This window comes from Candidatus Nitrotoga fabula (assembly GCF_905221025.1).
Taxonomy (GTDB): domain Bacteria; phylum Pseudomonadota; class Gammaproteobacteria; order Burkholderiales; family Gallionellaceae; genus Nitrotoga; species Nitrotoga fabula.
This window is the reverse complement of record NZ_CAJNBL010000041.1, coordinates 57,672-148,792: the sequence shown is the minus strand read 5'-3', so window position 1 is coordinate 148,792 and position 91,121 is coordinate 57,672. Positions and strand designations below refer to the sequence as shown.

Annotated in this window: 91 protein-coding genes, 5 tRNA genes and 1 pseudogene (1 of these 97 only partly in view); 35 read left to right on the top strand and 62 right to left on the bottom strand. The window is 50.5% G+C overall.

Annotated features, from left to right (window positions below):
- On the bottom strand, positions 1 to 344 hold a 344-nt coding region (locus KJA68_RS09695), incomplete at its 3' end, for a transposase (protein ID WP_213036728.1).
- Positions 345 to 826: 482 nt separating this feature from the next.
- On the opposite strand from KJA68_RS09695, the gene KJA68_RS09690 reads away from it, so the two are divergent.
- The 4 genes from KJA68_RS09690 (at position 827) to KJA68_RS09675 (ending at position 3,208) form a co-directional block, all read left to right on the top strand.
- The gene (locus tag KJA68_RS09690; protein ID WP_213036727.1) at positions 827 to 1,798 is read left to right on the top strand and encodes a glycosyltransferase family 2 protein; all 972 of its coding nucleotides are present in this window, start codon (positions 827 to 829) and stop codon (positions 1,796 to 1,798) included.
- A gap of 109 nt (positions 1,799 to 1,907) precedes the next feature.
- Complete coding sequence (locus tag KJA68_RS09685) at positions 1,908 to 2,063, top strand: transposase (protein ID WP_213036726.1); 156 nt, start codon at positions 1,908 to 1,910, stop codon at positions 2,061 to 2,063.
- A 332-nt stretch (positions 2,064 to 2,395) separates the two neighbouring features.
- Positions 2,396 to 2,932, top strand: coding sequence for an IS110 family transposase (locus KJA68_RS09680; RefSeq protein ID WP_213036725.1), 537 nt, complete (start codon positions 2,396 to 2,398; stop codon positions 2,930 to 2,932).
- Positions 2,933 to 2,941: 9 nt separating this feature from the next.
- Positions 2,942 to 3,208 (top strand): transposase, encoded by a 267-nt coding sequence (locus KJA68_RS09675; RefSeq protein ID WP_213036739.1) that lies wholly within the window; start codon positions 2,942 to 2,944, stop codon positions 3,206 to 3,208.
- A 186-nt stretch (positions 3,209 to 3,394) separates the two neighbouring features.
- On the opposite strand, the gene KJA68_RS09670 is transcribed toward KJA68_RS09675, so the two are convergent.
- The 6 genes from KJA68_RS09670 to KJA68_RS09645 form a co-directional block, all read right to left on the bottom strand.
- Positions 3,395 to 3,470, bottom strand: a tRNA-His gene (locus KJA68_RS09670).
- Between the two features lie 29 nt (positions 3,471 to 3,499).
- A tRNA-Arg gene (locus KJA68_RS09665) sits at positions 3,500 to 3,576 on the bottom strand.
- A 42-nt stretch (positions 3,577 to 3,618) separates the two neighbouring features.
- Positions 3,619 to 3,695: transfer RNA gene (locus KJA68_RS09660), tRNA-Pro, on the bottom strand.
- A gap of 143 nt (positions 3,696 to 3,838) precedes the next feature.
- On the bottom strand, positions 3,839 to 4,414 hold the full coding sequence (gene pgsA / locus KJA68_RS09655; RefSeq protein ID WP_213036724.1) for a CDP-diacylglycerol--glycerol-3-phosphate 3-phosphatidyltransferase: 576 nt from the start codon (positions 4,412 to 4,414) through the stop codon (positions 3,839 to 3,841).
- Positions 4,415 to 4,416: 2 nt separating this feature from the next.
- Positions 4,417 to 6,219 (bottom strand): excinuclease ABC subunit UvrC, encoded by a 1,803-nt coding sequence (gene uvrC / locus KJA68_RS09650; RefSeq protein WP_213036738.1) that lies wholly within the window; start codon positions 6,217 to 6,219, stop codon positions 4,417 to 4,419.
- Positions 6,206 to 6,868: a uracil-DNA glycosylase gene (locus tag KJA68_RS09645; RefSeq protein ID WP_213036723.1), complete on the bottom strand. Its 663-nt coding sequence runs from the start codon at positions 6,866 to 6,868 to the stop codon at positions 6,206 to 6,208. Before KJA68_RS09645 ends, uvrC begins: the two co-directional genes overlap by 14 nt.
- Positions 6,869 to 7,274: 406 nt before the next feature.
- Between KJA68_RS09645 and katG the strand changes: the two genes are divergently transcribed.
- Positions 7,275 to 9,449, top strand: a complete 2,175-nt coding sequence (gene katG / locus KJA68_RS09640) for a catalase/peroxidase HPI (RefSeq protein ID WP_213036722.1) — start codon at positions 7,275 to 7,277, stop codon at positions 9,447 to 9,449.
- A gap of 121 nt (positions 9,450 to 9,570) precedes the next feature.
- Here katG and KJA68_RS09635 read toward each other — a convergent pair whose 3' ends face one another.
- The 8 genes from KJA68_RS09635 to KJA68_RS09600 all read right to left on the bottom strand — a co-directional run bounded on the left by KJA68_RS09635 (position 9,571) and on the right by KJA68_RS09600 (position 20,264).
- The gene (locus KJA68_RS09635; protein WP_213036721.1) at positions 9,571 to 9,930 is read right to left on the bottom strand and encodes a DsrE family protein; all 360 of its coding nucleotides are present in this window, start codon (positions 9,928 to 9,930) and stop codon (positions 9,571 to 9,573) included.
- A gap of 94 nt (positions 9,931 to 10,024) precedes the next feature.
- Positions 10,025 to 10,633, bottom strand: coding sequence for a superoxide dismutase family protein (locus tag KJA68_RS09630; RefSeq protein WP_213036720.1), 609 nt, complete (start codon positions 10,631 to 10,633; stop codon positions 10,025 to 10,027).
- A gap of 23 nt (positions 10,634 to 10,656) precedes the next feature.
- Positions 10,657 to 12,168, bottom strand: a complete 1,512-nt coding sequence (locus KJA68_RS09625; RefSeq protein ID WP_213036719.1) for a c-type cytochrome — start codon at positions 12,166 to 12,168, stop codon at positions 10,657 to 10,659.
- A 396-nt stretch (positions 12,169 to 12,564) separates the two neighbouring features.
- Positions 12,565 to 13,050 (bottom strand): YbhB/YbcL family Raf kinase inhibitor-like protein, encoded by a 486-nt coding sequence (locus tag KJA68_RS09620; RefSeq protein WP_213036718.1) that lies wholly within the window; start codon positions 13,048 to 13,050, stop codon positions 12,565 to 12,567.
- Positions 13,051 to 13,201: 151 nt separating this feature from the next.
- Complete coding sequence (gene hpf / locus KJA68_RS09615; RefSeq protein WP_213036717.1) at positions 13,202 to 13,570, bottom strand: ribosome hibernation-promoting factor, HPF/YfiA family; 369 nt, start codon at positions 13,568 to 13,570, stop codon at positions 13,202 to 13,204.
- A 319-nt stretch (positions 13,571 to 13,889) separates the two neighbouring features.
- Positions 13,890 to 15,335, bottom strand: coding sequence for a metalloprotease TldD (tldD, locus tag KJA68_RS09610; RefSeq protein ID WP_213036716.1), 1,446 nt, complete (start codon positions 15,333 to 15,335; stop codon positions 13,890 to 13,892).
- A gap of 167 nt (positions 15,336 to 15,502) precedes the next feature.
- Positions 15,503 to 16,369: a carbon-nitrogen hydrolase family protein gene (locus KJA68_RS09605; RefSeq protein ID WP_213036715.1), complete on the bottom strand. Its 867-nt coding sequence runs from the start codon at positions 16,367 to 16,369 to the stop codon at positions 15,503 to 15,505.
- A gap of 22 nt (positions 16,370 to 16,391) precedes the next feature.
- Positions 16,392 to 20,264: a YhdP family protein gene (locus KJA68_RS09600; RefSeq protein WP_213036714.1), complete on the bottom strand. Its 3,873-nt coding sequence runs from the start codon at positions 20,262 to 20,264 to the stop codon at positions 16,392 to 16,394.
- A 104-nt stretch (positions 20,265 to 20,368) separates the two neighbouring features.
- Here KJA68_RS09600 and glnE point away from each other — a divergent pair, with 104 nt between their 5' ends.
- The gene (gene glnE, locus KJA68_RS09595; protein ID WP_213036713.1) at positions 20,369 to 23,074 is read left to right on the top strand and encodes a bifunctional [glutamate--ammonia ligase]-adenylyl-L-tyrosine phosphorylase/[glutamate--ammonia-ligase] adenylyltransferase; all 2,706 of its coding nucleotides are present in this window, start codon (positions 20,369 to 20,371) and stop codon (positions 23,072 to 23,074) included.
- Positions 23,075 to 23,164: 90 nt separating this feature from the next.
- Here glnE and KJA68_RS09590 read toward each other — a convergent pair whose 3' ends face one another.
- The 5 genes from KJA68_RS09590 to KJA68_RS09570 form a co-directional block, all read right to left on the bottom strand.
- A complete protein-coding gene (locus KJA68_RS09590; protein ID WP_213036712.1) occupies positions 23,165 to 23,701 on the bottom strand; it encodes an NADH-quinone oxidoreductase subunit B family protein in 537 nt (178 codons plus the stop codon).
- Positions 23,698 to 24,522, bottom strand: coding sequence for a 2Fe-2S iron-sulfur cluster-binding protein (locus tag KJA68_RS09585; RefSeq protein WP_246487140.1), 825 nt, complete (start codon positions 24,520 to 24,522; stop codon positions 23,698 to 23,700). The genes KJA68_RS09590 and KJA68_RS09585 overlap by 4 nt, the downstream gene beginning before the upstream one ends.
- On the bottom strand, positions 24,519 to 26,294 hold the full coding sequence (locus KJA68_RS09580) for an NADH-ubiquinone oxidoreductase-F iron-sulfur binding region domain-containing protein (protein ID WP_213036711.1): 1,776 nt from the start codon (positions 26,292 to 26,294) through the stop codon (positions 24,519 to 24,521). The genes KJA68_RS09585 and KJA68_RS09580 overlap by 4 nt, the downstream gene beginning before the upstream one ends.
- 433 nt (positions 26,295 to 26,727) lie before the next feature.
- Positions 26,728 to 27,807 (bottom strand): acyltransferase family protein, encoded by a 1,080-nt coding sequence (locus KJA68_RS09575; RefSeq protein WP_213036710.1) that lies wholly within the window; start codon positions 27,805 to 27,807, stop codon positions 26,728 to 26,730.
- Positions 27,808 to 27,848: 41 nt separating this feature from the next.
- Positions 27,849 to 28,229 (bottom strand): hypothetical protein, encoded by a 381-nt coding sequence (locus KJA68_RS09570; protein ID WP_213036709.1) that lies wholly within the window; start codon positions 28,227 to 28,229, stop codon positions 27,849 to 27,851.
- On the opposite strand from KJA68_RS09570, the gene KJA68_RS09565 reads away from it, so the two are divergent.
- On the top strand, positions 28,220 to 28,417 hold the full coding sequence (locus KJA68_RS09565) for a hypothetical protein (RefSeq protein WP_213036708.1): 198 nt from the start codon (positions 28,220 to 28,222) through the stop codon (positions 28,415 to 28,417). The two genes, KJA68_RS09570 and KJA68_RS09565, sit on opposite strands and share 10 nt — an antisense overlap.
- A gap of 37 nt (positions 28,418 to 28,454) precedes the next feature.
- On the opposite strand, the gene KJA68_RS09560 is transcribed toward KJA68_RS09565, so the two are convergent.
- The 3 genes from KJA68_RS09560 to cysT are packed head-to-tail and all read right to left on the bottom strand — an operon-like array spanning position 28,455 to position 31,215.
- Complete coding sequence (locus KJA68_RS09560) at positions 28,455 to 29,510, bottom strand: sulfate/molybdate ABC transporter ATP-binding protein (RefSeq protein WP_213036707.1); 1,056 nt, start codon at positions 29,508 to 29,510, stop codon at positions 28,455 to 28,457.
- Positions 29,507 to 30,388: a sulfate ABC transporter permease subunit CysW gene (cysW, locus tag KJA68_RS09555; RefSeq protein ID WP_213036706.1), complete on the bottom strand. Its 882-nt coding sequence runs from the start codon at positions 30,386 to 30,388 to the stop codon at positions 29,507 to 29,509. Before cysW ends, KJA68_RS09560 begins: the two co-directional genes overlap by 4 nt.
- Entirely contained in the window at positions 30,385 to 31,215 is an 831-nt protein-coding gene (gene cysT / locus KJA68_RS09550) for a sulfate ABC transporter permease subunit CysT (protein WP_213036705.1), read from the bottom strand. The genes cysW and cysT overlap by 4 nt, the downstream gene beginning before the upstream one ends.
- Positions 31,216 to 31,380: 165 nt before the next feature.
- On the opposite strand from cysT, the gene KJA68_RS09545 reads away from it, so the two are divergent.
- Entirely contained in the window at positions 31,381 to 32,208 is an 828-nt protein-coding gene (locus tag KJA68_RS09545; protein ID WP_213036704.1) for a class II glutamine amidotransferase, read from the top strand.
- 792 nt (positions 32,209 to 33,000) lie between these two features.
- Here KJA68_RS09545 and KJA68_RS09540 read toward each other — a convergent pair.
- The 7 genes from KJA68_RS09540 to KJA68_RS09510 all read right to left on the bottom strand — a co-directional run bounded on the left by KJA68_RS09540 (position 33,001) and on the right by KJA68_RS09510 (position 38,804).
- Positions 33,001 to 33,273 carry a DUF2325 domain-containing protein gene (locus KJA68_RS09540; RefSeq protein ID WP_213036703.1) on the bottom strand — a complete coding sequence of 91 codons (273 nt, stop codon included), beginning with the start codon at positions 33,271 to 33,273 and terminating at the stop codon, positions 33,001 to 33,003.
- 299 nt (positions 33,274 to 33,572) lie between these two features.
- Entirely contained in the window at positions 33,573 to 34,418 is an 846-nt protein-coding gene (locus KJA68_RS09535; RefSeq protein ID WP_213036702.1) for an EAL domain-containing protein, read from the bottom strand.
- Positions 34,419 to 34,429: 11 nt separating this feature from the next.
- Complete coding sequence (locus KJA68_RS09530) at positions 34,430 to 35,434, bottom strand: sulfate ABC transporter substrate-binding protein (protein ID WP_213036701.1); 1,005 nt, start codon at positions 35,432 to 35,434, stop codon at positions 34,430 to 34,432.
- A gap of 11 nt (positions 35,435 to 35,445) precedes the next feature.
- Positions 35,446 to 37,065 (bottom strand): alginate export family protein, encoded by a 1,620-nt coding sequence (locus KJA68_RS09525; protein WP_213036700.1) that lies wholly within the window; start codon positions 37,063 to 37,065, stop codon positions 35,446 to 35,448.
- Positions 37,066 to 37,152: 87 nt separating this feature from the next.
- Positions 37,153 to 37,368, bottom strand: coding sequence for a TOBE domain-containing protein (locus KJA68_RS09520; protein ID WP_213036699.1), 216 nt, complete (start codon positions 37,366 to 37,368; stop codon positions 37,153 to 37,155).
- Positions 37,369 to 37,471: 103 nt separating this feature from the next.
- The gene (locus KJA68_RS09515) at positions 37,472 to 37,726 is read right to left on the bottom strand and encodes a hypothetical protein (protein WP_213036698.1); all 255 of its coding nucleotides are present in this window, start codon (positions 37,724 to 37,726) and stop codon (positions 37,472 to 37,474) included.
- A 70-nt stretch (positions 37,727 to 37,796) separates the two neighbouring features.
- Positions 37,797 to 38,804, bottom strand: a complete 1,008-nt coding sequence (locus KJA68_RS09510; RefSeq protein WP_420887646.1) for a sulfate ABC transporter substrate-binding protein — start codon at positions 38,802 to 38,804, stop codon at positions 37,797 to 37,799.
- Positions 38,805 to 39,105: 301 nt separating this feature from the next.
- Here KJA68_RS09510 and metX point away from each other — a divergent pair, with 301 nt between their 5' ends.
- The 4 genes from metX to ald are packed head-to-tail and all read left to right on the top strand — an operon-like array spanning position 39,106 to position 43,284.
- The gene (gene metX / locus KJA68_RS09505) at positions 39,106 to 40,245 is read left to right on the top strand and encodes a homoserine O-succinyltransferase MetX (protein WP_213036696.1); all 1,140 of its coding nucleotides are present in this window, start codon (positions 39,106 to 39,108) and stop codon (positions 40,243 to 40,245) included.
- A complete protein-coding gene (gene metW / locus KJA68_RS09500) occupies positions 40,242 to 40,856 on the top strand; it encodes a methionine biosynthesis protein MetW (RefSeq protein WP_213036695.1) in 615 nt (204 codons plus the stop codon). The genes metX and metW overlap by 4 nt, the downstream gene beginning before the upstream one ends.
- Before the next feature lie 4 nt (positions 40,857 to 40,860).
- Complete coding sequence (locus KJA68_RS09495) at positions 40,861 to 42,129, top strand: AmpG family muropeptide MFS transporter (RefSeq protein ID WP_213036694.1); 1,269 nt, start codon at positions 40,861 to 40,863, stop codon at positions 42,127 to 42,129.
- Between the two features lie 39 nt (positions 42,130 to 42,168).
- Positions 42,169 to 43,284, top strand: coding sequence for an alanine dehydrogenase (ald, locus tag KJA68_RS09490; RefSeq protein ID WP_213036693.1), 1,116 nt, complete (start codon positions 42,169 to 42,171; stop codon positions 43,282 to 43,284).
- A 163-nt stretch (positions 43,285 to 43,447) separates the two neighbouring features.
- Here ald and KJA68_RS09485 read toward each other — a convergent pair whose 3' ends face one another.
- From KJA68_RS09485 to KJA68_RS09470, 4 genes are all read right to left on the bottom strand, one after another.
- The gene (locus tag KJA68_RS09485) at positions 43,448 to 45,079 is read right to left on the bottom strand and encodes a Na/Pi cotransporter family protein (protein ID WP_213036692.1); all 1,632 of its coding nucleotides are present in this window, start codon (positions 45,077 to 45,079) and stop codon (positions 43,448 to 43,450) included.
- 188 nt (positions 45,080 to 45,267) lie between these two features.
- On the bottom strand, positions 45,268 to 46,305 hold the full coding sequence (locus KJA68_RS09480; protein ID WP_213036691.1) for a DUF475 domain-containing protein: 1,038 nt from the start codon (positions 46,303 to 46,305) through the stop codon (positions 45,268 to 45,270).
- A gap of 454 nt (positions 46,306 to 46,759) precedes the next feature.
- Positions 46,760 to 47,299: a ferritin-like domain-containing protein gene (locus KJA68_RS09475; RefSeq protein ID WP_213036690.1), complete on the bottom strand. Its 540-nt coding sequence runs from the start codon at positions 47,297 to 47,299 to the stop codon at positions 46,760 to 46,762.
- Between the two features lie 184 nt (positions 47,300 to 47,483).
- Positions 47,484 to 48,014 carry an RNA pyrophosphohydrolase gene (locus KJA68_RS09470; RefSeq protein ID WP_213036689.1) on the bottom strand — a complete coding sequence of 177 codons (531 nt, stop codon included), beginning with the start codon at positions 48,012 to 48,014 and terminating at the stop codon, positions 47,484 to 47,486.
- Between the two features lie 156 nt (positions 48,015 to 48,170).
- On the opposite strand from KJA68_RS09470, the gene KJA68_RS09465 reads away from it, so the two are divergent.
- The 3 genes from KJA68_RS09465 to mog all read left to right on the top strand — a co-directional run bounded on the left by KJA68_RS09465 (position 48,171) and on the right by mog (position 51,235).
- On the top strand, positions 48,171 to 49,898 hold the full coding sequence (locus KJA68_RS09465) for a proline--tRNA ligase (protein ID WP_213036688.1): 1,728 nt from the start codon (positions 48,171 to 48,173) through the stop codon (positions 49,896 to 49,898).
- Positions 49,899 to 49,932: 34 nt separating this feature from the next.
- Positions 49,933 to 50,535 (top strand): NAD(P)H:quinone oxidoreductase, encoded by a 603-nt coding sequence (gene wrbA, locus KJA68_RS09460; protein ID WP_420887645.1) that lies wholly within the window; start codon positions 49,933 to 49,935, stop codon positions 50,533 to 50,535.
- A gap of 151 nt (positions 50,536 to 50,686) precedes the next feature.
- On the top strand, positions 50,687 to 51,235 hold the full coding sequence (gene mog, locus KJA68_RS09455) for a molybdopterin adenylyltransferase (protein WP_213036687.1): 549 nt from the start codon (positions 50,687 to 50,689) through the stop codon (positions 51,233 to 51,235).
- A 127-nt stretch (positions 51,236 to 51,362) separates the two neighbouring features.
- Here the strand turns inward: mog and KJA68_RS09450 are convergent, their stop codons facing one another.
- A complete protein-coding gene (locus tag KJA68_RS09450; protein ID WP_213036686.1) occupies positions 51,363 to 52,337 on the bottom strand; it encodes a glycosyltransferase in 975 nt (324 codons plus the stop codon).
- 473 nt (positions 52,338 to 52,810) lie between these two features.
- Between KJA68_RS09450 and KJA68_RS09445 the strand changes: the two are divergent.
- Positions 52,811 to 53,718 (top strand): annotated as a pseudogene (locus KJA68_RS09445) (helix-turn-helix domain-containing protein).
- A gap of 241 nt (positions 53,719 to 53,959) precedes the next feature.
- Here the strand turns inward: KJA68_RS09445 and moaC are convergent.
- The 6 genes from moaC to KJA68_RS09415 all read right to left on the bottom strand — a co-directional run bounded on the left by moaC (position 53,960) and on the right by KJA68_RS09415 (position 56,635).
- Positions 53,960 to 54,454, bottom strand: a complete 495-nt coding sequence (gene moaC, locus KJA68_RS09440) for a cyclic pyranopterin monophosphate synthase MoaC (RefSeq protein WP_213036685.1) — start codon at positions 54,452 to 54,454, stop codon at positions 53,960 to 53,962.
- Positions 54,451 to 54,924 carry a molybdenum cofactor biosynthesis protein MoaE gene (locus tag KJA68_RS09435; protein ID WP_213036684.1) on the bottom strand — a complete coding sequence of 158 codons (474 nt, stop codon included), beginning with the start codon at positions 54,922 to 54,924 and terminating at the stop codon, positions 54,451 to 54,453. Before KJA68_RS09435 ends, moaC begins: the two co-directional genes overlap by 4 nt.
- Position 54,925: 1 nt before the next feature.
- Entirely contained in the window at positions 54,926 to 55,180 is a 255-nt protein-coding gene (locus KJA68_RS09430; protein ID WP_213036683.1) for a MoaD/ThiS family protein, read from the bottom strand.
- A 282-nt stretch (positions 55,181 to 55,462) separates the two neighbouring features.
- Positions 55,463 to 55,786, bottom strand: a complete 324-nt coding sequence (locus KJA68_RS09425) for a MoaD/ThiS family protein (protein WP_213036682.1) — start codon at positions 55,784 to 55,786, stop codon at positions 55,463 to 55,465.
- Positions 55,776 to 56,273, bottom strand: a complete 498-nt coding sequence (gene mobB / locus KJA68_RS09420; RefSeq protein ID WP_246487139.1) for a molybdopterin-guanine dinucleotide biosynthesis protein B — start codon at positions 56,271 to 56,273, stop codon at positions 55,776 to 55,778. The genes KJA68_RS09425 and mobB overlap by 11 nt, the downstream gene beginning before the upstream one ends.
- Positions 56,274 to 56,335: 62 nt before the next feature.
- Entirely contained in the window at positions 56,336 to 56,635 is a 300-nt protein-coding gene (locus KJA68_RS09415) for a hypothetical protein (protein WP_213036680.1), read from the bottom strand.
- A 203-nt stretch (positions 56,636 to 56,838) separates the two neighbouring features.
- On the opposite strand from KJA68_RS09415, the gene nth reads away from it, so the two are divergent.
- The 4 genes from nth (at position 56,839) to gmd (ending at position 59,707) form a co-directional block, all read left to right on the top strand.
- Positions 56,839 to 57,471, top strand: coding sequence for an endonuclease III (nth, locus tag KJA68_RS09410; protein WP_213036679.1), 633 nt, complete (start codon positions 56,839 to 56,841; stop codon positions 57,469 to 57,471).
- 9 nt (positions 57,472 to 57,480) lie between these two features.
- Positions 57,481 to 57,903, top strand: coding sequence for a DUF1841 family protein (locus tag KJA68_RS09405; RefSeq protein ID WP_213036678.1), 423 nt, complete (start codon positions 57,481 to 57,483; stop codon positions 57,901 to 57,903).
- Positions 57,903 to 58,460, top strand: a complete 558-nt coding sequence (locus KJA68_RS09400; protein ID WP_213036677.1) for a cob(I)yrinic acid a,c-diamide adenosyltransferase — start codon at positions 57,903 to 57,905, stop codon at positions 58,458 to 58,460. The genes KJA68_RS09405 and KJA68_RS09400 overlap by 1 nt, the downstream gene beginning before the upstream one ends.
- A 161-nt stretch (positions 58,461 to 58,621) precedes the next feature.
- A complete protein-coding gene (gene gmd / locus KJA68_RS09395) occupies positions 58,622 to 59,707 on the top strand; it encodes a GDP-mannose 4,6-dehydratase (RefSeq protein WP_213036676.1) in 1,086 nt (361 codons plus the stop codon).
- 197 nt (positions 59,708 to 59,904) lie between these two features.
- Here gmd and KJA68_RS09390 read toward each other — a convergent pair whose 3' ends face one another.
- From KJA68_RS09390 to KJA68_RS09365, 6 genes are all read right to left on the bottom strand, one after another.
- On the bottom strand, positions 59,905 to 60,891 hold the full coding sequence (locus tag KJA68_RS09390; RefSeq protein ID WP_213036675.1) for a GDP-L-fucose synthase family protein: 987 nt from the start codon (positions 60,889 to 60,891) through the stop codon (positions 59,905 to 59,907).
- A gap of 327 nt (positions 60,892 to 61,218) precedes the next feature.
- Positions 61,219 to 62,106, bottom strand: a complete 888-nt coding sequence (locus KJA68_RS09385) for a helical backbone metal receptor (RefSeq protein WP_213036674.1) — start codon at positions 62,104 to 62,106, stop codon at positions 61,219 to 61,221.
- Between the two features lie 84 nt (positions 62,107 to 62,190).
- Positions 62,191 to 63,306 (bottom strand): 3-deoxy-7-phosphoheptulonate synthase, encoded by a 1,116-nt coding sequence (locus tag KJA68_RS09380; protein ID WP_213036673.1) that lies wholly within the window; start codon positions 63,304 to 63,306, stop codon positions 62,191 to 62,193.
- A 240-nt stretch (positions 63,307 to 63,546) separates the two neighbouring features.
- On the bottom strand, positions 63,547 to 64,206 hold the full coding sequence (locus KJA68_RS09375; protein ID WP_213036672.1) for a pyrimidine 5'-nucleotidase: 660 nt from the start codon (positions 64,204 to 64,206) through the stop codon (positions 63,547 to 63,549).
- On the bottom strand, positions 64,203 to 65,087 hold the full coding sequence (gene argB, locus KJA68_RS09370) for an acetylglutamate kinase (RefSeq protein ID WP_213036735.1): 885 nt from the start codon (positions 65,085 to 65,087) through the stop codon (positions 64,203 to 64,205). Before argB ends, KJA68_RS09375 begins: the two co-directional genes overlap by 4 nt.
- Positions 65,088 to 65,220: 133 nt before the next feature.
- The gene (locus KJA68_RS09365) at positions 65,221 to 65,679 is read right to left on the bottom strand and encodes a copper chaperone PCu(A)C (protein WP_213036671.1); all 459 of its coding nucleotides are present in this window, start codon (positions 65,677 to 65,679) and stop codon (positions 65,221 to 65,223) included.
- A 341-nt stretch (positions 65,680 to 66,020) separates the two neighbouring features.
- On the opposite strand from KJA68_RS09365, the gene KJA68_RS09360 reads away from it, so the two are divergent.
- The 6 genes from KJA68_RS09360 to KJA68_RS09335 all read left to right on the top strand — a co-directional run bounded on the left by KJA68_RS09360 (position 66,021) and on the right by KJA68_RS09335 (position 70,355).
- Positions 66,021 to 67,160, top strand: a complete 1,140-nt coding sequence (locus KJA68_RS09360; protein ID WP_213036670.1) for a D-alanyl-D-alanine carboxypeptidase family protein — start codon at positions 66,021 to 66,023, stop codon at positions 67,158 to 67,160.
- 32 nt (positions 67,161 to 67,192) lie between these two features.
- On the top strand, positions 67,193 to 68,053 hold the full coding sequence (locus KJA68_RS09355) for a D-amino acid aminotransferase (RefSeq protein WP_213036669.1): 861 nt from the start codon (positions 67,193 to 67,195) through the stop codon (positions 68,051 to 68,053).
- Between the two features lie 149 nt (positions 68,054 to 68,202).
- Positions 68,203 to 68,469: an HP0495 family protein gene (locus KJA68_RS09350; protein ID WP_213036734.1), complete on the top strand. Its 267-nt coding sequence runs from the start codon at positions 68,203 to 68,205 to the stop codon at positions 68,467 to 68,469.
- Positions 68,470 to 68,473: 4 nt separating this feature from the next.
- The gene (lipB, locus tag KJA68_RS09345; protein ID WP_213036668.1) at positions 68,474 to 69,118 is read left to right on the top strand and encodes a lipoyl(octanoyl) transferase LipB; all 645 of its coding nucleotides are present in this window, start codon (positions 68,474 to 68,476) and stop codon (positions 69,116 to 69,118) included.
- Positions 69,119 to 69,244: 126 nt separating this feature from the next.
- Positions 69,245 to 70,183 carry a lipoyl synthase gene (gene lipA, locus KJA68_RS09340; protein ID WP_213036667.1) on the top strand — a complete coding sequence of 313 codons (939 nt, stop codon included), beginning with the start codon at positions 69,245 to 69,247 and terminating at the stop codon, positions 70,181 to 70,183.
- On the top strand, positions 70,152 to 70,355 hold the full coding sequence (locus tag KJA68_RS09335; protein WP_213036666.1) for a hypothetical protein: 204 nt from the start codon (positions 70,152 to 70,154) through the stop codon (positions 70,353 to 70,355). Before lipA ends, KJA68_RS09335 begins: the two co-directional genes overlap by 32 nt.
- Before the next feature lie 67 nt (positions 70,356 to 70,422).
- Here the strand turns inward: KJA68_RS09335 and KJA68_RS09330 are convergent, their stop codons facing one another.
- Complete coding sequence (locus KJA68_RS09330; protein ID WP_213036665.1) at positions 70,423 to 70,851, bottom strand: hypothetical protein; 429 nt, start codon at positions 70,849 to 70,851, stop codon at positions 70,423 to 70,425.
- A gap of 616 nt (positions 70,852 to 71,467) precedes the next feature.
- On the opposite strand from KJA68_RS09330, the gene KJA68_RS09325 reads away from it, so the two are divergent.
- Positions 71,468 to 71,719 (top strand): hypothetical protein, encoded by a 252-nt coding sequence (locus KJA68_RS09325; protein ID WP_213036664.1) that lies wholly within the window; start codon positions 71,468 to 71,470, stop codon positions 71,717 to 71,719.
- A 350-nt stretch (positions 71,720 to 72,069) separates the two neighbouring features.
- Here KJA68_RS09325 and KJA68_RS09320 read toward each other — a convergent pair whose 3' ends face one another.
- The 4 genes from KJA68_RS09320 to KJA68_RS09305 all read right to left on the bottom strand — a co-directional run bounded on the left by KJA68_RS09320 (position 72,070) and on the right by KJA68_RS09305 (position 75,277).
- Positions 72,070 to 72,432 carry a hypothetical protein gene (locus KJA68_RS09320; RefSeq protein ID WP_213036663.1) on the bottom strand — a complete coding sequence of 121 codons (363 nt, stop codon included), beginning with the start codon at positions 72,430 to 72,432 and terminating at the stop codon, positions 72,070 to 72,072.
- A 511-nt stretch (positions 72,433 to 72,943) separates the two neighbouring features.
- Positions 72,944 to 73,318, bottom strand: a complete 375-nt coding sequence (locus KJA68_RS09315) for an EF-hand domain-containing protein (RefSeq protein ID WP_213036662.1) — start codon at positions 73,316 to 73,318, stop codon at positions 72,944 to 72,946.
- 423 nt (positions 73,319 to 73,741) lie between these two features.
- On the bottom strand, positions 73,742 to 74,284 hold the full coding sequence (locus KJA68_RS09310) for an NUDIX hydrolase (RefSeq protein ID WP_213036661.1): 543 nt from the start codon (positions 74,282 to 74,284) through the stop codon (positions 73,742 to 73,744).
- A 183-nt stretch (positions 74,285 to 74,467) separates the two neighbouring features.
- Positions 74,468 to 75,277: an outer membrane protein assembly factor BamD gene (locus tag KJA68_RS09305; protein WP_213036660.1), complete on the bottom strand. Its 810-nt coding sequence runs from the start codon at positions 75,275 to 75,277 to the stop codon at positions 74,468 to 74,470.
- On the opposite strand from KJA68_RS09305, the gene rluD reads away from it, so the two are divergent.
- Positions 75,276 to 76,292 (top strand): 23S rRNA pseudouridine(1911/1915/1917) synthase RluD, encoded by a 1,017-nt coding sequence (gene rluD, locus KJA68_RS09300; RefSeq protein ID WP_213036659.1) that lies wholly within the window; start codon positions 75,276 to 75,278, stop codon positions 76,290 to 76,292. The two genes, KJA68_RS09305 and rluD, sit on opposite strands and share 2 nt — an antisense overlap.
- Complete coding sequence (gene pgeF, locus KJA68_RS09295) at positions 76,279 to 77,016, top strand: peptidoglycan editing factor PgeF (RefSeq protein WP_213036658.1); 738 nt, start codon at positions 76,279 to 76,281, stop codon at positions 77,014 to 77,016. The genes rluD and pgeF overlap by 14 nt, the downstream gene beginning before the upstream one ends.
- Before the next feature lie 147 nt (positions 77,017 to 77,163).
- On the opposite strand, the gene KJA68_RS09290 is transcribed toward pgeF, so the two are convergent.
- Positions 77,164 to 77,631 carry a hypothetical protein gene (locus KJA68_RS09290; protein WP_213036657.1) on the bottom strand — a complete coding sequence of 156 codons (468 nt, stop codon included), beginning with the start codon at positions 77,629 to 77,631 and terminating at the stop codon, positions 77,164 to 77,166.
- A gap of 331 nt (positions 77,632 to 77,962) precedes the next feature.
- On the opposite strand from KJA68_RS09290, the gene KJA68_RS09285 reads away from it, so the two are divergent.
- Together KJA68_RS09285 and KJA68_RS09280 are read left to right on the top strand one after the other, a co-directional pair.
- Positions 77,963 to 78,051: transfer RNA gene (locus KJA68_RS09285), tRNA-Leu, on the top strand.
- Between the two features lie 540 nt (positions 78,052 to 78,591).
- Positions 78,592 to 78,945: a hypothetical protein gene (locus tag KJA68_RS09280; RefSeq protein ID WP_213036656.1), complete on the top strand. Its 354-nt coding sequence runs from the start codon at positions 78,592 to 78,594 to the stop codon at positions 78,943 to 78,945.
- On the opposite strand, the gene KJA68_RS09275 is transcribed toward KJA68_RS09280, so the two are convergent.
- Complete coding sequence (locus KJA68_RS09275) at positions 78,942 to 79,904, bottom strand: LysR family transcriptional regulator (protein ID WP_213036655.1); 963 nt, start codon at positions 79,902 to 79,904, stop codon at positions 78,942 to 78,944. The two genes, KJA68_RS09280 and KJA68_RS09275, sit on opposite strands and share 4 nt — an antisense overlap.
- A 202-nt stretch (positions 79,905 to 80,106) precedes the next feature.
- Between KJA68_RS09275 and KJA68_RS09270 the strand changes: the two genes are divergently transcribed.
- Positions 80,107 to 81,558, top strand: a complete 1,452-nt coding sequence (locus KJA68_RS09270; RefSeq protein ID WP_213036654.1) for an MFS transporter — start codon at positions 80,107 to 80,109, stop codon at positions 81,556 to 81,558.
- 357 nt (positions 81,559 to 81,915) lie between these two features.
- Here the strand turns inward: KJA68_RS09270 and KJA68_RS09265 are convergent, their stop codons facing one another.
- Together KJA68_RS09265 and KJA68_RS09260 are read right to left on the bottom strand one after the other, a co-directional pair.
- Complete coding sequence (locus tag KJA68_RS09265; protein ID WP_213036653.1) at positions 81,916 to 82,077, bottom strand: PIN domain-containing protein; 162 nt, start codon at positions 82,075 to 82,077, stop codon at positions 81,916 to 81,918.
- Positions 82,078 to 82,336: 259 nt separating this feature from the next.
- The gene (locus KJA68_RS09260) at positions 82,337 to 82,528 is read right to left on the bottom strand and encodes a DUF4102 domain-containing protein (protein WP_213036652.1); all 192 of its coding nucleotides are present in this window, start codon (positions 82,526 to 82,528) and stop codon (positions 82,337 to 82,339) included.
- A gap of 430 nt (positions 82,529 to 82,958) precedes the next feature.
- On the opposite strand from KJA68_RS09260, the gene KJA68_RS09255 reads away from it, so the two are divergent.
- Positions 82,959 to 84,944 (top strand): UvrD-helicase domain-containing protein, encoded by a 1,986-nt coding sequence (locus KJA68_RS09255; RefSeq protein WP_213036651.1) that lies wholly within the window; start codon positions 82,959 to 82,961, stop codon positions 84,942 to 84,944.
- Between the two features lie 27 nt (positions 84,945 to 84,971).
- Here KJA68_RS09255 and rlmB read toward each other — a convergent pair whose 3' ends face one another.
- Both rlmB and rnr read right to left on the bottom strand, forming a co-directional pair.
- Positions 84,972 to 85,709 (bottom strand): 23S rRNA (guanosine(2251)-2'-O)-methyltransferase RlmB, encoded by a 738-nt coding sequence (gene rlmB, locus KJA68_RS09250; protein WP_213036650.1) that lies wholly within the window; start codon positions 85,707 to 85,709, stop codon positions 84,972 to 84,974.
- The gene (gene rnr, locus KJA68_RS09245) at positions 85,702 to 87,948 is read right to left on the bottom strand and encodes a ribonuclease R (protein ID WP_213036649.1); all 2,247 of its coding nucleotides are present in this window, start codon (positions 87,946 to 87,948) and stop codon (positions 85,702 to 85,704) included. Before rnr ends, rlmB begins: the two co-directional genes overlap by 8 nt.
- Before the next feature lie 59 nt (positions 87,949 to 88,007).
- Here rnr and KJA68_RS09240 point away from each other — a divergent pair.
- A tRNA-Leu gene (locus KJA68_RS09240) sits at positions 88,008 to 88,092 on the top strand.
- Positions 88,093 to 88,160: 68 nt separating this feature from the next.
- Here KJA68_RS09240 and KJA68_RS11005 read toward each other — a convergent pair.
- From KJA68_RS11005 to KJA68_RS11000, 4 genes are all read right to left on the bottom strand, one after another.
- Positions 88,161 to 88,286 carry a hypothetical protein gene (locus KJA68_RS11005; protein WP_281412158.1) on the bottom strand — a complete coding sequence of 42 codons (126 nt, stop codon included), beginning with the start codon at positions 88,284 to 88,286 and terminating at the stop codon, positions 88,161 to 88,163.
- A 217-nt stretch (positions 88,287 to 88,503) separates the two neighbouring features.
- Positions 88,504 to 89,265, bottom strand: a complete 762-nt coding sequence (locus tag KJA68_RS09235; protein ID WP_213036648.1) for a hypothetical protein — start codon at positions 89,263 to 89,265, stop codon at positions 88,504 to 88,506.
- Between the two features lie 160 nt (positions 89,266 to 89,425).
- A complete protein-coding gene (locus KJA68_RS09230; protein ID WP_213036647.1) occupies positions 89,426 to 89,746 on the bottom strand; it encodes a DMT family transporter in 321 nt (106 codons plus the stop codon).
- A 123-nt stretch (positions 89,747 to 89,869) separates the two neighbouring features.
- Positions 89,870 to 89,995, bottom strand: a complete 126-nt coding sequence (locus tag KJA68_RS11000) for a hypothetical protein (protein ID WP_281412157.1) — start codon at positions 89,993 to 89,995, stop codon at positions 89,870 to 89,872.
- Positions 89,996 to 90,422: 427 nt separating this feature from the next.
- On the opposite strand from KJA68_RS11000, the gene cysG reads away from it, so the two are divergent.
- On the top strand, positions 90,423 to 91,121 hold the start of the coding sequence (gene cysG / locus KJA68_RS09225; RefSeq protein WP_213036646.1) for a siroheme synthase CysG. 705 nt of this gene lie beyond the right edge of the window; only the first 699 of its 1,404 coding nucleotides appear in the window; its start codon is at positions 90,423 to 90,425; its stop codon lies beyond the right edge, outside the window.

The following is a 91,121-nucleotide window of genomic DNA, read 5'->3' as shown; positions in this document are numbered from 1 at the left end:
CAAGCTTCCATCCGATGACGAAACTGAAGGATAGTGCTCTCGTCAGGCGCCGCTTCGTTACCCAGATCGATTCCCGCAAACTCGCGCATCGCCCACGAATCATACAGCGCATCTTCCATTGCAGGGTCAGACAGGTTGTACCAGTGCTGCATGAAATAGATGCGTAGCATCCGCTCCAATCCAATTGGTCTTCGCCCTGCGCCTTGCGGGTTGGGATAGTGCGGCTCCAAAGCCTGACTCAGGTCTTTCCAGGGGATGACCTGATCCATCTCCCCCAGAAATCGTTCCTTTCGGGTCTTCTTGCCGTGCTTCTCAAATCCGCTGCTGAAGGTACTCTGGCGCATGGGTGCCCTTTCCAAATGACTGCTCAAATTATCTCATGACCAGAAATTAATCAGACCTTACTTAGACTTGTTTTTACGAAGAAGCACGTTTAATGAAGGCAACGTCGATGTCCACGGTCGATTTTATCTTGGGAATACCAGGTTTGGTGCAAAGTGTCAAGCGGGCGCAGGATATTCACGTATGGGCCCGACCCAGGCTCAGCCCTGCTTGCTTGTACTACGCGGCGTGACCTGTTCATATCAAGGTGGAGTTGAAGCAAGACATTAGAACGACTCCTTACACACTCTTGCACCACGACGCTCGGGAGACATTGCTATCTGCTATACTAATCCGACTTTTGCCAAGACTTTACTGCACTGGCATGCCAAGCGGTTTATAGATTCTATGTATGCCGATCATTAGTGCTGGCAGCTTAATTACGCCAACTATTTCAAATAATTCTGCATGTTTTTCTGGATTTGCATAAACTGGGGTATATCTAATGATTGATGTATGTATTTGCACCCACAATCCAAGAATGGATATACTTTCTTTGACCATCTCAGGACTGGCAAATCAAAACGTAAAACCTGAAGTTTTCAGAGTAATTCTCATTGATAATCACTGCATCCCTCCCTTATCTGAAAGCATACTGCTACCTCTGATTCATTTGGGAATCCCAACCCTGTTAATACGCGAGCCAAAACTTGGCTTGCAGCATGCACGTATAGCTGCAATACGAAATACCACATCTGAATGGGTGTTATGGCTGGACGACGATAACGAACCCACACCGAATTTTATTCAAGTTGGACTGGATTTTATTCATTTGCATCCAGAGATTGGTTGTTTTGGAGGAAAGTTATTACTACCTGAAGGTGCAAATTATGACCGATGGTTGGCTCCATTCCTCCCCTATCTAGGCATTAAAAACCCCGGTGAAGAATTGAAAATCACTCAAGTGGATCAATGGACGGACGCAGAACCTCCTGGAGCAAGCGCCTGGGTTCATCGAAAGGTTTTAAACAGGTTCCTTCAAAATTCATCAATGAACGTAAAATTTTTCAAACTGGACCGAAACGGAAAAAATGGCCTTGCATCATGCGGTGATTCGATGATGATGCGGGGTGCGGTCCGTTTAGGGCTATCTTGTGCTTACGTTCCTGCGCTTAAGATATTTCATCACATTGACCTTGTCCGCCGTTCGAAATTTTTCTATCTGATACGTTTAATGTACGAATACGGAAAAAGCCACGTAATTCTAGAATCCCTGCTTAAAGGTTTGCAACCAATACCATACCACTATCAATTAGATCGTGATTTTTTTATATTAATACGCGATGAATTTTTCAAAGAGAAAGCCAAAGGATCACTCTTTTTTGGAATTGGCATGATCGCCTACCACCTTGGGGTAAGATCGGAACATATTCGCCAACACAAAAACAAGCCTACCCCTTTTTTCCCCATGCATTAAATCATGGATGTGTGGGTATCCAATATTTTCAGTATTCATCCAGATGACGTATGCTGAATTTCAAAGAGTTCAACGTTTCGTAAAATGAGGGAAGAAACGGAGGATGGAAATGGAGAAATTACTGAGGGCGGAATACAGTCCGGGATTCAAGGAGCAGGCAGTACGGACCTATCAGGAAAGTGGCCCGTCCGTGACTGAGGTTGCCAAGCGGCTGCCGAAATCGTCGCTGAATCACTGGGTCACGGCGGCGAGGAAGGGAAAATAGCATCCGTTGGCAAGAATCAAAGGGCGATCAGCGAACTGAAAATGGAGCTATCCAGGCTGAAACGGGAATTGGCGGAAACAAAAATGGAGCGCGATTTCCTAAAAAACTGCCCACACGGCTTGCCGCATTCCTTATGCATAGAAACACTGGGGAGTACACTGCGTGAACGCGGACAGTGGCCGGCAGCTTCTTGGAGGTTTTGACCCCGTCAAAAAACATGGTCCAGGGGAAGCTGCGGACCCGTCTGTGGCGGCATCGCAAGGTGACCCCGTTTAGGAAATTGATTTAATCCGAGTCTCCCGTCTTGCGTTTTATTAATCAGGAGGTGGATAATGTCAGGAAATAGAACTAAGCCCACAGGGCTGCCCATTATTAATGAATTTGCCGCAGGTATCGACATAGGTTCTCGCTTTCACGTTGTTGCTGTTGGGTCTGACCTATGTGACGAGCCCGTACAAACGTTTCAGGCGTTTACAAGCGATCTGCTGCATATGGCAGATTGGTTAACCGAGGTTGGTATCAAGACAGTCGCGATGGAGTCGGCAGGTGTTTACTGGGTGGCTGCATATGAAGTACTTGAATCACATGGAATCAATGTCATCCTAGCCAATGCGCGTGAAGCGCGCGCCGTACCCGGCAGAAAGAGTGATGTCAACGATGCGCAGTGGTTGCAACGACTTCACGCTTGCGCGTTTGTTGCGTGCCAGTTTTCGCCCTGGACGAGAAATCGCAGCACTTCGGTCTTATTTGCGCTCACGCGAACGGCATTTGGATTATGCCGCTTCCCATATACAGCACATGCAAAAAGCACTGTCGCTGATGTGTCGGGTACTCGGGGTATCAGAATGCCGTTTCCATGCGTGATGTAACCAGGTGCCATCGAAACGCAGCCAGGAAAATGCCCGCCTGGAAGTAGAAATTCTTGCGGCGCACAGACGGACGAGGCGCTCGCCACTACGTTATTATCGTGGCTCGAACCTATTGTGCACATGTGGCGTTTCTCCAGATCGAACGGCATCACCGAAGGATTCCACACGAAGATGGAGATGTTCTCGCGCAGAGCATATGGGTTCAGGAATTTTGAAAATTACCGCATGCGAGTCTTCGCTCAGTGCGGATGGAACGGTGTAATTAACCGGGTCTGATGAATGCTCATCCCCCGTTAATGGGGTAGGGCTCACATTCATCCAAACGCTATATTTCAACCAGCAAATATACAGTGATGCAGGTACTGACGAAAAATCGATTTCACTGAAAACAGGGTGACAGGAACTGGTTGGACATAAAAAAAGACCTGCATTTCTGCAAGCCTTTAATGACCTCTAATAAACTGGGGTGGCTGATGGGACTCGAACCCACGACAACCGGAATCACAATCCGGGACTCTACCAACTGAGCTACAGCCACCACATGGAAAACTCAACAAGACCCGTCATTGGCGTGCCCGACAGGAATCGAACCTGTAACCCCCAGCTTAGAAGGCTGGTGCTCTATCCGATTGAGCTACGGGCACAATTTCCTGAAGAGCCATTCGACTCAGTACCTCTTGGATATCTGGTCGGGGTGGAGAGATTCGAACTCCCGACATCCTGCTCCCAAAGCAGGCGCGCTACCAGGCTACGCTACACCCCGAAAGATTTGAATCATACCCTTGGTGAGAAAAAAAATCAATTGGCCGCGGACAGTTTATCGCAAAAATTGCACACCTTTTCTTTTCAGCGCGATCTTGCACGGAACCACGGCATGAAGCGGGAAAAACCTGTTTCACTTAAGGCCTATTCACAGGATTTGCCTGTAATCTGCGGTAACGCGAGCCTCAGGTAATACACCATGGACCACAAGGTCAAAAAAGCAGCCAGGTAGATCAGCAACGTGCCCAGCGAGGCAGATGGCAAGCCAGCAATCGAGTCATGCAGTAACAGTAGCAAGATGGCGACCATCTGAAACATGGTTTTCGCCTTGCCCAGCAGGGAAACCGCCGTGCTCCTGCTTTCCCCGACCTGCGCCATCCATTCCCGCAGGGCGGAAATCGCGATTTCTCGCCCGATGATGATAAATGCAATGACCATGTCCACATAGCCAAGCTGGACCAGAACAACCAGTGCCGCAGCCACCATCAGCTTGTCGGCCACCGGATCCAGGAACGCCCCGAATGCGGAAGTCTGGTCAAGCGCGCGCGCAAGGTAGCCGTCCAGCCAGTCGGTGAAGGCGGCCAGCGCAAAGATCACCGTGCTGACCAGATGCTTCTGGTGCAGCGTAAGGACCGCATCCGGCAGGTAGAACACGGCAAGAAACACGGGAATTAGAATAATGCGGAACCAGGTCAGCAGATTGGGGATATTGAAGGGCATGATCAGTGCAATTGTTGATAAATTTTTTTCGCCAGCGCCGTACTAATTCCGTCCACCTGCGCCAGTTCCTCCACGCTCGCCTGACTGACGCCCTGTAATCCGCCGAACCGGGCCAACAGGTTCCGCCGGCGTCTCTCCCCTACCCCGCTGATCTCCTCCAGCATAGACGTAGTGCGCGCCTTGCCACGCTTTGCACGGTGTCCACCAATGGCAAAACGGTGTGCCTCGTCACGCACCTGCTGGATCAGGTGCAGCGCCGGGCTATCCGGCGGCAATTGTAACGGCTTTTCCTGCTGGGGTAGCAACAATTGCTCCATCCCGGGCTTGCGCTCTACGCCCTTGGCAACTCCCATCAGCGGGATTTCCTGCAATCCCAGCTGTTCCATCACCTGAGTCGCCACGTTCAGCTGACCCTCACCACCATCGATCAGAATCAGGTCGGGGCGCATGCCTTCTCCCGCGTGCAACTTCTGGTAACGACGCAGCAGAGCCTGACGCATGGCTGCATAATCATCCCCTCCGGTAATGCCAGTGATATTGTAGCGGCGGTATTCTGCAGAGCGCATCGCCATATTGTCGTACACCACGCAAGATGCCACCGTTGCTTCCCCCATGGTATGACTGATATCGAAGCATTCGATGCGGGAAAGCTGCGGGAGCCCAAGCACTTCGCGCAGTTTTTCCAGCCGCGCGAGCTGCCCGGCCATCTGTCCGGCCTGCTGGCCCAGCACCAGCAAGGCATTTTTCTCTGCCATTTCGAGCCACTTGCGGCGCTCGCCCCTTAACCCATGCCGGATCTGCACCCTGTGGCCAGCCTGTTCGCTTAGCAGTTCTTCCAGCGCCCCCGCCGCAATCGGCATGCTGATCAAAATCAATGAAGGCACAGGGTGGTCCAGATAATGCTGTGTCAGGAAGGCATGCAGCACTTCCTGGGCGGTCTGTCCGGCTGCGTTTTGCGGAAAATAGCTTTTGTCCCCCAGATGCCTTCCTCCGCGCACCATCGCCACATTGAGGCATAGCGCCCCGTTCAGTTCCGCCACGGCAACAATGTCAGCATCCGTCGCTCGGCCACTCTCCATAAACTGCTTTTGCTGAACGGTATGCAGCGCCTGCAACTGGTCGCGCAGCGCGGCGGCCTGCTCGTAATGCTGCTTTTCCGCCGCCTGCTCCATGGCCTGCCGCAGCTTCGCTTCCACCTCACCCTGTTTGCCCTGCAAAAGAAGGATTGCGTTTCGAACATCGGCTGCATAGTCCTGCTGGCTGATCAGGCCCACGCATGGAGCGGTGCAGCGGTGAATCTGGTGCAGCAAGCACGGACGGGTACGGTTGGAAAACGAGATATCCTCACATGTGCGAATGCGAAAAATCCTTTGCAGTAGCTGGATGCTTTCCCTGGCGGCATGGGAATTGGGATAGGGTCCGAAATACTGATGATGTCTGGCTGTCAGGCTGCGATGATAAACGAGCCGCGGGAAAGCATGCCCGGTCAGCACAATATAGGGATAAGACTTGTCATCCCGGAACAGGATATTGTAGCGGGGCTTCAGCGCCTTGATCAGGTTGTTTTCAAGCAGCAGCGCTTCTGCCTCGGTAGGGGTGACCGTGACCTCGATGCGGGCAATATGCGAAACCATCAAGGCGATGCGCGGCGAAACATTGGTTTTATGGAAATAGGAAGCGACGCGCTTTTTAAGCTGGCCAGCCTTGCCAACATATAACACCTGACCCTGGCTGTCGAGCATGCGGTATACACCAGGCAGCAACGGCAGACCGGCGATGAAAGATCGGACGTCAAACTCGGGGATTGTAGCCAAGACTGCTCAAATATAATGTAATTTCACTGAAAACGGCATGAAACATAGCCTCGTTCAGGCGCCTGGTCTGGGTATTGTAACGGCTGCAATGGTAGCTGTCATACAACATGAAACCGTTGGGCAAGGCATGGTGCGCACCATGGGAAAATCTGGCTATCCCGGGCTGTAACCCCAGCGCGCGCAAAATCGCCGTATGGGCAACCGAACCCAGGGCCAGCACGGCAGCCCGGGAAGGCAGGCCAGCCAGCTCATCCGCCAGATACGGATTGCATTGCCTCACTTCAGCGGGTTCCGGCTTGTTCTGTGGTGGCAGGCAACGCACCGCATTAGTAACACGGCATCCCCGCAACACCAGTTCGGCATTGGCATGGCCTGCCTCATTCAATGGTTCTGGATCACTGGAAAACCCGAATTGATACAGGGTGGAATACAGCAGTTTTCCGGCAAAATCCCCGGTAAAAGGACGCCCGGTGCGGTTTGCACCGTGCATGCCGGGAGCCAGACCCACGATCAGCAGAGGCGCCTTTGCGTCGCCAAAGGATGGCACCGGATGGGCATAATACTCAGGGTGGGTCTGGCGCACTGCTTCCAGAAAATGCGCAAGACGCGGGCATAGACGGCAGTCCGGGTTAAATTCCATGCGCTACCTGCCCGTGCATCCACAAAACGTCATTCTGGCTAAAACCCATTACGTAGCAATCCATATTCCCAATCCAGCCAGCATTCCAGTCATTCATATCCTGTATTTTCTACCAGATTGGCCAGAACATAAACCCTGAGCTGCAAGCGGTACTAACCTGTAATAGTTGAGTCGTTATTTCGACCTGTAATTATTCACTGATCATCATTTTTGACACTGTGCTGACTCCATGCCTATATTCCAGCCACCGCCACATTAAAATATCTCTTTGGGCAAGATCACCACATAGTAAGATAATGAAATGGCAGAGAGATCGGTTCCTGTAGCCAATATTGCCATCTCCATGAACTAAGGCTTGATATTCAGCAATCAGGACATCATTTAGACATAGCAGAGGAGCTTAACGATGGATCAGAATAATACAAATACTGGCGGCAAGTGCCCGGTGATGCATGGCGGAGCCACGTCTACCGGCATGTCAAACATGGAGTGGTGGCCCAGGGCGCTCAACCTTGACATCCTGCATCAGCACGATAGCAAGACCAATCCGATGGGCAGTGGCTTCAACTATCGTGAAGAGGTCAAAAAACTGGACGTGGCAGCGCTCAAAAAGGACTTGCATGTCCTGATGACGGACAGTCAGGACTGGTGGCCGGCAGACTGGGGGCACTACGGTGGACTGATGATCCGTATGGCCTGGCACTCAGCGGGCACCTATCGCATCGCGGATGGTCGTGGTGGCGGCGGCAGGGGCAACCAGCGCTTTGCGCCCATCAACTCGTGGCCCGACAACGTAAACCTGGACAAGGCTCGCCGCCTGCTCTGGCCGATCAAGAAAAAATACGGCAACAGGCTCAGCTGGGCTGACCTGATGATTCTGGCTGGCACCATTGCCTATGAATCGATGGGTTTGAAGACCTTCGGTTTCGCTTTTGGGCGCGAGGATATCTGGCATCCGGAAAAGGACACCTACTGGGGTTCCGAGAAAGAGTGGCTGGCCCCCAGTGGCAGCGCCAACAGCCGCTATTCCGGCGAGCGCAACCTGGAAAATCCGCTGGCCGCGGTGATGATGGGGCTGATCTACGTTAACCCTGAAGGCGTGGATGGCAAGCCTGACCCGCTCAAGACCGCGCATGACGTGCGCGTGACTTTCGCGCGCATGGCCATGAACGACGAGGAGACCGTCGCTCTCACCGCTGGTGGCCACACGGTGGGCAAAAGCCACGGCAATGGCGATGCCAAGCTGCTGGGCCCGGTTCCTGAGGCGGCTGATATCGACGACCAGGGTCTGGGCTGGATCAACAAGACCCAACGCGGCATTGGACGCAATACGGTTAGCAGCGGTATTGAAGGCGCATGGACGACTCACCCCACCCAGTGGGATAACGGCTATTTCTACCTGCTGTTCACGTACGACTGGGAGCTGAAAAAGAGCCCGGCCGGTGCCTGGCAGTGGGAGCCCATCAACATCCGGGAAGAAGACAAGCCGGTTGATGTCGAAGATCCTTCGATCCGCTACAACCCGATCATGACCGATGCCGACATGGCCATGAAGATGGATCCGGCCTATCGGGCAATTTCCGAGCGCTTTTATCAGGATCCTGCATACTTTTCAGAAGTCTTTGCACGAGCCTGGTTCAAGCTGACCCACCGCGACATGGGCCCGAAATCACGTTACCTCGGGCCGGATGTGCCGAAAGAAGACCTGATCTGGCAGGATCCGGTTCCCACAGGCCGCACCGACTACGATATTGCTGCCGTGAAGGCAAGGATCACAGCCAGCGGTTTAAGTGTCAGCGAAATGGTAACCACCGCATGGGACAGCGCACGTACTTTCCGTGGTTCGGACAAGCGCGGCGGGGCCAACGGTGCGCGTATCCGCCTCGCCCCGCAAAAAGACTGGGAAGGCAATGAACCTGCGCGCCTGGCCAAAGTGCTTACGGTGCTCGAAGGCATCGCGGCAGATACCGGTGCCAGCGTGGCCGATGTCATTGTGCTGGCCGGCAACGTGGGGATTGAGCAGGCTGCCCGGGCTGCAGGCGTGAACATCAGCGTTCCCTTTGCTGCGGGACGGGGGGACGCCTCCCAGGACATGACGGATGCCGAGTCGTTCGACGTGCTGGAACCGATCCATGACGGGTATCGCAATTGGCTCCAAAAGGATTATGCCGTCCATGGCGAAGAACTGATGCTAGACCGCACCCAGCTGATGGGTCTGACGGCCCCTGAAATGACCGCGCTGGTAGGCGGTATGCGTGTTCTGGGTACCAACCACGGTGGCACCCGGCACGGTGTGTTCACCGATCGCGTGGGGGTTTTGAGCAATGATTTCTTTGTCAACCTGACGGACATGGCGTACACATGGAAACCTGCCGGAAACAACCTGTATGAAATCCGCAACCGCAAGACCGGTGCAGTCCAGTGGACAGCAACCCGGGTTGACCTCGTATTCGGGTCCAATTCGATCCTTCGCGCTTATGCCGAAGTCTATGCTCAGGATGACAGCCAGGAAAAATTCGTGCAGGACTTTGTTGCTGCATGGACGAAGGTCATGAATGCTGACCGCTTCGATCTGGTCTAGCGTTCAGATCGTGTTCGATGCCAGCAATCCAAATGAGGTAACAAAATTCCTTAAGATTTTTGGATCATCCGTGTGGTTGGCTTATGTCCGTATGGAACAATGATATTGGATATACCAATGATCAGAACACCACGTTACGATCGCGCTCCGCCACCGCACGGATATAATCGGGCATTCCTTTGATCGTTGCGCCGGCTACGAGATCCGCGGCATTGATCTGCCGCGCTACGGCACAGGCACCACAGACCCAGACGGGGACTCCCGCCTGTTGTATCGCGGCCAGCAGATCTTTCATCGGGGTCAGGTTCACGCCATGCACATGTTCCGCCGTTCCATTGCGCGCAAGCGTTACGGCTTCGTTCCACAGCCAGAGTACCACGTCGTGCCCCTGCTCTTTCGCGGCTTTTGCCGCCATGAACGGCAGCGTAGCCATGGTCGGGTCGTCCGTACCCCGGCTGCCGGAAACGATAAATGTAGCCATTCTTGTTCTCCTTTGTTATTCTTTTTTGCGGTTTCTTTCCTGAAAAATAAAGGGCCATCGATCAGTACCGAGGATGGCCCCTTTCTCCCTTGCGTTAGGTCTTCTTCTGAATCACCCCGCACGCGATCCTGGCTCCTCCGGGGCCATCTTTCGTCGGCGGATCAGGCTGAAACCGGTCTTCAATCTCATGAATAATGAATGCGGTCCCATCGGCGTCAAACAGGGTCGTCAGCCCGGGCGACAGCGTTACACTGCTGCTGACGGCATATAGCGTACCCTTGCGGTTCTCATCCACCACAAGGTTCGGCAGGTCGCCCAGGTGATAGGGATGATTTCCAAGACTGGGATCGACATTCGCTTTCGGGTTGATTTGCGAATCAATGTTGCCATCGTAATGGCCTTTCGCAGCCGCGAATGTCGGCCCGCACGCCCCGGTTTCGTGGAAGTGAACCCCATGTCGGCCGGGGGTCAGCTTGCTGTCAGGCATACCCTGTAGGGTAATTCTGATTTTGACGCGGCCTTCGTATTCCTGGGACAAATAGGCCTTACCGGTAATGCCCGGTCCGGCAATATCCGCCTCGGCATGCAGTTCATTTTCCAGCTTTCCCTGATGATGACCGGAAGCACACCCGGACAGCAGAGACACGCCCGCCACCATCAGCATAGCTGCCTTTACTGCCTGTTTCAAATTGCTCTTGTTCATGATAGTCCCCTTTTATGAGCTTCCTAGCGAGCCAGCGAACGGATGTAATGAATCAGCTGCCATACCTTGTCATCGGACAATCCGGAGAAGGACATCATGCCGGTTCCGGGCGAGCCTTTCTTGATGATCCAAAAAAGCTGACCATCCGGAATATCCTTCATCATGGCATTGCAGGTGAAGTTCCTGGGCGGTGGCACCAGTGCCGCCCCCATCATGCCCTTGCCATCCCCCTTGTCACCATGACACATGGCACAGGCAGCAGGCTTGGCGGTTTTCTGGAATAGCTCCTTTCCGGCCTGCAATACTTCGGCAGAGGCAGGGAGCGGATTTTTCATGGCCATGAAACTGTCTGGAGCCCGGACTGTCTTGCGCGGCTGTATGCAGGCATCCGACTGGCCGCCCCCCCCCGACGAAGAAATTGCAGCAGCGACAGCAGCAATCGGGGCTGCAATGGCCGCTGCCTTGGCAGGCAGGACGCTGGCAGCTGCAGCAGCGGCTGGAGAAGCGGCACTGGTAGCTGCCGTGCTTTCCGGTGCTCCCTTGAAGGTCGCCTTGAGGTAGGCGATTACATCGGCTACGCCTTGCTGGCCAAGGGTCAGGTTCCAGTAGGGCATATTGGACGATTTTCCTACTGCAGGTCCACCATGATTGATCACGTTGTACAGGTACTCCATTGGCAATTGGTCGAACGGTATATTGGCGTGGATTGCAGGTTTGGGTTCCAGTCCGGATGCAGCCGGCCCGTCCCCTTTCCCGGTCAACCCATGGCACTGCGAGCAATATTCCTTGTACAGGACCTTACCGCGACTGACGCTGGCCTTGTCAAATTCCGCGCTCGTCCAGGGCTCATAATACTGGAAGTCTTTTACGCCCTGCGTCATCAGGTATCCGATTACCGCGCGAACCTGCGGGTCGGTCGCATCTGCAAGAAACTCGCCGCTATGCGGCACGAAATCCTGCGGGTTCAGTGCGAAGCGATAGAGCCAGTCCTTGTCATAGCGCTTTCCAGACTCATGCAGTGCCGTGCTTTGCGGTCCGCCGATCAATTTCCCGTCTTCCTCGATGGTGTGACAGCCAAGACAGGCATGCGCCTTGTAGGCCATTGCGCCAAAATCGGCTTCATATCGCGACAGTTTCGTGACATCAAAGGCACCGACGGTAACCCGTGCGTCCTTGTTGTGTGCGGCAAAATAATCGGCAAGCGCATTGGCTTCGGATTCACTGACAACTGGATGTTTGGCAGGAGTTTGATTCAAATCCCATCGATAGCCTTTGGAATAGAGCGGCGCTTCCTTGCCGGTCAGCCATCGGATCAGCCACGGGCGCTGATACTTGCTGCCGGCCCAGATCAGATCTGGAGCCTTGAGATTGAAACGGGAGTCTGGCTTGCCTTCCAGCCGGTGGCACTGGACGCAATTCTGCTGAAGAATTTTTTTTGCGGCGACCTGATCGCTTGCAGACGAGAATCCGGGCAAAGACAACCAGCCCAAGGCGATAAGCGCGCTCCCAATTGCCATTCTTTTTCTGATATTCATGTCGCGGTTCCTTTCATTTTGGTCACCTCACCTGGCCCGTGCGCATCCGTAAACAACGGCCGGCAGAAGAGGGAAACAGAAATCGGTATGATTGCAACGCGAAAAAAGTATATCAGGTTTTCATTTCAGGTATGTTGGATAGCGCACATAACAGAACAATTATCTGTAAAAACCTGCCCCGCCATGCATATTGGGAATGAATATGCGGGATATTGGAATCCTGCACCTAAGCCGATATTTTAGAAGTTCGCCTGTTTGAATCTGTGTATTGAATATTTCAGACAGAATTGCACCCGAAAATTACACCGGATGCCGGTTCGTGGCGGTTACCGTGGAGGTTCTGATTTTTTTGGTAGCCTTTGCAAACTCACCCGGGCTATTCACCGGGCGCTCCATTTACCGGATCGGTTCCTGCCTTTGATATAGCCCAACCAGTTCAGCCTGTGCAATGACATGAGCTTGCATCATTTCCATCAGCATGGTCCTGGTTACATTTTTACGATCCGGTAATACGGTATTCAATGCGTAAATTCTGTGAAAATAACGATGATTGCCGACTGGCGGACACGGCCCTCCATAGCCGGTACGCGACCAGTCGTTGATTCCCTGCACAGTACCCGCTGGCAGGTTTTCCGCATGGATGCCTTCCGGCAGGCCAGTAATGTCGGGGGGGAGATTGTAAAGAACCCAGTGCACCCATATCATTTCAGGAGCAGACGGATCGGGAGCATCCGGGTCATCCACAATTAAAACCAGGCTTTTTGTTCCCTCCGACACACCACTCCAGCTGAGTGCAGGAGAAGTTCCGGAGCCATCGCACGTATGGCGGGCAGGAATCTTGCCGTTATGACGGAAGGAGGGGGATGTGATGATCAGAGACATGATGGTTGAACTCCTCATGTGATGAATCACAGGTAAAAACCGCTCCGGTTTTTTTCGGAACGGATTCCGGAACCCCGTTGAGGTTAAAAATTGTGGCTGAACCGCATGATACAGCCACAATGCACAGTAAAAATCTCCTGCCAGTATTCTGTTACTCTTCTGCCGAACCAGTATTTTCTGCGGTGCGCTTTAACTCGTGATTCTTGACATCTCCACGAGAGATCCGCACATAGTCTTCCAGTTGACGTTTGGCCGCATCAAATGCGTCGCGCAGAGCAACATACACATCTTCGTGGTGATCACGGTTCACCACGATTTCTTTTCCAGGAACCCCGATATCGATGCGTACATCGAACTGCTTGCCTTGATGATGATGCTTGTGCGGCATTTCAACCACAACCCGGCAGGAAATGATTTGTTTAAAAAAATCTTCGAGCTTGCTGGCCTTTTCACGGATTCTCTGTTCCAGCGCATCGGAATGATCTACATCGCGAATGGTAATTTGTAATGGTATCTGCACTGCTTTTCCTCTCAAGTTATAGAATTCTGACTGGTTAACCCGGTTTCTCACTTCACTTCTGATACCCGTATTCTACCAGCTTGACAGACTCGAGCAATTCTTCTGATGAGACTCTCTTTCCTTCCGGCTCTGAAACCTCAAAAAATCCTGATTGAAACAAAAAAATCCAATTACACGATAGTTGCGGCCTGTGCCCGGGAATGCCGAACAAAACGCAGCTGCAAACCCTGCTGCTCTTTCAAACAATCCATCCTGGAAATCACAGCATGATGCTCATGGACCATTTCCGGGATTCACGCATCACGCTTGCACGTAGCGCTTACGCAGTCCCTCCTACTGTCAGGCCATCGATTTTCAGAGTTGGCTGGCCTACCCCTACAGGGACACTCTGACCTTCCTTGCCGCAAACCCCAACGCCTGGATCTAGCGCCATGTCGTTGCCTATCATGGATATTCGGGTCAGCACATCGGGGCCATTGCCTATCAAGGTTGCGCCTTTTACCGGATAGGTGATTTTCCCATCTTCGATCATATAGGCCTCCGCCGTGGAAAATACGAACTTGCCGCTGGTAATATCCACCTGTCCTCCACCGAAATTGGTAGCATATAAACCGCGTTTGACCGAGGCAATTATCTCCTGCGGGTCCTTGTCACCATTCAGCATGTAAGTGTTCGTCATGCGCGGCATCGGCAAATGCGCGAAAGACTCCCTCCGTGCATTTCCTGTGACAGGCACGTTCATCAGGCGGGCATTCAGGCTGTCCTGAAGGTATCCCCGCAGAATGCCATTCTCAATCAGAACCGTGCACTGTGTTGGATTGCCTTCGTCATCCATTTGCAATGAACCACGCCGGTTGGCAACCGTACCATCGTCCACGACCGTCACACCGCTGGCAGCCACCTGTTCGCCGATGCGGCCGGAAAAGGCGGAGCTGCCCTTGCGGTTGAAATCTCCTTCCAGGCCATGCCCTACAGCTTCATGCAGCAAAACGCCAGGCCAGCCTGGGCCCAGGACTACCGTCATGTTCCCGGCAGGCGCAGGGCGGGCATCCAGGTTGGTTACTGCCTGGTGCACAGCCTTGGCGGCATACCCGGATAACACTTCATCGGTGAAATAAGAATAGTCAAAGCGCCCCCCCCCGCCGGATGAACCCTGTTCTCTTTTGCCATTGCTTTCCACTATGACCTGTAGGGAAAGGCGCACCAAGGGACGGATATCGGCATTCAGCAGGCCATCGCTGCGTGCCACCAGCACCACTTCATATTCCCCCGCCAATCCGGCTATGACCTGGGTGACACGCGGATCTATCGCGCGCGCATAGCGTTCCACGCGCTCAAGCATTCCGACCTTGTCTGCATCCTTCAAGCTGGCAATCGGATCATGTGGGAGATACAGGCTACGGTTTCTGTTCGCGCGCGTCAGCGGCGCGATTTGCATCCCACCTTGCCGCGCAATTGCCCGAGTGGTCTTTGCAGCGCTTTCCAGGGCAGAAATACTGATGTCATCCGAGTAGGCAAATGCGGTTTTTTCACCGCTCACCACCCGCACGCCTACGCCCTGATCGATGTTGAAGCTGCCTGATTTGACAATGCCCTCCTCCAATGACCAGCTTTCGGAACGTCCGTATTGAAAATACAGATCGGAATAATCCACCTGGTGCGTCCGCATCTTGGCAAAAATCTGCTCCAGCTGGCCGGGTTCAAGAGCATTTGGCGCAAGCAGGGTCTGCTGTGCAAGAGAAAAAACCGTATCATTATTTTGCATGGTCAAACCTATATACATGTAATAAATTGTTTATGAAAAATCCTGCCTGTCCAGAAACTCCAGACGGTATCCGATTCTGTCTTGATATCCGATCCAGACCGCCAATAGGACGTATCTTGCGCGTTATTGTTCCTTGCCTCATCCGGAAAAAATACGACGGGCGGTTTTCAGATCAGGTACGGAGCAAACTTGCGATGAGACAGTGCGGGCAAACTGGCACGCAGACTTGCGCGGTAAGCCGGATTCACTTCCTCAACCACCACGCCTGAACCGTGGGGCAAACGATCCAGTATTTTGCCCCAGGGATCGACGATCATGCTATTCCCGTGTGTTTCACGACCGTTGATGTGAAATCCTCCTTGCCCCGCAGCAACAACATATGCCAGATTCTCGATGGCACGCGCGCGCACCAGGACTTCCCAGTGTGCTTTTCCAGTAGTTTCAGTAAAAGCAGAAGGAAGTGCAATGATATCGACATCTTGCATCGCCCGGAAAATTTCCGGGAAACGCAGATCGTAGCAGATTGCCAGACCCAGCCTGCCGAATGGACTGTCTACCACCACAACCCGGTCACCAGGTTCGATGGTGCGCCCCTCATGGTATTGCTCCTTGCCGAGATCAAGGTTAAACAGATGCATTTTGTCATAGCGAGCCACCTGTTTGCCTCTTTCATCAAAAACCAGACAGGCATTGCGCATTTTACCCGGTGAATCTGCCACCATGGGAATGGTGCCGCCAACCAGCCAGATTTTATAAGTATGCGCCATTTCCCCCAGAAACTCCTGAATGACTCCCTTTCCAGGTTGCTCGGATATCGCCAGCTTGTCTGCATCGTTCAGACCCATAATGGGAAAATATTCCGGCAATACAACCAGACCTGCCCCGTGATCTACAGCTGTTTTAATCAGACGGCGTGCTTCATTCAGGTTATCAGGAACGCTGGGGCCCGATACCATCTGCACAGCAGCGACCTTGAAAGCATCTGCATTCACTGGGGTGGAAAACTGTCTTCGGATAGCATGGTTATCTTGCATTCTTGAGATTTCTTTAAAAATATCATTCCCGCGGGGGGGCAGCAGGATTGGTACCACCCAGCTTTTCCACATTTGGATTGACCCATGAGCCGGTGACACTGTATTCAAATGACATCAACTTATCGAGTGGCTCACGCAATAGCTTGTTGGCAATATAAACCCCGACACCTACGGCCGGTCCGGCTGCAAAAGCACTCAACAACGAAGCCGTGTTCCCTACGGTAGGAAGAATTTGCACCCGCAGGTCTTGCGTTTCACGTACCAGATCCACCTGCCCTTTCATGGTGACTTTGGCAGATGATCCAAAAATCTTGAAGTCATTGCTGGACAGGATTCCCTTTCTGATCTGCGCCATTCCACTGATGGTATCAAATTTGAAACCCTTGCTGAATACATCCGTGAAATCCAGTGAAATGCGTTTGGGAAGAGCCTGCAGGCTCAATATGCTGAGCAATTTCCCGACACCCGGATTAATTTGCAGGAACTGACCATTTTCCGTATCCAATGCAAGATTCCCATTCAGCGTAGCATAGCTGAAATCCATTGGCGAACCGTCCCAGGAAAAATCCCCCTCCAGTTTCCCGTTACCGTTTTTCACGGCAGAGGAATAGCCGAAACGGCCAAGTATTTCTCCAGCATCACTGATATCCAGTTTCAGGCTCACCTGGGTCTGTTCCCCTGTCGGGGTTACTTGCCATTTTCCATGAGCGTCCAGCACACCGTCCGGGTTTGAAATGGCCAAACGCTCCAGCACCCATTCTTTATCACGCTGCTGCCCAAATAATTCCAGCCTGCCCAGCTTTTTGCCACCCATCGTAATGCTGCCAACCATCCAGTCAAAAGTGGGCAAATTTATCCCCGCAGTTTTATTGCTTACTTCATTTGAAGTATTTGAATTGGCCAGGGCCGAATCTTTTTCCCCGGGTGTAACCCGGTCGGGTTTCAGATTCAGATTTTTCAGGCGTACAGCAAATTTCCCCCTTCCATACGGATGCCAGTTTACTTCACCGTTCACATCCCTGGCTGCCAGGAGTGCGACAATCGCACCATTCACACTGCGTGCATTGACAGACATATCTTCCACTGCATAACCATATCCGCTGGTCCTCCCGATCAGCAAATCGGCACCCGAAATATTGAATCCAGATTCTCCTGCCCCGGAAACCACCCTTCTCCAGCTTTCGATGGATATTTCTGGTATTTTTCCGGTCAGCCAGATGCCATCCTTGTTCATCCATTTTCCGGCATTGCCAAATTTTATCGTGCCACGCCGGATTACCTGGCTTTCCCCCTCCTCTGCACGCAAAAATCTGGCACTGAGAGTCTTTCCATATTGCACTGATAGCAAATCCTGTTGCCCGGGTAACCTGTTCATATCCAGACGCAGCGGAATCGCCTCGTTCGCACGCTTTGCAAAAGGTGCAGGCAAATCAGATACCAGACCCGTGAGGCTCGATGTCAATGCCAGAGAGGTTTTTTTGTTTTCTACCGTAGCCTCCGCACTCCAATCAAACCCGCCATGCAGAAAATTCAACCAGGGATGCGGGTGCGGATCCAGATCACGCAGTGTATCCACATTGGAACGGCCTGTGACCTTGGCACGCACAGCGCCACCGTCACTGCTATGCAATGCAATGGTGGCGGGTCCTCCAAGAATTTGTCCGGTAAGATCCTTCGTTTGTACGCTTGCCTCACTGAACAGCAAATCGCCATTCATTTTCTGCACGCTCACCCGGTTTTTACCCAGGTTCACATCGTTATCCAGAAAATGGTACCGACCGGAAACGACTGCCGGCGCATCTTCATTCAGCGGTATTTCCAGCTGTAGATTCAGCTCCCCGGTTCCAGTCACAGAAATATTATCGGTCAAACCATCGATATACCCGCGTACCGGGCTCTGCCGGATAAAGTTCAGTGCATGTCTGGTCTCCCCTGATGAACTTCCCCGAACCTGCAATAAAAGGCTGGAGCCCAGCATATCCGGAAGAACCACAGTGACATTCTGCAACTGTCCGCCAGCCGTCATGGCGGTTGGTGCAATCACCTCGAGCCGCCGGCCCTGAATCTTCAACTGAGCATCGGCACGCTCCACTCGTGGCCATCCGTTTGCATATTCGATTACAACATCCGACGCATGCGCCTCGATCTTAAACAGGCCGTTGCGCTTTTCTTCAAAGGGAAAATCTCTCAGGTCACCCTTCAGACGCAAATTAAAATCACCTGATTTCCCATCAATCAAGGCATGATGAAGCCAGTCGCGGGCTTCGCCATCCAAGGCAATCAATGGCGTATATCGCGCTGCATGGCGGATTGCTGCATGAGTCAGGTGCACAGTCAGATCAATCAGGCCAGGTCCTTGGGGAAGGGTCTGGTAACTTCCTGAAAAATTCCCGGCAAGATCGGCATTCTCCACAGAAAATTTGTTAAATCTGAATTCCATCCCGTGATCCAGCTTTTTCCAGCTGACATTGCCGATCAGTGAGCCAAAAACCAAAGGTTCCGGCAAAATCAGCGGCGCATCTACCCTGGCATTGTGCGTATAAAGCGACAACACTCCATGTTTTTCATTGCCATCCACCCGGCCACTCAGCCTGCTGAAGCCTGGAATTTTTCCAGAACGCTGTATGGATAATTTGTCAAAGCGCGCCTGTATCCCATAATTCAGCAAGTTTTCAAAATCACCCTGCCATTTTCCCTGCACCTCAGAAACCAGCCCCCGTGGTTCGAAATCAATCAGGCGTTGCTTCATGCCCGATGTCAGCGGAAGAAAATGCGCCAGCCTGGAAAAACTGCCCATATCCAGCCGGTTCACGCTGATCGTACCGCTGGCGGGACGGCCGGCTTCCGCATCCACAAAATGCAGGTTGAAATCGGTGGAAGGCATGACCTGACCATCTGGCATCTGAAGCGATAGTTTGCGCGTGGTAATTTCAAAGCCGCGGCCCATATCCCGCAACGCCACACGCCCTCGCAGTCTTTGCAATTCCAGGTAAGGCAAACCATCGGCCAGTTGTACCTGCACATCCGATAGAAGCAGATCCGTAGTCAGCTGATTGAATTTTCCTTTCTCTATATCCAGCCAGCCACGCAGCGCACCTCTGCCCTGCCGGATTTCAACAGGCAGGGCAAGCCAGCTCTTCCATGCTGTTACATCAACATAGTCAAGCGCGGCATACATCTTTCCGCTCCATGCTTTGAAACTGGCAAAGCTGGAGCCATAAAATTCACCACGAAGATCCATTTCCGCTGAAAGCTCCGCCGGAGGTTGCGCTCTCAAGGAAAATCTATGACGTTGGCCGTTGTTCTGAATAAGCATGTTCACCTGACTTAATGCCAGCGGCAGCCCGGTGTGCTGCTCATCTATCCAGAAAATACGTGCTTCGCGCACGGAAATATACTTCTGGTGCAGCAACCAGTCTGCCAGGGCATAATCCACAGGCTGTTCAGGCAGGGTACTTGCCACGGGCATTCCAGCGACATACAGAATTCCCTGCCTGTCCCGTCTGATCTGCAAATCCGGGCGGGTGATTTCCAGGGTGTGCAGCCGTAACTGGCCGGTCAATGCAGTCATCCATGAAACCACCGTATCCACTTGCTGCAACGCGAGCATGATTTTTCCCTGCTTGTCCAGGATGCGCACATCAATAAGCAAAAGATGCGGGTGCAAACCCTGCCAATCCGCTTTGATCTTGCCGATGGTGACCGGCTGGCCTGCAACTTGACTGGCAATGGAAGTAATACTGTCGTGATAGCGTTCGATATCCGGCAACACCAGGTAACGCAACGCCAGCATCAATCCGCCGGCAAAAAGCAGCAGCAAGACTGCACACGACAGGAAAAAACGAGATACACGATTAAATTGGCGCCAGGAGGTGCGCACCCTGTTTTTCAGCATAAAATGGGAGGATTTCAATGCCCATGCAAGCAAAAATCCAGTGCATGCATTGCAAATTTATAGTAGATAATGAAATTGTAGCAGTGTAACCTCTAGCCTCTTCTATGAATACCGCAATCAAGCTTAGTTCAGTCAGTTTTGAGAAAGTCTTGCAATGTGCGCTGCGCGGCAGCCGATTTGCGCAGCGTCTGCTCGACAGCGACAAAGAGTTACTGCCATGGCTGCGCGAGCAGTACCCGCAACCCTGTACCAGTGATGAAATGGCAACCTGGCTGGACTCGCAACCCGTCACGGACGAAAATTCTCTGTCACATGCATTACGCTGGTTGCGCAAGCGTGTCATGCTGAAGCTTCTGGCAAGAGATCTGACCGGCCTGGCTGGCCTGGACGAAGTGATGACATGCATGTCCGCTCTGGCAGAAATGACCGTGCAGCGCGCACATTCGTTTCTCATGCAGAACCTGGTGCAGCAATATGGCCAGCCTGTGGGAGGACTAAGCGGCACGCCCCAGCAAATGCTGGTAATTGGCATGGGAAAGCTGGGCGGCAAGGAATTGAATGTATCTTCAGATATTGATCTTATTTTTGCTTATCCGGAAGATGGTACCTGCAATGGAGCACGGGGAATCAGCAATCACGATTTCTTTACCCGCCTGGGGCGTCGCCTGATCACCCTCATCAGCGACCTTACCCCTGATGGATACGTGTTTCGTGTCGACATGCGATTGCGGCCCTATGGGGACAGTGGACCTCTGGTTATGAGCTTCGCCGCGGTAGAAGAATATCTGATAGAACAGGGACGTGAATGGGAACGCTATGCATGGATCAAGGCTAGGGTAATCTCTCCTCCTGATGATCCTGCATCCCAAGAGTTGATGAAACTGGTGCAACCATTTGTTTATCGTAAGTATCTGGATTTCGGAACATTTGAATCAATGCGCAAGCTGCATGCGCAGATCAGCCAGGAGGTTCAGCACCGGGACAGGGTTAATCACATCAAACTGGGGCCAGGCGGCATCCGCGAAATTGAATTCATTGCTCAGGTTTTTCAATTGATCCGGGGTGGGCGCGAGCCAGGACTGCGAATTCGTCCTACCTTGCAAGTACTGAATCTGCTCAGCGAAAGCGGCCAGATTGAGCCGGACATCGTAATGAAATTAAGCACGGCCTATATATTTTTGCGCAATCTGGAACATCGTCTGCAATATCTGGATGACCAGCAGACACACGATCTTCCCCGACAAAGCGAGGATCAATCCTTGATTGCAGAAAGCATGGGCTACCAGGATTACCCTGCCATGCTGGTGCAGCTGAACCTTCACCGGGCTCTGGTAAGCGAACAATTTGCCCATATTTTCAGTACGCAAAAAAATGATTCGGAATCTAACGTCCTCTGGCGCGAAAACATTTCCAGTGAAGAATTGAACATGGGTCTGAAGAGCCTGGGGTATGCAGACGGCATGCCCCAGGCGGAAAGGCTGCTGCAGATCCGTGACAGCGCACGTTACCGCCAATTGCCAGATTCAAGCCGCCAGCGTATGGATAAGTTGATCCCGCAATTCATCATACTGTGCGCCGGCTCCGACAACCGGGACCAGACCTTGCCGCGCATTCTGAATTTGCTGGAAAGTGTCAGTAGGCGTGCCTCCTATCTTGCATTCCTGGCCGAATATCCAAAAGTCTTGCCGCGACTGGTCCGACTGGCCAGCGCCAGTGAATGGGCCTGCGAATATCTGGTTCAGCATCCCATTCTGCTGGATGAGTTGCTTGATACCCGTGAGATCTACCTTACACCCGACTGGACTGCGCGAAATGACGAATTGCTGGCGCAGTTGGAGCAATGCAGCACCGATACCGAGTGTCAGATGGATTTACTGCGGCAGTTTCAGCATGGCCAGATTTTCCATTTGCTTGCAATGGATCTGCAGGGTCTGTTGCCACTGGAATTACTTTGCGACCATTTAAGCAGCCTGGCCGATTTGATATTGCAGCAAGTGCTACGCCTATGCTGGCAAAATGCGCGAAAAAAACACCAGCCCCAGGCACAATTTGCCATTATTGCCTATGGCAAGCTTGGCGGACGTGAGCTTGGATATGCCGGAGATCTGGACCTGATTTTTCTATATGACGACCCGCATCCGGACGCAGCAGAAATTTACGCCCGGCTCGCGCAACGCATTAATACCATGATAAGCAGCTATACAGCAGCAGGACGGCTGTATGAAATAGATTTGCGCCTGCGTCCGAATGGTGCAAGCGGCCTTTTGGTCAGCACCATAGAGGCATTCACTGAATACCAGCAGAACCAGGCCTGGGTATGGGAGCATCAGGCCCTGACCCGGGCACGCTTCTGTGCCGGAGATGGACAGATTGGCAGGCAATTCGCAATCATTCGCGAGCAGGTATTGCGAAAACAGCGCGACCTGAACACATTGCGCCAGGAAATTGTGTCAATGCGGAAAAAAATGCTGGATTCGCATCCCAACAACAGTGGTTTGTTCGATATCAAGCATGATCGTGGGGGCATGGTGGACATCGAATTCATAGTACAGTTTCTGATACTTGCCCATGCCCACACCCAGCCTAAGCTAACGGTAAACAAGGGAAATCTGGCGCTGTTGAAGATAGCTGGCGAACTGGGACTAATCAAAATGGAAATGGCGGAAGCTGCCAGCAACTGCTACCGTATCCTGCGCGCCCTGCAGCACAAAATGCGACTGAACAATCAATCACCTTGCCGTATCGACAGGAAAGAAATCGACACAACTCCTGTGGTTGCGCTCTGGGCAGCACTGCTGGAGCAGGATTGAGAAGAATAAAAGCAAGTGTAGCCGATCCGGGTGCTCTGTCATCCTCATGGAAACTTCCGGTATTCTGTGCGAGCTGATACAAAAACAGATTTAATCAAAATGCAACAGCTTGCGTGGAAGTGAAAACTCATTTCCCGATATCAGATCATTGAACATTCGGAAAAACTGGTCAGCGGAAGGCGGGCAGCCCGGGAGATAGAAATCAACTTGCACTACTTCGTGAATGGGATACACCTTATCGAGTAGCAATGGTAATTCCGCATCATTCGGAATTTGTGGATTTTCCACTCCCTCCCCATGCAAATAAACCTCTTCCAGGCACGCCCGTAACTGAAAGCTGTTGCGCAAGGCCGGCACCCCGCCATTGATCGCACAGGCTCCCACCGCGATGAGAATTTTGCAGTTCTTGCGAAACTCGCGCAGCACATGAACGTTTTCCTCATTGCATATTCCGCCCTCTACCAAACCGATATCGCAAGAGCCACAATGCTTGATGTCGGTAAACGGGGAACGGTCAAATTCGGCTTTTTCCAGAATGGAAACCAGCCGTTCATCCATGTCAAGCAGGGACATATGACAACCAAAACAACCTGCCAACGAGGTGGTGGCAATCCTGATCCGGGTCATTTCTGCCCCATTTCTGGGGGTATGGTTTTTCCCAGGTCGATTTCTTCGACCTGGTGAAGATCGAATGTTCGTTGTCCAATCGGCACCCGATAGCCTTGTTCCTTGATGAGAATCGCACCTACCGGACACACATGCACTGCAAGGTCATGCATTTCGATGTCGCTGTCAGCCAACATACCGCTCGCTGAATTCACGATTAAACGGGCGCGGGTTCCTCTGCCTGCAATCGCAAACATATTTTTTCCATCCGCCTCGCGACTGGCACGTACGCACAACTCGCACAATATGCAACGGTCACGATCAAGCATAACGGTCGGGTGCGAAGCATCCAAGTCCCGCCGCGGAAAAAATGGCGGGAAATGCCCATCCAGCATTCCCAGATAATAAGCCACAGCCTGCAACGTACAATTCCCAGAATGTTCACAGGATGGGCAGATATGATTCCCTTCTGTAAACAACATTTGCGTAATTACCTTGCGTGCCTCATTCAATTCTGGCGTGTTATTGCGAATCCACTGTCCGGCCGTTGCAGGCATAGTGCATGCGGCTACACTCCTGCTGCGGGTCTCCTCCTGTATTTTCCCCTCTCTCCGTCGATCAGAATCACCAAGAGTTTCTTTACGGTCGACAATATCAACCATGCAAAGCCTGCAACTCCCATGCGGCGAAAGTCCCGAGCGGTGACACAGATGCGGAATGTAAATCCCGGCTTCCAGCGCTGCATCGATGATAGTTTGCCCGTGTTGAAACGGAATTTCCTGTCCGTCTATCGTAATCGTATTCCGGGCAGCCTGATCCTGCCTGTTGTCCGTTTTCATCATTGCCCGCCCCGGTCGGCGCATGCAATTCCATCGTTACCCTTACGAATGCGACGCCCCTCGGCAAGCGCTTTGTCCAGATCCAAATCCGGCTCAAAATCACGATTCAGCAAAAACTTCTCCAGCACCTGCGGAAAACGCTGCAATCCATCCAGAACAGGATTCGCCGCGGTCTGTCCCAAACCGCAATGAGAATATTGCTTCATCAGCCTGGCGGTATGCAGTATTTCTTCCAGATCAGTCTGCGCACCACGCCCACTGAAGATTTTATCCAGTCTGTCCCTGAGCAGAACGGTTCCTACCCGACACGGGGTGCAGAAACCACAGCTCTCATGAGAAAAAAAACGGGAGAAATTGACCAGGATCGCCATCAAATCCCGTGATTTGTCAAAAACCATCACCGCACCCCCCGTGGGCAAATCATCGTATCCAAGCCTGCGATCAAATTCCGGGCTGCCAATCAGCACCCCGGAAGGTCCCCCGACCTGCACCGCATAAGTATCCGCAGCCCCACAGTCCTCCAGCACCTGCCGTATAGAAACTCCAAACGGATATTCATAAATTCCCGGCCTGGCACAATTCCCACTAATACTCAGGATTTTACTGCCCTTCGAGACTTCATCCCCCATTGCTCTGAGCCAGGTACTGCCTTTCTGTACAACGCAAGCGGCAGCGACAAACGTCTCAACATTGTTCACTACGGTTGGCTGGCCAAGATAACCATGAGAAACCGGGAACGGCGGGCGCACGCGCGGAATCCCGCGTTTCCCCTCGAGCGACTCGATGAGCGCCGATTCCTCTCCGCAGATATAGGCTCCAGCTCCGACTACGATCTGGACATCAAAACTAAAACCAGGCTGGTTGCAGATATTCGTACCCAGCAGGCTGGTTTCTCGACGCAGCAGCAACACAGATTGCAAATGGGGCAGCAGATAGCGATATTCCCCGCGCAGATACAGATAACCCAGATTGGCTCCAATCAGATAGGCACACACTGTCATGCCTTCAAACAGACTGTCCGCATAGCGATGAAGCAGCACACGATCCTTGAATGTGCCAGGCTCTCCCTCATCGGCATTGCATATCACATAATGCGCGGCACCCTGAGCTACACGGCAGGATTTCCACTTCATTCCAGTGCTGAACCCTGCACCACCACGACCACGCAAACCCGACTGAATAATCTCGTTCAGGCTCGCTTCTGCGCCAAACGCAAGCATCGCACGCAAGCTGTCTCCTCTTGGCATCTCGTGATCCAGCAACATGCCGCTCATGCGAATGGAATCTTCAATTTGAAACCATTCAGACGGCCAGTCTGCCAGTGGTACCCGATCTTCAATCAGAATGGCGATGCGTTCCAACAAGCTGCCATCCAGTCCGGTAACAGGCATCCCATTGACCAGCAATGCCGCCCCATGGTCACACATCCCGATGCAAGAAGTTTGATCCATGCTTACCAGGCCATCTTCGCGTGTCCTGCCGGCAACAATACCCAGCCGCCGGCCAAACATTGCCATCAGGTCCGTCCCGTCCACCAGATACCCGCAACAGATACAGTTGCTGAAAAGAATATCGTATTTTCCACGCGGGGTTTTGTGGAAAAAGGAATAGAACTCCACCACAGCCTCCACCTGACTGTACGGAAGAGCCAGCATAGCGGACACTTCCCGGATGGCAGTTTCAGAAACATGCAAAAATTTCTGTTGCAGTATATGCAGCACATGCAACAAATGAGGCGACTCCACGCAGGCTCCGGCAATGATCTGGCGAAGCATGCCGGCATCGTTCCCCGAATGCGGACAGCCTGTTATCAAAATATTGCCCAAGATTGCACCTCATTCTTTGGACCATCAATTTGAAGCATACCTTCGCATCCGCTGTACGGTCAATTACCATGAATTGAACCAAATGCAGTTCCAGGGGCAATCTTGTGACCAGGCAACCAAGGAAGTTAGGGAACAAGCATCCATTCAGTGCTCCGGGATTTCCGGTGATTTTCATATTTCCGGGCAGACTGCGCCCCCGACGCCAGTAACGCTCGCCGGACCTGATACAGGTTACCGTTGGCTTATGAGCATTTTACAGGACGGCTGACTTGTTCATGGATTCCCTTGGATACCAAACACCAAACCAGGTATTCTTCAAATCATACGTTGCACTTCAATATTTGAATTTACGAAAGATAAAGAAATGTAAAGATTCTGATTTTCAAGCTGATCGGAAAAGGTCTTTAAAACGCAAGCAAGGTTTCTCAATACACCAAAATGACAATTCTGCAATGATCAAAGTAAACAAGACTGATATGACGATCTTAATATAATACGAATTTCCTGCATCTATTCCAAAATAGCCGGCGATTTCGGCATAGTGAGCCACAATTGCATTATGATATAGATAGATTCCGTAGCTGATTTTTCCTATATGCACCGTCATCCGGTTGTGCAGAATTCCTTCTTTTGCCTGAGAAAATAGTGCGATGATGATGACTCCGGTCGCCACTAATCCTATTGATAGTTGTCCAATCATATAGAAAATCATTTTCTCAAATACGTAATATGAGCCGTAGTAAAGTACTAGACCAGTTACTACTAATGGATAACCTGATGAGCGAACTGTCTGTTGGCAGTAAATGTTGCCTAAAGCTATTAATGCACCCAAGGCAAAGAAATCCACATTGGCCAACGGAAAAACTTTAGCTTGCGTATATGAAAAGCCATCAGACAATAGATAAAATCGCGCTAGAGAAGCCAGTGCGATAACGGAAACAAACAGAATCAGCAGAGCTTTTGTCCGTGTGCGTAAAAACAAGACTAGAAAAGGCCACAGCAGATAGAATTGCTCTTCCACTGCAAGTGTCCATAAATGGCTGTATTCTCCTATCCAGGAATTGTGGTTGAAGATATAGAAATTGCCAAGATAAAACCAGAGCATGAAGCCATAATCATTAACATTAGAGATGTTGGCTATGTAACATATGGCAAGAAACAAATAGTAGATAGGAAAAATTCGCAAGGAACGGCGGATGTAGAATTGTTTGAAAGATTGCGCTATCGGCTTGTGTTGCGGTTCTTTCAACAAAATGTAAGTGATCAGAAATCCGCTTAGTACAAAAAATAAGACGACTCCAGTCTGTCCCAATGGAAACAGCGATTCAGTTGCATCTTTCCATGTCCAGATTTGAAAGATATGCGCAAAAACCACCATGAATACCGCATAGCATCGTACGGTATCCAGATGAATAAAATACCGTAAATTGCCATTGGAAGGGAAATCATTATTTTTTTTCATGGAAGGTTAGATCGTTCAGTTTTCTTCAAAAACTTTTCAATTTAAGCCGGGCTGCAGCCCGTCCCCTGGAAATATAACATGTCATTTACAATCTGCCTTACCAAGAAAACGAAGCGTGGGTCGTCATCGGTCGAACCGAATTCAAACCTGCATGCCCTTCTCCCGGTCCTGGATTTTAAATTTTTCTCGTGATACCAGTGATTTAATGTCAGACAGTGGGTCAAAACTTTTCCAAGGAAATCCTGAGCGAAGTGGTTATCGCCATGTTGACCATCCAGTGTCTGTGATGCATTGCATGCCATGGCATCAGCAAGAGCTACCTGCAAGGCCAACTTGGCGGCATGCCTCGCATCTTGCTCAGCAGAAATTTTGCCGAGAGTGATGAGGCACAAGCCGCCAAGGAGGTACAGTAGTGGCAGCACAGCGACGGAAATTCCATCGACCACTGGAAGAATATCGCTACAAGAAGCTGTTCCTCATCGCGACGAGGGCAGACGCCATATCCATTCTTGTCCGTTCCAGAACGCAAGAATCCCCCATTCTCAGTGTCTTCTTCGACGGTAGCGGTGGATCGGTAATCATCGTTACAGGTTGTTCCACAGCAACATGAATTCAACTTATGTCAGTTGAAGTTTTGCGCTACCGTTTCATGAATGATGCGCAATTGCTGAAAACTCAGGGTTCTTCTTTTTTTCTTCAAACAGCCTGATATGGCGAGGATAAATGAATACTTTATCTCCTACACTTACCGGTGTTGCATTGAAACGCTCGCGACTCAGCTCGATTTCTACTATTTCTCCGTCCGGCAGGGTTGCCGTTTCCAGTCTGACGGTAGGCCCGATTGCCCGGATCTGTTTTACGATGGCTGTCAGGGAAGATGGATGCGGATCGGAGCTTATTTCAATATCGTGCGGACGGACATAGGCAATGGCGTCCCCATGTTGGTGTGTCCATAGAGCATGTGTACGGCTATGGAACAAGTTTACATTTCCTATGAATTCATATACGAATGGAGAACCAGGATTGGCATATACTTCATCGGGTGACCCCACTTGTTCAATTTCACCTTTATTCATTACTACGATCCGATCCGCTACTTCCAGAGCTTCTTCCTGGTCATGGGTGACAAACACGCTGGTGACGTGAAGTTCGTCATGCAGGCGGCGCAGCCAGCGGCGCAGTTCTTTGCGTACCTTGGTATCCAGTGCTCCAAACGGTTCATCCAGTAATAGTATCTGTGGCTCAACGGCTAATGCACGCGCCAGGGCGACACGCTGCCGTTGTCCTCCGGAAAGTTGTGCCGGGTATCGGTCGGCAAGCCAGTCCAGTTGAACCAGTTGCAACAGTTCATGTACACGGCGTTTGATTTCAGTTTCGTTGTGCCGTTCCTTTTTTGGTTTCACGCGAAGACCGAAGGCAACATTTTCAAACAATGTCATGTGCCGGAACAAGGCGTAATGCTGGAACACAAATCCGACACTGCGCTCGCGTGCATTGCGATGTGCAATGTTTTTCCCGTGAAAGAGTATGTTTCCAGAATTCTGTACATCCAATCCGCCGATGATGCGTAACAGCGTGGTTTTCCCGCATCCGGACGGCCCCAGTAACGCAACCAGCTCTCCGCTTTCGACCTCCAGATTAATATTGTTCAGTGCAGTAAAATTGCCAAACTGCTTGTTTAAATTTTGAATTGTGATGCTCATTCTGTTTCTCCGTGAGGAATGGTCTGGCTATCTTTTCTGACCCTGTATTCGACTATTGATTTGGCGAGCAAGGTAATCAGAGCTAGCAAGGCAAGGAGTGAAGCCACGCTGAATGCAGCAACAAAGTTGTATTCGTTATAGAGAATCTCGACATGCAGCGGCACCGTGTTGGTCATACCCCGGATATGCCCAGAGACTACCGATACCGCACCGAACTCTCCCATCGCGCGGGCGTTGCACAGTATGACCCCATATAGCAGCCCCCATTTGATATTGGGCACGGTGATGCGCCAAAATGTTTGCCAGCCAGAAGCGCCCAGTGATACCGCTGCTTCTTCTTCATCCTTGCCCTGTGCCTGCATCAGCGGGATTAACTCCCTGGCAATGAAGGGAAAGGTGACAAAGATCGTGACTAGCACAATGCCCGGGACGGCGAAAATCAGCTTAATATCATGTTCCTGCAGCCATGGGCCAAGCCAGCCTTGTGCACCAAACAGAAGGACATAGATCATGCCAGACACTACGGGACTGACGGCAAAGGGCAGATCAATCAACGTGATCAACAGGTTTTTGCCACGGAACTCGAATTTCGCAATAGCCCATGCCGCAGCGACACCAAAAATCAGATTGGCCGGAACGGCGATTGCTGCCGCAATTAGGGTCAGTTCAATCGCCGACCCTGCATCAGGGTCTCGCAATGCTTCCAGATATAATTCCCATCCCTTGCCAAGCGCTTCGTAGAACACCGCAAACAAAGGCAGGCCAAGAAATAATGCCAGATAGAACAGTGCAATCGCGATAAGAATTCGTGCCACTATTCTGGGCTCACAAGTAGCGATTTTGATGTGGCTTGGCTGTAATCGGCTGGAATTCCTCATTTCATACCCCGACGGTTGCTCCACCCTTGCAAGCCATTGATGATCAGGAGTAGCATGAATGAAATCAGCAGCATTACAAGTGCAATTGCGGTTGCACCAGCATAATCGTATTGCTCCAGTTTAGCGACGATCAACAAAGGTGCAATTTCCGAGATGAACGGCATGTTGCCCGCAATAAAAATCACCGAGCCATATTCCCCAATGGATCGTGCGAAAGCCAATGCAAATCCAGTCAGCAAGGCAGGATAAATGGAAGGAAAAATAACCCGCAGAACCGTATTCCAGCGACTTGCGCCCAGACACGCCGCTGCTTCTTCAGCTTCCGATTCCATTTCCTCCAATACTGGTTGTACAGTACGCACCACGAAAGGCAAGCCGATGAAGGTCAGTGCTATGACTATGCCAAGCGGGGTATAGGCAATCTTGATGTCATATTCAGCAAAGTAATGGCCGATCCAGCCATTGGGTGCATACAGCATAGCGAGGGTAATGCCTGCAACTGCAGTAGGCAATGCGAATGGAAGGTCTACCAGCGCGTCTATCAGACGTTTCCCGGGAAACGTATAGCGAGTCAGCACCCACGCGATGACCAGACCAAAAATGGCATTCAATGCAGCAGCAATCAGGGAAGAAAAGAATGTAACTCGCAGCGAGGCCAGCACCCTTTCATTTGTGACTATCTCCCAAAAATTATCCCAGCCTGACGTTGCTGTTTTGAAAAACAGTGATGACAAGGGAATCAGTACGATCAAAGAAAGATAGAGGAGGGTGAAACCCAGCGCCAGATTGAATCCGGGCAGTACACTATGCTCCTTGAGTTTTAACATTGTCTTGTCCTTAAGCTGAATTTGCCGGGCAGTGTACCGATACCCGCCATTTATCAGAAATCATTAATTCAGCTATTCAAATATTTTTTTGTTATATGTTGTTATATGCACAATGTGTGAAGATGCAATACACTCAATACCTTTGGAAAGGTCAGAAGAATACAAATGTGTGAGCTGCTTGGCATGAATTGCAATACCCCAACGGACATTTGTTTTTCCTTCACTGGCTTCCGGAAGCGAGGTGGGGAAACCGGGGTTCATGCAGATGGATGGGGTATTGCTTTTTTCGAAGGCAAAGGGGTGCGGTTATTTCTAGACCCCAAACCTTCTGCGCAATCGCCTATCGCGGAGTTGGTGCGAAATTATCCTATCCATTCCCTCAATGTCATTGCTCATATTCGCAAGGCGACGCAAGGCCATGTTTCTTTGGAAAACACTCATCCGTTTGTGCGCGAATTATGGGGCCAGTATTGGGTTTTTGCGCACAACGGCAATTTGCCGCAGTTTCAGCCAGAGTTGTTCGGCGGCTTTGTTCCGGTGGGCAATACAGATAGCGAACGTATATTTTGCTGGTTTCTCCAAAATCTGAGAATTCGCTTTAACGATAATCCGCCAACGCGCGATGTTCTTTTTGCGACCCTGCACGAACTGACCACTTTCCTCGCTGGCATGGGAATTTTCAACTATTTATTATCGAATGGCGAATGCCTGTTCGTACATTGTTCCACCGAATTATGTTTTCTGATTCGCCAGAGCCCGTTTAGTTTAGCGCATTTGAAGGATGAAGATGTGTCCGTAAATTTCAGTGACGTGACTACGCCTAATGATCGCGTTGCCATTATCGCCACTATGCCGTTAACGGATAACGAGCCTTGGCAGGCAATGACGCCAGGCACATTTTGGATGTTTTATGAAGGAGAACCAGTAGCTCAACTGACAACGATCCCCAGCCCAGTTAAATCGTTGGATGAAATGTGCCGAAAGCCAGATTAAGCGAAGCGAGGTCGCTTTGCAACCGCTCCGGGCCACAGGTTTCACGGGCGGACTGGTGTGCCGCTCGAATCTCGACTTCAAGGCGGGCATTTTCTTACGCACATCGTGACATGGGTCGATCCCGACAAGCATGGTAGTCACTTTCGGATACGTCAAAAACAAGGCACATCCCCGCCACCGGGGGGTACTGCTGCCGCCATTCTTCCATTCGACCGAACTTCACCACGATTCCTTCGCGAAGTAGGCCGCCGCATTCTTTAACTGATCACGCTGCATTTTGAGTTCAGCCAGATCGCGCTTGACCCGCACCAACTCCATTTCCACCTCAGGCAGTAGCGTCTAATTCTTGACCACCGCAGCCAGTTAACCTTGGCGGGCCGCATAGACCCAGTTTTTCAGCGTCCCCTACGGCAGGGATCAACGCTTAGCCACCTCCGGCACCGTCAGCCCGTCCTTCATGCAGACGAACTGCCTGCCCCCGAAATTCACGGCTGTAAACCCCTCGTGGTAGTCGTTCCATCTTCGTCCTCCGTTTACATGATTCTACAGAAACGTTAGACTCCACTTTTTTTCAGCCTACCTCAAACTTTTCAAGGCGGTTTATTAAACATGCACAAAACCACAGCGATTTCGGCTACTTTATATCTCACATTCATGAACAACAAAGCAAATCGTATCTACCCATGAATAAGAACAATAATCATTGAAAAAAAGCAACCCAAAGTGAAGCATTGATTTAAAGAAAATCTGCCCGTTAATAATGGACCGAATGGCTATCTACTCAGCTTTGCACTAAACAGAGGAAACGGAAGCAAAAAATGAACGGGAATTTTTGCTGTACACAACTGGCAAGCGGAGGCGTTTTGCATCTCTTTTTATTTTGGATACCAATCCGTGATTTACAAAATTAGTTACCACGACGATTAGTTCAGTATTTTTTGGAATAATGCGATGCAAGTCACCAGGTCTACGACCGTCCCAATGTTCAAAATCAGAAATTCCATGAGCGGATAATTCATGCTTGATTGTTGTAATAATGTCCCCCCCTACAATTAATGCGGCCATCTGATTCTCCATGTAAACAAACTGGAATCAGATTACATGAAAATTTTTATTTTTAAAAACAATTAGATATTATATTCATCACAGAATTTATGATATAAAATATCGGTTCTCTGAAACACAAAGAAACGAAATCCTCTATTCAGAGGATTTCGCTAATTCGATATTTAACTCGCTTGTAGATTTGGTTGAGTTTTGCAAAACTCATGGATGATATGATGCATATGTATCAGCCATAAAGCTGATTACCCTAATTGCAAAAAATATTCTTTCCCAAGATAGCTTACGCTATTGGTAGGGATTCATGCAGCGACAGGTAGGGCAAGATCTGCCTGATCCCAGCTAAGCGCTGGCGCCGGACGTCCGAGGAAATACCCCTGCACGAGATGTACTCCAGCATGGCGTGCAAGTTCAAGTTGATTTTCTGTTTCAATCCCCTCAATAATCACCTTCGCATCCAACTCGCCGATTATACCTACCAATTTGGGCAGAATACGTTGTATACGGTCATTCTTTTCGGCAAGCTTGATAATACTGGGATCGAATTTCACATAGTCAGGCGAAAACTTGTAAAGCCTGTTTAGATTGGAATGCGCTTTACCAAAATCATCAATGGCAATCCTGTAGCCACGCTCGCGGTAATTAACTATGGCATCATTCAATAAATTATCATCACTCACTTCACTTTCATTGATTTCGATTACCACATTATCCGGTTGCAAAGAATGAATATGCAGCACCTGTTCAAATATTTTTCCATGTGAATTCACCGCCACTAACAACTCAGGATGCACATTAAGGAACAGAATATTTTGTTTCGTCCCCATATTTAAATAGTTCAGCGTATGTAACGTACGGCACAAACGATCAAACTTAACCAGTTTCCCGGCAACCTCTGCCTTCCTGAACGCGACGAGAGGAGCGATAACATTTCCATTAAGATCCGATGCCCGAAGCAACGCCTCATATCCCAAAGGGATATTTGCATCCAGATTGAATATTGGTTGAAATGCGCTGCGCAATTGCATCCCAATAAAGGTTGCCCGAACATCACCCTCCTGAACCTCCAGTCGATAATCATTCAGGCTGAGGCTAAGAACATCCCGCAACTCATTTTGCAGCGCATTTAAACGAAAAAGAGGTGACATGACAGAGCCTCCTACTTCCGTGAATAAATTTGATCAAACAGGCCACCATCCTTAAAATGTACTGTCTGCGCCTGCTTCAGACTACCAAATACCTCATTCACAGTGAACAAATTAAGTGGCGGCAAGGTGCGGCTGTATTTTGCAAGAATCGCTGGATCCCGTGGTCGCAACTCATGTTTCGCCGCAATTTCCTGGGCTTCGGATGAATAAAGGTGCTTCAGATAGGCTTCCGCCACCTTGCGGGTACCGCGCTTATCCACTACCTTGTCCACCACACTTACTGGCAGATCAGCCACGATACTGACAACTGGATAGGCAATATCGAACCTGTCCGCTCCATATTCCTGCTTGATTAATTGAACCTCATTTTCAAAGGTAACCAGCACGTCACCGATATTACGTTGAACAAAAGCCGTCGTTGCGCCGCGCCCACCAGTTTCCAAGATAGGTACATTTGCAAAAACCCTGGCAGTCAGATCTTTTGCCTGCGCTTCATTTCCCCCTTGCCTGATGACTGAACCCCAGGCTGCCAGATAAGCGTAACGTCCATTACCGGATGTTTTTGGATTGGCAATAATTACGGAAATCCCATTTTTCGCGAGGTCATCCCAATTGTTAATCCTTTTTGGATTACCTTTGCGCACCAGAAAAACTAGTGTAGAACTGAAAGGAGAACTACCATGTGGCAAGCGTTCAGCCCAATTAACTGGAACCAGTTGTTTTTCTGCCAGCACATCTACATCAATGGACTGGTTCATCGTCACTACATCTGCCTCCAACCCGTCCAGTACTGCACGCGCCTGTTTGCTGGATCCGCCATGCGATTGTTTAATGGCAAGATCATCTCCAGTTTTCTGCTTCCAGTATTTAGTGAATAGCGGGTTATAACTTTTATAAAATTCACGCGACACATCATAGGATGCATTCAGCAAGGTAACCTCTGCAGCAAGACCAGGCTGCACGGCGGTTTCCAGCAAAACAAATAACATGCAATACAACATTAGATGTTTTATCATTTCTCTATCCTTTAAAAGGCAAACACAGAAGTTTCAACATACAGGAAGTTTGAACTGTCCTTGCGACCTGGATCGATTTTCTGGGAAGTTGATTTCGTAAAATCTCCAGCCTTGAAGTAGGCATAACCTATATTCAGCGCCAGGTACTTACTGACTGGATAGCGAAAGCGAATATCAAATTCCGAACCTACGTCATCCCCACTTTTACCGCTGGAATCGCGCAAGCCCGCGTTATTCCAGCGGTCCGTCGCACTGGCCAGATTATATGAACTGAACCCAAAATCAACCTTCAGCTTTTCGACAGGAGTAAACTCAAAGCGAAGCTTATTGGTGACGATGTTTTCCATCTGGAAATAATCATTATTGGACCAGGGACGGGCAAAGCCGAACAACCTCTCAAACCTTTGGCTCGATCCATCTGCTGAGTTTTTATCACCACTGGCAAACCCGAAGCTCCAGCTGAAACGGGGCTTCCATGGAAGTTCTGCGGTATACCCTGCTTCCAGATTATAGGCATAGGCATCGTGATTCAGAGCGCCATCCTGCCCCCATTGTTTGGCGTAATTCAGGTCGTAATCCAGGCCGGTGTTGCCAATCACACCATATCCACGCAAACCCAGGGTATGAATCTCGCGATCTTTTTTAGCACTAAGGGCTGCAGGACTTCCATTTTGGCCATATTCAACTCTGTTACCATTTTGCTTGAGCAAATAATAATAAGGTTGCAGGGAAATAATTTTTGACCACTTGCGCCAGTCTCCGACTGCGGCATAAAGCCATTGACCTTCATCGACCTTATCCGCAGAATCGGTAAAACGGATTACTGGCTGAAAGGCAAACAGTTCTGCCTGCCAGTCGCTTTTTTGCTGTCCAAGAGTTGCCCGCACTCCCTGAAAGGAATTCGTGGTATTGCGCCATTCATTCCGGGCAATCAGGCGCCGATCGGACAATTCAAAAGCCATACGCCCGGCTTTTACGCTGACGGGACGTGCATTACCCAGATCATCGGTACCTAGAGCATCCTTAAAATACAATTCACCATACCCTTGAATCATATCGAAGTAATTAAAATCCCGGTTGTCGGGTGTAAACTGACTATTGAAACGCCGGGAATCCTGAAATTCAACGGTAGCCCGAAACGGGTCGAACTTATGTTTAACGGCAGCATAAAATTTGGTACGCTGCAGGATGGGCTCATCCAGAGTCTGCTTTTGACGTCGATAGTCATTATCTCGATATTCATAGCGAAGCCGGTATTCCAGCCCCAAATCTACCCAATCCACCCCCTTGAAGGTTTCCGTATCATTCAGCCAGGTCTTGTTTAGCTGCCTGACGTATCGCGGGGGCTCGGTTTCCCGCGTCAAGCCATAACTGCGGACAGGAACATAATAGGTGGGGTTTTCTGCCTTGGGAGATTCCTTGGCGTTCAGAACAACTTTTTCAACTTCTATTTCCTGCAGCCGCTCTGCTATGCGCCTTTTCTGGTCCAGTTCATACTCCTGATCACTTAACTGCGGGGCATCTTCCTGCGCGTTGGCAACAGGTTGGTTGATCCATGCCGCACCGACAAGCAGACTGGAAACCACCGATAACCGGAATACTTTTTTCTTGTTCCGATACAAAAAATTCATTCTTAAACTCCTGAGAATCAGGGTGATCCAACGATTCATTTATTCCATTCCATCTGGGTCACCCTGCAATTATCTTGATTATTCAGCTCATAATTTTGCAATAGACACTTCGGTGGATTTCACCATTGCTACCACATCCGAACCTTCGGTCAAATCCAGCTCATTAATGGATCTCGTGGTAATGACAGAAGTGATCGTGCCGAATGGCGTTCCTACCACAATCTCCGACACCACTGGCCCGGCCAATATCTCGATGACCTTACCCCTGAACTGATTTCTTACATTTACTTTACTGATAGTCATTACTATTCTCCAAAATCATCAAAAATCGATAACCAGCTCTATTCAATAGCATCAACTAATTGAATTTATTCAATTTAATATTTATTGTCGTATTTAACATAAACTAATACAGCCAGGCACAATCCCAACAGCCAACTTGGCGGCATCTATTTGCCAGAATTAACTGAATGCCGGACCGGATTTCATACAGCAGCAAGCTGTTGGAATAACCGTTCATCTGCCGCAGGATCGCATCAACACTTGATTCCTCCTGATGTCCGTTTCCAGCAACAAACTGCAGAACCTGTTCATAATGACTCCGTTCGCTGTGACTGGCTTCAGTGCGCACGAACCTTTTGTCTCCATTGGTTATTTCCATAAATTATCCCTTGAAAAATATACAATTGACCTCCAGAAACAGCATGGCCCTTGCACAACATGCCTGACTGCTACTTCTTCGAGTAAATCTGGTCAAACAGGCCGCCATCGGCAAAATGTTCCTTTTGTGCCCTGCTCCAGCCGCCAAATTCTTCATCGATCGTGATCAGATTGAGCTTTGGAAATTGTTTGGCATACCTGGCCGCCACTTTCTCATCGGTTGGGCGATAGTAATTTTTGGCGGCAATTTCCTGGCCTATCGGGCTATAGAGGTATCGCAAGTAGGCCTCCGCCACTTTTCGCGTGCCATGCTTGTCAACATTCTTATCAACCACGGTAACCGGCGGCTCGGCCCGGATACTCAGCGATGGCGCAACAATGTCAAATTTGTCCGGCCCCAATTCCTTGACCGCCAAAAAGGCTTCGTTTTCCCATGCCAGCAATACATCTCCAATGCCACGCTCGACAAATGTAGTTGTTGAACCTCGCGCACCTGAATCCAACACCGGAACATTCGAAAACAATTTACCGACAAATTCCTTTGCCTTGGCTGCGTTATTGCCATTCTTTCTGAGTGCATACCCCCAGGCAGCCAGATAATTCCAGCGTGCACCGCCAGAAGTTTTCGGATTCGGTGTAATGACAGAGACACCCGGTCTGGTTAAATCATCCCAGTCACGAATTTTTTTCGGATTACCCTTGCGTACCAGAAATACGATGGTGGATGTATAGGGCGAGCTATTGTGTGGCAATCGTGATTGCCAATTTGCAGGAATCAGACCAGCCTTGCTCTGCAGCACATCCACATCGTACGCCAGAGCAAGGGTCGCCACGTCTGCTGCCAAGCCATCTATGATGGCGCGTGCCTGTTTGCCCGATCCACCGTGCGATTGCCTGATAGTGATTTCACCGCCGCCCTGCGCCTTCCAGTATTTTGCAAATGCTTCATTGAATTCCTGATACAGTTCACGTGTTGGATCGTAGGAGACATTCAGCAACTTGACATTTTCAGCCAGAACGCCCGTACTCCCGGTGCTGAATAACCAAACCAGTGCAGTTGTAAGTAACGTTTTTTTCACTTTCATTTCCTTTCCAGTTCATTCCAAAAAAATAGCTTGTCGCAGACATTCACAAATAGAGGTGCGCATTCTGGAGAGAATATTTAATTGCGTGAACCAATTAAAAATGGCTTGCATATCTTTATTTTTCATATGGAAGTAAAAATTACTGGGCCAAGCAAATTGACAGTCCGATACAAAACACGGAAACTATCCGTCAGTGCCGATTTGACATCAGCTTGCGGGGCACTTAAATAATTCCAGCTAAAGCGAAGCAACCCGCTCCGCTCAGGCTGAACGGTTTGTTTTTAGGGATTTTTAATTGGAAGCAACACATAGCATCGGTATCGTCAGTGCGCAGCGAGCGCAGTTCAACTCTCCTCTTGCCTGTAAAAGCGGGGGAATACTGCCGGAATACGAACTGGTATACGAAACGTACGGCTCGCTAAACCGCGACAAATCTAATGCAGTCCTGGTCTGCCATGCCCTTTCTGGTCACCATCATGTAGCCGGTTACTACGCAGATGCCCCGAAAAACATCGGCTGGTGGGACAATATGATCGGCCCCGGAAAACCGCTGGACACGGACAGGTTTTTCGTCATCGGACTAAACAACCTTGGAGGCTGCCATGGCTCCACGGGCCCCATCAGCATCAACCCGGAAACAGGGAAACCTTACGGAGCCGGCTTTCCCTTCGTTACGGTGGAAGACTGGGTTGAATCCCAGGCCCGCCTGGCTGACAAGCTTGGCATCACACAATTTGCTGCAATAATTGGGGGCAGCCTTGGTGGAATGCAGGCACTGCAATGGTCCATGGCGTACCCTGGGCGGGTGCGCCACGTGCTGGCAATCGCATCGGCGCCCCGACTCACCGCACAAAACATTGCATTCAACGATGTGGCTCGCAATGCGATTCTGACCGACCCGGATTTTCATGGTGGAAATTACTATGCGCATGGAGTGGTTCCTGCCCGCGGCCTGCGCCTTGCACGCATGCTGGGTCATATCACCTACCTTTCCAACGATGTGATGGCCGACAAATTCGGACGTATGCTGCGCTCGGGAAAATATATCTACAGCTATGATATCGAATTTGAAATCGAATCATATTTGCGCTATCAGGGTGACAAGTTTGCCACATATTTTGACGCAAACAGCTATCTTCTGATGACCAAAGCTCTGGATTATTTTGATCCAGCTCGCGAATTCGATGATGATCTGAACAAGGCTTTCGCCACTGCCCGTGCAAATTTCCTAATCGTGTCATTTTCAACTGACTGGCGTTTTGCGCCAGAGCGCTCACGCGATATCGTCAAAGCATTGCTGCACAACCAGCTCAAGGTAAGCTACGCTGAAATTACTTCAACACACGGACATGACTCCTTTTTAATGCGACACGCGCACTATCATGATCTAATCCGCACCTATTTCAACAATATTGCCAGTGAGTTTACTGCATGAGCGTACAAGACCATTCTGCTCTGGCATCAAGCCGCCCTGATTTTGCCGCCATCGCAGCATGGATTCCAAACGGCGCTTCCGTCCTTGACCTTGGCTGCGGAGACGGCAGCCTGCTTCGCTATTTACAGAGTATCAGCAAAGTGCGGGGTTACGGAGTTGAAATCAGTGACAAAAATGTCCTGGCCTGCATCCGTAACCAGGTAAACGTTATCCAGGGGAACCTGGAATCCGGGCTCTCGGGTTTTGAAAGCAATTCTTTCGATTACGTAATTCTGTCGCAAACCCTGCAAGCCACCCATCACACTGAATCGCTTATGCAGGAAATGCTGCGTGTTGGGCGCGAAGGTATAGTAAGCTTTCCGAATTTTGGCTACTGGAAAAACCGTTTAAACATTATGCAGGGAAAAATGCCGGTTTCGGAGTCTCTACCCTACCAGTGGTATGACACTCCCAATGTTCACCTCTGCACATTGCAGGACTTTGAAATTTTCTGCGCTGAACACAAGATCAATATCCTGGAACGCCGCGTCATGACCGGGAAGATCGAGATCGGATTGTTACCCAATCTGCTGGGAAACACCGCAGTGTACCGTTTCAAGCGAGCGGCATAACCTTATGAACGTATTTGCGCAGCTGTTCACGCGGCGCATGCTGATTTGTGTGTTTACCGGCTTCAGCTCCGGCCTGCCGCTGTACCTGCTCTTCAACCTGATCCCAGCCTGGCTGCGTAGCGAACAGCTTGATCTGAAAACTATCGGCCTGTTCGCTCTAATCCAGTTCCCTTATACCTGGAAATTCCTGTGGTCGCCCTTGCTGGACCGCTATGCCCTGCCTCTGCTTGGCAGGCGACGGGGATGGATGCTGCTTACCCAGATAGGGCTGCTTACAGTCATTGCCTCCTTGGGAGCCTTTTCTCCTCAAAACGATCTGCACATCATCGCCTACATTGCAACGCTGCTCGCATTTCTTAGCGCTACTCAGGACATTGTACTGGATGCCTACCGCCGGGAATTGCTTGAAGAAAATGAGCTAGGACTGGGCAATGCCGTGCATGTCAATGCCTACCGCATTGCCGGCCTGGTTCCCGGATCGCTGTCCCTGATACTTGCGGATATTCTGCCATGGGACAAAGTATTTTTTATCACCGCAATGTTCATGCTACCTGGAATACTCATGACAATAATGGTAAAGGAACCATTGAACATTTCCTTCCCACGATCCCTGCGTGAAGCAGTGGTTGAGCCGTTCCGGGAGTTCATCAACCGGCGGGGATGGAACAATGCACTCCTCATTCTCATTTTCCTGTTTTTTTACAAACTTGGTGACAGTATGTGCACTGCTCTGGCCACCCCGTTTTACCTGGACATGGGGTTCTCCAAAACACAAATCGGCCTGATTGCCAAGAATGCGGGGCTATGGCCATCCGTGGCTGGAGGATTACTGGGTGGATTATGGATGATAAAAATTGGCATTAACCGAGCCCTGTGGCTGTTCGGTGTGGTCCAGGTAGTTTCGATCCTCGGTTTCCTCTGGCTGGCTTCGGTCGGGCATCACCCGGAAATCACCACGCTGGAGCTTACCCAGCTTGCCATCGTAATTGGTATAGAAGCCTTGGGAGTCGGACTGGGGACGGCTGCTTTCGTCGCATTCATTGCCCGCACAACCCATCCCGCATACACTGCAACGCAACTCGCTCTGTTCACCAGCCTTGCCGCCATGCCCCGCACATTCGCCAACGCCGCCACCGGCTGGCTGGTGGAGTCAATCGGCTGGACAGGATTCTTCATGCTCTGCACGTTACTTGCGCTGCCGGGTATGATATTGCTGTTCAAGGTGGCGCCGTGGAATGAATCAAATTCACTCCCCCTGCCCGTCTCCAGATAAAATTAGTAACCCCTGTAGCAATTCAGACAAGGCAATTCAATGAAAATTGGAATTCCCAAGGAAATAAAGACTAACGAAAACCGCGTCGCCCTGGTTCCGTCCGGAGCAGAAGCCCTGATCGCGGCAGGACATTCCGTGCTGGTCGAACAGGGCGCAGGGCTCGGCAGCGATTTCCATGACGAACAATACCGTGCCTCTGGCGCAATCATTGTTCCAGATGTCGCCAGTTTATGGGAGGAAGCAGACCTGATCGTAAAGGTGAAAGAACCCATCGCCCCGGAGTGGCAACATATCCGCCATGATCAAACCATCTTCACATATTTCCATTTTTCGGCAGACCATGCTCTTACACAGGCACATATGGAATCAGGCGCTACCTGTATCGCCTACGAAACCATCCAGCTGACTTCCGGAGAATTGCCGCTGCTCACCCCAATGTCGGAAATTGCCGGGCGCATGGCAATCAACCAGGGCGCCAAATACCTTGAAAAACTGTACGGAGGAAGAGGCGTTTTACTCAGTGGGGTCCCCGGCGTTCCACCCGCTCATGTCGTCATTCTTGGCGGCGGTGTTGTAGGCATGAATGCAGCAAAAATGTCGGCTGGGCTGGGCGCAAAAGTAACCCTCCTGGATGTTTCACTGGAACGCCTGCGGCACCTGAGTGACATCATGCCTGCTAACGTGCAACTGATATTCTCTAACCGCCATAATCTTCTGGAACAGATTTCCACCGCTGATATTGTCATCGGCGGAGTGCTGATTGCCGGGGCTGTCACCCCCAAGCTCATCCGCCGCGACGACCTGAAAGCCATGCGCCCCGGGTCAGTGATTGTGGACGTAGCTGTGGACCAAGGGGGCTGCATCGAAACCTCCCTGCCCACCACACACGAAAAACCGATTTATGTCGTCGACGGGATCATTCATTATGCCGTTGCCAACATGCCTGGAGCCGTGCCGCGCACTTCCACCCTGGCACTAACCAATGCAACGCTTCCATATATACTGCAACTGGCCGGGAAAGGCTGGAAACAGGCGTCAAAAGAAAATGCCGCGTTGCGAAAGGGGCTGAACATCGTCTCCGGAAAAATCACGCATCCTGCGGTCGCCAAGGCATTCAACCTGCCCATTTACGCCACGGAAGATTTTCTCGATTAACCTTCTCAGGATAAACAGGCTCCTTCAGGACATATCCACAAGCAAGAACTATTTAACCTAGTGCTTTTGGATAGCCAGATTACGAACTGAAGATTCAGTTTTTCTGCCCCCTGTCTTGCAATTTACCTGAAATACCAAACAGATTTGAAAATACCAAGCAACATCATGTATCTGGATCAGGCTGAAAATTTTCTACCACCTTTGCCGGGAAATGGCCAGAATTACGTCCCAGCGAAAGATAATGGCAGGTACGCCATATATGATTCCCCGTTCGATTCAACCACCGGAAAATATCGGTTGTCCGCAATACCGCAGCAGCATGGGAATTTCCCGGGGCGGTTGTCTGCAGGAAATCGTTCCGCACCTGATGCGACAGGTTGGTCAGGGTTGACGCTATGTGCTCAATCCGCTCCATATGGGCCGTCAGATCCTTCTCAGCGATCCCCTTGCGGGCCAGCTCCAGCATGCAGCGGCTATTTTCAAGAGCCCAACCGTACACAGGTTCCGAGAAATTAATCTCCGCCTGAAACAGGTCATGAATCCGGCTGCGAAGCCGCAACAAATGATCAATTGCGTGAAGCTGGGCGATCCGCCGGGAATCCCATCTGCCTTCCCCGGCAGGAAAATGGACCCGACTGACGAATATAAAAATTTCGTCCAGCACTATGCCGGATTCGATTAACTGTTGCTCCCAGGATGAGGATAAAGACCTTTGAAGAAGCTGGTCATAGGCATCCAGGAGCCTGTCTGCAACCTGTTCCAGCGCACGCTGGGATGCCTCCAGCGCAACTGCCGGAATTGCAAGCATGCTGTCATCCAGACGTTCCGTGATGTTTTCACCACTGCTGGGTAAAATGCGTTCCACTATCTGAGCAAACTGCTGGGTAAACGGCAGAAAAAGAACGACGCCGACAGCAATAAACAGGCTGTGAAAAGCCGCGAGGCTGATGGCGCCCGGTTGCAGGCTGAAATATTGACCGATGTAATAAACCAGTGAAAAATAAATGGGCAGAAGTAAAATGGCAAAAAGACCAGTGATAGCATTAAAAAGAATATAGGCCAGCGCCGTACGCTTGGCGTATATGGTTCCGCCTATGGTTACCAGTACCCCGGTAAACGTGGTTCCGATGGCCGCCCCGACGACCAGGGCTGCAGCCTGATCAAGATTGATGGTATGCGCATGAAGGGCGGTAAGGGTGGTGGCAATCGCTGTGCTGGAAGATTGCAGAATGATCGTCATAGCCAGACCGAACAACATGATCATGAAACGCTCTTTGAACCCACCAGCTAGAAGTTCGGCCAGGCTAACCATGGCAGAAAGAGCTTGCATGCCCTCACGCAAGGTATTCAGACCAAGAAACATCAGTCCGAAACCAACCAGGGCCATGCCCAGCACCGCCCATCTGCCCCGGGTCAATAACTTGAGCAAGGCACCCAGCCCGATCAGTGGTAGAGTGTAGAAGCCCAGATTTATCTTAAGACCAAGACCAGCCACGATCCAGCCTGTCACTGTATTTCCCAGGCTTGCACCAATCAGGACGCCGATCGCCTGCGAGAAGGGAATCAGCCCGGCACTGACGAAACCAATCAGGGTTACGGTTGTTGCTGTCGATGACTGCGCCAGGGCAGTAACCAGTGTGCCTGACGCAAAGGCCCGACAGGGGGTTCCGGTATATTGCCCCAAAGCCCGTTTGAATGTTCCTGAGGCAAAAGCAGTCAGTCCGTCTGAAAGCAACATCATGCCTGTCAGGAATAATCCAATGCCTCCTAAAAAGGGAAAAAGAATTTCCTGCATATACAAATCTTAAGGAATATGAGAAAACCTGGAAAAAATCAAACATGCCGGTTCCAGAAAAAAGCAGCACCCGCTTGCATTTCCTGCAATATTCTTGTCAGTTCCTGGAAATAGATCTGCCCGCTGACGGCGCTCCCCCGAGCGCTTAACTGCCCTGTAAACAAAAACCAGCAATATTGCTGCGTGGATCAGTGGTTGGTCTGCAGGCGACGCCTGTAGCGCAATGAAGACCACAGCGCCGCAATGATAAAGGCTACTCCGATCAGGCCGGTGAAAACCTCGGGAATATGAAATTTCATACTCGCAAGCATAATAACTGCAAGAATTCCGATTGCATAATGCGCGCCATGCTCCAGAAAAACGTACGCATCGAGAATTTCTTTCCGTACCAGAAAAACCGTCAAGGAACGCACAAACATCGCCCCGATGCCCAAGCCTATCATGATAATGACAATATCCTTGGTAATGGCAAACGCCCCGATCACCCCATCAAAAGAAAATGAAGCATCCAGCACCTCCAGATAGAGGAATCCACCTACCCCGCCCTGCTTGATGGCATCCCCAACCTTGGCATCCCCTTCTTCCTTTTCGAGAAGACTGCTGATCGCATCTACGCCAACATAGGAGAGGATTCCCCAGAGACCGGCGACCAGAACTGCAAGCTGTTTTTCTTCTCCGACCATGGTGAGACTGCCCAGCAAGGTACCAATCGCAACCATTACCGAAATGGATTCCACCTTGCCAAAACTGGAAATTTTTTTCTCGATATGACCCAGCCAGTGAAGCTCCTTGTTTTCATCCAGCAGAAAATTCAGGAACACGAGCAACAGGAAAACTCCCCCAAACGCAGCCACCTCTGCATGATGTTCATGCAGATGGCGTGCATATTCATCTGGTTTACCCAGCGCCATGCTCCACACTTCCAGAATTCCGATATCCGCTGCAAAGGCAACAATTACCAGCGGGAAGAGCAACCGCATTCCAAATACTGCAATCAGCATCCCTACTGTCAGAAAAATGTCCTGCCAGAACTTGTTCCAGGTTTTAAGGATCGAAGCATTGACAACCGCATTGTCAAAAGAAAGCGAAACTTCCATGATACTCAGAATCGCAGCAATTCCAAAAGCTTCAAAAGCCCCTATCCAACCGCCACGGTTATATCCCCACCATACCGCAAGCCCAAGACCAAGAAAAGCCAACAGGAATGAAACCCTGAAATAACGCATGCATACCTTTCAACGAATGTTCATCTGTGCATAGGTCCGTCCATGCCAGAACCCTATACTTCCACAATAATTTCAACAAAAATGAGCCTCACCCGGCTTCATTGTAACAATGACACACAACACCAACATACAATAACGAGTTGCGCACAGATTGCCCACTGGTCTCAATATCAGCCCTCACGTGGAAATATGCATTAAACGACCAGCCCAAGCTGGAACCAGGTTAAAGGAATGCTCCCATTCCTGAGCCAGGAATCATCCTGTCCCGAAGAAAAAACATCAAAGTCAAACCAAAAATCTTGTCTGAAAGCAAGGAATGAAAAAAGCAAAAAATACTATGCATAATCAGATTCAATTTGCCCGTCAACGACATAAGCTTTGTGGCAAATCAACCCACACTGAACCGAGGTAAATTGACTGAAAGACTGTTAAAAATTCCGCAATCAACCGATTGTTACCCCACCATCTCCGCCAGAAGGCCAGAAAGATCATCAGCGTGCTCTTCCTCCATGGCAAGTATGGATTCCAGCATACGCCTTGTAGTAGGATCATCGTTACCAAGATAGTTGATCATCTCACCATAGCTTTCAATGGCAATCCGCTCAGCAATCAGATCTTCGCGTACCATCTCAAGCAAGTCCTCGCCATCATGGTATTCGGCATGGCTTCGCGTTGCCAGACCCTCGGGAGAAAAATCCGGTTTTCCACCCAGTTGCACGATACGCTGTGCAATCTGGTCAGCATGGAGCTGTTCTTCATTGGCATGCTGCAGAAACTCTGCCGCAACGCTTTGTGCATTGATGCCAGTAGCAGTGTAGTAATGCCGTTTGTAGCGCAGCACGCAAACTATTTCTGTCGCCAGTGCTTCATTCAGCAGCTTGACAATGGTCTCGCGGTCACCGCGATAACCGGCGGTAATCGCTCCCTGTTCTATGTGCTTGCGGGCGCGTTCGCGCAGGGTAACGATATCGGTCAGAAAAGCTTTCTTTGACATGATTGCATCCTTAATAATTTCCCTTGTTGCGGATGGAAGACAGGTACATCAGAAATCTGCAATGCAAGCAGCGTCCGGGTGATTCAGATTATCACAAGAGCAATTCTTAATTTAACAAGCGAGGTCAAATCGGAATTTTCTGCCAGTCATGGCCGCCAAAAGTCAGGGCTTGCATCATTACCCGCTAGCGGATTGATCCGGCATCACGTTTCTTTCCTGCATCCCGGCTCGCTGCATGATTGATTTGCGGCAGATAGCGCACCAGTTCACTCAATGCCAGGCGATAAACATCCCGCTTGAATTCGATCACACTGTCAATTCCAACCCAGTAATCGTTCCAGCGCCAAGCATCAAATTCCGGATGCTGCGAAGCGCGCAGACTTACATCACAATCACGCCCAACCAGCCGCAACAGAAACCATATCTGCTTCTGTCCTTTGTAGTTACCGCGCCACTCGCGCTTAACCCAATGCTGCGGTACATCATAACGTATCCATTCACGCGTACGGCCAAGTATCTGCACATGACAGGACTCCAGGCCAATTTCTTCCTGCAGTTCGCGATACATTGCCTGCTCTGGTGTTTCACCATGCTGAATGCCACCTTGCGGAAACTGCCAGGCATGCTGCCTGATGCGTTTTCCCCAGAATACCTGGTTCTTTGAGTTAGCCAGTATGATGCCGACGTTGGGGCGATAACCATCCCGATCAATCATCTTCGTCACCTGTTCATTATTTTATTTTTTAAAGTCCGGATTTTTTCACATTTCACTGCATATTGAAAGACGACCCTTCATAATCAATAGAGCATCCTTGACCAGTTCGCTGTAAAATTCAAAAACCTGATTATTAGATTAACTAACAAAAATATCATGCGCATTTCCAAATTCTTTATCTCCACCCAGAAAGAAGCTCCATCTGAAGCAGAGCTTATCAGCCACCGCTTGATGTTGCGCGCCGGTTACATCAAGAAACTGGCCAGCGGGCTGTATACCTGGATGCCTCTGGGGCTGCGCGTACTGCGCAAGGTAGAAACCGTAGTCCGGGAAGAAATGAATAAAGGGGGCGGCATAGAGGTACTGATGCCCGCGATCCAGCCGGCAGAACTTTGGCAGGAAACCGGGCGCTGGGAAGTATTCGGACCGCAAATGCTGAAAATCAGGGATCGCCATGACAATGAATTTTGCTTCGGACCCACCCATGAAGAAGTGATTACGGATATCGCTCGCCGTGAAATCAACAGCTACCGTCAGTTACCTGTGAACTTTTACCAAATCCAGACTAAATTCCGTGATGAAGTCCGCCCCCGTTTTGGCGTGATGCGCGCACGCGAATTTGTAATGAAAGATGCCTATTCATTCCACGCCGATTTTGACAGCCTGAAACAAACCTACGAAGTCATGTATGACACCTATACTCGTATTTTCACCCGTATGGGCCTCCAGTTCCGTGCTGTTGCGGCAGATACAGGAGCCATAGGCGGTAGCAATTCTCACGAATTCCATGTTCTGGCTGATTCAGGAGAAGACGGGCTGGCTTATTGCCCCACTTCTGATTACGCTGCGAATGTGGAACTGGCAGAAGCCATCCCGTCCAGTATGGTACGCGCACCCACCGGCGAAACAATGCAAAAGATCATTACGCCTGGTCAGAAATCCATTGAGGAAATCTGCACCTTTCTCAATGTGTCACCGCAGCAAGTACTAAAAACCATCGCCGTATTGGATGCAGAAAACAACTTCATCCTGATCCTGCTGCGTGGTGATCATATGCTGAATGAAATCAAAGCAGCCAAGATAATCGGCGAATTCCGCTTCGCCAGCGACGATGAAATTCATCGGTACATGGGATGCCGTACCGGTTATATTGGCCCGGTCAATGCAGCGGTACGCATCCTGGCGGATCGCTCTGCTGCAACCATGAGCAATTTTGTCTGCGGAGCCAATGATGACGGTTTTCACTACATTAGCGTAAACGCCGGCCGCGATTTCAACCTGGAAGAGTCCAACGTGCACGATCTGCGAAACGTGGTCGCAGGCGACCCGAGCCCGGACGGGAAAGGCATCCTGGAGCTTTGCCGTGGGATCGAGGTTGGCCATATTTTTCAGCTGCGCACCAATTATTCCGAAGCACTCAATGCCACTTTCCTGGATGAACAAGGTAAATCCCAGTTCTTCGAAATGGGTTGTTATGGCATCGGAATTTCACGTATTGTCGCTGCTGCAATCGAACAGAACTATGACGAAAAGGGAATTACCCTCCCTGCCGCCATTGCCCCATTCCAGGTAGGAATTTTACCGATCGGCATGAACAAGAGCGAAACGGTAAAAACAGCAACCGAACAGCTTTACAAAAATCTTGATGCTGCAGATATAGAGGTACTACTGGATGACCGCAATGAACGCCCTGGGGTCATGTTTGCTGACCTCGATCTGATCGGCGTCCCCCACCGTGTCGTGATCGGGGATCGTGGACTTGCGCAGGATGTACCAATGGTTGAATACAAGGGACGATGGGATCTGGAAGCCCAGTTCATCCCTCTGAAAGACATCCTCTCATTTCTGAGGTCAAAAACTACACACATTACCTCTTTACCATGAAGCCAGGACCACAAATAATCCTGCATGAACAGCCATGATGACAGACAAAGAAATCCTGATACTCTATTACAGCCAGCACGGTGCAGTACGTCAAATGGCTCATATGGTTGCGCGTGGCGTGGAAATGGTCAGCGGAGTGCGGGCAAGACTGCGCACCGTACCTAAAGTTTCCACGGTATGCGAGGCATCCGAACCCGGCATCCCGGACGAGGGAGCCCCCTATGCCAGCTTGCAGGACCTGCAAGAATGCATTGGCATTGCCATAGGCAGCCCCACGCGCTTTGGAAATATGGCGGCCCCAATGAAATATTTCTGGGATGGTACAGGCTCCATGTGGTTAAAGCATTCCCTGGTCGGCAAGCCCGGAGCCTGCTTCACCTCGACCGGAACCATGCATGGTGGACAAGAAAGTACCCTGCTGTCGATGATGCTGCCGCTAATGCATCACGGCATGATCATCGTGGGTGTACCTTATTCAGAATCTGAGCTTTCCAGCACTCTGGGAGGCGGCACCCCATATGGCGCAAGCCATTTTGCAGGCATGGCCAACGAACATCCCGTCAGCGAAGTGGAGAAAAAACTTTGTATCGCCCTGGGCAAGCGGTTAGCGCAAATTGCACTGAAATTAGCTGCATAGAAAACATGCCGTCTCTACACCCTAGTTTTACCGCTTATACAACACAATAAGATTGCGGCTTCAGCATATGCAAACTATAATTAATAATTAATAATTGAATCTAGGAAAAAAGGCTGCACGCCATTTTTCCGAATCAAACCAAACCAGCAACATGACTGATACTCTTACCATTGGCCTTGTATCCATCAGTGACCGGGCGAGCAGCGGCGTATACCAGGATGCCGGCCTCCCTGCCCTGCAGGAGTGGTTCACACAGGCACTAATCAGCCCATGGCAGTCCATCACACGCCTGATACCGGACGAACAGCAACTGATTGAAACCACCCTCATAGAACTGGCAGACCAAAAAAAATGCCATCTGATCCTTACGACGGGAGGAACCGGACCCGCTTTGCGTGACGTAACCCCGGAAGCCACGCTAGCCGTGGCACATAAGATACTTCCCGGATTTGGTGAACAAATGCGCGCGGTCAGCCTGCGCTACGTTCCAACTGCCATCCTGTCACGCCAGACAGGCGTGACACGGGGGCAATCACTGATCTTGAACCTGCCAGGTCAACCAAAGGCAATCAAAGAAACACTGGATGGAATATTTGCAGCCGTACCCTACTGTATCGATTTGATCGGTGGCCCATATATCGAGACCAATCCGGACATCATCAAGGCATTCCGCCCAAAATCAGCACAAAAAGCGAAATAGATCGTGCAGTTGCCATAACTTGACCGTTCGCGCCAATTTTCGGGGGCTGTATCCTGTTCATGATCATCCAAGCTGGTTATGTTACTACCCTGAATTTGAGGAAAACTTCATTGGACCGCACCTGGGATTACACCGATGGAAACATAGGATCAGTTGACTTCATACAGGCCAGACCAGGTTGAACTTCAGCTGAAGCTCTTCTGAATTGGTCCCACTTGCCAGACAAAGTATTCAGCCATGACCAAACTGAAATTTCATTTTCCGAACCGATAGAGGTTGTATAGAAATGCCTGTGCGGGGAAGGCTCTCCTCGTAGTTCGGGAAACTTCTGTTTGAACAGTAACAATCCCCTCTCCCAGTCTGTATTGAAGTTCCCATAACTCTGATGGTGAAGCGCAAGGTCTGGAACAACCGCCAAATCGTATCCAGCTTTAAAAGCTCGATGACTGAGATCCACGTCATAATAGTGAAAACCGGTAATTTGCGTGTCAAATCCAAGCTGTTCTAAAGCAGAACGCTTGCAGGCGATAAATACACCATCCAGTACAGCCGCAGGTCTTACATGGGCAAATGGGCTGGATGAAGCCAGTATTCTGGATTTCATGTTTTTCGCAGGCTGGCTAAGTCTGCTCAGAAGATGCGGATGTCCATCAAATAAAATGGCTGGCCCAGACATTTTGGACGCACCCGCAACTCCAATAAAATCATAACAATCAAGGTGACCTAAAAGCCTGTCAAAAAAGTCTGGAACAAGCAATTCAATATCATGATGACAAAGAATAATATTACCAAACCAAGCCATCTCTAGACCACGTTTATATCCTTCATTCATGCCAGTCGCATCGGAAATGCGTACAAATTGTAAACGATGATTACCTGCTACAGACTCGAAATTTTCCTGAAATGTCGCATACATGTCATTGTCGTGGCTACAAACAATTACCGACCAGTCCGCTGGAACTCGTGGGCTGACAGATTCATATAGAATACGCTGTTCGAAAGCATAACGGACATTGAACGCCAAAGCATCTTGCACAAAACTGAAATTCATGGGTTCCAGCAGCGCAGCACGTGCAGAAACCTCGCCAGCCAGATATGGCATCTGCTGTTTCCGGTAAATTTCAAACAGTGCCCGTCCAGAAGCAGCAAGCCCCATATTCAAAGATATATTGAAAGTTTCAATCGCATTCTCAATATAACCTGAACGAAATTTTGCAACCGCTTCATTATGCAGGCCAGCTGCAATCTGCAGAGAATTATCCATACCTCTTTAAGGATATTGAGACGTTCAGCGCATTGAAATCTGCGGTAACATGCCAAGGAAATCAAAGAATGAATATTATATCCTTGTTACGAACTAAGTGTATAAATTCACGCAACTTGTAGGATATTTTTCTTTAATTTCACCGCCAAAAATTCAGTGGACAGCCATCTAATGAAAATACGGTTCAGAGACATAATTAGTAGTCCAGACTTAATCTGACAGTAAGGTCTTGCCAAAGGGTGGGGTTACCCGGTTTGATAGAGGTGCGAATCTTTATCAACCAAAGCGCGTAAGCGCAAAGGAGTAACCCCATGAGTAGTGTTCAACAGAATATTATCAAACACAAGGTTGGCTTGCTGAATCTGGCCGCCGTACTTGGCAACGTATCCCGCGCCTGCAAGGTGATGGGCTTTTCACGCGATACCTTCTATCGTTATCAGGCCGCCGTTGAAACCGGCGGAGTCGAGGTGCTGATCGATGCCAATCGCCGCAAACCCAATCCCAAGAACCGTGTTGAGGAAATAGCGGAGTCCGCCGTCACCGCCTTTGCGTTGGAGCAGCCCGCCTTCGGGCAGTTGCGTGTTTCAAATGAACTGCGCAAACGCGGCATCTTTGTTTCACCTTCTGGCGTCCGCTCGGTCTGGCTGCGACATAACCTCGAGTCGTTCAAGAAGCGCCTGTCGGCACTGGAGAGCCATGTTGCCCAGACCGGTGAAGTGCTGACCGAGATGCAGGTACAGGCACTCGAGAGAAAGCAGGAAGATGACGCCGCACACGGTGAAATCGAGACCGCGCATCCTGGCTATCTTGGCAGCCAGGACACTTTTTACGTCGGCACGATCAAGGGCGTAGGCAGAATTTATCAACAAACTTTTGTAGATACTTATTCCAAGTGGGCTGCAGCCAGGCTATACACCACCAAGACGCCAATCACCGCTGCCGATCTGCTCAATGACAAGGTGCTGCCGTTCTTTGCCGAACAAGGGATGGGCTTGATCCGTATTCTGACGGATCGAGGCACGGAGTCTATCAGGTGGCGTTCCGCCGCAGGATTTACCTGTCAATTGAAGAACTGCAGGTTGACCTGGATGCCTGGATAGTGACCTACAACAACGACCGCACTCATCAAGGCAAGATGTGTTGTGGGCGCACCCCGATGCAAACTTTAATTGACGGAAAGGAGGCGTGGCACGATAAAATCACCACATTGAATAGCTGAATCTGAACTGACAGTCACTTCGATCAAATCGGGTAACTGTCAGATGATGTCGCGATTACCAAGACCAAATTCACGCTTCAAATGTACGCAAAAGTACAAGTCTTTGAAATTCTTACCTGATATTTGCCGTTGCGGTAACGGATTGAAGCCATTCTGTGAAATCCCATTTGGACAGGATTTGGACAGAAAGGCTTTTTTCATCATTTTTCAGCAGGATTCTGGAGTGATTTTCAAGCGATTTTTAGGACTGTGATTCCTCTGGAGCCCGCCAGTGGCCTGATCTCCCGCCCTTTTTCTCCAACAGTCGGATATCGTTGATAATCATGCCACGATCCACCGCCTTGCACATGTCATAGATCGTCAGCAGGGCGATGCTGGTTGCGGTTAAGGCCTCAATTTCGACACCAGTCCGGCCAAATGTTTCTGCAGTCGTAATGCATTCCACCATATTGTTCTGATGGTCGAGGTGGAACTCTACAGCCACACGGGTCAGGTATAAAGGATGACATAATGGGATAAGTTCTGAGGTACGCTTGCTTGCCTGTATCGCAGCAATGCGGGCAATGCCCAGCACGTCACCTTTTTTGGCGGTTCCGGAAGCAATCAGCCCCAGCGTTGCAGGATTCATTTGAATATACCCGGAGGCCCTGGCAACACGCTGGGTCTCTCTTTTTCCGGCAACGTCAACCATGTGCGCCTGACCGTCCTGGTCAAAATGTGTCATGCCATTATTCATGCCGATTTCCTGACTTTATCGCTATGCCAATATTCCATGCGCTGCACATCCGTTTCACGCGTTTCCAGCCAGTGCGAACCTTCCCCGGTTTCCTCCTTTTTCCAGAAAGGCGCAGCCGTTTTCAGATAATCAATGATAAATTCGCACCCAGCAAACGCCTCCCCGCGGTGCAGCGCTGTAGTGGCCACCAGCACGATCTGGTCGCTGGCATACAGTCTTCCAATGCGATGAATTACCCGGACGTTCAATAAATTCCACCGTTCGGTAGCCTCGGCGATAATTTTGTTCAGCGCCTTTTCGGTCATGCCAGGGTAATACTCAAGGTAAATGCTGTCCACGGTTTCATTCAGATTAAAATCCCGCACCAAACCGACAAAGCTGACCATGGCTCCTACTTTTGAGTTTCCAGAGCGCAGGGTATTCAATTCGGCGGCAAGATCAAAATCAGATTCCTGTATTGATACGCTCATTTCAACCTCCGGAGATGGGCGAGAAAATGGCGATTTCGTCATTCTCTTTAATGGTGGCAGGCAAATCGGCAAACTCCTGGTTAATCGCACAACGCACACGGTTGTCGGCCAGCTCCTGTGCCCATACATCCCCACGTGTACGCAGCCATGCCAGCACACCTGCCAGATTAGAAGTACCCGCTGGCAAATCTGCCGTTTCACGTGCTACCTTTAAATGCTCTTTCGGTCGACCGAAATACACCAGTTCAATTTTCATGGCTGTTCCTGAAAAATAATTCAAACAAATACAAATGACTTTTGAAACTTGTCTGCGTCTGCAACCCGCTTGACATCAACCGGTCCATCGTACCCTGATGCCACTCATGAAGAAAATGGCAGCTGCATATTTTGCATATGCAGCATCCTTCCCTGTTTCCCGAATAAAGTCCGTTTATTGCAATGCTCGTACCGTTTTCCTGCATCCAGAAAACCCGGTAACAAATCTTGCAATCTGCAAAATGCTATTTCCTGCAAATGCCAGAAATGGCAGGGGCGGCCATCACGAACAATGTTTCATTACGGTGCTGGATTGAAGCGGCCTAAGCCGGGGATCCCCCTCCCAGAATTCTGCACAGCCATGATAATGAGCAGTAATAGCGACCTCGTCATTCTCTTTCAACTCCCTCGTCAGCGCAGCAAAATCCTGATTGACAGCGCAACGCACCTTGTCTTCATCCATTTCACGCACCCAGTCTCCTCCGCGCGACCTCAGCCATTCTAGCAGACCAGAAAGCGTAAGCGCATCTCCGGGAACTGTTACCGTCTCCTGCGATATTTTCAAATTTTCCTTCGGCTTACCAAAATAAACGATCTCAATTCGCATGATTACCCTTTGAAAAATAGTCCAAAATAAAATTGGCCACCTCTTCCGGTGCATTAATGTCAAGTTTCGGCAACGGGAAAGAATCCTTGCTGTCTGTCACAACAGCAATAATTCCCGGGTCAGTCGGATATATGGCATCAGACCCGGTTTCCTTGCGATGCACTTCCAGTTTTGGTATAGCTGCATGCTTGTATCCTTCGGCCAGAATCAGGTCATATCCGGAAAATCTTGAACAGAGATCTTCAAGTGTAGGTTCCGTCTCCTTGCTTAATTCGTGCATCAATGCCCATCTCTGTGCAGAAACAATCAGCACTTCGCGCGCTCCTGCCTTGCGATGACGATAAGTATCCTTTCCAGGCTTATCAATATCAAAATCATGGTGCGCATGCTTGATAACGGCAATACGCAAACCTTTTCCAGTCAAAATCGGAATTACTTTTTCAAGCAAGGTGGTTTTTCCGCTGCCGGAATAACCCGCAAAACCCATTATTTTCCCATTAAACATAAAATTTACTGAAAGGTTGACTGAAAGGTTGGTAGATCACTGAATCAGTGTGAGCGTAGCGTACAGCATACCCTGCCGTCAAGACGAGCACCTGCTCCCAACGCAGACCGGATCAATGGCGCTGGCGCGTTAGGCAAAAGGTGAACGGGTTCTATATTCATCACGGTTCCCGGCAACATTAAATAAGCCGGCTTTTCATCCAGAGCAGCCTCTACATATCCATGAACCAGACACAAAACGAAGCCAACTGGGTGAGCGCCAGAAAAACCACCTGCTCCGGGCATGCACTGCAAATGCATGACACTGTACCATTTGTCATCGTCCTCAGCTTCTCCAGACCACATTATTTATCTCTTCTGTCCATGGCAACCATCCATTTGTCATGTAAAATATTCACAAAACTACGCAAATCTTACACATAGGCATTGCATCCAATTTCCGGGTACCAATTCAGGGCTCCCGGTCTATTTTGTATTATACGGGCGTACTCTTCCCCAATGACGCGCAAGCACTGTAATCCCTTTTTTTACTGGAGTAAAACCGCTCTGTGAATTCAGCAAAACGCCAGGAAATTTTTCTGCGCTTGCAGGCAGCCAATCCGCACCCGACTACCGAGCTGGAGTATCACTCCGCATTTGAACTGCTGGTTGCAGTCATCCTTTCGGCCCAGGCTACCGATGTCAGCGTGAATGCTGCTACCCGCCAGCTATTCCCGATAGCCAACACCCCGCAGGGGTTGCTTGATCTGGGCGAGGATAAATTACGCGATTACATACAGCGTATCGGTCTTTACAAAACCAAGGCACGGCATATCATTCAAACCTGCCGGATATTGCTGGAGAAACATGGTGAAGCCGTTCCACAGACGCGCGAAGCTCTGGAGACTCTCCCGGGCGTAGGGCGCAAGACAGCAAACGTCGTGCTCAATACGGCCTTCGGCCAGCCGACGATCGCGGTGGATACCCACATTTTTCGTGTATCCAACCGCACCGGGCTTGCTCCCGGAAAAACCATGCTGGAAGTGGAAAAAAAATTACTGAAAGTCGTACCGGATCAATTCAAGCATGATGCCCACCACTGGCTGATTCTGCATGGGCGCTATATATGTCAGGCACGCAAACCCAGATGCGGCATGTGCCGCATCGTTGATCTGTGCGATTATTCCAACAAGGAAATATAAGGAAATATAATGTTCAACCCCAGCAGAGAAGAAGCGCGCATGTTCCTCATCGAGACCTGGCGCAAGCACCGTACGGGGGAACTTCTCTCCCCTCTGGAAGACCTGGCTGCGCAACTTATAGGAAAACACCCGGAATACTTCCCCATACTGGAAAACCCGGAACACTACCAGCATAAGGACTATACCCCGGAACAGGGCACGACCAACCCCTTTCTGCACCTGATGATGCATCTCGCCATCGAAGAGCAGATCTCCATCAACCAGCCGCCTGGAATCCGCACACACTTTCAGAGATTGACCGTGCTTCATGAATCAGAACACGACGCTCAACATCGGATGATGGAATGTTTGGGGGAAATGATCTGGCAATCGCAACGCAGCGGCACGGCTATTGATGCTGGCATTTATTTCAATTGCCTGGAAAAACAATAATGGCCAACCGTCTAAGCAAAATTGTCACCCGCACTGGAGATGATGGCTCCACCGGACTGGCGGACGGAACACGCGTAAAAAAATATTGCCCGCGCATCCACGCTATCGGAAGCGTGGATGAACTCAACAGCCACATCGGACTTCTGCTCGCAGAATCCGCACCCGATGACTTGCGCAATTTGCTGTTGCATATACAGCATGACCTGTTTGACCTTGGTGGTGCGCTTGCATACCCTGCTGCCCAGTTTTCCGAAAGCAAGCTCCAATCTCTGGATGCCGCGATTACCCTTTACAACTCCGATTTGCCCCCGCTTAAGGAATTTATTCTGCCCGGGGGCTCCCGTGCCGCAGCGCAATGCCACATATCACGCACAGTAGCCCGGCGCGCTGAACGGGATTTGGCTGCACTCGCGCTTCACGATGCGGTTCCTCTGCATGCCCTGCCTTACCTGAATCGTTTATCTGACTTATTATTTGTATTGAGTCGTGTCCTCAACCGTACAATGGGACAGAGCGAGACTTACTGGCAGAAAAATCTGGCAGGCAGCACAGCATGAAACACCGTCATTCGCCCTGTTGGATTTTCTTGAAATGGGCGGATGACTTGCACACAACCACCAGGGATTGCTGAAAAATCGGCTGTCAGCATTTCCCATTACAACCGGATTTTCCAGATTTTGATGGCCTAAAATCAACACTCTCAAGGGTTACCTGAATAATGAAAAAAACCGCTTTAATCACGGGCATAACCGGGCAGGACGGCGCTTACCTTGCCGAATTCCTGTTGGGAAAAGGCTATCATGTACATGGGATCAAGCGTCGTGCTTCTTTATTCAATACAGACCGTATTGATCACTTGTACCAGGATCCACACGTTAGCAACCGGAATTTTATTCTGCATTATGGCGACATGACCGATTCCAGCAGCCTGATTCGCATTATCCAGCAGGTGCAACCAGATGAAATCTACAACCTTGCCGCACAGAGCCACGTAGCGGTATCGTTCGAGGAACCGGAATATACAGCCAACTCCGACGCGCTGGGACCCCTGCGCATACTGGAAGCCATCCGGATACTGGGACTGGAAAGAAAATCCCGGTTTTACCAGGCTTCTACTTCCGAACTGTACGGCCTGGTGCAGGAAATTCCGCAAAAGGAAACTACCCCCTTTTATCCCCGGTCTCCCTATGCTGTAGCCAAGCTCTACGCCTACTGGATTACGGTCAACTACCGCGAGGCCTATGGTATCTATGCCTGCAATGGAATCCTGTTCAACCACGAAAGCCCGTTGCGTGGAGAAACCTTCGTTACCCGGAAAATTACACGCGCCCTCACACGCATCAAACTGAACCTGCAAAGTTGCCTGTTCCTAGGAAATCTGGACTCATTACGGGATTGGGGGCATGCCAGGGACTATGTAGAAATGCAATGGCTCATGCTACAGCAGGAACAGGCGGAGGATTATGTCATTGCCACCGGTGTGCAATACAGTGTGCGTGATTTTGTAACAGCTGCGGCAGAAGAGCTCGGCATCCGGATGTACTGGAAAGGATCAGGAGTCAGCGAAAAAGGCTATGATGCTTCTGGAAAATGTATCGTAGCCGTGGATCCGCGCTATTTCCGGCCGACCGAGGTAGAAACCCTGCTGGGAGACGCAACCAAGGCAAAGAAGAAACTGGGGTGGACACCCAGAACTTCATTTCGTGAACTGGTTGCAGAAATGGTGCGCGAAGACCTGAAAGCCGCAGAACGGGACGAACTGATTAAAAAGCACGGATTTTCTGCTTTTGATTATCATGAATAAACATGAACGCAACCCGTCCGTTTTTCTGATGTGTCAGAAAACATAATTTTGAATTCCGTGGGCTAAATCAGAGGACAACTTCCCGAATCATGAGCTTGCATCCATCTGCCATTGCATTGATTTCAACATAGCGAAAGTCATTCCGAACAAATCTTCCGTAATTTCTGGTTTCAACCAAAACAATATTATCAGGATAATTAATTATCCTTTTGATTTTTTTTAAAATCTTCATAAGATTTTTCCAGCCCGTGCCGCAGGGATGTAGGAGGATTCCACCCTAAAGCTTTCAGACGGGAAACATCCAGCAATTTTTGCGGCGTACCCGTCTGTTTGGATGAATCAAAAAAAATCTCTCCTTCATATCCCACGGTTTCCTGTACAAGGGCAGCCAGATCACGGATGGCAATATCCTCCCCTGTTCCAATGTTCACCAAAGGAGGCTCGAACTTTCCACTAACAGTTTCATCGCTACCGAGCAATCCACAATATTGCTCGTCCGGCAGATTCATCAAATGAACGCAGGCATCCGCCATATCCTCGCTATACAGGAATTCACGCCTGGCTAAACCATTTCCCCAGACCTCCACATGTTTCTCGTTGCGAACCTTGGCTTCATGAAATTTTCTAATCAAAGCCGGAATCACGTGACTATTGTTCAGATCGTAGTTATCCCCGGGACCATACAGATTCGTCGGCATCACGGCCAGGTTCTGCATCCCGTACTGACGGTTATAGCTCCAGCTCATTTCAATACCGGCAATTTTTGCCAAGGCATACGGGCGGTTGGTCGGTTCCAGTGGACCGGTCAAAAGATAATCCTCACGCATGGGCTGAGGAGCAAATTTAGGATAGATGCAGCTGGAACCCAGAAACATCAGGCGCTTTACTCCAGCGCGGTACGCTGCATGAATAACGTTTGTCTGGATAGCCAGATTGTCACGGATAAACTCAGCCGGATAGGTATGATTAGCCAGTATTCCCCCGACCCTTGCGGCAGCCAGAAAGACGTAATTGGGCTTTTCCTGTGAAAAAAAAGCGTCCGTAGCTGCCTGGTTGGTCAGATCCAGTTCGGCGTGACTATGGCCAATCAGGTTCTTAAAACCTTTGGCATGCAAGTTTCGCATTAGCGCAGAACCAACCAGACCGCGGTGACCCGCAATATAAATTCTGGAATTATCATCCATAATCAATTAACCCGTTTATATATCGCATCAGAAATCCGGCTCAACATCCTGGCTTATTCGTAGTAAAAAAAGCGCGATCCTGCCTGGATTTTATTAAAGAAATCACATTAATTAATAACAATAATAATTTGTTATTAAACAAAATTCAGCATAACAAATTTCGTTCTAGGGAACCACTTCCCGGATTTTTTTATCAGCATTGTTATTTGCATGAAGCGAAAAGCTGAAAATATCAGCTAAATTTATAGGTATATTGCAAAACTCACTTTCATGCATGATGAAATTCCATGCAGAACACTTCCCTGCAACGCCCGCCCTGCTCCGCCATCAATGCCTTGCTAATTCGATCTGTTCGCACACCTGTCTTGCTCCCCAGAGTATGCGCGGCGCAGAGCGGCTGATCAGGTCCGAGGTGATAAAGGCCATGCGGCCTTGCCTGGCCGCTTGTAATGGCAGCCCTCGCCACATTTCCTCGACAGCTTCCTCCTGTCCACGGGTAGAAACGGCTGCCAGCAGTATCTGAGGGTTTTCTTTTATCAGTGCCTCACTGGAAATAACAGGAGTCAACTGAAACAATGCACCAAATACGTTCTGCCCACCACATAAGCGCAGCACATCGCTGATTATATGATCTTCGTTGACAGTTAGCATGGGGTAAGCAGCAATCTGGAAATAAACGCGTACCGGATCCCGCTCGGCATATTTCATGCGCAAGTCACGCAACTCTCGCTCGAAGGCTGTCGCCGAAGCATCTGCCTGTACCCTGTTTCCAGAAATACGCCCAAGCAAACGAAGTATCCTGGGAATATCCTTCAGGCTGCGAGGTTCCAATATCAAAACCTTCAGCTTCAGCTTCTCAAGCTTGGCACGGTCTTGCGTTGAAAGGCCGCTACCCCACGCAAGCAGCAAGTCCGGCCTGAAAGCAATCAGTTTCTCCCAATCCAGACGGTATGCGTCGCCTATCTGCTTCAGCAATCTGGCTTGCCGGGGATAATCACTGTATGCGGAAACGGCTACCAAATGGCCTCCCATCCCTGCCGCAAAGACAAGCTCAGTAAGATTGGGAGCAAGAGAAATCACTCGCTGTGGAGGTGTAAAAAATGCCACCTGATTGCCTTGATCATCAATAACCGTATGCCGGGTCACAGCCTGCGCAGCCTGACAAAAAACAGGCAGCCATAAGATCAAAAACAGGCATTGCTGCACTATCTTCATTCGTATCCGTCTACCAACGGAAAACTGAATGTGGGGCAAAAGAACGCGTAAAGAGATATACCGGCAGTAATGCAGCAATTCTGTTTACTGTGCATACCGTTGCGCCAGTGCCACGCGCTGGAGATATGCTTCACGTGCAATTTGCACATCTTCCAGAAAATGCGGCAATTCTTTCAGCAACAATGCCTGCGGTCCGTCCACCAAAGCCTGTAACGGGGCAGGATGAAAATCCACCAGCACCATGTTGGCGCCAGCCATCACTCCCTGCGCGGTAACATGCATTAAATCAAGAACTCCGTCGGGTGCAGCACTACGGATGCCAACCGAATGTGAAGGATCAATGCAAACCGGCATCCGGGTCAGGCGCTTGACTACCGGCACATGAGCGAAATCCACAAAATTGCGGTGAGGGTCCCCCATGTTGGTTTTCATCCCGCGTAAACCGAACACGACTTTGCGGTTCCCTTCCGATGCCAGATATTCGGCAGCATTGAGCGATTCATCCAGCGTGATACCAAAACCCCGCTTGAGCAGCACAGGAAATTCTTTTTGGCGTCCGACAATTTTCAATAATTCAAAATTCTGTGTATTTCGTGTCCCAATCTGCAGCATCACGCCGGTAGGGTTACCCGTCTGCTGCAATGCAGCACGGATTTCATCGAGGTGAGATTCATGCGTGATTTCCATGGCAATTACTTTTATGCCATATTTTCCTGCCAAGTCAAAAACATATGGCAGGCAATTCTTGCCATGCCCTTGAAAGGCATAAGGACTGGTTCGCGGTTTATAGGCACCCATACGCGTGCAGACCTGGCCTTGATCCCGTAACGCCTTCAGCATGGCCTCGACATGTCCGGCATTGTCTACAGCACACAGTCCGGCAAAAACATGAAACGTATCCTGACCGAAACGAATGCCATTGTAATCAAAATGCTGTGGGCGCAAATCATCCTTATGCCGCCCAAGAATGCGGAATTCCTCTGATACTCGCACGACCCGTTCGACACAAGGCAGGCTTTGCATGTCCTTGACATCCAGCGACATGGTATCGCCAATCAGGTAAATCTCTGTAAGAGACTGTTCTGCGCCACGCTCTTCATGCACACGCACGGCAATATCGCGCAATCCGGAAAGATAGGCCATCAGTTGTCGGTAATCCGCACTATTCCGGTCAGTATTGGAGGACAAGATCAAGATCATGTGGGGGCACCCCTGATTGTATTAATAAAAAAAGCCTGGTCATGGCAAACGGCAACCTTATCATCACGATCTGGCAACACTGCTGCCATACCTGCTGAAAATGATCCGGACAGCATGACGAGCCTGTTTTAGGCCTGTTCCCGGCAATTCAGTTGAAAAAATGACCGCTGAAAAGAATTGCACCAGCTTGCTGATGCACCAGTCATCTATACAATGGATGCAATATACGGCCGCCATTCATTAATTATGCGCCCTACCCAGGCTCAACCGCGATACCATGTTTGGCAACTGCATCACATCACGAATCTTCACATCCACATATCCCGGCAAGGTGGATGAATCGCTCACCCATACCGTCTTCATGCGCAACCGCTTTGCAGTCTGGAGATTATCCGTGCTGTCTTCCACCATCACGCAGCGCGAAGGATCCAGGCGATGCTTGCCGAGCAAGCGTAAAAACCCCGGCAACTGCGGCTTGGGTTGATAACGCGCCTGCTCGATGGAAAAAACATCCTCGATCAAATCCTGTATCCGCAGCAATTGCAAGACAGCCTGCGCATAATGCTGCGGAGCATTCGAAAACACCAGCTTTTTCCCGGGTAACCTTTTCAGCGCATGACGCAGCCGGGGATCGCTCACTACCATTTGAGACAATTCTGGGAACTGATGCGTGTGCCACAGAAAATGCTCGGGGTCCGTGGCATGATGCCGCATCATGCCACTCAAAGTGGCACCATAACGTTGCCAGTACTGCATCCTCAATTCGTTCGCCATACCTTCATCCAACGCAAGGTGCTGCTGCAGATAGGCAGTCATGCTGCGATTGATATGAGGGAAAATATGAGGAACAGCATTGTGCAGCGTATTATCCAGATCAAAAATCCAGACAATACCGCTCATTTGCTTTTTATCAGCGTACCCACACCTTCATCGGTCAGAATTTCGAGCAGCAGGGCATGTTCCACGCGGCCATCAATGATATGCACCGATTTCACCCCGCCACGGGCCGCATCCAGCGCCGAGCTGATTTTAGGTAGCATGCCCCCGGACAGCGTGCCATCAGCCACAAGTTCATCAATCTGTATAGGCGTCAGGCCGGTGAGCAGATTTCCACTTTTATCCAGCACGCCCGGAGTATTCGTTAACAGCACCAGTTTTTCTGCTCCGAGCACCTCTGCCAGCTTGCCGGCCACCACATCGGCATTAATATTCAGCGTCTCGGAATCGGGTCCGACGGCAATCGGCGCGACAACTGGAATGAAATCGCCAGAATCGAGAAAAGCGATGATTGATGGATCAATCCGGTTAATTTCTCCAACCAATCCGATATCCAGCATCGTGCCCGGAGCATCGCGGCTTTCGAGCAGCATCTTGTTTGCCCGGATGAAGGAAGAGTCCTGTCCGGTCAGCCCCACTGCCTTGCCACCGTACTGGTTTATCAGGTTGACAATATCCTTGTTGACCTTTCCCAGCGCCATTTCGACCACATCCATGGTCTCTTCGTCCGTGACACGCATGCCCTGCACAAACTCCCCTGCCTTGCCAATACGCTTAAGCAGATCATTGATCTGCGGCCCGCCACCATGCACGATAACCGGATTCATACCGACCAGTTTAAGCAATACCACATCACGTGCAAAACCCTGCTGCAGTTTCGGATCGGTCATGGCGTTACCGCCATACTTGATTACAATGGTTTTATCGAAGAATCGTTGAATATAGGGCAGCGCCTCGGATAGAGTGTGCGCTTTCTGGACTGCTGTGGCATGGGTAAGTGACATCATATTTTCCTTCGCTGATCGGCGAGCCTATTTTACCGCAGAACTTTGTCTCCCTATCACCGGGAAATAAACAGAAATAGGCACACAGACCATCACATCCCCGGAACAGACTTTCCAGATTCAGCAATCAAAACTAATGCATGGAATGATCATGTCCGCCACGACCGGTAGCAAGAGGCTTGACTCCAGCGTTCACATCAACCTTTTCCTGCTTCTTGTCTGTAAACTCTACCGTGATGACCAGAGGCACAATATCACCTGTTTTAAGCGGTTTTTTGAGACCCAGCAACATTACGTGCGTGCCGCCTGCACCTAGCTTGACGGTCTTGCCCGCCGGCAATGGGAGTGAATCCATAGGACGCATTTTCATCATGCCGTTTTCATGTACCATGCCATGAATTTCGACAGCACCGGCAATCGCGCTGGACACTGCCACCAGGCGTCCATCTTTTTGGCTGGTAATGGAAAGCCGGATGGTGGCGCTGTCCTGTCCGGGTGCGGTGGCACGTGCCGAAGCATCGCTCACCGCCACGTTCCCTGCCCAAGCCTGGATTGAAAAAAACAGCACGATGGTTGCAATTATAATACGCACATGAATCCCCTTTCTGTCTTCAAAATTTTTATTGCATTGTTACGATACATTAAATATGCAAGAATTAACAATGATCGTCCTTTTTCTGCCTGGGTGCGCCAGACATGCCGACTATGACGCCAGTATTGACATAATACTCCAGTCCATATCTGAGACACCACACTTCCTGCAAGACGTTAGTTACAGGAAATCTGGAAAAGGGCGGCTATCCAACCTGCAGTTTTCCGGATTTTCTTGCCATATACACATAACCCGATGCTCATAACCGGGCGTCCGATCACTCTCCCGTAGCCCATCCATTTCCGGAAGTCTATAATTACGCTTTTAGCACTGGACCCGACATGAAGTCTGTACTGTCATTTATTATCGTCCTGTTCTTGCCTTTGCTTGCCCAGGCACAAGTAGCAGCCGTACCTCCTGCGCCAGTACTGGCGGCCAAATCCTATGTACTCTACGATTTCGCCAGCAATCAGACTCTGGTCAACCAAAATGGCCATCAGCGCAACGAACCCGCTTCCCTTACCAAGCTGATGACGGCTTACCTGACTTTCAGCTCTCTCAGACAGAAAAAACTTTCCCCGGATCATGCTGTCACACCCCCGGAAGCAGCATTGCAGAAGCTGGGCTCCGAATCTGTCATGTTTCTGGACAGACGCAAGCCGGTTACGATTTCTGAATTATTGCGCGGTCTCATCGTTCAATCCGGCAATGACGCTGCACGCGTACTGGCAATCACCATAGCCGGCAGCGAAGAAAGTTTCGCCGGAATGATGAACCAGGAAGCAAAGCGACTGGGAATGGCCAACACCCACTACACCAATGCCACCGGCATGCCGCATCCTCAGCACTATTCCAGTGCATACGATACCGCACTGCTCGCAGCCGCCATCGTGCGTGAGTTTCCTGAACACTACCCCATCTACAGCATGCGCGAATACCAGTATAACAATATCAGGCAATCCAACCGCAACCGTTTATTGTGGATGGATCCCTATGTCGACGGTATGAAAACAGGACATACAGAGAGCGCTGGATTCTGTCTGGTTGCCTCTGCCAAACGCGACCAGAGACGCCTGATATCCGTGGTACTGGGTGCGCCTTCCGAGTACTTGCGCGCCACCGAAAGCCAGAAACTGCTGAATTACGGCTTCCAGAATTTTGAAACTGTCCGTCTGTACCAGAAAAACCAGCCCGTCGCCAGCCTGCGGATCTGGAAAGGCACCGAAACCAAAATCAATGTAGGATTCCGGAACGATCTGTTCCTGAACATACCCGCAGGGCAGCGGTCACAACTAAAAGCCACCATGGAAACCCCCCGGCCGCTGATTGCGCCAGTTTCCGGTGGCCAGGCAATCGGTACAATGAAAATCACCCTGGGCGGGAAACCCTATGCCGAATACAAGCTGGTTGCGCTCAGCCCAGTACCGTTGGCCAATGTATTTTCGCGCGGATGGGACAGTATTCGCCTGCTTTTTAAATAATCGCATCTTCAAAAATGCAAAAGGATCGCACCATGACAGTCTATTTGAACGGGCAATTCATGCCCATTGAAGAAGCCCGAATCCCGGTACTGGATCGTGGCTTTATCTTCGGCGACGGGATATACGAAGTAATCCCGGCATATTCACGTCATGTTTTTCGCTTGACAGAGCATCTCCGACGCCTGCAATACAGCCTGGACGGAATACGCCTGCCAAACCCGCATAGCAACCAGGAATGGACCGGCATCATCAATGATCTGATCAAACGCAATGAAGCAGAAGACCAGTACATTTATCTGCATATCACACGCGGCGTAGCCAAACGTGACCATGCTTTCCCGAATCCTCTGGTCCAGCCGACCATATTCATCATGAGCAGCCCGCTCGTTACTCCGCCCGTCGAACTTCTTGCAAGCGGCGTGAGGGCAATAACGGCGCCGGATAACCGCTGGCTGCGTTGCGACATCAAGGCGACTTCCCTCCTCCCCAATGTGCTGTTGCGCCAGATGGCAATAGATGCAGGCTGTTCCGAAACCATACTGATCCGCGACAATGAGTTTATGACAGAAGGAGCGGCCAGCAACATTTTCCTGGTGAAAAACGACGTTCTGCTTGCCCCGCCCAAGGATCATTTCATGCTTCCGGGAATTACCTACGACGTGATACTGGAAATTGCCACCACCAACAACATCCGCTACGAAATACGCCGGATTGGGAAGGAAGAACTGTCCAGCCCAGATGAACTGCTGCTGACATCCTCTACCAAAGAGGTTCTGGCCATCACCACACTGGATAACCAGCCAGTAGGTTCCGGAAAACCCGGGGCGATGTTTACCAGACTGCACAAGCTATACCAGGATTACAAACAGGATGTGATGCGTAAAACCTCCTGAAAAAATCAGACCCTTGTTTTATACAATCGGCCAGCAGTCTGACGGGTAGCATGAGCATCCAGTTGATGAATAAAATATACACTGCATGGCAGGCTGAAAATCCTGCGATGACAGAAACACTGAACTATAGAACGGACATGAAATCAGCCATGGTTCTACCGGAAAGCCTTATTCAATATCCCTGCGATTTTCCCATCAAGATCATGGGATTGTCTCAGCATGGTTTCGCGCAGGCAGTAGCGGACGTGGTAATGCGGCATGACCCTGGTTTTGATATGGCCACCGTGGAAATGCGACCAAGCAAGGCGGCACGCTATATCAGCCTGACATGTACCATACGTGCAACATCACGCGAGCAGCTGGATGCACTGTACCAGGAATTGAGCGCTCATCCGCAAGTGGTGATGGTGCTCTAGGACCATGCAGCCGCTGGTCAAACATCTTGGCATGATCGATTACCAAAATGCCTGGCAGGAAATGAGGCAATTCACGGATGTGCGCAATGCCGCTACCCGTGACGAAATATGGCTGCTTCAGCATCCACCGGTCTATACCCAGGGGCTGGCCGGGAAACCGGAACATCTGCTCCATGCGGGCAACATCCCGATAATCCGGACCGACCGTGGCGGACAGATCACATATCATGGCCCAGGCCAGATCATTGCCTACCTGCTACTGGATATGCGCCGCTGGAAATTGAATGTACGCGGACTGGTGCGCCTGATGGAGCAGGCCATAATTAATTTGCTTGCATCCTTCGACATATCAGCACAAGGTCGCGCAGAAGCACCGGGAGTATATGTGGGTGATGAAAAAATTGCCTCGCTCGGCTTAAAAATCCGCAGTGGATACTGCTACCATGGCCTCGCATTTAACGTAAACATGGATCTTGCCCCGTTTTCCAGCATCAACCCGTGCGGATTTTCCGGATTGCGCATTACCCAGGCGAAAAATCTGGGAATTGAAGTCTCGCAAACCCGGCTCGAAACTCTGCTGGCACAGAACCTGATTTATTTGTTACAGCAACAGGAACCGGAAAAAATCACCCGATCATGCAAACCTTGACAGACGGCCCTGCCTTCAACCCGGCTTCAAATCTCATCTATCCTGCCGCACCGTATATGGGCGGACCATAGCGATCAAAACCATTTTCCATACATGCATACTGACTAATACAGAGAAATAACCACTATGACCATCCGAGAAAAACAGACCGGCGCAGCCAAAACAGCACGCAACCCGATCAAAATCGTCCAGCTGGAGCAAAGACTGCGCAAGCCGGAATGGATACGGGTAAAATCCGGTAGCGGCCAGGGCTACCATGATGTCAAACGCCTGCTGCGTGAACACAAATTGCATACGGTGTGCGAGGAAGCTTCCTGCCCCAACATTGGAGAATGCTTCAGCAAGGGCACGGCCACTTTCATGATACTGGGCGACCTGTGCACGCGGCGCTGTCCCTTCTGCGACGTAGGGCACGGCAAACCGCTGCCACCCGACCCGGATGAACCTGCCCATCTAGCCCGTTCCATTGCCGTTTTGAAACTGAAATATGTGGTGATTACCAGTGTGGACCGCGATGATCTGCGGGATGGAGGGGCCCAGCATTTCGTCGACTGCCTGTCCGCCATTCGCGCGGTTTCCCCCGCAACCCGACTGGAAACCCTGGTACCGGATTTTCGCGGTCGCCTGGAAACCGCGCTCGACATTCTTGGCCACTGCCTGCCCGATGTCCTGAATCACAATATGGAAACCGTACCCCGCCTGTACAAGCTGGCCCGCCCGGGGGCCGACTACCATCACTCGCTCAGGCTGTTAAAGGATTTCAAGGCACGCTTCCCGCAGGTAATCACCAAATCCGGACTGATGCTGGGTCTGGGCGAAACCGACGAGGAAGTGCTGCAGGTCATGAAGGACATGCGCGAGCATGGTGTGCAGATGCTCACGCTGGGGCAGTATTTGCAGCCTTCGGAAGGCCACCTGCCAGTGCTTCGTTATGCCACCCCGGACACCTTTAAAAAATTTGAACAGACCGCCCTGGAGATGGGGTTTTCCCATGCAGCCTGCGGGCCCATGGTTCGCAGCAGCTATCATGCTGATGAACAGGCGCATCAGGCTGGGGCAATATAAGGCTGCCCTATTCCTGAAATCCAGGGCTTGCAAGCGGCGCTTGCATGCAATGAAACTTATGGTTGCGGAAGATCATGAACAGAACGGGATTACGCAGGATCATCCACAGGCATCGCTGGAACCCACTCTGGAGTTGCAGATTACGGCCACTATAAAAAATATTCCTGCCTGAAAGCAGAAGGCCGGCATTGCTGCCGGCCCCGTTCACTTCAGGATTCCTGAAGAGAAATCACCCCATATTACCTTGCGTTATAACCGCCACCATAACTATGGATATAGTTATTGTGATTGGCACCGGCTGGACGGTTGGTTCCGCTCATACCCCAGGTTGCGTCAGGTTCAACCCTTGTCTTAGGTGTATTCTTGTATGCAAACATAGGATTCGCTGCGCCGCGAACAGGTCTTACGCCATTCTGTGCATCGCTCACGCTTGGCTTGTCCTGAGCCATGTTGTATGGCAGGCGAACGCCATCTGCACCCACCTTGACATTATGTGTCTGACCGGTCAGATCGGTATGGCCGGCGTAAGGAAGGCTGGAACCATGTCCGTGTGCATCGCCATGCTCATCCGCGGTTGAATGCTCATGGGAATGGCTTGAAGCCTGGGCCATGGAGAAGCCCAGTGCAAAACAGGAAGCAACAGCTAAAGTCAAAACAGATTTCTTCATTATAAGCTCCTTAAAATATCAAATCGTACGAGGATAGTTGAACGGGCATGAACTGCACCTCACACCTGCAAACTTCTTATATTACATTACGCACGCAAATAATCATCATGGACGCAAACCCTGTACCGCTTCTCATAGCACCCGTCTGGCTCATTCAAGCAGACTCAACCTTCACCATATGATCAGTACTACAACCAGGATTCACCGGCTACAGAAAAAAACATACGTATAAAGTATTCTCCTGATCACTCCTTTTTCCAATCCGAATCAAAAGCAGAAGCGTAACATCATGCTTCAACTGCAATACCATGACTATTTGATCAGATTACATAATCCGCATAGTTATGTGTAAATCAAGCGATCTGCAAACGAAAACAACTAACCACAGTTTCTCCGCCTACAGACATTACTGCATGCATCTTCTCACACCACAAATGATCAACATCATGGAGTCTGCCAGGTGCCATTAAATGATGACCATTTTCAACTTCAGCCCCACTTAAGCCAACTCGCCTCCCCTTCGCTTATAAATGCAGGTGAGGATTGCATAATAGGATGACCGCAATAAAAAGTAAACAAGCAAATGAAATAACCCACATAAATGCTTTAAATCTCTATGGAAACACTCGAATCTCCGCCTTGCGGGATACAAACCTGCAGGCCTGATTCAGTAGGACACGGCTCCCTCTACAGCATTCTGCCTGGAATAAAAAACAACCAGCCTTGCGCAGAGCGCATACAGCAGGAAATGAGCATTACGGGGAGAACACACGCGAAAAAGGGGGGGGTGGAATGCATCCGGTTCAGGCTGGACAATCAGCCGACTGGCATGACCCGTTTCAGGAAAAATCTTGTGCTGAATAAATGAATTGCATATTCTGTTGCTGGTTAACCGACAAAATATCCCTGTCCACTAAAAAAACAGAACGGGATAAATTCATATCCCGTGGATTAAAACAGAAAACCATGAATTCCGAAAAATCCAGAATATATGGTGCGTCATTCATCAGCCAAACATGGATTGGATACGCTGGAGGAAATAATCCTGAGCGCATTCTGGCGGCAATTTTTCATGGATGCAGACATCTGACTGCTCCCGGCATGCCATGGTCCAATGAAATTATTGGAACACACGCAGGAATGAAAGATCCGTGTCCGAATTCTTGCCGCCAACTTCAGCTGGAAGCGCTATCCCGCTGAAAAAATAACAAAACCTGTTTAGAGCCTGTAAGTTTTATAATAATCAGATGGGGCGACTGCTGCTCCTCCCTTCGAGGCATCCGCACCTGGCACATTCACAATCGGACCCGTTTTGTAATATTCGGAAGAAACCGGGCCGAAAGAAGATGTTTTATAGGAAGCAGCAGACGACGTAGATGCAGAAGATCCCGATGAAAAAGACTTCGATGAAGCAGGCTTCGATGTAGAAGACATTGACGAAGAAGGCATCGAAGAAGACGAAGACGCAGGATACGTTGGGTATGGTTTTAAATGATGACCATCATACCCATCCGCATGAGCCAGCGTGATCCCCAGGACAGAACAGGATAAGATCGCCAAATAATTTACAGTTTTTTTCATTTTTAACTCCGTTGATAAATTAAAAAAATAATTCCGGGAAAAGGAAATGGTGCCTGTCTGCGTTCTCCGGGAAAATCCTGTTCTGAATCAGAACACCCTGCAAAAAACAAACGAGACAAGTTCTCCAGATCGAGACAAACCAAAACAGCTTTTACAAAAAACGAATTGAACAAACTGCAAATCAGCCGATCATTCAGCCACACGACCAATATTGCTTGTTGATTTTAACATTCATATATACCAATGTGGGAAAATTTTTAATCACCAGCAGAAGCCACTCTCGACCACTTCCGGTGCCAGACAGCCAGTTAAAATGTATCCGCTGCTTGATTGCAAACGCCTACCGCAAAGCAGGTACACACCGCGATTCGCAAATATATGCACTGAATATACATGCTACAAATGTTCAGGCCAGCAGAATGCTGGCCTGAACAGAGCAAGGCTGGATTTTTCTACAACTTCAGAATACGTCCGGAAAAACTCTGGTGCCCCGTCTTCGGAGCACCGCAGTTTACAGCTTCCTGGTTTTGTAGTAATCGAACTTTCCAGGGGCCTCTTCGGTTTTCCCTGGAGCAGCACCTTTGCCTTTTCTTCTGTGCATTATCATTTCATCCGATGTGATCCGGCCATCCCCATTTACATCCATTTCCCTGAATTTGTTTGCATGAAAAGCATCAAATTCACTGCTGCTGATGGCACCATCTCCATCCGAATCCATGGCCTTGTACATTTCCCTGTGCATTTTGATATGCATGTCTCCTTGCATTTTTCCGTGCATTCTTCCATGCATCGCGCCATCCTGCGGGCCAGTGCCGCCTGCGTAGGAAAACGAAGCGCCCAATACAAAGCTTGACAGGATGGCAAGACAATTTACAGTTTTTTTCATATGCAACTCCATTTATCTACTTATCAAATTATTAAATTTAAATAATACGGTATCGCCCTTCGTGATTCCCATTTCATGAAACCACATATCCCGGCAAATTTCAATCAAAATTGATCAAATATCCACATGAAAAACAAGAACCAGGCAATTACCCAGACCCACCAACCTGAAACCCGCGCACTTTGCCAGCAGTCTATCATCCTGCCCATGCACCATGCTGCGCGGTTCATTATATCTGCATATAGGCAAATCCTATAAGGCAATTTGTTCAACTTCCCTTTGAATCAATTCTTCCAACCAGAGCCGGTCAAGGGACAGCTGTTTCCGCTCTGAACCTGAGAATACCTGCATTATTCCCGGAATAACGACCCACCCTCAAAGTAAAGCAAAACAGGGATTGCATCATCCGGGCAATTGCAATAGCTAACGCTGAGCGGGTGCCAGATCACGGATCCGGAACTGGAACTGATTGCTTTTACGGTCAGAAAAATAATGCCGCAAGGTGAAATGGACCGGCCGGAAAGCAAGGGTATCCCACGGAATATCCTGTTCCGCAAACAGCTCGACTTGCAGGCTTTCCGGTCCGGGAAAGAAATTCAGATCCAGAAGCTTTGCGCGGAACAGCATATGCACCTGATTGATATAAGGGAGATTAAACATGGAATATAACTCGCCCAATTCAATGCGTGCAGTCGCTTCTTCCATAGTCTCGCGAATGGCTGCCTCTGCGGTTGTCTCCCCGTTTTCCATAAAACCGGCAGGCAAGGTCCACAGCCCATAACGCGGTTCAATTGCACGACGACACAACAGTATACGTCCATCTTCCCATTCAGGAATACTGCCAATGATCAGCTTCGGATTCTGATAATGTATCGTAGCGCAGGAAATGCACACATGACGCATGCGATTGTCACTGGGCGGACAACGCAATTCAACCGGAGAGCTGCATTCAGGGCAAAATTTCATAGGCTGTTCCTTGCATAATGAACGGATAACCCATCATGCAGCATCACTCGCTCCACCCCCGGCTTACCTCCGGCCCCGGTTATCCGGATAAACCGGCTCACCGAATGGCTCGAAGCGGGTTCCTGTCCTCCGCATGCCCAGAAAACCGCAAGACATCAGCAGGTTCCCGGCAAACCTGAAATCCTATTTCCAGAAATTCCACCATGGTTTCTTGTGCGCCGCAGATTGCTGGATAGCCGGCTTCAGGCCGCCCTTCGCAACATTCAGGTCCAGGACGCGCTGCGTATCGTCACGCAATTCTTTCATGCCCATCCCGTCATAGGCCTGTATCATGATCTGCAACGCATCCAGCGTAGCCGGGGTCATCGGATAATCAATCAGCACCGCGTTGGCACGATTGAGCGCGCCAACATAAGCCCCACGGCGCAGGTAATACCCGGCAATCTGCGTTTCGTGCCGCGCCAGAGCATTCACCAGATACTGCATGCGCACCTTTGCATCCGGCGTATATTTGCTGTTCGGGAAACGGGTAATCAGCTCATTGAAAGCATCGAATGCCTCACGCGGAGCCTTGGGATTGCGCTCGGACATGTCCGGCTGAATTTCTTCCGCCACATAGCCAAAGTAGCCAAGATCATCATCGAAATTGACCAGTCCTTTCAGGTAATAAAGATAATCCACGCCGGGACTGTTCGGGTATTGCTTGATGTAGCGATCCGCAGCGGAAAGCGCGGATTCCGTCTCGTTCAGCTTGTAATAGGCATAGGCAGTTTCCATCTGCGCCTGCTGCGCATAGCGTCCATAGGGAAAGCGTGACTGCAGGGTTTCAAAATGCTTGATGGCGGCAGTATAATCCGCACGTTCCATCTGCTCCTTGGCCTTCGCATAAATTTCCTCAGCTTCATCGGTTTTCGCAGATTTGTCATCCTTCGAGGAAAAAATACTGCATGCACTTAGCATGAGCACCAGAAATAAAGTTAAACTGAGTCGCATGGATACATCCATAAAAATATTGCCTGATTATACCGCAAACCTTGCCGCACCTAGCCAGCTTGCAACGAAGACTGTACCACTTTTATTCCGGGTATCCGATGAATATGCCGGGATGCGCCTTGACCAGGTTTTAGCCAGGCTGCTGCCCGAATATTCGCGCAGCCGCCTGCAGGACTGGATCGTAAGGCAGCAGGTTAAGCTTGACGGCGCTGATGCAACCCCCAGACAGAAAGTGTGGGGCGGCGAAACCATTGAAGTCACGCCGCAGGTCAGCCCAGCCGAACAACCCTATCAGGCCGAGGAAATCGGGCTGGACATCCGGCACGAAGACGAAAGCATTCTGGTCATCAACAAACCAGCTGGCCTGGTCGTGCATCCCGGCAGCGGCAATTGGCAGGGTACTCTGCTGAATGCCTTGCTGCATCATGCGCCGCCACTTGCCGGAATACCGCGCGTAGGTATTGTACACAGGCTGGACAAAGATACCAGCGGCTTGCTGGTGGTTGCAAAAACCCTGGTCGCACAGACCGGTTTGGTACGCCAGTTGCAGGCGCGCAGCGTGCAGCGCGAATATTACGCGCTGGTCCATGGTGAGATGCAGCGGGAAGGGACGGTAAACGCCCCCCTGGGTCGCCATCCCGTACAGCGCACCAAAATGGCCATTGTGGCGGAAGGAAAGCCTGCGGTTACACATTACACGATCGCAGAAAGCTTTCCCGGATGCACCCTGCTGCGCTGCAAACTGGAAACCGGGCGCACCCACCAGATTCGCGTCCATCTTGCCCACCTGTCCCATCCGCTGGTTGGTGACAGCGTATATATCCGGGGTGTGCAGAAATGCCCGCCCCGGATGCATCCGATCCTGGCTTCCTTTCCTCGCCAGGCACTGCATGCAACCCGGCTAGGCCTGGAGCACCCGGCAACCGGGCTATGGCTGGAATGGCAGGCACCGATACCGGCCGACATGGCCCACTTGCTCAACGAAATCAGGAACGCAAAAAATGAGTCTGCTTGAACAGTGCATCATCCCAGAATGGCCAGCCCCGAAAAACGTCAGGGCACTCCAAACCACGCGCAACGGCGGCATCAGTGCCGCTCCATACGACAGTTTCAACCTCAGTAGCTACGTAGGGGATGATCCCGTTGCCGTGACACGCAACCGCGAACTGCTGCAGACTGTTCTTCCCGGAGAGCCGTTATGGCTGCAGCAGGTGCATGGCATAACGGTAGCGGATGCGGACCATGCAACCCAGCCTGTCAAGGCCGATGCCAGCATATCTTCCCAGCCCGGTTCGGTTTGCGTGGCCATGACAGCCGACTGCCTGCCGGTACTGCTGTGCAACGACAGGGGCAGCGTGGTCAGCGCCGTGCATGCAGGCTGGCGCGGCCTGTGCGATGGAGTGATCGAACAGACCGCATACGCAATGGATGAACCCGGCCATGCCCTGATGGCCTGGATGGGCCCAGCAATTGGCGCAAATGCCTTTGAAGTCGGAGATGAGGTGCGCGCCGAATTCATTGCCAAAAATCCTCAGGCTGCCGCTGCCTTCCGCCAGAATTTGCCCGGAAAATGGCTCGCCGACATCTATCATCTGGCGCGCCTGCGCCTGAGCGACCTGGGAATTACGCGCGTGTACGGAGGCGGACTATGCACCTATACCGACAGTAAAAAATTTTTTTCTTTCCGGCGCGATAACGTGACCGGAAGAATGGGAACCTTCATCTGGCTGGAACAGTAAACCTGATTTTTGGTGCAGCGTCTGCCAGGCAGCCAATGAAATGGAGTAGAAAAGAAGTTTTCTGCGCTGCTCCCCGCAGAAAATGCAGATGCTAAAAAAACAGGCCAGATAAAATCTGGCCTGAAAAACTACAAAATCATTTGCAGATTAGCTAGGATTGCTGGTCCACTGTTTTTGATGGGAATTGGCATCAAAGTGGCTTTTGCCCAGGGTATCCCCGGTTCCTTCTGGATTTCCGGTTTTTGCTGCATCCCTGCCGGCACCATATTTGGCGGTATCGGTTGGCTCGGAAGATGCGGTATTGGTACCTGGTCTTCTGAATTCTGGCAAGCGATTGCCATCGTCGTTCTTGTAGCCAGGATCCACTTTAAAGCTTTGCGCCTGACTGTGGTTTATTTTGGCTCCGGGGGCATGCTTCTGGGCAGGTTGATCACGCTCGCCGGTCTGCCCTTCATACTGCTTGCAGCAGTTCCATGGAGTGTTCAGGCCTTTTCCGGAAAATGGAACGGCTTTGTCCGCTTCCATCGCAGGGGTAATGGCAGGTTGCGCCATGGCCACAGATGCGCCAAATGCAAAACAGGAAGCAACAGCTAAACCAATAATATTCTTTTTCATGAGGAGCTCCTTCAAATTATAAAACACGCTAGATTAGTAAAATAGAATCAAGGCCGGCCTCTCTTCTACGCCACAAGCTTTTACGAAGCCTGCCCATACTCCAAATCTGACAGGCTCAGAGCAGCATACTACGTGCCTGATTCCAAATATGTCAAGAACTTTAACGCCAGCCGGAACGAAAATTATTTCGTACTGTGGCCATGCCGGGAATTTCCCCCGCCCGGAAGCATAAACTGACGATGTTTTTGCTAACCTGCGAAGCAACTCTGTATAATGTGCGCTACCTGAAAACGCTCCCGGCATCCGGAGCGATCCAGCCATGTTTTATCCTGCCCGGGTGGTGAAATTGGTAGACACAACGGACTTAAAATCCGTCGGGGAGAAATCTCTGTACCGGTTCAAGTCCGGTCCCGGGCACCAATCAATCAAAAAGTTACATAATTTTTACTGTGTAGACTTTTGTAAGAAAAAATCTAATGTAAGCAGTTTTAAATATATATTGCTTACATATGGCTTAAATCACTCATTCTTGGCTCATTCTTTACGGCCCGTAAAAGAACAGGCGGCGGGCTTGAGGAGAATCGGCCCTTGCTGGCCAGCTTAGCAGCTTTTTGTTATCCCTCCTTTTTCCCTGCCTCCCTGATCTTGGGGTACATGAACGGCAGCAAAGTCCGGGCCGCATTAATTCCCAACTTGCAATCAACATCAGGATTATTTAGAACAGCCAACAAAAAAATTTTAGATCCAGCGTGCCCGCTTTCATCTAGACTGGCAATATAACATCCGCCTTGCTTGGCCTGCCTGCTCCTGATCATGCTCCGCCTGAATTAATGCGGAATCCTCCGCTTCTGCCTGGTTTCCCTGCCATTTGCTGATTACCTCTTAAAAATGGGATTTTTTCTCTGCATAGAGATTTGACCCACCCTCCCCCTGCACAACTGTAATCACAGGTTTCCATGGTTGCCAAAGAAATATGGGAATGATCAAAACAAGCGGCAATGGAAACGAATTTTTGTGCTTGCACCCCTGTCCAGAGGATACCGGTACTATATTCCGCAGCAGGATGCCAAGGAATATGCCGGTGCATCCAAACTGCCGAGGTTGCCGACAGCGGAACTGGAAGCAGCGGTGCTGGGCCAGTTAGGTACTATGATGCGTCAGCCTGTGATGATCAGTGAGATCGTGCCGCAGGCACCCTATATGTTGGCCGCGATTCTGGATGATACTACGTTGCCCGACCATATCACGTTGCTGGAACTGGCTGCGGATCCGCCGTTGGTGTGGGTAAATCAGAGAGAACAGATCGGCCTTTAACTCGGGGCGTGGATACAATTTGCTGCATCGGGCTGTTTGCCATCCTTACGCCCACAGATTTCCCGAATACATTCTCGCAGCCAGCGATGTGCTTGATCCCCATGCATCCGCGGGTGCCAAAGCATCAAAACCTTGATTTCAGGCGCTGGAAAAGGTAGGGCAAAACTAAACAAGCCTTTTCTCAAGTTTTCGGTATGACGTTCGGGAACGGCTGCCACCAGATCTGTTGAACGTGTCAGCGCCAGGGCGGCGGCAAAGCCGTCGACCGTCGCCACAATCTTTCGCTCCAGACCCAGAATTTTTAACGCATCATCAACAAGGCCCTTATCAAGACCTCGACGCGACATCAGAACATGCCTGGCTGCTGCATAGTCAACAGCGGTGATATCGCCTGCACTCAATGGATGTCCCATGCGCACCACGCCAATGAACCGATCATTAAATAATGCACGGACTCGCACTTCCGGCCCGGTTTCATCCCCGATCACCCCTGTTTCCAGATCGACGGATCCGTTACGAAGAGCCAGACTATCCCTGGTTGTTCTCTGCATAAAACGCAGTCGAATGCCGGGGGCATCCCGACTAACCCACTCCACGAGTTCAGCTCCAAAATTCTCCACAAAGCCATCACTGGTTCGCAGAGTAAAGGTTCGAACAATCCTTTTGAGATCAATTTGTTCTGCAGGTCTTAAAACCGCTTGAACGTCTTGCGATAACCGGGCGACTGACTCACGCAGTTCAAGCGCCCGTGGAGTAAGTACGAGACCCCGTCCGGCTCTAACCAGCAGCGGATCCCCCATCGTCTCCCGCAATCGTGCTAACGCCCGGCTCATGGCGGATGGACTCAGCTTCAATCTCCGTGCTGCGCGAGCCACGTTGCCCTCGTCCAGCAATACATTCAGGGTGATCAGCAAGTTTAAATCTGGTGTGGGCATAGAGTAGCTCTGGCTGGAGGTCATGGTAATCGCAACATCGGCTGATATGGCGTCATATGCATTTATTACATGTAAACCATGCGTCTTCCGCAATGATATGCGACCGCATATACTTTTGACAACCACCGATGACAGGAACCTAAAAATGACAACATGTAAAACTCCACCAACAGCAATGCCCGGAAATTCTGGTTCTTGCCAAAACCCCAGCACAAAGATAGAAATCATGCACAACCCTGCCACTCAAAACGACTGTGAGTCCTCCAAGCAGAATGGCTCCGCTCGCTGGGCGCTGACCAGCCTTTCCCTGGCAGCATTGCTGTCGTCCCTGGGATCCAGTATCGCTAACGTCGGCCTGCCGACGCTGGCCCAAACCTTCAGCGCATCCTTCCAGCAAGTCCAGTGGGTCGTCCTGGCCTATCTGCTTGCCATCACCACTCTTATTGTCAGCGCAGGACGGATAGGCGACCTTTTTGGAAGAAAGAAAATGCTCCAGATTGGCATCACAATGTTCTCCATAGCTTCAGTGTTGTGCGCCCTGGCACCCACCCTCGGACTATTAATAGCTGCCCGGATGATGCAGGGGTTGGGTGCTGCCTTAATGATGTCGCTTGCAATGGCTTTGGTGGGCGAAAACATCCCCAAGGAAAAAATCGGCAGTGCCATGGGAATACTCGGCACCGTTTCCGCAATTGGAACCGCACTGGGTCCTTCGCTCGGCGGCTTGCTGATCGCCGGGTACGGCTGGCCAATGATCTTTCTGGTCAACGCCCCATTGGGCATTGTAGCCTTGGCTCTGACCTACCGCTTCCTGCCCGCGGATTGCCTGCAAGTTTCCAGGGAAAGGCCTCTCTTCGACGCCATGGGTACCTTGCTGTTATCCCTGACCTTGATCGCCTATGCACTCGCGATGACCCTGGGCCACGGCCACTTTAACACCATCAATTGGACGCTGCTTTTGGCAACGGGGCTTGGCTTGGGGTTATTCATCCTATCCCAGATGAGATCCACCTCCCCCTTGATTCGGTTGTCCATGTTCCGCAATTCTGCACTGACGACCGGATTTGCAATGAGTACTCTGGTGACAACCGTGGTTATGGCCACCCTGGTGGTAGGACCCTTTTATCTCTCCGGGGTCTTGGCACTGGATGCTGCCCAGATCGGTTTGGTTATGGCATCCGGTCCAATTGTGGCCGCCCTGGCAGGGGCTCCCGCAGGACGCGTGGTTGACCGACTTGGGTCGGTCAAGATAATCATTACCGGATTGATTGCCATGGCGATTGGCACTGCGCTCTTGTCCATGATGCCGGTGGCATTGGGCGTATTCGGTTACATCCTCCCGCTCGTGATACTGACGACAGGCTATGCGTTATTTCAGGCAGCCAATAACACAGCAGTCATGATACACCTGGCTGCACAGCAACGAGGTGTGGGGTCGGGATTGCTGGGTCTGTCGCGCAATCTCGGACTGATCACCGGAGCCTCTGTAATGGGTATGATATTTGCTCTGGGTTCAGGAGCGAACGATATTACGATCGCATCACCGCAAGATATCGAGATGGGTATGAAAATCACCTTCGGGATGGCTTCCGCTCTGATTGTCTCTGCACTGGGACTCTCGCTGGCTGGTCAGATATTGTCGCGGCACGACAATGTCTTAAGTCCTGAACAGAACTAGAACATAATTCAGCATCCGATTGGATAGAAGTACGGCTTGGTGGTATTGGCATCTTCAAGCCGTTCTACCGGCCAGCGGCTAGTAGCGAGCAAGATGGTAGCTACGGGCTGAGATTGGCACTGGTGAGGCAGAGTGCTGAACGTAATGGTGGTAGTGTGCAATGCCTGCCACACGAGAGTGGTGGTGGGGTGGCAACCAGTGTCAAACCCGTTCTCATCAACGCGTTCTAACCGCTGATAACGAATACGGAAAAGTGCGAACCCAGTACCCGGAGCTGGAAATGGTATTAGCCAGAATCGAACCGAATTCAAGTCAGCATATTCCTCAATAAATACTGACCGATCAACAAATACAGACTTATGCTTCCTCTTTTTCCCTACTGGTGGATTGAAGCCACGGATTAATCACCTCAATTCCACATCCTTCAAAGTCTGATATATTACGCGTAACGACAGCGGCCTGATGTGCACGGGCAATGGCGGCAATCTGACAGTCAAATTGGCTAATATAACGCATCACTGCGATATCCTGGAAACAGAGAACGATCCTTACCGATTTAAGCAACGGAAAAACAAATCTTAGCAAATCGAAAAAGTGGGAAATATTGAACGCTGATTGACACCCCCGGCAAAAATACCGGATGGTTACATATCAGCGTGGAAACTATTGAACACTGTTTCCACCCCTAATCTGGAAAATTTTACACGCTGATATGAGGTTGTGCCCCTGCTTAATAAAACAACCTCCTCAGAAGCCTTTAATTTGGCTTGATCGCAGGTTATATCCGCATGTGCGCCAAGGGTAATCGCTTCAACTTGCCATCGACCCGTTTTTGCAAAATATAACTTCCTGCCCCGGATGGGGTTATCCGCACACCAAAACCATTAGGCGCATCCTCCCAATCCCAGTAAAATGCCTGACCAGTTACCGGGGTAAGTAAAGCTCCGACGCGGGTCTTGGTCAGTTTCACGACAAGGCCCGGACACCAGGTTTTAGTTTCATGTAAGCAGATTTAATAAAACAACATCTAGCCACAACGGATTAAATAATACATTAACTAATCAATAAGTAAAAATATATTGTTCTTACATAAAGCAAATAAAGCTGGATAAATGGGATTTTGCAAGAACTCAAAATCCGCCGGGGAGAAATCTTTGTACCGGTTCAAGTCCGGTCCCGGGCACCAGCCACATACATTCAACAGAATGTGAAGATAGCAGACAGGCCTGTTTCGCTGTTCTCCAACGTCATTCCTGCATCCATATCCGGTCTGGCATGGTTCCCTGTACTTGCATCCCTGACACTAGAATGCGCAAATTTTTCCCTGAAATCCGAACCAGAATACAGTATTCTTTACAATTCCCCACCGGCAAAAGTGAAATTTTCAAGGAAAGGTTCCGGTGCTGAGCAAACTCAATTCCTCGCAACGAGAAGCAGTCCGCTATCTGGATGGCCCTCTCCTGGTGCTGGCCGGTGCAGGTAGCGGCAAGACGCGGGTGATCACCCATAAACTGGCTTATCTGATCGAGCAGTGTGGCTATGCGCCGCACAACATCGCGGCCATCACTTTCACCAACAAAGCCGCAGATGAAATGCGCGAACGCGTATCCCGGCTAATGGCAGGACGCAGCAAGGGGCTGACCGTCAGTACGTTCCACGCACTGGGCATGCAGATTTTACGAGAAGAATCGGGCCTGCTTGGCTACAAAAAGCAGTTTTCAGTCTTCGACAGCGCGGACACCGCAAAAATCATCAGCGAACTACTGGGCGCACCAGACAAGCAGGATATCCGCATCATGCAAGGAGCCCTGTCCAGATGGAAAACCTCCTTCATCCTGCCGGAACAGGCAAACCAGCTTGCAGAGACCGAAGTAGAGCAGCGCAATGCGCTACTCTACACACGCTACCAAGAAACGCTGCGAGCCTATCAGGCGATGGATTTCGACGACCTGATCCGCTTGCCGGTGGCCCTGTTCCAAAATTTTCCGGAAGCGCTGCAACGCTGGCAGCAGCGATTCCGCTACTTGCTGATCGACGAATACCAGGATACCAACGAATGCCAGTACCAGATGGCTCGCCTGCTGGCAGGGAGCCGTGCGGCGCTCACGGCAGTGGGGGATGACGACCAGGCGATCTATGCCTGGCGCGGGGCAAGCACCGCGAACCTGCAGAATTTGCAAAACGACCACCCGAATCTGCGCGTAATCAAGCTGGAACAGAATTACCGTTCTTCGCAGCGCATCCTGAGCTGCGCCAACCATCTAATACGCAACAACAGCAAGCTATTCGAAAAAAGGCTGTGGAGTGAACACGGGCCGGGAGACCCGATCCGCGTTTTTGCTGCCAGGGACGACGAAAGTGAAGCCGAATCGGTGGTCATGCGCCTACTGGCGCACAAATTCGAGCACAACACACGCTATTCCGACTACGCGATCCTGTATCGCAGCAACCATCTTTCGCGCCCCCTTGAAGAACAGCTGCGCCTGCAGAAAGTGCCGTATACCGTCAGCGGAGGCAGTTCTTTCTTTGACCGCGCCGAAATCAAGGATCTGACTGCCTATTTGCGCCTGATCGCCAATACCGATGATGATCCGGCATTTATTCGCGCAATAACCACGCCCAAACGCGGCATCGGCAACCAGACCCTGGAAAAACTTGCGGGCTATGCCGGCACCCGCAATATCAGCCTGTTTGCGGCCGCTTTCGAAACCGCCATGGCACACCAGATTCCTGCGCGACAGTACGAGGAACTGCTTACCTTCTGCAATTTCATCCACCGCATGGAAGCGCGCGCCGGGAAAGAAGAATGCGCAGCGGTGATCACGGATTTAATGGCTGCCATTGATTACGAGGCATGGCTCTTCGACAGCCATGAGCCGCGTCAGGCGGAAAGCAAATGGGCGAACGTTGCCGATTTTGTCGGCTGGATCAAACGTAAAGCGGAAGCCGACAGCAAGACCCTGCTGGAAATGACCCAGACCATCGCCCTGATGAATCTGCTCGAATCGCGCACAGAGGAACCCGATGCGGTTTCACTGTCCACCCTGCACGCCGCCAAAGGTCTGGAGTTTGGCCATGTATTCATGATTGGGGTGGAAGAAGGCATCCTGCCGCACCGCCAGAGCGAGCTTCCGGAACAGATTGAAGAAGAGCGTCGGCTGATGTATGTCGGCATCACCCGCGCAGAACGCTCGCTGCACCTCAGTTATTGTACCCGGCGCAAACACGGGAAGGAATGGCAGGCTTGTGAACCCAGCCGCTTCCTGCAGGAGCTGCCAGCAGATGAAATCATTCACACGGGGATCTCTCAGGCAGGCAAAGCCCCCGAAGTCAGCAAAGATGCAGGGATGGCGAAACTGGCGCGGCTGAAGGCGATGCTGGGCTGAGCGGTCATGCATGCCGCCGCCCCGGTTTTACCCTGCGCGCTGCCTTCTCGACTCGAACATGCATATCCCTGCGCTGACCGATACATTCAGGCTTTCCACACTGCCCAGCATCGGGATGCGTACCAGCTCGTCGCAGGTCTCGCGGGTAAGGCGGCGCAGGCCTTCCCCCTCCGCCCCCAACACCCAGGCCAATCCCCCAGCATGGCGGAAGCCGTAAAGGTCCTTTTTCGCCGCGCCATCCGCGCCCACCACCCAGATCTCGCGTTCCTGCAGTTCGCGCAGAGTGCGCGCAAGGTTGGTAACCGTAATGTATGGAACCGTTTCCGCAGCGCCACAGGCAACCTTTTCCACCGTGGCATTCAGGCCAACGGCACGATCCTTGGGTGCAATTACAGCATGGACGCCAAAAGCATCCGCGCTGCGCAGGCAGGCACCCAGGTTATGCGGGTCCTGCACACCATCCAGAACCAGCAGCAACGCGGGCTCGTTTAGGATATCCAGTACGTCGTCCAGGTGTCGCACTCTCTGCGCAGCGTTCACCCGGGCGGCGACTCCCTGATGAGACACGTTTCCTGCCAGACCGTCAAGACGCCTGGAATCCACCGGAATTACCCGCACATGATGATCCTCCGCCAGCTTCAGCAGATCGCGAATGCGCGCGTCGCGGCGCTGCGTATCCAGGTAAAGCTCCAGCACGCTTTCCGCCTGCTGGCGTATACGCGCGGTAACGGCATGAAAACCGTGAATGATTCGGGTCTCAGCCATTACGTGATTTGCCTTTCTTTGGCTTTTTCTTTTTCGCGTCCCATACATCGGACACCTCTGGCACCTTTTCATCCGGCGCGTCCAGCACGAAATCGATTTTGGTGCTCTCCATATCCACTCTCACCACCTGGACGCGCACGCGGTCCGCAAGCCGATAACGCTTGCCAGTGCGCTCGCCCAGCATCTGGTGCTTGGCTGCATCGAAATGAAAATAATCCGTGCCCAGTTCCGAAACGTGCACCAGCCCTTCGATGTAAAGCTCATCCAGCATTACAAAAAGGCCAAAACCGGTTACCGACGAAACGGTGCCATCAAAACAGCTGCCAAGATGATCCCGCATATAGAAGCATTTCAGCCAGGCCTCGACATCCCGGGTGGCGTCATCTGCCCGCCGTTCCGTCAGGGAACAGTGCATACCCAGTTCATCCCACTTCACCCTGGGCCGATATTTTTTGTTATTCAGCACTGCCTTGATCGCACGGTGCACCAGAAGATCGGGATAGCGCCGGATGGGCGAGGTAAAATGCGTATAGGCATCATACCCAAGGCCGAAATGCCCCGTATTTTCCGGGCAATACCGCGCTTGGCGCAATGAGCGCAGCATCACGGTCTGCAGTAGCGCGGCATCGGGCCGTCCCTTTACCTGCTTCAACAGCCTGGCATAATCCCCTGCCTCCGGCTTTTCTCCCCCGCCAAGCTCCAGCCCGAATTCCCTGAAAAACTCGCGCACCGCCTCCAGTTTCTCAGGGGTAGGGCCTTCATGCACACGGTACAATGCAACATGCTTGCGCTCACGGAGAAGGCTGGCGGCGCACACATTAGCTGCCAGCATGCATTCCTCGATCAGGCGATGCGCATCATTGCGCACCACCGGAACAATACGCTCGATCTTGCCCTGATCATTGAACATCATTTGCGTTTCAATCGTCTCGAAATCGATTGCGCCGCGTTTCTCGCGAGATTGCAACAGCGTTTGGAACAAGATGTGCAGCTGGCGAACGTGCGGCAGCACGGAGGAAAATTTTTGCGCGGAGGCACACTGCGGATCTTCCAGCATTGCCGCCACCTCGGTGTAGGTCATGCGCGCATGCGAGCGCATGACCGCAGGATAAAATCGGTAGGATTCGATTTCGCCCTGCGCGCTGATCTGCATGTCGCATACCATGCACAGGCGCTCCACATCCGGATTGAGCGAGCAGATGCCGTTAGACAACTCTTCCGGCAGCATCGGGATCACGCGCCGCGGGAAATACACCGAATTGCCACGGTCCAGCGCCTCTTTGTCCAGCGCGTCTCCAGGGCTGACATAATGGCTGACATCCGCAATGGCCACCACCAGGCGAAAGCCGGCGGCAACCGGCTCGCAATATACCGCATCATCGAAATCCCGCGCCGTCTCGCCGTCTATGGTAACCAGGGGCAGCGCGCGCAAATCTTCGCGCCCGTCATAGTCTTCCGGCAACACCTGGGAAGGAGTATTTTGAGCCTGACGTCTGGTCTTGGTTAGAAACTCATGCGGCAGGTCATGCTTGCGCAGCGCAATCTCGATTTCCATGCCCGGGTCCGCATAATTGCCCAGAACCTGCACGATACGCCCGATCGGCTGGGCATGCTTGCTGGGCTGCTGCAGAATCTCCAGCATCACCACCTGCCCCGCCTTTGCCCCGCCATGTTCTCCCGGGGCAACCAGAATATCCTGGCTGATACGGCGATTTTCGGCCACCACGAACTGAATGCCATGCTCTTCATACAACCGCCCGACCAGACGGTTCGTGGCATGCTCCAGCACTTCTACAATACTGGCTTCGCGGCGCCCGCGCCGGTCCATCCCGGTTTCACGGACCACCACTGTATCGCCATGCAGCACCTTGTGCATCTCCTTGGCGCTCAGCATCAGGTCGGGGCTACCATCATCCGGGATCAGGAAGCCGAATCCGTCCGGGTGGCCCTGCACCTTACCCTTGATCAGATCAAGCTTGTCCATCACGCAGATCGCCCGCCTGCGATTGCGCATGATCTGGCCATCACGTTCCATCGCGCGCAGGCGCCGCAAGAATAATTCCAGCTCATGCTCATGAATATGCAACATTTTGCAAAGATCTTCCTCTGCAACCGGAACTCCCTGCTCCTCCAATAATTGCAGGACAAATTCACGGCTTGGCAACGGATGTTCATACTGCCCGCGCTCACGTTCCAGGAATGGATCGAGCTCGCGGATATTTTTTTTCTTATTAGTCATTGACAGAAAACCTTTAAACGATTAACTTGTGCGCCCTTGAGAAGCAAAGCATGTTTTTTGCCCAGATGGCGGAATTGGTAGACGCGCACGGTTCAGGTCCGTGTGCCGCAAGGTGTGGAGGTTCGAGTCCTCTTCTGGGCACCAAAGACAGTATAGCACCCTGTAGCAAATTAATTCAAAATTAATGAAATAATGCACTTAGCATCGTTTCATCAAGACAAACCGTAGCATTCCTTTGCTTTTAATATGGTGCGCTTTTCCCCAAAAGTGGCCGAATACATGTCGCCTATAAAGATCGAGGCCAGACATACCGTGCCTGCATATGCATTGACGGCCATTTCCTGTCTCCAACCTTCCGCACCAAAGCAGAAACAAACGCATGGGTAGCACAGCAAACTATTGACCATGCGGGTTGGTGAAATCTTTTCATTAAAGACGGACGGATATTGATTTGTCCAAACGTATGGCTCAAGTATGGGCAACGCCTCGGATATAGGAATGTTGCGGCGTTACCGGATTGATAAAATATGTATTGGCAGATTAATTGCGGAATTTTTAAAAAACAGGCTGCTCATCGAGTTTTGATTGAACTACTTTAAATGTGCAGCTATAACGTTTAATTACAGCGCTAACTAAATCAATAAACCATTTTGGCGTGCCCGGGGCAATATAAATTTTCTCAATTAACGATTCGATATTAATCCTGATTTGAATTCCATGATCTACAGGCTCTTGTTCTGTAATCTTGATATCTGTTGTCGTCCAAGGAATTCTCACTACCGCTCTGATTTCGCGTTCGTGCTCAAAGCTTTTGCGTTTGTGCATATATGGAGCAAGCATATTGTCGCTTCTTATTACATCGTTTTCATAATCGATATACTTGACTTTGCCAAGATAAACTTGTCTGTCATCGATAATGGAATCGCGTAATCTTTTATATGTGGATTGAATGGCTATCCCCTCGTTACTTTTTAAATATAGTTTCCACATTGCCGCAGATTCGTGTCCATTTGCATGCCAACAGTTAATGGCCACAAATTTCTTATAGTGACGCGTTATGTCCCTCAACTGATTTTTCAAATCAAGAAGCGCATTGATCTCACCTAGCGACATATCAGGTGATGCCAATGGCATAAATCGTGCATGCGCATTCTTTCTAGGCAAGGATCCTTCAAATGGATCGACGAATTTATCAGCTCTAGCAAAGTATAGGCGCTGAGTATCAATAAGTGATACGAATTTTGTAAAATCCATATATCGCCATACCTTGACTTCTTCGTTTTCAGGTGGCTCAAACTCCGGATGTTCCGTATACATATACACCGCATTCAGTATTGATATCCGTCGAACTTTATATGATACACAATAAAAAACATGAGCATCTAATTCGATTGTGGCTTTTTTAGTCTAATCCCACACCAACACCCTCGGACTGTATTCCGTTTCCCGTGTTTTAAGAAAATTGATCCCTAACAATTTAGTACGTTGAAGACAATTTCATCAACACAATACCACTAACAATCAACGCGGCAGCCAGGATACGCAGTCCGTTCACTGGTTCCCCAAGGAAAAGGATTCCAGAAGCAAATGCTCCAAGAGCGCCAATTCCCGTCCAAATGGTATACGCTGTACCGAGCGGCAACGTCCGCATCGAGATCGACAACAGGGCAAAACTGGCCATCATTGTTACAACAGTAACGGTGGAAGGCAGGAACCGGGTGAATCCTGCCGACAGTTTCATTGAATAGGCCCAAACAACCTCAAGCACCCCGGCGATATACAAACAAACCCAAGCCATAAGCCCTCCATAGGAAAATTGTAGGCCGGGCCGTCCCGGGATGCGGATTCATCTTAACTGCTAGATGCCGGAGGTCGTCCTCCTGACAGGCAGTTTATCAAATGGGCATTCATGAGGCATGCCTCAATGATCCCTGTCATCAATGGTATCCCTGTCTTGGGTAAACCAGGTGTATACAACAACGGCTACGATCACAAGCACAGAAACAGTTGCATTGGTTAAATTTAAAGTCATTCCTCCAATATTCATCTTAACCTCCTGTTAAAACAGTTTTTCTATTCGGCAATCACCTTTCTCACAAGTTCCATAGAGAAAACTATGTCTGTTTTAGGCCGGTTGATTCCCACCAGAAGCAATGGCCGCAACAAACAAGGAATTGCCATACAATCAAAAGGCCTCTAAGCTTCATGTTCATGATATTCACAAAATATTTCAGCATAATGACGACAGGGCAATGAGGCGGATCGTTTGCCGGTGTAAACCGATTGATTACAAGGGACTGCATACTACTCAGCCCCTTACAATCCCCTGAAACCTGATGGAACGACGAAACGGCAACTTTTTTCCCAAGATCCAGTGCAACAGGATTCCTTGCCAGAAAAAATTTTATTTTCATGGTTAAATTTAACCATACTGATCCAACCTGCATCCACTTTTACCAGAAACCCTGCCTTAAATGGACTTTTTCCCGATTTTTCTAAACCTGAAGAACAGCCCCTGCCTCGTCGTCGGAGGTGGGGAAGTTGCATTCAGAAAGGTTTCCGTACTACTACAGGCAGGGGCGGCAGTAACGGTAGTTTCGCCTGAACTGTGTGCAGCATTCAATGAACTTGCCACAATCCGGCATCTGCCAGAACCGTTTCAGGTCGCACACCTGCACGATGCCACACTGGTAATCGCCGCCACCGATGACGCCACGGTCAACAAGGAAGTTTCGATGGAAGCCAGAAAAAGAAAACTGCCGGTCAATGTGGTTGATAATCCGGAGCTGTGTACCTTCATCATGCCAGCCATACTGGATCGATCCCCCCTTGTGGTAGCCTTTTCAACCGGAGGGGCGGCCCCCATCCTGGCAAGGATGCTGAGGGCAAAACTGGAAGCACTGATTCCCCCGGGATACGGACGGCTAGCTGCCTTTGCCGCCAGATTCCGACAGAAGGTCAGGGAACGCATCCGCCATGACGGCAACCGCAGGATATTCTGGGAAAACGTACTGGAAGGCCCGGTTGCCGAAAAGATTTTTTCCGGAGACGAACAATCGGCTGAATCCATGCTGTTGGACAAGCTGCAAAACAGCAATCATGCATGTGCCGGAGAGGTGTTTCTGGTCGGCGCAGGCTCCGGTGCGCCGGATCTGCTCACCTTCCGTGCACTG

Bases quoted from the DNA above. Each gene is read 5' to 3' on its own strand.
- KJA68_RS09690 (WP_213036727.1), top strand. From the start codon at position 827: ATGATTGATGTATGTATTTGCACCCACAATCCAAGAATGGATATACTT.
- KJA68_RS09685 (WP_213036726.1), top strand. From the start codon at position 1,908: ATGGAGAAATTACTGAGGGCGGAATACAGTCCGGGATTCAAGGAGCAG.
- KJA68_RS09680 (WP_213036725.1), top strand. From the start codon at position 2,396: ATGTCAGGAAATAGAACTAAGCCCACAGGGCTGCCCATTATTAATGAA.
- pgsA (WP_213036724.1), bottom strand. From the start codon at position 4,414: ATGCCCTTCAATATCCCCAATCTGCTGACCTGGTTCCGCATTATTCTA.
- KJA68_RS09645 (WP_213036723.1), bottom strand. From the start codon at position 6,868: ATGGAATTTAACCCGGACTGCCGTCTATGCCCGCGTCTTGCGCATTTT.
- katG (WP_213036722.1), top strand. From the start codon at position 7,275: ATGGATCAGAATAATACAAATACTGGCGGCAAGTGCCCGGTGATGCAT.
- KJA68_RS09635 (WP_213036721.1), bottom strand. From the start codon at position 9,930: ATGGCTACATTTATCGTTTCCGGCAGCCGGGGTACGGACGACCCGACC.
- KJA68_RS09630 (WP_213036720.1), bottom strand. From the start codon at position 10,633: ATGAACAAGAGCAATTTGAAACAGGCAGTAAAGGCAGCTATGCTGATG.
- KJA68_RS09625 (WP_213036719.1), bottom strand. From the start codon at position 12,168: ATGAATATCAGAAAAAGAATGGCAATTGGGAGCGCGCTTATCGCCTTG.
- KJA68_RS09620 (WP_213036718.1), bottom strand. From the start codon at position 13,050: ATGTCTCTGATCATCACATCCCCCTCCTTCCGTCATAACGGCAAGATT.
- tldD (WP_213036716.1), bottom strand. From the start codon at position 15,335: ATGCAAAATAATGATACGGTTTTTTCTCTTGCACAGCAGACCCTGCTT.
- KJA68_RS09605 (WP_213036715.1), bottom strand. From the start codon at position 16,369: ATGCAAGATAACCATGCTATCCGAAGACAGTTTTCCACCCCAGTGAAT.
- KJA68_RS09600 (WP_213036714.1), bottom strand. From the start codon at position 20,264: ATGCTGAAAAACAGGGTGCGCACCTCCTGGCGCCAATTTAATCGTGTA.
- glnE (WP_213036713.1), top strand. From the start codon at position 20,369: ATGAATACCGCAATCAAGCTTAGTTCAGTCAGTTTTGAGAAAGTCTTG.
- KJA68_RS09590 (WP_213036712.1), bottom strand. From the start codon at position 23,701: ATGACCCGGATCAGGATTGCCACCACCTCGTTGGCAGGTTGTTTTGGT.
- KJA68_RS09585 (WP_246487140.1), bottom strand. From the start codon at position 24,522: ATGATGAAAACGGACAACAGGCAGGATCAGGCTGCCCGGAATACGATT.
- KJA68_RS09580 (WP_213036711.1), bottom strand. From the start codon at position 26,294: ATGCTTCGCCAGATCATTGCCGGAGCCTGCGTGGAGTCGCCTCATTTG.
- KJA68_RS09575 (WP_213036710.1), bottom strand. From the start codon at position 27,807: ATGAAAAAAAATAATGATTTCCCTTCCAATGGCAATTTACGGTATTTT.
- KJA68_RS09560 (WP_213036707.1), bottom strand. From the start codon at position 29,510: ATGAGCATCACAATTCAAAATTTAAACAAGCAGTTTGGCAATTTTACT.
- cysW (WP_213036706.1), bottom strand. From the start codon at position 30,388: ATGAGGAATTCCAGCCGATTACAGCCAAGCCACATCAAAATCGCTACT.
- cysT (WP_213036705.1), bottom strand. From the start codon at position 31,215: ATGTTAAAACTCAAGGAGCATAGTGTACTGCCCGGATTCAATCTGGCG.
- KJA68_RS09545 (WP_213036704.1), top strand. From the start codon at position 31,381: ATGTGTGAGCTGCTTGGCATGAATTGCAATACCCCAACGGACATTTGT.
- KJA68_RS09540 (WP_213036703.1), bottom strand. From the start codon at position 33,273: ATGGCCGCATTAATTGTAGGGGGGGACATTATTACAACAATCAAGCAT.
- KJA68_RS09535 (WP_213036702.1), bottom strand. From the start codon at position 34,418: ATGTCACCTCTTTTTCGTTTAAATGCGCTGCAAAATGAGTTGCGGGAT.
- KJA68_RS09530 (WP_213036701.1), bottom strand. From the start codon at position 35,434: ATGATAAAACATCTAATGTTGTATTGCATGTTATTTGTTTTGCTGGAA.
- KJA68_RS09525 (WP_213036700.1), bottom strand. From the start codon at position 37,065: ATGAATTTTTTGTATCGGAACAAGAAAAAAGTATTCCGGTTATCGGTG.
- KJA68_RS09520 (WP_213036699.1), bottom strand. From the start codon at position 37,368: ATGACTATCAGTAAAGTAAATGTAAGAAATCAGTTCAGGGGTAAGGTC.
- KJA68_RS09515 (WP_213036698.1), bottom strand. From the start codon at position 37,726: ATGGAAATAACCAATGGAGACAAAAGGTTCGTGCGCACTGAAGCCAGT.
- metW (WP_213036695.1), top strand. From the start codon at position 40,242: ATGAGCGTACAAGACCATTCTGCTCTGGCATCAAGCCGCCCTGATTTT.
- KJA68_RS09495 (WP_213036694.1), top strand. From the start codon at position 40,861: ATGAACGTATTTGCGCAGCTGTTCACGCGGCGCATGCTGATTTGTGTG.
- ald (WP_213036693.1), top strand. From the start codon at position 42,169: ATGAAAATTGGAATTCCCAAGGAAATAAAGACTAACGAAAACCGCGTC.
- KJA68_RS09485 (WP_213036692.1), bottom strand. From the start codon at position 45,079: ATGCAGGAAATTCTTTTTCCCTTTTTAGGAGGCATTGGATTATTCCTG.
- KJA68_RS09480 (WP_213036691.1), bottom strand. From the start codon at position 46,305: ATGCGTTATTTCAGGGTTTCATTCCTGTTGGCTTTTCTTGGTCTTGGG.
- KJA68_RS09475 (WP_213036690.1), bottom strand. From the start codon at position 47,299: ATGTCAAAGAAAGCTTTTCTGACCGATATCGTTACCCTGCGCGAACGC.
- KJA68_RS09470 (WP_213036689.1), bottom strand. From the start codon at position 48,014: ATGATTGATCGGGATGGTTATCGCCCCAACGTCGGCATCATACTGGCT.
- KJA68_RS09465 (WP_213036688.1), top strand. From the start codon at position 48,171: ATGCGCATTTCCAAATTCTTTATCTCCACCCAGAAAGAAGCTCCATCT.
- wrbA (WP_420887645.1), top strand. From the start codon at position 49,933: ATGATGACAGACAAAGAAATCCTGATACTCTATTACAGCCAGCACGGT.
- mog (WP_213036687.1), top strand. From the start codon at position 50,687: ATGACTGATACTCTTACCATTGGCCTTGTATCCATCAGTGACCGGGCG.
- KJA68_RS09450 (WP_213036686.1), bottom strand. From the start codon at position 52,337: ATGCCATATCTGGCTGGCGAGGTTTCTGCACGTGCTGCGCTGCTGGAA.
- moaC (WP_213036685.1), bottom strand. From the start codon at position 54,454: ATGAATAATGGCATGACACATTTTGACCAGGACGGTCAGGCGCACATG.
- KJA68_RS09435 (WP_213036684.1), bottom strand. From the start codon at position 54,924: ATGAGCGTATCAATACAGGAATCTGATTTTGATCTTGCCGCCGAATTG.
- KJA68_RS09430 (WP_213036683.1), bottom strand. From the start codon at position 55,180: ATGAAAATTGAACTGGTGTATTTCGGTCGACCGAAAGAGCATTTAAAG.
- KJA68_RS09425 (WP_213036682.1), bottom strand. From the start codon at position 55,786: ATGCGAATTGAGATCGTTTATTTTGGTAAGCCGAAGGAAAATTTGAAA.
- mobB (WP_246487139.1), bottom strand. From the start codon at position 56,273: ATGGGTTTTGCGGGTTATTCCGGCAGCGGAAAAACCACCTTGCTTGAA.
- KJA68_RS09415 (WP_213036680.1), bottom strand. From the start codon at position 56,635: ATGTGGTCTGGAGAAGCTGAGGACGATGACAAATGGTACAGTGTCATG.
- KJA68_RS09405 (WP_213036678.1), top strand. From the start codon at position 57,481: ATGTTCAACCCCAGCAGAGAAGAAGCGCGCATGTTCCTCATCGAGACC.
- KJA68_RS09400 (WP_213036677.1), top strand. From the start codon at position 57,903: ATGGCCAACCGTCTAAGCAAAATTGTCACCCGCACTGGAGATGATGGC.
- gmd (WP_213036676.1), top strand. From the start codon at position 58,622: ATGAAAAAAACCGCTTTAATCACGGGCATAACCGGGCAGGACGGCGCT.
- KJA68_RS09390 (WP_213036675.1), bottom strand. From the start codon at position 60,891: ATGGATGATAATTCCAGAATTTATATTGCGGGTCACCGCGGTCTGGTT.
- KJA68_RS09385 (WP_213036674.1), bottom strand. From the start codon at position 62,106: ATGAAGATAGTGCAGCAATGCCTGTTTTTGATCTTATGGCTGCCTGTT.
- KJA68_RS09380 (WP_213036673.1), bottom strand. From the start codon at position 63,306: ATGATCTTGATCTTGTCCTCCAATACTGACCGGAATAGTGCGGATTAC.
- KJA68_RS09375 (WP_213036672.1), bottom strand. From the start codon at position 64,206: ATGAGCGGTATTGTCTGGATTTTTGATCTGGATAATACGCTGCACAAT.
- argB (WP_213036735.1), bottom strand. From the start codon at position 65,087: ATGTCACTTACCCATGCCACAGCAGTCCAGAAAGCGCACACTCTATCC.
- KJA68_RS09360 (WP_213036670.1), top strand. From the start codon at position 66,021: ATGAAGTCTGTACTGTCATTTATTATCGTCCTGTTCTTGCCTTTGCTT.
- KJA68_RS09355 (WP_213036669.1), top strand. From the start codon at position 67,193: ATGACAGTCTATTTGAACGGGCAATTCATGCCCATTGAAGAAGCCCGA.
- KJA68_RS09350 (WP_213036734.1), top strand. From the start codon at position 68,203: ATGGTTCTACCGGAAAGCCTTATTCAATATCCCTGCGATTTTCCCATC.
- lipB (WP_213036668.1), top strand. From the start codon at position 68,474: ATGCAGCCGCTGGTCAAACATCTTGGCATGATCGATTACCAAAATGCC.
- lipA (WP_213036667.1), top strand. From the start codon at position 69,245: ATGACCATCCGAGAAAAACAGACCGGCGCAGCCAAAACAGCACGCAAC.
- KJA68_RS09335 (WP_213036666.1), top strand. From the start codon at position 70,152: ATGAACAGGCGCATCAGGCTGGGGCAATATAAGGCTGCCCTATTCCTG.
- KJA68_RS09330 (WP_213036665.1), bottom strand. From the start codon at position 70,851: ATGAAGAAATCTGTTTTGACTTTAGCTGTTGCTTCCTGTTTTGCACTG.
- KJA68_RS09325 (WP_213036664.1), top strand. From the start codon at position 71,468: ATGGAAACACTCGAATCTCCGCCTTGCGGGATACAAACCTGCAGGCCT.
- KJA68_RS09320 (WP_213036663.1), bottom strand. From the start codon at position 72,432: ATGAAAAAAACTGTAAATTATTTGGCGATCTTATCCTGTTCTGTCCTG.
- KJA68_RS09315 (WP_213036662.1), bottom strand. From the start codon at position 73,318: ATGAAAAAAACTGTAAATTGTCTTGCCATCCTGTCAAGCTTTGTATTG.
- KJA68_RS09310 (WP_213036661.1), bottom strand. From the start codon at position 74,284: ATGAAATTTTGCCCTGAATGCAGCTCTCCGGTTGAATTGCGTTGTCCG.
- rluD (WP_213036659.1), top strand. From the start codon at position 75,276: ATGGATACATCCATAAAAATATTGCCTGATTATACCGCAAACCTTGCC.
- KJA68_RS09305 (WP_213036660.1), bottom strand. From the start codon at position 75,277: ATGCGACTCAGTTTAACTTTATTTCTGGTGCTCATGCTAAGTGCATGC.
- pgeF (WP_213036658.1), top strand. From the start codon at position 76,279: ATGAGTCTGCTTGAACAGTGCATCATCCCAGAATGGCCAGCCCCGAAA.
- KJA68_RS09290 (WP_213036657.1), bottom strand. From the start codon at position 77,631: ATGAAAAAGAATATTATTGGTTTAGCTGTTGCTTCCTGTTTTGCATTT.
- KJA68_RS09275 (WP_213036655.1), bottom strand. From the start codon at position 79,904: ATGACCTCCAGCCAGAGCTACTCTATGCCCACACCAGATTTAAACTTG.
- KJA68_RS09270 (WP_213036654.1), top strand. From the start codon at position 80,107: ATGCACAACCCTGCCACTCAAAACGACTGTGAGTCCTCCAAGCAGAAT.
- rlmB (WP_213036650.1), bottom strand. From the start codon at position 85,709: ATGGCTGAGACCCGAATCATTCACGGTTTTCATGCCGTTACCGCGCGT.
- rnr (WP_213036649.1), bottom strand. From the start codon at position 87,948: ATGACTAATAAGAAAAAAAATATCCGCGAGCTCGATCCATTCCTGGAA.
- KJA68_RS11005 (WP_281412158.1), bottom strand. From the start codon at position 88,286: ATGGCCGTCAATGCATATGCAGGCACGGTATGTCTGGCCTCGATCTTT.
- KJA68_RS09235 (WP_213036648.1), bottom strand. From the start codon at position 89,265: ATGTATACGGAACATCCGGAGTTTGAGCCACCTGAAAACGAAGAAGTC.
- KJA68_RS09230 (WP_213036647.1), bottom strand. From the start codon at position 89,746: ATGGCTTGGGTTTGTTTGTATATCGCCGGGGTGCTTGAGGTTGTTTGG.
- KJA68_RS11000 (WP_281412157.1), bottom strand. From the start codon at position 89,995: ATGAATATTGGAGGAATGACTTTAAATTTAACCAATGCAACTGTTTCT.